This is a genomic window from Actinobacillus genomosp. 2 (assembly GCF_029773605.1).
Taxonomy (GTDB): Bacteria; Pseudomonadota; Gammaproteobacteria; order Enterobacterales; family Pasteurellaceae; genus Actinobacillus.
The window spans coordinates 749,730-865,072 of sequence record NZ_CP103807.1; the positions used below are offsets into that span (position 1 = coordinate 749,730).

Sequence of the window (115,343 nt, forward strand, 5' to 3'; positions counted from 1 at the left end):
ACCTTTTTACTAACGTATACCAAATCAAGCGAGCAATATCTTCAGACTCTCAATGTCATAGCTAGAGTACCAATAACCATATCTCCCCCAACTGATACGCAAAGTTATTGTGCATTAGTTAATACTTCGGATCTTGTTATTGCAGTAGATGGCGGAGGCGTTCATATGGCTTGTGCTTATGGTAAGCCATTATTAGCATTCTATGCTAATCACTTAGCGAACTTAGCACGCTGGCATCCGAGACCAAAACCACAAGTTGACTCCTTTATGGCTATTGCAACGAAAGAGACGAATGATAATAATGAAACCAAAGGCTTTAATCTAAAAGATGCCACTAAATGGTTAAATATGCAATTTGCAAAAAGGATTGAAGATTAAACCGCTTGAATAAGTAGCCAATAAAACAAAACCCCGCAGTTGCGGGGTTTTAGCAATAATTCGGAAATTATTTTGTACTTGGGATTGAGAAACGTTTGTTGAAACGTTCAACACGACCACCAGTATCAACAACACGTTGTTTACCAGTATAGAATGGGTGGCAGTTACCGCACACATCAAGATTTAAGTTTTTACCCACTGTTGAGCGAGTTTTGATTACGTTACCGCATGAACATGTTGCAGTAATTTCTGTATATTCTGGGTGAATACCTTGTTTCATTGGAAAACCTCTAATGAAGCCATATCGCCGCTTACCTTGTTATACTTCCGTATATCCGCTGATAAGTACCATATGTGAATAAAAAATATGCCGAGCGTTTGCTCGACGCCAAAAAGAGTGCGTATTCTAGGGGATTTAGCTTTTAAGATCAATACTGAAGCGAATCAATTAAGATAATTTTCCACAAAATATCCCCAAAAATCAAAACAGTCAAAATAAATCATTTTTAATCAAAATTTTCTCATTTTTTGTGAAGTAGATCACGGATTTTTCCTCAAGATTTTTTGAGTATTGCTTCAAAAATGGTGTAGAATAATTTTATTCATTATCTATTATTAGAACACTTTTCATTTTCTTGTCTAGGAGTAAACACATGGCAGAACGTAAAGTATTAGCGAATGCAATTCGCTTTTTAAGTATGGATGCAGTACAAAAAGCTAATTCCGGTCACCCGGGTGCCCCAATGGGTATGGCTGATATCGCTGAGGTATTATGGCGTGATTTTTTAAAACATAATCCAACTAATCCTAAATGGGCAGATCGCGACCGTTTCGTACTCTCAAACGGCCATGGTTCAATGTTAATTTATAGCTTATTACATTTAACAGGCTATGACCTTTCTATCGAAGATTTAAAACAATTCCGTCAGTTACATTCCAAAACCCTGGGTCACCCGGAATATGGCTACGCACCGGGTGTTGAAACCACTACTGGTCCATTAGGTCAAGGTATCACCAATGCGGTGGGTATGGCGATTGCAGAAAAAACCTTAGCCGCACAATTTAACCGTGAAGGTAATAAAATTGTTGACCACTATACTTATGCTTTTTTAGGTGACGGCTGCTTAATGGAAGGTATTTCGCATGAAGCCTGTTCATTAGCCGGTACTTTAGGCTTAGGTAAATTAATTGCGTTCTACGATGATAATAATATCTCAATAGATGGTCATGTGGACGGTTGGTTCTCTGACGACACAGCACAACGTTTTGAAGCATATGGCTGGCAAGTAATTCGTAACGTGGATGGTCATGATGCAGAACAAATTAAATTTGCCATTGAAAATGCAAAAGAAGAAACAGATCGTCCAACATTAATTATCTGTAAAACTATTATCGGTTATGGTTCTCCAAACAAATCAGCATCACACGATTGTCACGGTGCACCATTAGGCAATGATGAAATTGCATTAACTCGTCAAGCACTCAACTGGGAATACGCTCCATTTGAAATTCCGGCAGAAATCTATGCAGATTGGGATGCTAAAGCACAAGGTGCAGTAGTAGAAAAAGAATGGAACGCGAAATTTGCAGCTTATGAAGCAGCATACCCTGAATTAGCGGCAGAATTTAAACGCCGTATGGCTGGCGATTTACCGGAGAACTGGGAAGCAGAAAGCAAAGCATTTATCGAAAAATTACAAGCAAATCCAGCAGCAATCGCAAGCCGTAAAGCATCACAAAATGCGATTGAAGCATACGCTCATATCTTACCGGAATTTTTAGGTGGTTCAGCAGACTTAGCAAGCTCTAACTTAACGTTATGGTCTGGCTCAAAACCAATTCGTGCGGATCATAATGTTGATGGTAACTACATTAACTATGGTGTACGTGAATTTGGTATGTCTGCGATTATGAACGGTATTGCATTACACGGTGGTTTTATTCCTTACGGTGCAACCTTCTTAATGTTCTATGAATACGCTCACAATGCGGTGCGTATGGCGGCATTAATGAAACAACGTTCATTATTCGTATATACACACGATTCTATCGGCTTAGGCGAAGACGGCCCGACTCACCAACCGGTAGAACAAACCGCATCACTACGTTTCATTCCAAATTTAGAAACGTGGCGTCCGGCTGACCAAGTAGAATCTGCGGTAGCATGGAAAGCAGCGGTTGAACGTAAAGACGGTCCAAGTGCATTAATTTTCACTCGTCAAAATCTTGCTCAACAAGAACGTACTGCTGAACAATTAGCAAACGTAGCTCGTGGTGGTTATATCTTACGTGAATGTTGTGAAAAAGGCGGTTGCCCTGATTTAATCCTGATCGCAACCGGTTCTGAAGTTGATTTAGCGATGAAAGCAGCTGAAGTATTAGATTCAGAAGGAACAAAAGTTCGTGTGGTTTCAATGCCAAGTACGAATGTATTTGATAAACAAGATGCGGCATATCGTGAATCTGTATTACCAAGCTCAGTAACAAAACGTGTGGCAATCGAAGCTCAATTATCTGATTTTTGGTACAAATACGTTGGCTTTGAAGGTCGTATCGTAGGTATGAATAGCTTTGGCGAGTCTGCACCTGCAGATCAATTATTCAAACTATTCGGCTTCACAGTTGAGAATGTTGTAGCAAAAGCGAAAGAAATCTTATAATTTCTCTTAAATACACAAAAGGCGAGAAAATAACATTCTCGCCTTTTTTATTTAGCTAATAAGCAGTCAAATTTGCAAAATTTTTTACCAAAATAACCGCTTATCTCTTTATAACTGTTCTGCTTGTTCTAAAATTTTTTGCTGTTCTAACGCAAGTTTTTCCAAACGACGTTGTTCTCGACGCTGTTCATCCTCTGCTTCCCAAACATCATAAGCCTGTACAATCTTCGCCACTACCGGATGACGAACAATATCTTGGCTATCAAAATAATTAAAACTTAAATCAGGTACATCTTTCAACACTTCCATTGCGTGTCTTAGACCTGATTTTTGACTACGAGGTAAATCAACTTGGGTAATATCTCCCGTAATAACGGCTTTTGAATTAAAACCGATACGAGTCAGGAACATTTTCATCTGCTCTGTCGTAGTATTTTGGCTTTCATCTAAAATAATAAACGCATCATTTAGAGTACGCCCACGCATATAAGCAAGCGGTGCAATTTCAATCACATTACGTTCCATCAATTTTTGTGCTTTTTCAAAACCTAACATTTCAAATAAAGCATCATACAAAGGTCTTAAATATGGCTCAATTTTCTGCCCGAGATCGCCGGGTAAAAAACCGAGTTTTTCGCCGGCTTCAACCGCCGGACGAGTGAGTAAAATTCGGCGAATTTCTTGACGCTCAAGTGATTCTACTGCAGCAGCAACGGCAAGAAACGTTTTTCCTGTACCGGCTGGTCCAATACCGAAACTAATATCGTGACTAAGAATATTTCTTAAATAAGCTTGCTGATGTTCTCCTCTTGGCTTAATCACGCCTCGCTTCGTTTTGATTGAAATTTCTCCTTGTCCTCCAACATTCCATTGATTTTGAAGTAACATTCGGCTTTCTTGAATCGCCAAATGAATATCTTCTAGATCCAATTCTTTGATTTTACCTTTAATGGGGGCGGTATCAATGTAAAGCTGTTTTAAGAGCTTTGCCGCATTTTGCATTAATGTTGCTGAATAATGATTTTCGTCATCAGATTGAATTGAAAAAGAGAAGCCATTACGAGAAATAGTGAGATTAAAACTTTTCTCAATCAAAGTTAAATGTTCATCAAATGCACCACAAAGCGATTGTAAACGTGCGTTGTCTTGAGGTTCTAAGGTTAAGAGAATTTCGTTCAAAATAACTTGGTCCTATTCGTTTTCGCCAAAATTTTCCGGTATGTTTTGTAATAGTTTTGCCCAAATTGCACTACTCGATTGACGATGCTGTATCATTAATTCTGACGCTTTCGTATGATTTTTTTCAATACAGGCATTCAATAATTCTCGATAAAAGGCTAATGTTAATTGACGATACGCTGCATCAGAGAAAAAGATACTTGCCACCTGATGGTACATACCTTTAAAGCTATTGAGGATAAGTGCATATACCGGTTTATTTGCCGTAAAAGTAAATTGTCTAAATAATGTATAGTCAAAAGAAGCAAATGCCTCTGCGGTATCTTGTAAATTATCTAACTGAGAAAAGAAGCCGATACATTCTTCCGGCTTTAACTTAATCGCTTCCGGAATATAGGCTTCAGCCATACGAGTACGTAACGAAACGACATTAGAAATAATCACCGGTAAATATGATTTATCTAATTTGATGATTGTACTAATGATATTAGGTCCGGCAGTTTCCCATACATTATTGACTCGTGTAGGTTTACCGTGTTGAATATGTAACCAGCCATCACGAGCTAATCGTTGTAGCACTTCTCGTAATGTGGTTCTTGTTACGCCGATTTTATCGGCAAGTTCTCGTTCTGCTGGGAGATCTGTACCTGCTGGGAAGGTATTGTTCCAAATACTGCGTACGATATACTCTTCCGCCAATGCTGCCGGACTTTGAGCTTTTAAAATATAAGAACTATCCATGCAATCCCCTGTACCCATCCATTAAAATGCTAAAAAATCAAAAAAAGAAACGATTTTTATCTAAAATCAAAAAAAATCTCATCAAAATATGAGATAAAGTCTATTATCCTTTAATCGAAACTGGATTACAATTCACAACAGTTATTTATTTTTCATGGAGGTTTTTAAATGAATAGCTCAAACGCTATCTTCAAAAGCTTTTTAGGTAAAGCACCGGAATGGTACAAAATTTGTATTATCGCTTTTTTAGTGATTAATCCTTTAATCTATTTCTTTATCAGTCCGTTTGTTGCCGGCTGGACACTTGTTGCCGAGTTTATCTTTACTTTATCAATGGCATTAAAATGTTATCCGTTACAACCGGGCGGTTTATTGGCGATTGAGGCAGTTGTGATCGGTATGACAAGTCCTCATCATGTAAAAGAAGAAATTATGGCAAATTTTGAAGTTATTTTGCTATTAATGTTTATGGTTGCCGGTATCTATTTTATGAAGCAACTGCTTTTATATGTATTCACAAAATTACTTATCTCTATTCATTCTAAAAAAGTATTATCTCTTGCTTTCTGTTTAAGTGCCACATTCCTTTCCGCATTCTTAGATGCTTTAACTGTTATTGCCGTTATTATTAGTGTCGGTACCGGTTTCTATGGGGTATATCATAAAGTTGCTTCAGGTAACAGTTTTGAAGATTCAACTGATATTAGCAATGACGATAAAATTATTACTAACAAACAAATTTTAGAGCAATTCCGTGCTTTTTTACGCAGTTTATTAATGCACGCTGCGGTCGGTAGTGCATTAGGTGGCGTGATGACAATGGTCGGCGAACCGCAAAACTTAATTATTGCCGGTCAAGCAGAATGGGGATTTGTGGAATTTTTATTACGTGTGTTACCTGTTAGCTTACCGGTATTAGTTTGTGGTGTAATTACCTGTTTGTTATTAGAACATTTCAAACTATTTGACTATGGTGCTAAATTACCTCGTCGTGTATGGGGTGTGCTTGCTCGTTACAATCTATTGAAAGAGCAACGTATGACTCAACAAGATCGTGTAAAAATGGGTATTCAAGCATTAGCTGGTATTTGGTTAATTGTTGGACTTGCATTACATCTTGCCGATGTAGGGATTATCGGTTTAACAATCATTATTCTTTGTACGGCATTTTGTGGTATTACTGATGAACATGCTATTGGTCGTTCATTCCAAGAACCAATGCCATTTACCGCTTTAATTGTTGTCTTTTTTACTGTAGTCGCCGTTATTGTCGATTTAAAATTATTTGAACCGATTATCAGCTTTGTTCTTTCTGCTGATCCTCATTCACAATTAGGTCTTTTCTATGTCTTTAACGGTTTACTCTCGATGATTTCAGATAACGTATTCGTTGGTACGGTGTATATTAATGAAGCGAAAAGTGCATTAACATCAGGTGTTATCAGCCGTGAACAATTCGATTTAATTGCAGTCGCAATCAATACCGGTACAAACTTACCTTCTGTTGCTACACCAAACGGACAGGCTGCGTTCTTATTCTTATTGACTTCTCCGTTCGCACCATTAATCCGACTTTCATACGGTAAAATGTTATATATGGCATTACCATATACGCTAGTGCTTTCAATTATTGGTTTTATCTCATTAGAATTTTTACTTCCTACTTTAACAGAGATGATGACACATTGGGGTTGGCTTATCAGCCGTTAACCTCTAAAAAAATCTCCTCATTTTTGGGGAGATTTTTTTTACGAAAGCTGAGTAAAATCAGGTACAATATCCAAAACTTTTAGACTAAAGGAACTATTATGCTCAGTTATTTCAAACAACTCTCTCTAAATCGTACGGCATGGTTATTCCTTGCTGTTATTGCTTTTGCTCTTGAAGCAAGCGGTATTTATTTTCAATATGGTTTAGGATTAGTTCCTTGTGTTATGTGTGTTTATGAACGCCTTGCAATTCTAGGATTAATCATTGCCGGTTTATTAGGTGCAGTTTCTCCCCGTTTTTTTCTTACTCGCTGGATTGCTTTACTAATTTGGGGTTTTAGTGCCGTTAAAGGACTGGCATTAGCTATCAAACATCATGATTACCAAGCTAACCCTTCCCCATGGAACCAATGTGAATTTAAACCGGAATTTCCGCAAACAATGCCATTTGATCAATGGTTCCCAAGTATTTTCGCTCCCAGCCCGGTAAATTGTAGTGAGAAACAATGGGAAATGCTGGGCTTAGGCATGCCGGAATGGCTTATTGTTGCCTTCGCAATGTTCACACTTGCTTTTGTTATCGTACTCATTAGCCAATTCAAACGAGCTAAACCACAATATCGTAGTGTCTTCAGATAATCTATAAGCGGTCGAATTTTTGCAAAATTTTGCATAAATCAGACCGCTTTCTTATAACTACAATAAGGAAACACAATGTCAAATTTCTCTCAACTTGAAACCAAATTTGTCCATGCCGGACGTAAATCTCGTTATACCCAAGGTTCTGTGAATCCTGTCGTTCAACGTGCCTCTTCTTTAGTATTTGACTCTGTTGAACAAAAAAAACATGCTACTCGCAATCGCTATAAAGGCGAATTATTTTACGGTAGACGCGGTACTCTCACCCACTTCGCTCTCCAAGATGCTATGTGTGAATTAGAAGGCGGAGCCGGCTGCTATCTTTATCCGTGCGGTGCAGCAGCCGTGACTAACTCAATCTTAGCTTTTGTTGCTCAAGGTGATCACGTATTAATGACTGGTGCAGCTTATGAACCAACCCAAGATTTTTGTAATGTGATCCTAAAGAATATCGGCGTAAGCACTACGTATTACGATCCACTTATCGGTGAAGGGATTCGAGATTTAATTCAATCGAATACCAAAGTATTATTTTTAGAATCACCAAGCTCATTAACGATGGAAGTGCCGGATATCCCGACTTTGGTTCGAGTCGCTCGTGAAGTCAATCCGGATATCGTGATTATGATTGATAATACTTGGGCTGGCGGTGTCCTTTTTCCTGCTCTTGCATTTGGGATTGATATTTCGATTCAAGCTGGTACGAAATATTTAGTTGGTCACTCTGATGTGATGATTGGTACAGTGGTATCTAATGCACGTTGTTGGGATCAGCTTCGTGAACGTTCATATTTAATGGGGCAAATGGTTGATGCGGATTCCGCTTATACCACAGCAAGAGGCTTACGTACACTTGGTATTCGTTTGAAAGAACACCAAGCACGTTCAATTCAAGTGGCACAATGGCTGGCACAACGTCCGGAAGTGAAAGCGGTCTTCCACCCTGCTTTACCAAGTTGTCCAGGACACGAATTTTTCAAACGAGATTTTAAAGGTGCAAGCGGTCTGTTTTCATTCGAACTTAACCAAAAGTTAAACGATAAGCAATTAGCTGACTTTTTAGATCATTTTGAATTATTTACTATGGCTTATTCTTGGGGCGGTTTTGAATCTCTTATTCTTGCTAACCAACCGGAAGAAATAGCTCGAATCCGTCCGGCAATCGAAAGAAAACTTAGCGGCACACTGATTCGTATTCACGTTGGTTTAGAAGCTGTTGAAGATCTGATTGCCGATTTAGAAAAAGGCTTTGAACGTTTAAAATAAGTGTGACAAGCAGTCAAATTTATAGAAAAAGTTACAATTTTTAACTAAAAATAAAGGCTATCTTTCGATAGCCTTTTACATCTTCAGCGGTTAACCAAGCAATTTATTCATACGTTTGATAAATGCTGCCGGGTTTTCTAATGAGCCACGCTCTGCAAGCAATGCTTGTTCAAACAATAATTCAATCCAATCATTAAATTCTGTTTCATCTGTAAGATCTGCAATTTTCTTAACCATACGATGATCTGGATTTAGCTCGAATGTATATTTCACTTCCGGAGCTTTTTGTCCCATTGCGGCAAACAGTTTTGCCATTTGAGTGGTCATTTCATCATTGTCAGTAGAAACTACTGCTGGCGTGTCGGTTAAGCGATGCGTTAATACCACTTTTTTAACACGATCACCAAAATAGTTTTGTGTACGTTCAAGGAAAGATCCGAATTCCGCTTGTTGTGCTTTTTGGCTCTCTTCTTGTTCCTTATCAGCTAGATCGCCTAAATCTAAATCCGATTTAGTGATACTTTGCAACGGTTTGCCGTCAAATTCGGTTAAATGCCCTACTACCCATTCGTCAATACGATCAGATAATAACAGCACTTCAATACCTTTCTTATTGAACAATTCAAGGTGAGGACTATTTTCCGCTGCCACATAATTATCTGCGGTTAAGAAATAAATCGCTTTCTGACCTTCTTTCATTCTGCTTACATAATCCGCCAAACTTACTGTTTGTTCACTAGAATCAGTCTGGGTTGAAGCAAAGCGGAATAATGATGCAATTTGTTGTTTATTGGCAAAATCTTCACCGACACCTTCTTTTAACACTAAACCAAATTCATTCCAGAAGGTTTGGTATTTAGCCTGATCATCTTTGGCTAATTTTTCCAATAATTGCAATGCACGTTTAGTTAATGCCGAACGTAATGAAGCAGTCACTTTATTTTCTTGTAAAATCTCACGTGAAACGTTTAACGGCAAGTCATTCGTGTCTAATAAACCTCGCATAAAACGGAGGTAATTCGGCATAAACACTTCGGCATCGTCCATAATGAATACACGCTGAACGTAAAGTTTTAAGCCGTGTTTCTGATCACGATTGAACATATCCCAAGGCGCTTTTGCCGGCACATAAAGTAAGCTGGTATAGTCTTGTTTACCTTCTACTTTATTATGCGCCCAAATGAGCGAATCATTATAATCGTGGCTTAAATGTTTATAAAACTCTTGGTATTCTTCGTCTGAAATTTCAGTTTTTGAGCGAGTCCAAAGTGCTTGTGCTTTGTTAATTTTTTCCCATTTTTGACCGCTTGCTTTGCCTTCTTCATCGTATTCTGTCGTTTGGATTTCAACCGGTAAGCCGATATGATCCGAATATTTACCGATAATTTCACGTAAACGCCATTCGCTTAAAAATTCTTTTTCTTCTTCACGCAAATGTAAAATGACATCCGTACCGCGTGTCGCTTTCTCAATATCCGCCACCGTATAATCGCCTTCACCGGCAGATTCCCAAAATACGGCTTGTGTTTCACCTGCCGCACGGGTTTTTACTGTTACTTTGTCCGCTACAATAAATGCCGAATAAAAACCAACCCCAAATTGACCGATTAACTGACTGTCTTTAGCTTGATCCGTACCTAACGAATTCAAAAACTCTTTAGTACCGGATTTAGCAATCGTACCCAAATGATCGATAACCTGTTCACGGTTCATCCCGATACCGTTATCGCTAATAGTCAGCGTACCTAAAGTTTCATCAAAGCTCACTCGTACACGTAATTCACCATCACCTTCATATAAAGCTGGGTTGGAAAGTGCTTTAAAACGTAATTTATCTGCCGCATCAGATGCATTAGAGATTAATTCACGTAAGAAAATTTCTTTATTTGAATAAAGTGAATGGATCATTAATTGAAGCAGTTGCTTAACTTCCGATTGAAAGCCTCTTGTTTCTTGATTAATACTCATTTTTATCCTCTGTAATTTGCAAAAAATAAGCGGAATCCCACCGCTTTTAAGTGCTATAATAAATGGGGAAAAACTTTAGCCTTTCAAGGCATAAGACAAAGTTATTTCCTATTAAAAAATCTGATTCAATCGTTATGTTTTATCAAATTGATAGTTTTACAAAATAAAACCAATCAATCATAATATATCCATACATTGAACCTATTAACTAACTAAGGTAATTATTATGTCTAATAAATGTCCATTTCATCACACATCATTAACTATGAACAACGGTGCGCCTGTTGTTGATAACCAAAACAGTTTAACCGCTGGTCCTCGTGGTCCATTACTTGCACAAGATTTATGGTTAAACGAAAAATTAGCAAACTTCGTACGTGAAGTAATCCCTGAGCGTCGTATGCACGCTAAAGGTTCAGGTGCATTTGGTAAATTCACAGTAACTCACGATATTACTCAATATACAAAAGCAGCAATCTTCAGCGAAGTAGGTAAAGAAACTGAATTATTCGCTCGTTTTACGACTGTAGCAGGCGAACGTGGTGCAGCTGATGCAGAACGTGATATCCGTGGTTTCGCAATTAAATTCTATACTGAACAAGGTAACTGGGACTTAGTAGGTAACAATACACCTGTATTCTTCTTACGTGATCCGCGTAAATTCCCTGACTTAAACAAAGCGGTTAAACGTGACCCACGTACTAATATGCGTAGTGCAACAAATAACTGGGACTTCTGGACTTTATTACCTGAAGCATTCCACCAAGTGACTATCGTAATGTCTGAGCGTGGTATCCCAGCTTCATATCGTCATATGCACGGTTTTGGTTCACACACTTATAGTATGATCAACGCTAATAACGAGCGTTTCTGGGTGAAATTCCACTTCCGTACACAACAAGGTATCAAAAATTTAACAAACGAAGAAGCGGCAGCAATTATCGCTAACGATCGTGAATCACACCAACGTGATTTATACGAGTCAATCGAAAAAGGTGATTTCCCGAAATGGACACTTTATATCCAAGTTATGCCTGAAGCTGATGCGGAAAAAGTACCATACCACCCATTCGATTTAACTAAAGTATGGCCAAAATCAGACTATCCATTAATCGAAGTAGGTGTAATGGAATTAAACCGTAACCCAGCAAACTTCTTTGCTGATGTTGAACAATCTGCATTTGCTCCAAGCAACTTAGTACCAGGTATCAGCGTATCTCCGGACCGTATGTTACAAGCACGTTTATTTAACTATGCAGATGCACAACGTTACCGTTTAGGTGTTAACCACCACCAAATCCCAGTAAATGCACCACGTTGCCCAGTTCACAGCAATGCGCGTGACGGTCAAGGTCGTGTAGATGGTAACTACGGTTCAACTTTACATTATGAACCAAACAGCTTCGGTCAATGGCAAGAACAGGCACAATTTGCTGAGCCACCACTCAAAATCAACGGTGATGCAGCACATTGGGATTATCGCCAAGATGATTCAGATTACTTCAGCCAACCACGTGTGTTATTCAACAATATGACTGATTCAGAAAAAGAATCACTATTCAAGAATACCGCAGCAGGTATGGGTGATGCATTAGACTTCATCAAATACCGTCATATCCGTAACTGCTACTTCTGTGACCCTGCTTATGGCGAAGGCGTTGCAAAAGCATTAGGTATGACTGTTGCAGATGCAATGGAAGCATACAATACTGATCCAGCAATGGGTCAACCAGGTTTATTAAAACCTAACTTCTAATTAGAAGTACCCTATTAGCAAATGCAGGCTATTCAAAAACAACGATAGACTTATCGTCAATAGTCTCCTCCTACATAATGTTGCATTTGCTTAACCAAAAGCCCTATCTTAATAGTAGGGCTTTTCTTTTGTTTGAAATATCAATCTGCGTTAAAATCCCATCGTTTTTTATTTTTAACAAAAAGGAAAGCTTTTGGAATATCGTTATTACATTACCACGGGAATTGCCATTTTTGTTTTGCAATGCCTTGTTTTTAACTTTTCTCGTACTGTAGGTTGGCTATTCAACTTATCTCCTAAATCACGTAAGATCGTGACATCCATTAGCTATTTAGTTGCAAATGGCTTAGCGATTCTTACCGTCACACGAACATTTAACGGTTTTAGAATTACGGCACTAATGCTCACTCTATTGCTGTTTGCATTATTGCTTGTGCGGCGATTTACCGCCTATTTAAAGGCAAACAAGCGGTCAATTTCGCCTTAAAAATTACCTATCCTTTCGCATTTTTCGGTATTGTTGGGTTCGCTTTATATAACGCTTACACACCGAAAGTCGTGCACTATTCCATACAATTGGATAAATCGCTTGAACAACCGCTACGAATTGGTGTGGCTAGCGATCTGCACCTAGGCATATTCTTCGGTGCAAAGCAGTTAGATAAATTATCTGAGATTTTTAATCAACAAAAGGTCGATTTGATTTTGTTACCTGGCGATATTATGGATGATAATACCAATGCTTATGTCGCCGAAAATATGCAACCGCATTTTGCTAAACTCAAAGCGCCTTTAGGGGTTTATGCCACTTTGGGTAATCACGATTTCTTCGGAAAACAGCAAGCGATTGCCAGCGAAATTGAAAAAGCAGGTATCCAAGTATTATGGGATCAAGCGGTCGAAATTAACGGAAAATTTACCATTATCGGACGTAATGACGACTTAGTAAAAAATCGACCGAGTACTGCTCAATTATTAACGGCAGTAAACTCGAATTTACCGGTGTTTTTACTTGACCATCGCCCAACACAAATCGAACAACATTCGCAATTACCGATTGATTTACAAGTGTCCGGACATACTCATCACGGGCAAATTTTTCCGGTAAATATCATTACACAAATGATGTACCGCTTGGCTCACGGCTATGAAAAAATCGGTTTAGGTCATTATTTTGTCACCTCCGGTTACGGCTTTTGGGGCATACCGATGCGACTTGGTACCCAATCTGAAGTCTTGATTATTGATGTAAAAGGAAAATAATCTTAGCTTTATGAAAACTCCTGAATGAATTTTCAGGAGTTTATTTTTTACATTTATTGTAATTCCCCTATCTTCAATCACTTACCTTTTGTCAATATCCCTTTACAAAACTTTCTGCTTGCACACACCTTCATAAAACAATATCTTGTATATAAGAACTTAAAAATCACAATATATAGTGTTTAAAAATAATAAGATAAAAGGAGACACATTTTATGCAGAAAACATTGATGGTAACCAAACGTAACGGAAAACAAGAGCCGTTTGATTTGGATAAAATTCATCGTGTCATCACTTGGGCAGCCGAGGGGTTACAGAATGTATCGGTATCACAAGTAGAATTAAATGCACATATTCAGTTTTATCAAGGTATTGGTACTGCTGATATTCACGAAATGCTCATCAAAGCCGCCGCTGATTTAATCAGCACTGAAACACCAGATTATCAATATCTTGCCGCACGTTTAGCGATATTTCATCTGCGTAAAAAAGCCTACGGGAACTTCACCCCACCTCATTTATTCACGCATATTAAAAAGCTGGTTGCACTCGGTAAATACGATCAAGCGCTGTTAACCGACTATACCGAACAAGAATGGCAGTTAATGAATGAGTTTCTCGTACACCGCCGAGATATGGATTTTTCTTATGCGGCGGTCAAACAGCTGGAAGGAAAATATTTAGTCCAAAATCGAGTGACCGGAGAAATCTATGAATCGGCACAATTCTTATATCTTTTGGTGGCTGCCTGCTTGTTTTCCAAATATCCGAAAGCCACTCGTTTGGATTATGTAAAACGCTTTTACGATGCGACGTCAACCTTCAAAATTTCCTTGCCTACCCCAATTATGTCGGGAGTCAGAACACCGACTCGTCAGTTTAGTTCTTGCGTACTGATCGAATGTGGCGATAGTTTGGATTCCATCAATGCCACTTCCGCTGCGATTATTAAATATGTCTCGCAACGTGCAGGTATTGGGATTAACGCTGGTGCAATCCGTGCCTTAGGCAGCCCGATTCGTCAAGGGGAGGCCTTCCACACCGGTTGTATTCCATTTTATAAGCATTTCCAAAGTGCGGTGAAATCTTGCTCGCAAGGCGGTGTACGAGGCGGAGCAGCAACGGTTTACTACCCGCTATGGCACTTAGAAGTGGAAAGTTTATTGGTGTTAAAAAACAATCGAGGCGTAGAAGACAACCGCTGCCGTCATATGGACTACGGTGTACAGCTCAACAAGCTGATGTATCAACGCTTAATTAAGGGCGGAGAAATCACCTTATTCAGCCCGTCTGATGTCGATGGCTTGTATGAAGCATTTTTTGCTGATCAAGACAAATTTGAACAACTTTATCTGCAATATGAACAAGACCTAAGCATTCGCAAACGCAGTGTGAAAGCAGTTGAGTTATTTTCACTGCTCATGCAAGAACGCGCTTCAACCGGTCGTATTTATATTCAGAATGTCGATCATTGCAATACGCATTCACCGTTCAATCCGCAAGTTGCACCGATCAAACAATCAAATTTATGTTTAGAAATCGCATTGCCGACCAAACCGCTGAATGATATTAACGATGAAAACGGGGAAATAGCACTCTGTACCCTTTCAGCATTTAACTTAGGTACTTTGCAAAATTTAGATGAATTTGAACCGCTTGCCGACTTAGTGGTACGAGCGCTAGATGCCTTGTTAGATTATCAAGATTATCCGGTGAAAGCAGCAAAACACGCCGCATTAGCTCGCCGTTCACTTGGCATCGGGGTCATCAACTACGCTTATTACTTAGCGAAAAACGGCGTGCGTTATTCAGACGGTTCTGCCAATGCGCTTACGCACAGAACTTTTGAAGCGATGCAATATTATTTACTGAAAGCTTCGCTCAATTTAGCCAAAGAACAAGGTGCTTGTAAGTTATTTAATGAGACGAGCTATGCTCAAGGCATTTTACCGATTGATAGCTATAAAAAAGAATTGAATAACCTGACTCAAGAACCTCTACATTATGATTGGGAAAGTTTGCGTGCGGAGATTCAACAATTCGGCTTACGTAACTCAACGTTAAGCTCATTAATGCCATCAGAAACTTCCTCGCAAATTTCCAATGCGACCAACGGCATTGAACCGCCGCGTGGCTACGTGAGTGTTAAAGCCTCAAAAGACGGCATCTTAAAACAAGTTGTGCCGGAATATGAAAAGCTCCGTTCACAATACGAGTTATTGTGGGATATCCCCGATATGAGCGGTTACTTACAGCTGGTCGGTATTATGCAGAAATTCATTGATCAGGCAATTTCGGCAAATACCAATTATGACCCGCAAAAATTTGAAGACGGCAAAGTACCGATGAAACGCTTACTTGCTGATTTACTGACCGCTTATAAATACGGATTAAAAACACTCTATTACCAAAATACCAGAGACGGAGCAGAAGATGCCCAAGAGGATTTAAATGACGGTTGCACTGGCGGTGCCTGCAAAATTTAGTGTCTAGTCTGAATTTAACTAACCACGGAATACACGGAGAACACAGAAATAATTCGGAGAATGTTAAGAGCCACAGCGTGGCTCACTCAGCCGAAGGCTGATCATAACCACGTACGGCTTGCCGTGCGTGGGCAATTCAAAAAGGATACAAAATGGCATACACCACTTTCTCACAAAATAAAAATGATCAATTAAAAGAACCGATGTTTTTCGGGCAAAATGTCAATGTCGCTCGTTATGACCAACAAAAATATGAATTATTTGAAAAGTTAATCGAAAAACAGCTCTCATTTTTCTGGCGTCCGGAAGAAGTCGATGTTTCGCAAGATCGTATCGACTACCAATCATTGCCGGAACACGAAAAACATATTTTTATCAGTAACTTAAAATATCAAACATTACTTGATTCTATTCAAGGTCGCAGCCCGAACGTAGCATTTTTGCCGTTAGTATCGATTCCTGAGCTGGAAACTTGGATCGAAACTTGGACATTTTCCGAAACGATCCACTCACGTTCTTATACGCATATTATCCGTAATATCGTGAATGATCCGTCGATTGTGTTTGACGATATCGTGACTAACGAAGAAATTATTAAACGTGCGAAAGATATTTCTTGCTACTACGATGATTTAATTCGAGATTCGCAACTTTATACGCTTTACGGAGAAGGTTGCTATACGGTGGACGGCAAGCAATACCAAGTAACGTTACGCAATCTAAAACGCCAACTTTATTTATGCTTAATGAGTGTGAACGTACTAGAAGCAATTCGTTTTTACGTATCGTTCGCTTGTTCTTTCGCGTTTGCCGAACGTCAGTTAATGGAAGGTAACGCTAAAATTATTAAATTTATCGCACGTGATGAATACCTCCATTTAACCGGCACACAAAATATGTTGAACATTATGGCAGTCGGACAAGACGATCCGGAAATGGCACAAATTGCCGAAGAATGTAAACAAGAAGCTTATGCGCTTTTTGTGGCAGCGGCAGAACAAGAAAAAGAATGGGCGGCGTATTTATTTAAAGACGGTTCAATGATGGGTTTGAATGAAGATATTTTAGTGAAATATGTTGAATATATTACCAATATTCGAATGCAAGCGGTCGGATTACCTCGCCCTTTTGCAACTTCTTCAAATCCGATTCCGTGGATTAATGCTTGGTTGGTGTCTGATAACGTACAAGTTGCGCCGCAAGAAGTCGAAGTCAGTTCCTATTTGGTTGGGCAAATCGATGCTAAAGTCGATAGCAACGATTTTGATAATTTTGAACTTTAATTATCAAAAATACGGAATACATCGATTTATTGCTGTATTCCGTTTGAAATAAGCTAACAAGACTTCCGCTGAATTAAAGGACACTCAAGATAATGAACGTCTTTATCTTGTTTCGCTTCGATTAAGTGTAATGCGGCTTGCCGTCCCATTTCATAATGTGGTAGCTGTACTGTCGTCAAAGGCGGTAAAAATAAATGAGCCACCCCAACCATATTATCATAACCGACAACCGCAACATCTTGCGGAATACGTAATCCACGTGCAAGCAATAACTGATAAGCAAGCATTGCAATCCGGTCATTACCGCATACGATGACATCATAGTCAAAATGCTCAAGATCTGAGGCTAAAATCTCTTTTAATCGATCTGCACCTTCTAAATAATCATCGCTTTCGTTCATAAAAAACTCGGTCGGCACATTTGCATTTTTTTGAGAAAACCAAACCGCTTGAAAACCTTTTTGTCGTTCTTTAGCCGCAATCGCATTATATGGAATATACAAACATAACGGTTTCTTATAACCTTTTTCGACTAATAAACGAGTCACATCCGCTTGTCCTTGAAAGTCATTCGGAATATAACTGGCAACTTGTATATCGTCGGTAACACAATTCGCTAAAACAATCGGGTAATTTGCTAAACGTTTTGGAATCTGAATTTTCTTTAAACCGTGACGACTAATAATAATTGCGGTTGGACGATGTGAAAGCAATAACTCTACTGCCTTTTCAACATCTTGCTGGTCATCTTCAAACGTATTAATGACAAACGAATTCCAACCGTGTTGGCGAACAGTTTGTTCGATTGCTAATAAAATCTCAACCGAAAACGGCGTCGTGGCGGTACTAAAGGATAAAACACCAATCGTATTTTCTGTTGCCCCACGAATTTTCTGTGCAGCTAAATTCGGTACATAATTTAATTGCTCAATTGCTTGTTGAACCGCTAATCGAGTTTTATCTGAAAGCTGTTTCGGATTATTTATCGCTCGAGAAACCGTCATAACTGAAACGCCGGCTAATTTTGCGACATCTTTCAAAGAAGCCATACACCATATTCTATTTGTTATTTTTCTGATACTTCATTGTCCATTATCATCTACAGATTCGCAATCACTAAGAATGTGATCTTCTTCACACTTTCAATATGTTAACGTTAAAATTTGTGACTTGAATCACATTTTCATTATTTTATTCTTTTTATTCAAAAATGATAACGTTAACATTCAAAACAAGAAATCATCAAAGTAAGAGGTGTTTTATGCAAACTCAAACTCCGACACAAAATAACAAAGTGTATTATTGGGGAAATCGTAACTATTTAGCTTTTAGCGGTTATTTCTTTACTTATTTCTTTGTTATGGCAACTTGTTACCCTTTTCTAGGGATTTGGCTTGGAGATATTAATGGCTTAACCGGTGAAGAACGAGGTATTGTTTTTGCTGCAATGTCTTTTTTTGCACTGTGTTTTCAACCGATTTTTGGTTTTGTAACGGATAAACTCGGTTTAAAAAAACATATTCTTTGGGCTGTTTCTATCGCTCTTCTTTTCTATGCGCCTTTCTTTATTTATGTCTTTGCCCCCTTGCTTAAAACGAATATTTGGTTAGGTGCAATACTTGGCGGTATCTATATGGGATTTGTTTTCGCCGGAGGTGCCGGTGCATCGGAAGCCTATATTGAAAGAGTGAGTCGCCAAAGTCGTTTTGAATACGGACGAGCAAGAATGTTCGGTATGATTGGTTGGGGTATCTGTGCATCTATTGCCGGCATACTATACAGCAAAGATCCTAACTCCGTATTTTGGCTAGGCTCTGCCGGTGCATTAGTTGTCGTCATTTTGGTTGCCATTGCAAAACCGGAGCAACAAAGCCAAACCGCAATGGTAATGGAAAAACTCGGTGCTAACAGCAATCCAGTTAGCATCAAACAAGCCTTTATGCTATTCAGATTACCTCGTTTTTGGGCATTACTTGCTTATGTTGTTGGTGTTGCCTGTACCTATGATATTTTCGACCAACAATTCGGTAACTTTTTTAACACCTTCTTTGACTCTAAAGAAAGAGGTATTGAGATTTTTGGTTATGTCACCACAATGGGCGAATTTTTAAATGCGGTAATTATGTTCTTTGTGCCATTTTTAATTAATCGAATGGGTGCAAAAATGCCTTACTTACCGCTGGATTTATTATGAGTATCCGCATCTTAGGTTCATCCTTTGCAACGGAGTGGTGGCACGTGGTGGTGCTAAAAACGCTACATATGTTTGAAGTGCCTTTCTATCTTGTCGGCTTATTTAAATATATCGGTAACGTGTTTGAAGTTCATTTCTCTGCAACAATCTATATGGTTGCCTGCCAATTCATCAAACAAGTCGGAAATATGCTTGCCTCTTCTGTGATTGGTGGCTGGTATGACAAATTCGGTTATCAAGATACTTACTTTATTTTAGGCTGCGTGGCATTAGGTTTTACCCTTCTCTCCATTTTCACCTTAACTGGAAAAATGAATATGCAAGAACGTTATCAATTACAAAAACGCAATACCAGAGGCGCTTAACAAGCGGTCAGTTTTCTTTCAAATTTTGCAAATAAGGAATTTATTATGAACAACATCATTCGCTTATCCAGCAACCAAAACGATCTGATTATTAACGCCTCAGATAATCCCCAAATTCTTTATTGGGGAGAAAAACTCGCGCAATTTGAACCGACTAATGCTTGGCTTAGCTACTCAGGTGTAACAAACGGTGGTTTAGATATTGACGTACCGGTTTCACTTGCAGCGGAAAACGGTCGTGGCTATTTTGAATCCTCTTCAATTGAAGGTCATCGTAACGGTTTAGACTCGATGCCAGTATTCAAATTAAGTAAAATCGAGCAACAAAATGACCGCTTGATCATCCGCCAAATTGATGAAATTGCCGGCTTGGAATTTAGTAGCGAATTTGTATTAGATAAAACGACATCCGTATTAAAAACACGTAATAAATTACGTAATTTAAAAGCCGTACCTTATAGCGTAAACCGCCTTGCCGTCACATTGCCGTTGCCTGAATTTGCCGATGAAGTCTGTAGGTTCTACGGTCGCTGGGTACGAGAATTTCAACCGAATCGCCAAAATCTCAAACACGGCGGTTTTATTCAAGAAAACCGTGTCGGCAGAACATCACACGAATATCCGCCGATTTTGATTGTCGGTGAAGAAGGCTATAAAGAACAAAAAGGCGATGTATGGGGCTTCCATTTGGCTTGGAGTGGCAACCACCGTATTCGTGCTGATATTGATATTCGAGGCAGACGTAGCGTGCAATTAGAAGCGTTATACTTCCCGGGTGAAATCACGCTCTCACAAGATGAAGAGATTGCGACTCCCTGGGTTTATGCAACCGCTTCTAACCAAGGCTTAAACGGTATGAGCCAACAGTTTCACCAATATGTGCGAGAAAATATCCTCCGTTTTCCGCAAGGTAAAACACGCCCGGTACACCTCAATATTTGGGAAGGCGTTTACTTCGATCACAAACCGGAACATATTATCGCTATGGCAAAAGCTGCCGCAGAAATGGGCGTGGAACGTTTTATTATTGATGACGGTTGGTTTATTGGGCGTGATGATGATTTCGGCGGCTTGGGCGATTGGTACTTAGACGAACGCAAATATCCAAACGGTTTAACGCCTGTGGTCAAAGCGGTAAAAGATCTCGGTATGCAATTCGGGATTTGGGTTGAGTTAGAAATGATCAACAAACCGACTAAACTTTACCAACAACACCCGGATTGGTTACTCGCAGTAGAAGGTTACGATCAACCTGCCGAACGCAACCAATTTGTGCTCGACCTTTGCAATCCGGAAGTTTTCGATTATTTAGTGGAACGAATGGATTGGCTACTCGGCAATCACGATATTGACTATGTAAAATGGGATATGAACCGCCGTATCGTGCAAGGCGCTCACCAAGGCAAAGCAGCGGTAACCAAACAAACTGAAGCATTCTATCGCTTGTGCGATGTGCTTTGTGAGAAATATCCGAATGTTGAATTTGAAGCCTGCTCTTCCGGTGGCGGTCGTATCGATTACGAAGTGTTAAAACGCTCACAACGCTTCTGGACTTCTGATGATAACGATGCGCTCGAACGCCAAACAATCCAACGTGGTTTTAGTTACTTCTATCCGCCTGAAATTATGGGCGCGCATATCGGCGGCTTCCATTGCCATACTACATATCGCAAATTAGATGCGAATTTCCGTGGTTTAACTGCACTATTCGGTCATATGGGGGTGGAATTAGACCCGGTAAAAGAAGGTGAGGAAGAACGTAAAAATTTCGCTAAATATATTGCATTACATAAATCTTTACGAGATCTATTGCATAGCGGCACGGCATTCCGTTTAGACCGTAAAGATCCAGCTTGTTTAGTTAACGGGGTGGTAGCACAAGACAGCTCACAAGCGGTGGTTTTAATCAGCCAACTTGCAATGCTCGATTACTTACGTCAGGAATCACTCCGTGTGCCGTATCTCAAAGAAGGTAATTATCAAGTAGAAATTCTGGATTTACCACGTAACTTTGCCGACGGAAAATTCGGTCACTTGATGAAACAGTTACCAGAATGGATGGTAAAAGCATTAAGCGGTGAAAAAGTTGTCATTAATAGCGAGTGGTTAGCAAAAGTTGGCTTAGGCTTACCGATTATTGACCCAGCATCCGCTATGTTATTGAAATTTACTCGCTTATAATTTCTTAAATAGTAAACTTTTTAGGGCAGTTATATACTGCCCTAAAAATTTTGTGATCACTCTCACACTTCTCACTTTTTTCACTTCAATTTTCAAAATGATAACGTTAACATTTAATCATACGGTGTAAAATTTAATGTGATCTCATACTTCTGTGATCCTTATCACACACAAAAAATATAATGTTAGTTATACTCCAACCCTAAAACGCCAAATGGAGAAGTTCTACAATGAGCCAACAATTTATCCTAAACGATCACCCTCATCGTCGTTTTAATCCATTAAAAAACCAATGGATTCTAGTTTCACCGCATCGTGCAAAACGTCCGTGGCAAGGTCAACAAGAAGACACGGTTGCTGATAATAAACCAAGTTATGATCCGACTTGCTATCTTTGCCCAGGTAATAAACGTATTACCGGCGAGCAAAATCCCGTTTATAGTAAACCTTTCGTATTTAAAAACGATTTCTCCGCTTTACTACCGGATACGCCCGCCCTGGAAGCCGGTACAGATCCATTATTCCAAATTTCACATACCCAAGGCGAAAGCCGTGTAATTTGTTTCTCGCCTGATCACAGCAAAACCTTACCGCAACTTTCTGTGTCTGAAATTGAACAAGTGGTACAGGTTTGGCAAGAGCAAGCCAACGAATTAAAAAGCCGTTATCAATGGGTACAAATTTTTGAAAATAAAGGCGCAATGATGGGCTGTTCTAATCCACACCCACACGGTCAAATTTGGGCAAGCAATTTCTTACCAAACGAAATTGCGATTGAAGACGAATGTCAGGCGAATTACTTCGCTCAATACGGTCGTCCATTGCTACTCGATTATGCAGAGCGTGAATTAACTAAAAAAGAACGTATTGTGGTAGAAACTGAAGATTGGATTGCCGTAGTGCCTTACTGGGCAGGCTGGCCGTTTGAAACTTTGTTGCTGCCAAAACATAAACACTTTAAACGCATTACCGATTTAAACGAAGCCGAACGAGCGGATTTAGCTCTCGCACTTAAAAAGCTAACCACTCGCTACGATAACTTATTTAATATCAGTTTCCCATATTCAATGGGCTTCCATTTCGCACCGTTTAATGAAAGTGATAATACACATTGGCAGCTTCACGCCCATTTCTATCCACCATTGTTACGTTCTGCCACCGTACGTAAATTTATGGTTGGTTATGAAATGATGGCGGAAAGCCAACGAGATCTGACACCGGAACAAGCGGCAGAAAGATTAAATGCGGTGAGCGATAGCGTTCACTACAAAGATAAATAACAGAATGAGAGAAAGATATAATGAAACCACAACAACTTGCGACACAAAAATTTATTGAACATTACGGTTATCTAGCGGCTCAAACCGTTTTTGCACCAGGACGAGTTAATATTATCGGTGAACATACCGATTACAATGACGGTTTTGTAATGCCTTGTGCAATTAACTACGGCATGGCAGTCAGCTTTAGTAAACGTGATGATAGTATTTGGCGTGTTTATGCGATTGATATTGATAAACAAGATGAATTTGATCTTAGCCAACCAATTGAACCGTCTGAACACAAATGGGCAAATTACGTACGTGGCGTGGTGAAATATATTCAAGCCAAATGTCCTGAGTTTAAACAAGGTGCGGATTTAGCCATGACAAGTGATGTACCGATGTCTTCCGGTTTGAGTTCTTCTGCCGCATTAGAAATTTCAATCGGTAAAACCGCACAAGTATTAGGTAATTTGCCACTTAGTTTGGCGGAAATCGCTTTAATCGGACAAGAAGCTGAGAACAAATTCGTTGGTGCAAATTGCGGCAATATGGATCAACTCACCTCGGCACTCGGACAAAAAGATCAATTAATTATGATTGATTGCCGTTCGCTAGACATTACCCCAACACCAGTTCCGCACGGTTATTCAATTGCGATTATCAACTCTAACGTAAAACACGACTTAGTGACAGGTGAATATAACAGTCGCCGTCAAGAATGTGAATTTGCTGCCAAATTCTTTGGGGCAAAAGCATTGCGTGATGTTACGTCAGAGCAATTTATTGAGCGAGCAAGCGAATTGCAAGCAGAAAATGAACTCGCCTATAAACGTGCTAAACATATCATTAGCGAAAATCAGCGTGTATTAGAAGCGGTTGAAGCCTTAAAAGCAAATGATATGGTCAAACTCGGTCAATTAATGGCGGGGTCGCACGACTCTATGCGTGATGATTTTGAAATTACCATTCCGGAAATTGATTACTTAGTCGAATTGGCACAAGTGGCGATCGGTAAAAATGGCGGTTCACGTATGACCGGCGGTGGCTTCGGCGGCTGTATCGTTTGTTTAGTACCAAACGAAAAAGTGGAACATTTACGTCAAATTATTGCAGAAAATTATGAAAAACAAACCGGTATCAAAGAAACCTTCCATCTTTGTACCGCTTGTGACGGCGTTCATCTTATTTAATGATTAATTTTTCAGAAATCACGGAAACCTCCGTGGTTTCTTGCTTTCGGAGCAAGTTATGAAAACCTTTATCCTCGAAAACTCATTCCTCAAAATCACTCTGTCAGACTTCGGTGCATCTTGGCTTTCTTGTGTCGTAAAACATCCAAAAGGCGAACGTGAAGTGTTAGTTACCACATCTGCAGAAAATTGGCAAAATCAGACCGCTTACTTTGGAGCAACTTGTGGACGCTATGCTAATCGCATTGCCAATGCCGAATATCAACTTAATGGTAAAACCTATACTTTGGTAAAAAATGATGGTGAAAATACCTTGCACGGTGGTGTAAAAGGGGGAGATAAACAAATTTGGCAAGCAGAGCAAATTGATCCGCAAGCGGTCAAATTCAACCGGATTTTTGCCGACGGCGAAGAAGGGTTCGGCGGTGAAGTTCATGCCTTTGTGACTTATCGTTTGCATGGAAAAGAAGTTGAAATTGCATTTAACGCAACCACCAATCAAGACACTCCACTCTGCTTTACCAATCACGCTTATTTCAATTTACTCGGTACAGGTGACGTACTTTCGCATCAATTAATGATTAATGCTGACGAATATTTACCGGTCGGTGCAGACGGTATCCTGGTTTTACCGTTTAAAGCGGTTGCTCATACCGGCTTCGATTTTTCAACGTCTAAATCGATTGGGCAAGACTTGCTGAAAGATGCCGATCAACAATTGGTAAAAGGTTATGATCACGCTTTCAAATTAGTAAAAAATTCTTCAAAACCGACCGCTTGTTTAGCCGTTGAAGATCTTAGCCTTGAACTCAATACCTCAATGCCGGCGTTGCAATGTTATTCGGGGAATTGGCTTAGTGGACAACCGAATCTAAGTGGCTCAACTTACCAAGATTACGCAGGCGTTGCTTTAGAACCGGAATTTTTCCCTGATTCGCCAAACCAATCTGAATTGGCAAAATTCGGCGGCATCACCAAAACGGGCGAACGCTATAAACACGATATTCGTTATACCTTCCACTTTTAATTTGTAAACATCGAGGAAATTATCATGATACTGCCAAATTACTTCCAAGATCCGAATATACTCCACGTAAATACTGTTGATCATCACGCTTATTTTATTCCTCATAAACAAAATGAAACCGCATTAAGTGGTAAACGTGAACAATCCGACTACTTTACTCTACTCAACGGTCAATGGGATTTTAATTACTTCCAAAGCTATCATGACCTACCGGATAATGTCCTTGATGTTGCGTTTGAACATAAAATTCCGGTGCCGGCAAATTGGCAAAATCACGGCTTCGATCATCATCACTATACCAATATTAACTACCCGTTCCCGTTTGATCCGCCGTTTGTTCCGCATCAAAACCCATGCGGTGTATATCATCGAACTCTACAACTTACTCCGAAAAGTGATAAGCGTTATTTACTCAATTTTGAAGGCGTGGATTCTTGTTTATTTATTTACGTGAATAAACAATTTGTCGGGTATAGCCAAATCAGCCACAACACCTCCGAATTTGATGTTAGCGATTATTTACAAGTCGGCACCAACCATTTAACCGTCGTGGTACTGAAATGGTGTGACGGCAGCTATTTAGAAGACCAAGACAAATTCAGAATGTCGGGTATTTTCCGTGATGTCTATTTGCTTGAACGAGAACAAAATTATCTGCAAGATTTCTTTATTCAATATGAATTGGATGATGAATTACGTCACGCCAATCTGAAAGTGGAAACGCTTTTTAGCCGTCAGCAGCAAGCGATTGAATATCAATTATTCGATCCGAAAGGCTTTACCGTTTTCAATCAAACCGATACGCAGCTTAATATTGATGTCGAAGATATTCAGTTATGGAATGCCGAAAACCCACAACTTTACACCTTAATTTTACGTACTTCGGAAGAAGTAATTGTGCAAAAAATCGGTTTTAGAAAAGTGGAAATTAAAGATGGCATTTTATTATTTAATCAGCAAGCGATTAAATTTAAAGGAGTAAACCGCCACGATAGCGATCCGAAAACCGGTTATGCGATTAGCTACGCACAAGCGCATAAAGATTTACAGCTGATGAAACAGCATAATATCAACGCAATTCGTACCGCCCATTATCCGAATGCACCTTGGTTTAGCGAATTATGCGATCAATACGGTTTTTATCTGATTGGCGAAAGTGATGTTGAATCGCATGGTGCTTCAATGCTAACTGTCAAAACGCCGGAACCGAGTATTTTCTTAAACCATGAAAACGATTTGCAAACCGCACGTATCCGACAAGATACAATTGATAATTTCTGCTACTTTGCTCGTGATCCTCTGTTCAAAAAAGCGATTTTAGACCGCCAACAAGCCAACGTGGAACGAGACAAAAACCGTACTTCGATTATTATTTGGTCGTTAGGTAATGAATCCGGCTATGGTGCAAACTTTGAAGCGGCAGCGACATGGATTAAACAACGTGATAAATCTCGTCTAGTGCATTACGAAAGCTCGATTTACCAACATTCTGCCGATAATAATGATCTATCAAATTTAGATTTTTATAGTGAAATGTACGGTTCAACTGAAGATATCGACCGCTATTGTGCTACCACTCAAACTAAACCTTTCGTATTGTGTGAATACAGTCACGCAATGGGTAACTCAAACGGCGATGCAGAAGATTATTGGCAAGCATTCCATCGTCATCCGCAATCGTGCGGTGGTTTTGTGTGGGAATGGTGCGATCACGCCCCTTACCGTGCTAACGGACAATTCGGTTATGGTGGTGATTTCGGTGAAAGTCCGCACGATGGAAATTTCTGTATGGACGGTTTAGTGTCACCAGATCGTATTCCACACAGTAATTTATTGGAGCTTAAAAATGTAAATCGCCCTGCACGTGCCGAATTAATCGATAACCAAATTGTGATCCACAACTATTTGGATTTCACTGATCTCGCTGATTATCTGACGATTGATTATGAATTTGTCGAAAACGGCGTGGTGACAAGCGGTGGAAATTTATCCGTTGCTTGCCAACCGCACAGCAACGCTGTATTACCGATTGAGTTACCAAAAAATAATGGGCATTTATGGCTATTGAATTTAAATTATCGCTTAAATACCGCGGTCGAATTATTAGACGAAGCGCATTCACTTGGCTTCGAGCAGCTCAATTTATTTAGCGAAAATAAATTAGTATTGCCACAATTCACGATTGCAAACAGTACATTTGAAGTACAGGAAGATCGCTTCCACATTAACGTACACAACGGTCAATTTAATTATCAATTAGATAAACAGAAAGGGATTTTCAGCCGTATTGAAAAAGCCGGCAAAGCGATTATTCAACAACCGTTAGACTTTAATATCTGGCGTGCACCGACTGATAATGATCGTCTCATTCGTGAAGCGTGGCAAAATGCTGGCTACGATAAAGCCTATACCAGAGCGTATGAAATTCAATGGCAACAAAGCGAACAAGCGGTCGAATTTTCAGTAAAATCTGCCATTGTTTCAATTTCTCGCGGTCGTATTTTAACGTTAGATATTGGTTATCATATCTTCAATAACGGACAGATTTCGGTGGAAATTAATGCAATCCGCCCAACCGAATTACCGTATTTACCTCGTTTCGGTTTACGCTTCTGGCTTACTAAAGCAGAAAATACGGTGGAATATTTTGGTTACGGCGAGCAAGAAAGCTATGTGGATAAACACCATTTAGCGAAGTTAGGCATCTACCATACCACGGCAAAACACAATCATACCGATTATGTTAAACCACAGGAGAACGGCAGCCATTACGGTTGTGAATATCTCAAATCGGAAAATCTGTTTGTGAGTGCAAGCCAACCGTTCAGCTTTAATCTCTCGCCATATACGCAAGAGGAATTGACCGCGAAAAAACATTGCTACGATCTACAAGAATCAGATTACAGCGTGCTATGTATTGATTACAAAATGAGTGGAATCGGATCTAACTCGTGCGGTCCGAATTTAAAAGATCAATACCGCTTAATGGAAGACAAATTTAGTGTGAGATTTGATTTGGTGGTAGGTTAGTTTATGTAAATGAATGATGTAGGGGTGAACTCTGTTCGCCCCTACAAATAAACTTTTGTGCAACTGCAGCATAATGCCGCTTTTTACAGCTCCTACCACTTGTTTTCTTTTCTGTGTTCCCCGTGTATTCCGTGGTGATTAAAACAGCACACCATAGAATATCTATATTTTTTCACTCACCTTTTCTTCAGCTTTTGCAAAAATTGTGTTTTTAACCGAAGTTAATAATTGTTGGCGAATGGCAGAAAGTTTTGGCTTTTCGCCCGATTGAAACGCAACAGGACGACAAAATTCCATCGCTTTAATGCCTAATCTTGCCGTAAGTAAGCCGACACCAATGCCCTGTGCGGCTCGTAACGAAAGTTTAGCGGTTAGATTCTGCGAGAAAAACTCCATACCGACATCGCTCACCACTTCGGTTGCTCCGGCAAACACCATATTGGTTAAGACCATTTTGAATAATTTCAAACGGCTGAAATAGCCTAATTGCATACCGTAGGTTTTGCTAATTTTATTGACTAACGCAATATTTCGCCAAGCGACCATCAACATATCCACCACAGCTAACGGGCTAACCGCTACGATAATTGCATTCTCAGTCGCACTTTTTGAAATCATTCTTTTCACTTGCTTATCAAGCGGAGTGAGCACTGTTTCACTAAATAGATAAAGCACTTCTTTTGCATTGTAAGCCTCATTTAATTGGCTTTGCCAACGCTGTTGCGAATGTTGCACGCTTGGCACATTTTTTAAATTTGCCACAACTTCATTGCAAAAATTTACCGCTTTTTCACCGCTTGTCGTTGAGAGTTCTTCTAAAAGTAATTGTTCGCTTACTTGCTGTTGTTGCTGATGATGACGTAAAAAAACTAACTTCCGCCATTCACCGATAATCGCAACCACGCCGGTTAAACTGATTAAGGCGAACACAATAGCAAAAGCAAAATAAATCCATTGACGTGCTTGGAAGGTATCGATCAACCATTGTACGCTTTGTGCAATCACTGCAATGCTAAACAATCCTAACGCAAACAGTAATACTCTTACCCAAAAACGTGACGGTTTTAGGCTTTCTTCAACAATTAATTCCGCTTCAACTTCTTGATATTCCTCTTCAATTTGAATATCTTCCGAAGCCTCAAACTCCTGTTTCGCCACAAATTGCTGTTCTGTTGTGACTTCTTGCTCACTAAATATTTGTTTTTTCATTGTTTTCTCTTTATAAATTAACCACTGAATACACTCATAGCCTTTTTCCGTGTATTCTGTGTTTTCCGTGGTTAAAACCCTATTGTTAAATCTCTTGATTTACCGCTCGTTCAATATGTGCTTTTAGACCGTTATAGCCGTGTTCTGTTTTAAGTATTTGGAACAAATCTTTAGCTTCCGGATATTCTTTATCTAAATAATGTAGCCATTGCTTGATACGTGCAACATGATAAAAGCCCGAGTCATGCTCATTTTCCAGATTTACATATTGAAACAGTAATTGCAGTACCTCGTTCCATGCCATTTTAGGCTGATTAAATTTCACCACTCGGCTGAGGTTCGGCGTGTTTAATGCACCTCGCCCAATCATAAGGCTCGAACAATCGGTCATATTTTGGCAATTTTTTGCCGATTCAAAATCCCAAATTTCACCATTGGCGATCACCGGAATCGAAAGACGTTTTTGAATTTCGCCGATTGCCTGCCAATTAATTCGTTCCGCTCGATAGCCGTCTTGTTTGGTACGACCGTGTACGGTAATTTCATTTGCACCACCTTGTGCCACCGCATCGGCAATTTCAAAGCATTGATCTGCCGAATCCCAGCCCAAACGTACTTTTACCGAAACGATCTGATCCTGTGGAACAGCTTCTCGCATTGCTTTGGTTGCACGATAAATCAAATCCGGATCTTTTAGCAATGATGCACCACCATTACTGCCATTTACCGTTTTAGACGGACAACCGCAATTCAAATCCACCCCGTGCGATCCCAACTCTATCGCCAACTGAGCATTTTCTGCCAACCATTGTGGATGTTGTCCTAATAACTGCACTCGCACAGGCGTATCAGAATCGGTTAAACCGCCTTGCAACAATTCAGGTGCAAGGCGATAAAATGCTTTCTTCGGCAATTTTTGATCCACCACTCGCACAAATTCGGAAATACAGAGATCGTAATCATTTACTGCCGTCAGTAATTTGCGAACAAAAGGATCTAATACGCCTTGCATCGGTGCTAAAATAACTTTAGGTATCATATTCAATTATTTTACTTATTTGATTTAAAAAGAAAGCGGTCAATTTTTGCAAAAATTTTACCAAAAATGACCGCTTATAACCCTACACTTATTTCCAACCTTTCGTCTTGCAAATCAAATCGTAAGCCGCTTGAATTTGTTGAGCTTTCTCTTTCGCTAATTCCATCATCTCATCCGGTAAACCTTTTGCTGCCAGCTTATCCGGATGATGCTCGTTCATTAATTTACGATACGCGCGTTTAACCGTATTTTGCTCATCATTTTCCGTGACACCTAATACCGTATAAGCATCTTTTACATTTGGACCACTTGGACGATATCCGCCATAATTTCCTTGTGATTGATGATATGATCCGCTTTGCTGTTGGTATTGCTCTTGATAAAAACCGCCAGAACGGAACTGCTGGGCAGCCATTACCATCGCAATCATCTGCTCAAATTGGAAACGATTCATTCCCATGGTTTCCGCAATAGTAAATAGAATCTGCTGCTCATTAGAATCCAACTGTCCATCCTGCAATGCAGCCTGCATTTGTACTTCAACAAAGAAACGCAATAAATCAGCACGTTGCCCACAAGCCTCCCTAAACTCTTGAATCACCGTGCGTAATGGGAAATCAGCTTCTTTACCCAAAGTAAATGCTTGTTGAGCTAATTGTTTCGCCTTTTCATCTAATTTTAGACGCGCCATAAGCTGGCGAGCTAAATGAATATCATCTTCCGTCACTCGACCTTTAGCCTTAGCAATATGCCCTAATACGGCAAACGTAGTTTGAGTAAATAATGACTGACGAGTCAAATTTTTACCAAAAACAGATGATCTTACAGAACCTAATTCATATAATTTTTTATCTGCTAAATGTCCGATAAATACGCCGAGTAGACCACCAAAAATACCACCGAATAATTTATAGCCAATAAAAAAACCAATAATCTTTCCAATAAATTGCATATAATCCCTCTTTCCTATTCATAAGAATATGCACTAAAACTTACGATATTCTAGCTTAAAAAGCTGAAAAAATAATTAAATCTTTCTATTTGTTCGTGTAAACATAAACATCAGTAAACCTGAAACAAAAACGATCAAATAACCTAAAATACTCCAACTATCTGGAAATTGCCCAAATACTACTGCACCAAGTAACGCACTAAAAAGAACCGATGAATAACTATAAATCGAAATATCTTTCGCTGCTGCATATTTATAAGCTAATGTCACAGAAAACTGCCCGACTGTTGCAGCAATTCCTGATAATAATAAATAACTGAGTTGAATCACATTTATGGGGACAAAATCTAAAAAAACAAAGGGGAATAAGACAATTGTCGAAAATGCGGAAAAGAAAAAAACAATCGTATTTGAGCTTTCAGGTCTCGCTTTCTGTCCAAGAATACGTAAACAAAGATAGGCTAATGCAGCAAAAACCGCACCGATTATTCCAATAAAATACGGAAAAAAATGAAGATCAAAGGTAGGCTTAATAATAAACAAAGCCCCAAAAAATGCGAGCAGACATAGCCCTAATTGCATTAATGAGGCTTTTTCCTTCAAAAAAAGGGCGGAAAAAACAATGAGTATAAACGAAGTGAGCTTACCGATCATATCAACATCACTTAATACTAAATGGTCAATAATATACACACCACATAATATGCCAAGTAATCCTGTGATAGAACGTAATAGCAATATGCTTCTATTTTCTTTTCTACCTAAAAATAACTGCTTATTTCGCAAAATGATATAACCACTAATTAATGCTGTTATGGCATTGCGAAAAATCGCTTTCTCCGCTAAAGGCAATTCGCCTGCCAAACGCATAAAAAGAGCCATCAGAGAAAAGCCTAAAGCAGATAATAAAATACAAATAATTCCCTTCATTAACGGGGAAATATGATTCCAAAAAGTCATAATTAGTTTTGCAAAAACATAAAAAAATTTAACCGCTTGCAAATAAATAAAGCCCTGAACAATCAGGGCTTTATTTGTCTATTCAGTAACTAAATACAAATTAGTATTCTAATACTGCACGACGGTTTTTCGCGTAGTCAGATTCAGAATGACCTAACACTGCTGGTTTTTCTTCACCGTAAGAAACAGTTGAAACTTGGTTAGCACCTTTAGTTGCTAAGTAGTTTTTAACTGCATCTGCACGACGTTGGCCTAATGCGATGTTGTACTCTGGAGTACCACGTTCGTCAGCGTGACCAGCAACGGTTACTTTACCGTTTGAAGATGTTAAATATGCAGCGTGTGCATCTAAAAGTTGTTGATATTCGCCTTCAACTGCATAGCTATCGAAACCGAAGTACACAGTGTTGTAACGAGTTTGTAAATCTTGTGCTGACATGCCGCCAAATTGACCTGCTGCTGCGCCATTTGCACCATTTGCGTTAGCGTTTGCATTGTCTGATGAGCTGCTGCAAGCCGCTAATACGAAAGCTGGTGCCGCGATCATTAACACTTTAGCTAGTTTTTTCATTTGTTGCTCCTAAAAAGAATTTTATTTTATTTTGTCAAATACGGTGACCAAGCAGGGAATTTAAATTGACCACCTGCTCCCGGCAAGTTAGCTTTAAAACGGCCATCTGCGGACACCAATTGTAGCACTTTACTCGTACCTTTGGTAGAGCTATAAATAACCATAATACCATTTGGTGAAATGCTCGGACTTTCGTCTAAAAACGTTGAACTCAATACTTCTGTGCCACCTGAAGCGAGATCACGTTTCACAACTTTATCACCGGCAATCATGATTAAATTCTTACCATCAGATGATACTTTAGCATTATAACTACCGCTACCGCCCATTGGGCTAACACCACCACCTGATGAACTCATTCTATATACTTGCGGAGAACCTGCACGGTCTGATGTGAAGTAAATTGTGCTTCCATCAGGAGACCAACTTGGCTCTGTATTATTACCTGCATTTGCAGTTAGTTTTGATGGAGAACCACCGCCAGCACCCACAACATAAATATTTAACTCACCGTCTTGGTTTGAAGCAAATGCAATACGCGAGCCGTCCGGAGAAAATGCAGGTGCGCCATTATGACCTTTTAATGCCGCAACCACTCGACGAGAACCTGAACGAAGATCATGTACAACTACTTGAGCCTTTTTATTCTCAAAAGTTACATACGCTAATTTACCACCTTCAGGTGACCATTCCGGCGACATTAATGGCTCTTTACTTTTTGCTACAGTAAATGCATTATAACCATCATAATCTGAAACTCTTAATTCATATGATGATACACCACGTTGTACCACATAAGCAATTTTTGTTCTAAAAGCACCTCGAATTTGAGTGATTTTCTCAAATACTTGGTCACTTACCGTATGTGCGCCTTGACGAATTTGAGCGGCCGGCACATTAAATGAACCTTGAGCTAATACAGCAGCCGGATTACTTAATGTATCAACTAGCTGATAAGCAACATTATAACCACCACCAGTCGGCGTCACTTGGCCCACAACAATTGTATCAACGCCAATATCAGTCCATTGCTGAGAATTTACCTCTGCTGCAGAACCTGGTTGAGCAGGTAATTTTGCTCTTTCTACCGGTGTAAATTTACCACTATTACGTAAATCGTCAGCAACAATTTGTCCTACATCCGCAGGCACTCCACCATTAGCTTTAAACGGCACAACAGCAATAGGTTGAGCCATACTAACACCTTCATCAACTGAAATAACAACATCAGAATCAGCCAATGCAAAATGACTAAAAGCTAATGTAAATACACCAATTATACTCGTTAAACGAGATTTTAATTTCATCTTAAACCTCTAGGTTATTATAGAACTTTCAAACCAAACTTAATAATCGGAGATTTATATTTGTTATAAGTCTCCTCATTTGGTGCTCTTGGAACATTTCTTGCAGAAGTAACTGCAGTTACCGCTGCTCGACAAATATCATCAGGACCAGATAATACTTGATGATTTGTAATGTTACCGGCCGGATCAATAAAGATCTTCACTTGACATTCACGTCCACTAAAAGTCGGATCTACACGGTAAGTACGGGCTAATTTTTTCTTAATTAACTGAGCATACCCCGTATCAGCAACACCTTTCCCGTTTCCGATACCTTTGCCATTACCGTTTCCTTGTGAACCAGCAGAGTTTTTATTGCCTCCGCCACTCATACCACCACCAATATCGCCACCACTAAGGAAGTCATCTAAAGCTTTATTATTTTTTGCTTGCTGAGCCGCTTTTGCCTTAGCATCCGCTGCTGCTTTAGCCTTAGCTTCTGCTGCCACTTTTGCTTTAGCTTCCGCATCTGCTTTGGCTTTAGCCTCTGCTGCCGCTTTTGCTTTAGCTTCCGCATCTGCTTTGGCTTTAGCCTCTGCTGCCGCTTTTGCTTTAGCTTCCGCAGCTGCTTTAGCCTTAGCCTCGGCTACCGCTTTTTCTTTAGCTTCCTCTGCAGCTTTAGCCTTAGCCTCTGCTACCGCTTTTGCTTTAGCTTCCTCTGCAGCTTTAGCCTTAGCTTCTGCTTTTTTCTGCTGCTCTTCTAATTTCTTCTGTTGTTCAGCTTTCTGAGCTTCTTTAGCCTTACGCTCTTCTTCAGCTTGCTTCGCAGCTGCTTCTAAATTTTTCGCTTCAGCCTCAGCTCTCAAACGCGCAGCTTCTGCTGCATTTTTACGCGTGGCTTCTTCAAGTTGCTCTTTTTTTAATTGTTCCTGCTTTAATTGCTCTTTCTTAAGCTGTTCTTGTTTCGCAAGTTCAAGTTTCTTCTGCTCTTCAAGTTTTTGTCGTTGCTGCTCTTTGCGTTGCTCTTCTTGTTGTTTCTTTTCTTCAATCATAGCAATACGCTGTTGCTCTAACGCTCGTTCTTTTGCCTTTTCTACAGCAATATCTTCGGGCGTTGACGGCTCTTCTGGCTCTTCTTCCTCAGGTTTTGGTTCTTCTTTCTCCTCTACCTTTGGTTTAGCACTGCCTTTTTTATCGGATTTTAAACGACCATACTCAGCAGCAACCTGCCCTGTATCAACCATTACGGCTTCAAACTCTTCTCCACTACCACCGTTACCGCCGGCAGATTCTTCTAGAGTTGTTTTAGTAAAAAGCGAACCGAGTAGAAGCAATCCGATTAACAATGCATGTAATAGGATTGAAACTATAACAGCCAGTTCCAATCTGTCGTTTTTAGCTCTCACACGTTATCCTTGCTTTATTATTTTATTTGCCTTGGGTCATTAAACCAGCGTTTTTAATCCCCGCATCTTTTAAAAGCACAATCCCTTTGATGACCTCTTCATAAGGAATTTCTTTCTCCGCTGCTACAAGAAATAATGTATTAGGATCTTTTTGGAACGCTTCTCCTGCATAAGCCACAACTTCTTGCTCCGCAAGCTCTTCCTGACCACTGCTACCTTGGATAAAATTACCATCCACTTTTAATTTATATAAACCGACTCCTGCAACTTGTAAAATTACGGGGGTCTTATCTTCATTAGATACTGATTGACTATGTTTATCTTCAGGTAAATTTACCTCAACACTTTGGCTAATTACTGGGGCAGTTGCCATAAAGATAAGCAATAATACAAGCAATACGTCCAAAAATGGAACGATATTGATTTCAGATTTAATGTCATTACGTTTACGACGGTAAGACATATTTTCCTCTTATACATTAATATATTAAAAGATCCGAACATTCAACAAGCGGTCGGATCCCCAAATGAATTTTTAAAAAGCCAATACACTGCTATTTTTTAGAAAATGCCTGACGATGTAAAATTGTTGTAAACTCGTCAATAAAGTTTGCATAGCCCTGCTCTAATTTATTTACTCGTAGATTCAAACGGTTATACGCCATTACAGCCGGAATTGCAGCAAATAGACCGATTGCCGTTGCAATTAATGCTTCTGCAATACCCGGAGCCACCGATTGTAAAGTTGCTTGTTTCACCGCACTTAATCCCATAAACGAGTGCATAATACCCCATACCGTACCAAATAAACCGATATAAGGACTAATTGAACCTACCGTACCTAAAAATGGAATGTAACTTTCTAGATTCTCAATTTCACGGTTTAGCGCTAAATTCATTGCACGACTAGAACCTTTCATTGTCGCTTCAGGTGCATCTGAATTTACTTGTTGTAAACGCATATATTCTTTAAATCCAGCATAGAAAATTTGTTCTGATCCACTTAATGCATCACGACGATTCTCTAATCCTTCATGTAAACGATGCAAATCTTCTCCAGACCAAAATTTATTCTCAAATGCTAGTGCTTCTTTCTTAGCAGCGGTTAAAACTCTACTACGCTGAATAATGACAGCCCAAGATAAAATAGAGAACGTGATTAAGATTAAAATAACAATCTTAACAACAATACTTGCCTGCATGAACAGCGAAACAAGGTTAAATTCAGTTTCCATTTAGTAAAACTCCGAATAAATAATTTGATAAAATTAAAAGGTTTGTAGTCTTTGTCGAATATCAACAGGTATGGCTACAGGCTTCATTTTGGTTAAATCAACACTAGCAACAGTGACTATTGCAGAACAAAGGCAAATATCATCTCTCCATAACTGTTGCTGAAAAATAATCGTTGCTTTTTTTAATTCAATTATGTTGGTTTTAACACAAAGGAAATCATCAAGGCGAGCAGGTATTTTATAATCAATCTCAATTGTCTTCACTACAAATGCAAAAGATTGCTTAAGTAGTTCTTGTTGAGAAAAACCGATATGACGTAAAAATTCTGTTCGTGCACGCTCAAAAAAACAGATGTAATTAGCATGATATACCACGCCACCGGCATCTGTATCTTCATAATACACTCTGATTGGGAAATCCATTGTTATTCCAAATATTCGCCAAAATAAAAACGCCCAAAAATTAGGCGTAAATTGCTTGCTATTTTAGAGAGAGAAAAATGGTTGTGCAATAGGGAAATGAAAATATTTTTTTAGATAAAATAATAAGAAAAATAGCGTAAACCTATAAAGCCTACGCTATTTTTAAAAAGACTAAATAAATTAATGAGATTAAGATAATTATATATCCTACTAGAGGTAAAAAAACTGTTTTCCAAATACTACTTTTTATCTCAAAACCAATACCATGAATCCACAATATTGCCATTCCATAAAAAGTAAATATAGATCTATATAAGTTTTTTCCACCAAAATTTTGTGCAAATAGATTTGAATTTATCAAAATCATTGCAAACATTATACTGGCTAAGATAAAAGAAAGGGCTTTTAGCCAGCCCTTCCCTGTTAAATTATAGAGCGAATGAATCATTCACTATAATCCTATTCGTCAAATTTGCCTGTTTTCTCAATGCTAACAGTAATTACCGTTGCAAAAAGAATAGCAAGTAAAACGCCTAATACCCAAGTTACATAAAACATCTGTTTATCTCCTTAGTATGCACTTGCTTTGTTATCTTCTAAGTATTTAGCATCTAAGCGACCATACATTTTGATGTATGACCAAGTAGTGTATGCTAATACTAAAGGCACAAAGATACACGCAACAACTAACATTACTGTTAATGTATATTGACTTGCAGTTGAATCCCAAACCGTTAAGCTCATTTCAGGATGAGAAATTGACGGCATAATGAATGGGAACATAGATACTGCCGCAGTTACAATCACACCTACAATCATAATTGATGATGAGAAAAATGCTAAACCAGAACGATTCGCTTTAGATGAGATAATCGTCAATAATGCACCTAATACCGCTAATGCAGGCACAACCCATAATACCGGCATTTCAGCAAAATTTCTAAACCATGCTGCACTTTCAACTGCCACAGTTTTATGTGTTAAAAATGATTGTGCATTGTGGTCTAAATTACTTGTGATAACAAAACCGTCTTTAAATGATAACCAAACACCAGCTAATACAAATGCAACTAATACAATTGCAGAAGTAACTTGTGCTGTTGCTCTCGCACGATTACGTAAATCACCCATCGTTTTCATCTGTAACCAAGTCGCACCTTGTGTCGTTAACAGCATTAAGCTAACTACGCCACATAATAATGCGAACGGATTTAATAAACCAAAGAACGAACCTGTATATACTACTTGGTTAAGGTTATTAAATTCGAATGGTACGCCTTGTAATAAATTACCGAATGCTACACCAAAAATTAATGACGGAACAAAACCACCGATAAATAATCCCCAGTCCCAAGCATTACGCCATTTCGGGCTATCTATTTTAGCACGATATTCAAAACCTACCGGACGGAAAAATAGTGCCGCCAAGACAAGAATCATCGCTAAATAGAAACCGGAGAATGATGTTGCATAAACCGTCGGCCATGCAGCAAAAATTGCACCACCTGCAGTTAATAACCATACTTGGTTACCATCCCAATGCGGAGCAATGGTATTAATCATCACTCGACGTTCAACATTACTTTTACCAATTACAGGAAGTAAAGTTAATACGCCCATATCAAAACCGTCTGTAATTGCAAAACCGATCAGCAATACGACAATTAGAATCCACCAAATAAAGCGGAGAATTTCATAATCGATCATTGTTAACTCCTATTATTTCGCAGACTGTTCAAAATGGTAACGACCTGTTTTTAATGCACTCGGTCCCAATTTACCGTATTTAAACATTAAGTACATTTCAACTACAAGGAATAATGTGTATAACCCACATAATAAACCAATAGAAATCCAAAGGTCTGTTGTAGTCAATGCAGAATTAGACACGCCTGTTGGCAACATTTCATAAATTGCCCAAGGTTGACGTCCGTATTCAGCTAGGAACCAACCTGACTCAATTGCAATCCATGGAAGAGGAATACCCCACAACATTGCTCTTAAGAATAAACGGTTTTTACCTACTGTACCACGTACATTTTGGAAGAATGCAAAACCGATTAAGAGAAGCATTAAACCACCGGAAGCCATCATCGCACGGAATGCCCAAAAGGTAGGCCCCACATTAGGAATGGTGCTTGCTGCCGCTTTTTGGATTTGTTCTTCAGTCGCATCAACTACATTAGGCGTATATTGTTTCAGTAATAAACCAAAACCTAAATCTTTTTGGACCGCTTTAAATGCTTCTTTTTCTTCTGCAGTATAGTTACCGGTACGTAATTTCTCAAGTAACGCATATGCTTGAATACCGGTACGAACACGTTGTTCATTGATTACACGAATATCTTTTAAACCTTTAATTTCAGTATCAAAAGAACGTGTTGCAATAATACCCGCCATATATGGAATATGAATTGAAAATTCATTTTTCATTTCAGCCGTATTTGGAATTACAAACGCATTCCATGCCGCCGGAGCCGGTTGTGTTTCAAACTCACCTTCCATTGCAGCTAATTTGGTCGGTTGTGCTTTACCAATTTCGTAACCAGATTCATCACCCATAATTAATACGGCAAGAATTGCCATTAACCCGAAACTTGCACCTACAGAGAATGAACGTTTTGCAAAACCGAGATCCTGACCTTTTAAAATATAGTAAGCACTAATACCTAATACAAATACCGCACCACAAGTATAACCAGCTGTTACCGTATGTAAGAATTTAGATTGTGTTACTGGGTTTAATACGAGATCAGAGAAACTTACCAGTTCCATTCTCATTGTTTCGAAATTAAATTCAGAACCAACTGGATTCTGCATCCAGCCATTTGCAACAAGAATCCACAATGCAGAGAAGTTAGAACCAAATGCAACTGCATAAGTCGCAAGTAAGTGTTTACCTTTTGATAAACGATCCCAACCGAAGAAGAACAAACCAATGAAAGTTGACTCTAAGAAGAACGCCATTAAGCCTTCAATCGCTAATGGAGCACCAAAGATATCACCCACATAGTGAGAATAATATGACCAGTTCATACCAAACTGGAATTCCATTGTAATACCAGTTGTTACGCCTAGAGCAAAGTTAATACCAAATAACTTACCCCAGAATTTAGTCATATCTTTATAAACTTCTTTTCCTGTCGTTACATAAAGAGTTTCCATGACTACAAGTACAAAAGAAAGACCTAATGTTAACGGCACGAATAAGAAGTGATAGAGAGCAGTTAAAGCAAACTGCAATCGCGAGAGTTCAACAACGTCTAACATCTCAAACCTCTTATAAAGTGTAATAAATAATCATTTCGATTATTTGTAAAACAAATAATCACCCAACAGAATTTTGACCTAAAACAAACACCTAACCCTAATAAGGTATTCTATTTTTTAGAATTCATTTTCTATTTTAACCTTAAATTTGAAAATTAAAAATAGTCAATTTGTTACATTGCTCACATTTCAGATAAAAGTTTAAAAAACTATTACATTTATTCATATTTTTCTCACAATTTTTTTTCTTTTTATTAAATAACTAATTGATAAGAAAATACTTTTTTCTCTCGTAAAAAAATTTGTTTGCTAAAAATCTTTGATTAAAATCAAAAAATAAAACACTACATAGCCTAATTATTCTTAATTTGCTAATGACATTTATTTTCTATTTGATATAATCAAAGAAATATATTCACTGTATAAATAATAGTTATCAACTATAGTAATAAAAGGTAAAACCATAATGTTAAACAAAGTTCTTATTTCAACTTTTGCTGGTGTATTATTCATTTTTACATCATATAATGCATTAGCAGGTATGAAAACTTCTTCACTTTCTATGGCAAAACCTACTGTGAGCAAAGCTCTGCCTTCTCAATGCCAAAAAATGTTTAATGTGGCACATAAATTAGTTTCCGATGCAGAAAGACAACCTGGTACTCATACCCAAGTACAAAAAATGAAAAATAAGCTATCGCTAACAAAAGAACAAATCCTAAGAATGGAAACAGTCATGCAAGAGAAAAGTTGTGATAAAGGTTTGACCGCATTAAATACATTAAAGCAAAAACATTAACTAGATATTAACCGAGCTAAATTGCTCGGTTTTTTATTGCAGAAAAATCGACAAATTTAACCGCTAATCAGATACAAAAAATCCTCTAGGACATTTTCCTAGAGGATTTTTATATATCAAATAATGGGGGATAAATTACATCATTCCGCCCATACCCCCCATGCCGCCCATTGCAGCTGCCGGATCTAATTTTTCATCTTTCGGTAAATCCGTGATCATACATTCTGTCGTGATCATTAAACCTGCGATAGATGCTGCGAATTGTAATGCTGAACGAGTTACTTTAGTTGGATCTAAGATACCCATCTCAAGCATATCACCGTATTGTTCCGTACCAGCATTGTAACCATAGTTACCATTACCGTCTTTTACATTACGTGCAACTACTGATGCTTCTTCACCTGCGTTAGTCACAATTTGGCGAAGTGGTGCTTCCATCGCACGAAGTGCAAGTTTGATACCAACATTTTGTTCTTCGTTATCGCCTTTTAATGTTTCAGCCACTTTAGAAGCCGCACGCACTAATGCAACACCGCCCCTGGTACGATACCTTCTTCAACTGCCGCACGAGTTGCATGCAATGCATCATCCACACGATCTTTTTTCTCTTTCATCGCCACTTCGGTTGCTGCACCAACTTTAATAACCGCAACACCGCCGGCTAATTTTGCAACACGTTCTTGAAGTTTCTCTTTGTCGTAATCAGAGGTTGAATCTTCAATTTGTTGGCGAATTTGTGCTACACGTGCTTTGATTTGCGCTTCGTCACCGATACCGTCAATAATCGTTGTATTGTCTTTGGTGATCACAACACGTTTTGCTTGACCTAATTCTTCAAGTGTCGCTTTCTCAAGTTCCATACCGATTTCTTCTGAAATCACAGTACCTGCGGTTAAAATTGCGATATCTTGTAACATTGCTTTACGACGATCGCCAAAGCCCGGTGCTTTTACCGCAGCCACTTTCACGATACCACGCATTGTATTTACAACTAATGTTGCTAACGCTTCGCCTTCGATATCTTCCGCTACGATTAATAACGGTTTACCAGCTTTCGCTACCGCTTCTAATACCGGTAAAATTTCACGAATATTGCTGATTTTTTTATCCACTAAAATAATATATGGGTTGTCTAATTCAACCGTACCCGCTTCCGGTTTGTTGATAAAGTAGGGAGATAGGTAACCACGATCAAATTGCATACCTTCTACCACATCTAACGCATCATCTAAACCTGTACCGTCTTCGACAGTGATAACACCTTCTTTACCCACTTTTTCCATTGCTTGTGCAATTAATTTACCCACGGTTTCATCAGAGTTAGCAGAAATAGTACCGACTTGCTCAATCTCTTTTGAAGTTTCACACGGTTTAGAAATCGCTTTTAATTCTTCCACTACAGCAACAACTGCTTTATCAATACCACGTTTTAAATCCATCGGGTTCATACCTGCCGCTACTGCTTTTAAGCCTTCGTTTACGATTGCTTGAGCAAGTACTGTTGCCGTTGTCGTACCATCACCGGCTGCATCGTTTGCTTTTGACGCCACTTCTTTTACCATTTGTGCGCCCATATTTTCGAATTTATCTTCTAATTCGATCTCACGTGCAACCGACACACCGTCTTTAGTAATCGTCGGTGCACCGTACGCTTTATCTAACACAACGTTACGACCTTTAGGACCTAAAGTTACTTTTACCGCATCCGCTAAAATATTCACGCCTTTTAACATTTTTACACGTGCGTCATTACCGAATTTAACATCTTTTGCTGCCATTTTGTCTTCCTATAAATTATTTATTCGATTTGCAAAAAATCAGTGAAAACTAATCGCTTATCACTACTCTACGATTGCTAAAATATCGTTTTCAGAAAGAATTAACACTTCTTCACCGTCAATTTTTTCTGATTTCACACCATAACCTTCATTGAAAATTACGACATCACCTACTTTTACCGCTAATGCTTGCACAGAACCATTTTCTAATAAACGACCTGTACCCACTGCAATTACTTTACCACGAGTAGATTTAGTTGCTGCCGAACCGGTTAAAACGATACCGCCTGCTGAACGAGTTTCTACTTCTTCACGTTTTAAAATTACTTTATCGTGTAATGGACGAAGAGTCATTGTCTGTTTCCTTCTATTATTAGCTGTCTGTAAAAAATTTCGCCCACAGAATTGTGTGCAACGTTAAACAAGATTGGGGCAAATTCTTCTCTTTCAAGTTACTTTTGCAAAATTTTATACAAAAGTAACTGCTTTCGGCTGATTTTTAGGCAATAAAAAAGAGCATCTCGAATGAAATGCTCCATTTTATTAAACTTCTGATTTTAAGCGTTGGATTAAACGGCTATTTGCCGGCGGAAATTCACTCTCATCCAAATCGGCTTGTGCTACCCAAAATCCTTCTTGACCTTCACGCCCAAACGGTTCACCAACCCATTCTTCCACCAAATAAAAGAAAAACTCAATTACTTTAGTTGGGTAATCAAAACGAAATGATTCATAAGGAAACGCACTTAACACGTGAATCCCGATTTCTTCTTCCAATTCACGTTTTAATGCATCTTCCGGCGTTTCTCCCGTAGCAACTTTACCACCGGGAAACTCTAAAGCCTGTGCAAAATCTTGGCCTTCAAGCCGTTGGGTTAAATAGATCTGTCCAAATTCATTGCGGATAATACCTGCTGAAACTTGGATTGTCGGTTTTGTCATAAATATTCCTTACGATAAGTTAAAAGCAGTAAGATTTTGCAAATTTTTCACAAAATCCTACCGCTTTAGTTAACTATGAATAACGTGCTTTACTTCCGTGACAATGTTTATATTTTTTACCTGAACCGCAAGGGCAAGGATCGTTGCGTCCAATATCAAGATTAGCTAATTGTTCATCTGAAAGCTCACTAGATACTTGAGAGTCGTCTTCAGTATCTTCCGTACGATACTGTTCAGCTTCTGCCTGTGCCATAGCCTCTTGTTGACGTTGTGCTTCTTCAATCTCTTCTTGGCTACGTACTTGGATACGACTTAATATGCTGATTACATTAGATTTCAACAAATCGAGCATATTGGTAAACATTTCAAATGATTCTTTCTTATACTCTTGTTTCGGATCTTTTTGTGCATAACCACGTAAGTGAATCCCTTTACGTAAATAATCCATTGCCGAAAGATGTTCTTTCCAAAGTTCATCTAAGTTTTGGAGCATCACGCCTTTTTCAAAGTTACGCATCACTTCTGAGCCAACCATTTCTTCTTTCGCTTGATACTCTTGTTTCGCAATATCAATAATGCGTTCACGCAATGTTTCTTCGTGTAAGTCATTCTCTTGCTCTAACCAATGCTGGATAGGCAATTCCATACCGAATTGGCGTTTTAACGCTTCTTCTAAACCGGCGACATCCCACATTTCTTCAATGGATTGTGGTGGAATATATTGGCTAATCACATTATTGAACACATCTTCACGCACTGTGCTGATCATCGCTGAAATATCATCGGTTTCAAGTAAGTAATTGCGTTGTTCGTAAATCGCTTTACGTTGTTCGTTCGCCACATCATCGTACTGTAATAAGTTTTTACGACCATCGAAGTTATGTGCTTCCACTTTTGCTTGTGCCGAAGCAATCACTTTCGTCAGTAATTTAGACTCCATCGCCTCACCTTCTTCAGAGAAGGCTTTACGCATCATATTTAATTTACCTTCATTCAGGTAAATACGCATTAACGCATCGTCTAAAGATAAATAGAAACGTGATGAACCTGGGTCACCTTGACGACCAGAACGACCACGTAACTGATTATCGATACGGCGAGATTCATGACGTTCAGTACCAATAATATGTAAACCACCGGCTTTCATCACAATGTCATAACGTTCTTTCCAAGCCGCTTTAATCGCTTCGATTTGCTCTTCGGTCGGATTTTCTAGCTTTGCCACTTCCGCTTTCCAGTTACCGCCTAATACGATATCCGTACCACGCCCCGCCATATTGGTTGCAATAGTCACTGCACCCGGTGCACCTGCTTCCGCTACGATTTCCGCTTCTTGTGCATGGAATTTCGCATTTAATACGTTATGTGCGATACCAGCTTTGGTTAATTCTGCCGATAAAAGTTCTGATTTTTCAACAGATGCCGTACCTACTAACACCGGTTGTTGGCGAGCCATACAGTCTTTAATATCATTGATGATTGCGACAAATTTCTCCGGCTCACTCTTAAACATTAAGTCGGTACGGTCATCACGAATAACCGGTTTATTGGTTGGAACAACGATTGTATCCAAACCGTAAATTTGTTGAAATTCAAACGCTTCCGTATCCGCTGTACCAGTCATACCAGCTAATTTTTCGTATAAACGGAAATAGTTTTGGTAAGTAATAGACGCAACAGTCTGGTTTTCGCCTTGAATATTGACTTTTTCTTTCGCTTCAATCGCTTGGTGTAAACCGTCAGACCAACGACGACCAGCCATTGTACGACCGGTATGTTCGTCAATAATCACCACCTCACCATCTTTTACGATGTAATCTACATCTAATTCAAATAATTTATGCGCACGTAACGCGGCATAAACGTGATGTAATAATGCGATACGAGCCGGATGATAAAGTGTTTCGCCTTCTTGCATTAAGCCCATTTCGGTCAAAATGCCTTCCACTTTCACCATACCACGCTCGGTTAAATGTGCCTGTTTATTTTTCAAATCTAAGGTGAAATCGCCTTCACCAGTATATTCTTCGGTATCTTCTTTATCTTGCTGAATCAAATGCGGAATAATCGTATCAATCGCTTGATAGATTTGCGTTGCATCTTCCGCCGGGCCTGAAATAATTAACGGCGTACGTGCTTCATCAATTAAGATTGAGTCCACCTCATCCACTAACGCATAATGTAATTCACGTTGAAAACGATCTTCTTTTGCGTGTGCAAGGTTATCGCGTAAATAATCGAAACCTAACTCACTATTAGTTGAGTAGGTAATATCCGCTTTATAGGCTTCACGTTTGACTTCATTAGGCAGTCCCGGAATATTCACCGCAACAGTTAAACCCAAAAATTCAAATAACGGACGGTTTGTTTCCGCATCACGGCGTGCAAGATAATCGTTCACGGTTACAACGTGCACGCCTTTACCGGTTAACGCATTTAAGTAACAAGGTAATGTTGCGGTTAAGGTTTTACCTTCACCAGTACGCATCTCTGCGATATTACGACCAGTTAATACCATACCGCCGATTAATTGCACATCAAAATGACGCATACCCATCACACGGCGACTTGCCTCACGTACAGTTGCAAACGCTTCGTGCAATAAGCTGTCAAGGCTTGCACCATCTGCTAAACGTTGTTTAAATTCCGCCGTTTTTGCTTGTAATTCTTCATCAGTTAATTTTTCAAATGCTGGTTCAAGTTTATTAATTTGAGCAACACGCTTTCTTAAACGTTTTAACGTACGATCGTTACTTGAGCCGAAAATCGAAGTGATAATTTTTGAAATCATTGTTTTGTCCTAATCTAGTCATTTTATTTTTATGAAACACGCCTAACACACGAAAACATCATATTCCGTGGTCAAATAATATTTTTGATTAGGCGAAAGGTCCGGCTCGAATCGGATGATTATCATCTCCGTCAAAGCGGTAGGATTTGGTAAGAAATTCGCAAAATGTTACCGCTTGTAACGGTTTAAATAGCGATACTTGGCGGCACTCTGCAATAAATAAAGATTGTTGTTCAATATCATCGGATAATTGAACAAACTGTGTAATAGATTGATTAATAACAGTAGATTGTTCGTCATCTCGAGCAACTGTTGCCTGAATTTCAGGTAACGCAAAAATCGCAACGAGTCCGAGAACCAGTTGCGACCAAAAAGGCGCTTTATGAAAATGTCGAAATAAACCCATGAAAGTCTTGATAAAATTAATCAAAAAATTATACGAATTATACGCTAAATTCCAGTAGAATGGGCAGATAATTGGGTCAAATAACGTAAAATCAATAGATAACCATGTGAAAAGATGAAAAATTCAGCAATAAAAAATATCACAGAAATTTTACAGAACTCAAGCCTGAGTCGGATTGTCCAACGAGCTAACCAATTGAATGATTTACATCAAAAAGTACAAAAATTACTGCCGGAACAATATCGTGGGCTTTACCGCATTGTCAATTTAGTTGATAATCAGCTTATATTTGAAGTGCAAAATGCGACTGTTCGTCAAGGCTTACAGTTACAAACATCACTTTTATTACAATTAATTCACTCTGATTTTCCCAATGTAACTGAACTTCAGTTTAACGTGAATCCGAGTTTTAAACATATCTAGCTAGAAAGAAGGAAAACGGCATGAAAAAACTTGCTTTATTAATGGCCATCAGTACCTTAGGTGCATGTTCATTATTACCACAACAATCAGTAACAGGCACATTTAAAGGTGACTTACCTTGTGCCGATTGTGAAAAGATTCAAGCCGAATTAATTCTCGGTGCAAATAATAGTTACCAATATAACACCGTCTTTATTAAAAATGGCAAAGAGCATCCATTTAGCGATAAAGGCACTTATACTTGGGAACAAGGTAAACGCGGTGTAATCCGTTTAGAAAAAGATTCCGGAGCGCTTGCATTTAAAGTGAATGAAACACAAGCTGAAATTTGTGACGCTAACGGCAACCCACCAAAAGTAGCAAATAACCCATATGTTTTACGTAAAGTAAAATAATATGTAACAAAAAAGCCTACGAGATTAAACCTCGTAGGCTTTTTTCATTTCAATAGCTTATCGATTACTCGGCTTACAGCAAAGAATCCGAAAGTTGCCGTTACCATTGTTATCGCACCAAAGCCATTTGCACAGTTCATCGTTGCCGATACCTCACAACCTTCTCCCATTTTGGGAAAAATTAGCGGTTGAGTTGAGAAAACACAATCAATACCAAACTTACGTTTTGGATTTTGGCTAAAGTTATATTCCTTACGTAATAACGAACGTACTTTAGAGGCAAGAGGATCCTGAATCGTTTTACTTAAATCAGTAATTTGAATCTGAGTCGGATCAGTTTGGCCGCCTGCACCACCAGTAGTAATCATTCTGATCTTATTACGCTTACAGTAAGCGATAAGTGCTGCTTTGGTTTTCACCGAATCAATCGCATCAATCACATAATCATAGCCATGGTTCAGATATTCAGGGATATTCTCCGGTGTGATGAAATCATCAATAATTTCCACCACACATTCGGGATTAATCCTCTCAATACGCTCTTTCATCGCTTCGGTTTTTAACTGAGCAACCGTACCGGTCATTGCGTGAATTTGGCGATTGATATTGGTCACGCAAATATCATCCATATCAATCATGGTAATTTTACCAATTCCCGAACGGGCAAGTGCTTCCACCGCCCAAGAACCAACACCGCCAATGCCAATCACACAAATATGTGCTTGGCGTAATTTCGCTACACCCTCCGGCGTATAAAGTCGCCCAATTCCACCAAAACGTTGTTCATAATTATCAATTCGAGCCATTATAGATTCCCATTTTTGATATTTTCTAACACTTCCCAGCGCTCAAAAGCGGCTTCTAACGCCATTTCCGCATCCGCCAGTTTTTGTAATTGCACTTGCGTATAGCTTGGATCTTTACTGAAAAAGTCCGCACTATTGACTTCTGCCTGCAAACATTCCATTTCCGCCTCTAAGGCTTCCATTTTTGCCGGTAATTCCTCAAGCTCTCTTTGCTCTTTATAAGAAAGTTTTACTTTTTTAGCCGGTTCCGACTTCGTTACAAGCGGTTGTTTTTCTTCTGTTTTTTGCAAACTTTCTGCAGAATTTGACCGCTTGTTCGGCTGGCTTTGTGCAATAGTTGCGTGATAATTCTCTTGTTGTTGTTTCGCATCAAAATAACCGCCCACGTATTTATTTAATACACCGTTACCTTCAAAGAAATAACATTCTGTTACGGTATTGTCGATAAATTGACGGTCATGGCTCACAATCAGCAATGTGCCTTGATAATCTGCTAATAACTCTTCCAATAACTCAAGGGTTTCAACATCTAAGTCATTGGTCGGCTCATCTAGAATCAATAAGTTATTCGGTTTAAGTAATAATTTAGCTAGTAATAAACGGTTACGTTCACCGCCCGACAAGGCTTTCACCGGAGTCATCGCACGTTTTGGTGGGAACAAGAAATCTTGTAGATAACCTAACACGTGGCGTTTTACCCCATTTACTTCGACATCTTGTTTACCGTCTGCTACGTTATCCATTACCGTTTTCTCAGGATCGAGATCTGCACGATATTGGTCAAAATAAGCCACTTCCAGTTTCGTACCACAACGAATTGAGCCTGAAGTCGGTTGCAACTCTCCTAATAACAATTTGATAAAGGTAGTTTTTCCGCAGCCGTTTGCCCCAACTAACGCAATTTTATCGCCTCGTTGAATGGTAGTTGTGAAGTTTTTCAGCAAGGTTTTACCTTCAATTTCATAACTTGCATTTTCCACTTCGAATACGATTTTGCCTGAACGTGCGGTTTGATCGATTTGAATTTTAGCCGTACCCTGTACCTCTCGGCGATTACGACGTTCTTCACGCAATGCTTTTAATGCACGCACACGACCTTCATTACGAGTACGGCGTGCTTTAATGCCTTGACGAATCCACACTTCTTCTTGTGCTAATTTTTTATCAAACAGCTCATTTTGTAACGCTTCAACACGCAAATCTTCCGCTTTAGTTTCTAAATACACATCATAATTACTTGGATAAGAAACTAACTTACCTCGATCAAGATCGACAATGCGAGTTGCCATCTTACGGATAAACGAACGGTCGTGCGAAATAAAGATGATCGAGCCTTTAAAATTGAGCAATAAATCCTCAAGCCACGTAATCGCTTCCACGTCCAAATGGTTAGTCGGTTCATCTAATAACAGAATATCCGGATCCGCAACCAATGCACGAGCTAATGCCGCACGACGAACCCAACCGCCCGATAATTCGCATAAACGTTTATCCGGATCTAATTCCAATAATTTAAGCGTATCTTGGATACGATTCTCAAACTGCCAACCGTTATTATGCTCAAGTTGAGCCTGCACTTGCGATAATTTTGATAATAGCTCATCGCTATAATCCGTCTGCATTTGTTGCGAAATGTGGTAATATTGCTTCAATAAGTCGCTAAGATGCGCAATCCCTTCCGCTACATAATCAAATACCGTATCTTGAATATGACGAGGCGGATCTTGCTCAAGGCGTGTTACCACAATATCTTTTTCAAAAATCAGCTTACCGTCATCCAGCTGAACTTCGCCTGCCAATACTTTCATCAGCGTGGACTTACCTGCCCCGTTGCGTCCAACCAAACAAACACGCTCGCTCGGTTCAATATGTAATTCCGTATGATCCAATAACGGATGATCGCCAAAACCTAAATAGGCATTGGATAAATTTAGTAGTGCCATATTATTTCTCGATAATTATATTTGTGTTAACACTTATCAATGATAAGTATCAAATTATAAAAAAATCTCGTTCTCTTATTTATTTTTTGTTACATCTTCAATTAATTTAGCAAAATCAATCGCTTTTTGCTTGCTGATAACCGGTTTACCCGTTTGTGCTTCAATCTCTTTTCTTGCGTTACCGGCAACCGTTCCACCACGCTTTGCAACCGCCTTATTTTCATCCAATCCTTGCGGATTAGTTTGACGAGTCAGCTCCGTTGTTGTCGCTTCCGATAACATATTTAACACCAACTCAAGTGTTGTCATATTATCTCGTAAATTTTCTTTTTTTAACCCTTTGAATGTTTTGTACTCTTTGGTACTCATTCCACTCCAAGCACGGCTAATCTCATTAGTCAAAATAGCATATTCCGCACCGTGCTGAACGCCATGAGATTGCCATTCATCAGTTAATTCCTTACGTACTTGGATTGCTTGTAAACGCTGATTAATCCACTCTTTACTGTAACCCTTTTGCAAGTAGGTTTGTAGCGCACGGTCGATAGTTAATTCAGGATCAATAATTTCATCAATTCGCTCTTTTCCAACTTGAGCTAACCACAGTTTGAATGGCTCAGCTTTAGGACTTGGAATCGATTGAATTATACGGAAAATACCTGACATATCAGAAGCATCTGTACGATAAAACTTGTTATCTGATGATTGCATTTTCAGTTGTACGATTTTTTCGTACAACTCAATTCCACCTTCATCTTCAGTAATTTTTCGTTTTAGATCACTCCAATAACGACGTGGATTACTACTGCCCGTTAATGCCGCCACAATATCCACAATACTAAAAAACCATTCTTCTTGCTCTTCGTCCCATACCGAACGAATTTGGCTATTTTCAAAAAGTTTAAGCTCGTTCATTACTGTCTCCTTTTATTTGCTATTTTTATAATCAAAAGCGGTCGGATTTTTGCAAAATTTTACCAAAATCCGACCGCCTGTTTAGGGTCTTACGCCCTTTATTTAGGCTTCTGTTGAAGTTTCTGTGTTTTCTACGTTGTCTAACACTTCGCTATTTTCGTCTTCATCATCAGGTTCACAGACTCGTTCTACGCTTACTACGCTTTCATCATCTGCGGTGCGGATAATGCGGACGCCTTGGGTGTTACGACCAACGAGGCTGACTTCTGCGACTCGGGTACGAACTAACGTTCCGGCATCGGTAATCAACATAATTTGATCCGCTTCTTCAACTTGAACCGCCGCAACCACTTTACCGTTACGCTCGTTCACTTTGATAGAAACTACACCTTTGGTTGCACGAGATTTAACCGGATATTCACCAATCACGGTACGTTTACCGAAACCGTTTTGCGTTACCGTTAGAATATCGCCTTCCGTACGTGGAATCACAAGTGAAACCACACGGTCGGTATCCAGACTTACGCTAGACTCATCCGCTTCTTCGTTTTCAATTTCTACGATTTCCGCTTCTTCAATTTCTTCACTTGAAATGTCTGTCGTAGCAAGTTTAATGCCTCGAACACCAGTTGCGGTACGTCCCATTGCACGCACCGCTTTTTCTGCGAAACGTACTACTCGACCTTGCGCCGAGAACAACATAATCTCGCTCTCGCCATCGGTAATATCAACGCCGATTAACTCATCGCCTTCGCGAAGTTTTAATGCAATTAGACCGCTTGAACGCACGTTACTGAACGCATCTAAACTTACTTTCTTCACCACACCGCTTGCGGTTGCCATAAAGATAAATTTATCCGCACTAAATTCACCGTTCGGAATCGGTAGAATCGCTGTAATACGCTCGTTTTCTTCTTTCACTAACGGCAGAATATTCACGATTGGCGTACCACGTGCGCCACGACTTGCTTGCGGTAATTGATACACTTTTAATTGATATAAACGACCACGGCTTGAGAAACATAAAATCGTATCGTGGGTATTCGCCACTAATAATTTCTCGATGAAATCGTCTTCTTTCATCTTAGTCGCAGATTTACCTTTACCGCCACGACGTTGTGCTTCGTAATCTGAAAGCGGTTGGTATTTCACATAACCTGCATGAGAAAGTGTGACTACCACATCTTCTTGAGCGATTAAATCTTCCATATTGATATCGCCCGAAGCCGCTGTAATTTCGGTACGGCGTTCGTCACCGAATTCTGCTTTCACTTTTTCTAATTCTTCACGAATCACTTCCATTAAGCGTTCTGCGCTGCTTAGAATGTGTAATAATTCGCCGATTTCAGTAAGTAGCTCTTTATATTCATCAACGATTTTTTCGTGTTCTAAACCGGTTAAACGGTGTAAACGTAATTCTAAAATCGCTCGAGCTTGTGCTTCAGAAAGATAGTATTGACCGTCACGAACACCTAGGTTTTCCGGTAAATCTTCCGGACGTGACGCATCTACGCCGGCAGCCTCTAACATTGGTGCTACATTACCCAATGCCCACGCACGCGCTAATAAACCTTCACGCGCTTCGTCCGCTGTTTTTGAGTTACGAATTAACTCGATAACCGGATCGATATTGGCTAATGCAATCGCTAAACCTTCTAAAATATGCGCACGCTCACGCGCTTTGCGTAATTCAAAAATGGTACGGCGTGTCACCACTTCACGACGATGTTTCACGAATGCTTCGATAATTTGTTTTAAATTCAATACTTTTGGCTGACCGTGATCAAGCGCAACCATATTGATACCAAACGTTACTTGCATTTGCGTTAGCGAGTAAAGGTGATTTAAGACCACTTCACCGACCGCATCACGTTTTACTTCGATAACGATTGAGATACCTTTTTTATCCGAGTGATCTTGAATACCGCTAATGCCTTCGATTTTCTTGTCTTTAACTAATTCGGCAATTTTCTCGATCAGTTTCGCTTTATTTACTTGGTACGGAAGCTCAGTAACAATAATTTGCTCACGACCTTTCTCCGTGGTTTCTACGCTTGCTTTCGCACGCACGTAAACTTTACCACGACCGGTACGATACGCTTCTTCAATCCCTTTACGACCGTTAATAATCGCCCCTGTCGGGAAATCCGGCCCCGGGATAAAACGCATTAATTCTTCAATGCTGATTTGCTCGTCTTCAATGTAAGCTAAACAACCGTCCAACACTTCATTTAAGTTGTGCGGCGGAATATTGGTTGCCATACCAACCGCAATACCGGATGAACCGTTTACTAATAACGCTGGGATTTTGGTCGGTAATACATCAGGAATCATCTCTTTGCCGTCATAGTTCGGCGAGTAATCCACGGTTTCCTTATCTAAATCCGTTAATAATTCCTGCGTAATTTTTTGCATACGCACTTCGGTATAACGCATCGCAGCCGGCGCATCGCCGTCAATCGAACCAAAGTTACCTTGACCGTCAACCAACATATAACGAAGTGAGAACGGCTGTGCCATACGTACAATGGTGTCATACACAGCAGAATCACCGTGTGGGTGGTATTTACCGATTACGTCACCCACCACACGTGCAGATTTTACGTGTGGGCGGTTAAACGTATTGCTGTTTTGATCCATTGAGAATAACACGCGGCGGTGTACCGGTTTTAAACCATCACGCACATCGGGTAGCGCACGTCCGACAATAACAGACATCGCATAGTCGAGATAAGACGTTTTTAACTCGTCTTCGATACTGACGGGAGTAATATCTTTGGCTAATTCGCTCATTGAAATTTCCTAATCACGTTTAAAGAAGTAGCCCTATTCATTAGGGCGAAAAATTCATTCAATTATAGCACAAAAAACAGTTGAAAGTTGGATTTTGAAAGTTGAAAATGAATACAAGCGGTCAAATTAAGAGAATATTTTGCAATTTGACCTTTTTCACTTACTTAAGACAATTTTCTATGAATAACATTGATCAAACAGAACTCGATAAATTTGAAAAAATGGCTGCTACTTGGTGGGAGCCGAACGGCAGTTTTAAACCAATTCATTTACTTAATCCGCTACGCTTAGACTATATCCAGCAAAAATCAAACGGACTATTCGGCAAAAAAGTGTTAGATGTCGGCTGTGGCGGAGGCATTTTAAGTGAAGCAATGGCAAAAGCCGGTGCAAATGTTACGGGTATTGATATGACTACCGAACCACTTGACGTTGCACGTAAACACGCTGAAGAAAGTGGCTTAAGCATTGATTACCGCCAAACCACAATTGAAGATTTTGTGCAAAATCAGACCGCTTCTCATACCGAAAAATTTGATGTGATTACCTGTATGGAAATGTTGGAACACGTACCGGATCCACTTTCGATTATTAAAAGCTGTAAAGCGTTACTCAAACCGGACGGCGTGCTGTTTTTCTCTACCATTAACCGTACATTTAAAGCCTATATGTTAGTTATCATCGGGGCGGAATACGTACTAAAAATGTTGCCGAAAGGGACACACGAATTTGAAAAATTTATTAAACCAGCGGAATTATTAAATTGGTGTGATATGGCGAATTTACGCTGCCAAGAAATGAAAGGATATCATTTTAATCCGCTAACGGAAAAGTTTTGGCTGAATAATGATGTCAGTTGCAATTATATTGCAATACTAAAATAGCATAGGAAACAAGCGGTTATTTTTGCCTAAAATCTTACAAAAACAACCGCTTGTATTTAATCTAATTTTGCAATGCCTAAATGTGCATAAGTTCGGCTAGTAGCAATACGTCCTCGCGGCGTTCGTTGCAAAAAGCCCTGCTGAATCAAATAAGGTTCAAGTACGTCTTCAATCGTATCTCGTTCTTCACCAATTGCTGCGGCTAAGTTATCTAAGCCGACCGGACCTCCGTCAAAACGTTCTACAATCGCTTGCAGTAACTTGATGTCCATAAAGTCAAAACCTTCGGAATCCACATCAAGCATCGCCAACGCCTGTTTGGCAATATCAGAAGTAATCACACCATTATTACGTACATCGGCATAATCTCGCACACGGCGTAATAAACGGTTGGCAATTCGAGGTGTGCCTCGTGAGCGGCGAGCTACTTCATAAGCACCGTCTGGCGATAAATTTAAGTTTAAGCAATCGGCACTACGTTTTACGATTGAGGTTAAATCATCTACCGAGTAAAACTCTAAACGCTGTACAATGCCAAAACGGTCACGTAACGGAGAAGTCAGCGAACCAGCACGAGTAGTTGCTCCTACTAAGGTAAACGGCGGTAAATCCAATTTAATTGAACGTGCCGCCGGCCCTTCGCCAATCATAATATCCAGCTGATAATCTTCCATCGCCGGATAAAGCACTTCTTCAATCGCCGGTGATAAGCGGTGGATCTCATCAATAAATAATACGTCATAAGGCTCTAAATTGGTCAACATTGCCGCCAAATCGCCCGCTTTCTCCAGCACCGGTCCGGAAGTGGTACGAATATTCACGCCCATTTCGTTGGCAACAATATTGGCTAAGGTGGTTTTCCCCAATCCTGGTGGGCCGAAAATCAATAAGTGATCTAACGCCTCATCACGCAATTTTGCCGCTTTAATAAAAATCTCCATCTGCTCTCGTACAGACGGCTGACCGACATAATCCGTCAATAATTTAGGACGAATTGCACGATCAATGACTTCTTCCTCACGCTTCGGTGAGGCACTAATTATTCTATCTGCTTCAATCATTTAAGGTATTTTTACTTTTTAAAGAGAGGCTTTTAATGCTTCACGAATTAATTGTTCGCTGGTTGCGCCTACTTTATTCACTTTTTTAATCATCTTCTCGGCATCAGCAAGTTTATAGCCTAACGCTACTAAAGCATCACGGGCTTCATCTGCCGGATCATGCGAATGTGTTGCAACAATCGTTTCCACCGAATGTTCTTCAAAGAAATCGCTTTGTGCCACACCTTTGAATTTGCCTTTGAGCTCGACTAATAAACGCTCAGCTGTCTTACGCCCAATGCCCGGAATTTTAGTTAATTTGGCTAATTCTTCTTGCTCTACCGCATTCGCAAATTGTGAAACCGACATCGCCGATAAAATCGCAAGTGCTAATTTAGGTCCGACACCATTAGTTTTAATCAATTCACGAAATAGTGTTCTATCTTGCTTTTGTGCAAAACCAAATAATAAATGTGCATCTTCACGTACTACTAAATGCGTAAAGATTGTGGCTTCTTCACCTACTTGCGGCAAGCTGTAAAAGCTCGTCATCGGCAATAGCACTTCATATCCGACACCTTGAACATCAATTACCATTTCAGGCGGTTGTTTTTCAATAATTTTACCGTGTAATCTTCCGATCATTGATTTTATTCCAAACTAAAAAATTTGCCTTAGCATAACAGAAAACTGTATAGAATAACAGGCTGACAAGCGGTCTATTTCGGCTAATTTTTTGCAAAAAAATAGCCCGCTAATCAGCGGGCCATTTTTAATCAAATTAAATTACGCTTTTTTCTTACCACTAATTGGCTTAAAACTACCAATGTTAATGAGAAAATAATCATAATTGTTGCTAATGCATTGACTTCCGGCGTCACACCCGTTTTCACTAGCGAGAAGATTTTTAACGGTAATACTTCATAACTTGGGCTGGTAACAAATGATGAAACCACTACGTCATCTAACGAAATCGTAAAACTTAATAACCAACCGGAAATAATCGATGGTAATGCTAGAGGTAAAATAATTTTACGTAAAATCGTCACTTCGCTTGCACCTAAATCTTTCGCCGCTTCCAACATCTTACCGTCAAAATCACTTAAGCGAGATGAAATAGTAATTACTACATAAGGCAAACAGAAAGTAATATGTGCAATTAATAACGAAATAAAGCCAAGTTGCACACCTAAAATCATAAACAGCACTAATAATGAAACTGCCATGACGATATCCGGTGACATCATGACGATAAACAGTAAACCGCCAACCATTTGCTTACCACGGAATTTATAACGATATAATGCAATCGAAGTTAATGTCCCTAAAATAGTTGAAAACGTTGCGGCAAAAAATGCAATCGTCAATGAATTCATAGTTGCATGAACCAGCGTATCATTTGCAAATAAACGCTCATACCAGTTCCAACTAAACCCTTTCCATTGTAAGCCGTAGCGATCTTCGTTAAATGAGTTTACTACCAAAATAATAATCGGAATATAAAGGTAGGCAAACACCACGAACATAAAAAAGTTTCTTAATGTCTTTTTCATTATTCAAGCTCCACCTTTTTATTTAATAATTTATTTGCACGGTAATAAACATATAACATTAATGCCATTAACACGGTAAGTGCGATACTTACTGCTGAACCTAATGCAAATTGGTTGGTATTTAAGAACAAGCTCTTAATAATGTTACCGATTAATGGTGTTTTACCGCCGCCTAATAAGTCAGCAACATAGAACATTCCCATTGCCGGTAATAATACCAATAAACAACCTGCCACAATCCCAGGCATTGTAAGCGGAATGGTAACTCGCACAAAACGTTGGAATGCATTCGCACCTAAGTCTTTTGCCGCTTCTAATAAACGACCGTCAATTTTCTCAATTGAAGAATAAAGCGGTAGAATCATAAACGGTAACAAGATATACACTAAACCGATGATAATCGCCAATTCAGAGTTTAATAAACGCAGAGGTTCGTCAATTAAACCGATCGCCAATAATGTTTCGTTTAATACGCCCTTCATGCCTAAGAAAATTTTAATGCCATAAATACGAATCAATGAGTTTGTCCAAAATGGCAATACGACTAAAAACAGTAAAATCGGACGAATTTTCGCCGGCATTTTTGCAATAATAAACGCAAACGGATAACCGATAATTAAACAGAAAAATGTCGCAATTGCAGACATTTTAAATGAGTTCCACAATACCGTAGCATAAGTATCATTGAACAACTGTGTATATGCGTCTAAGCTAAAGATAAAATCTACAAAGTAGGCACTTTGACGATTTTCCGTTAAAAAGCTGATTAACAGCACCAATACGTTCGGTACAAGTACAAAAAGTAACAACCAACCGAAGATAACTGAAACTGTTCCGGCTTGGAATTTGTTATTAGCAATCTTCATCGTTGAGTACAACCTCCCAACCTTCATACCACGTTAATGCCACTTTTTGACCAACTTCGTGATCGATATTCGGATCGTCTTCATTAAAGAATTCGCTCACCAATACGCTCATACCATTGTGATCAAGTTTTACACTTGACTCTAATGTCATACCTTTATAGTTACGATCTAAAATATGACCAACAATCGCTTTTGAACTTTCGTTTTCATCCAACTCTTCGATCAAAATATCTTCCGGACGTAAAAGCACTTTCAGTTTTTGATTCGGCTGAACGTCCATATCTTCCACTTTAATGTTACAGATACGACCTTCTACATTCGCTTTTACATTACGTGCATCAACTCGCTCAATCACGGTTGCATCAAATACGTTAATTTCACCGATAAAACGAGCGACAAATAGATTACTCGGTTCTTCATAGATTTCACGAGGCGTACCGTCTTGTGCAATCTTACCACCGTTCATTACGATAATACGATCAGACATCGTTAATGCTTCTTCTTGATCGTGCGTAACGAAAATAAAGGTAATGCCTAATTGGCGTTGTAATGCTTTTAGCTCATTCTGCATTTCTTTACGTAGTTTATAGTCAAGTGCAGAAAGCGATTCATCCAATAATAAAACTTTAGGTTTATTTACTACCGCACGTGCAATCGCAATACGTTGTTGCTGACCGCCTGAAAGCTGAGCCGGTTTTTGCTCCGCACGATCTTCTAAACGTACCATACGCAATGCTTCCATTACACGCGGTTTGATTTGGTCATTCGGTACTTTTTGCATACGTAAACCAAAAGCAACGTTTTCAAAAATCGTCATATGTGGGAATAACGCATAGCTTTGGAAAACCGTATTGACAGGGCGTTGTTCAGCAGGAACGTTAGATACATCTTGACCGTCAAGAATAATCGAACCTTCCGTCAAGTCTTCAAATCCGGCAATTAATCGTAATGCTGTCGTTTTACCACAACCTGAAGGACCTAAAATCGTCAAAAATTCACCGTCATTAATGGTTAAATTTAAATCTTTAAGAATCGTTTTGCTACCATAGCTTTTAGTAACATTGCGTAGTTCGATGATTGGTTTTTGTTCTAACTGTTCCATCTACTTTTGTCTTCCCCCTAGGGCATAAAATGAAAATGCAAAATCTGAATTATTTTCAGGGCGAGTGCGTAATACCATACGCTTAAAACTAACTGTTAATGATATAGCTAACGGTCACATTTTAAAAGCAAAAATTTGATTTTTAAGGAATTTAGGCATTTTGATTCCAATTGTAAAATCTCAAAGAAATTCGACCGCTTGTTGTCTTTCGGCTAGAATATTGCGGTTTAAAAAATGGCTGAAAATAAAGTAGATAAAAGTAGATAAAATGAAATTAAATGATCAACAACAACAAGCGGTGGAATATGTAACGGGGGCTTGTCTGGTACTAGCCGGTGCCGGCTCGGGCAAAACACGTGTCATCATTAATAAAATCGCCCATCTGATAGCTCATTGCGGTTACTCGCCAAAACAAATCGCAGCGGTAACCTTTACCAACAAAGCGGCTCGTGAAATGCGTGAGCGTGTTGCCCATTCTATCGGTAAAGAAAATAGCAAAGGGCTAACCATTTCCACCTTCCACACCCTCGGTTTTGAAATTTTAAAACGTGAGTACAAATTACTGGGTTTCAAATCCAGTATGACGTTGTTTGACGAACACGATCAACTCGCATTACTCAAACATTTGTTACCGGAAAATGTCGCAGAAGATAAAGATTTACTTAAGGCGTTAATTTCTACCATTTCCAATTGGAAAAACGATCTGCTTTCGCCCGAAATGGTATTAACACGTGTGCGAGATGAGCGTGAACGTGTGTTTTCGCATTTTTATCAGCTCTACCAAAATCAGCTAAAAGCCTATAATGCGCTTGATTTTGATGATTTGATTATGCTGCCGGTATTGCTGTTTCGCCAATTTCCGGAAGCAAAAGCCCGCTGGCAGCAGAAAGTCCGTTATTTACTGGTGGATGAATACCAAGATACCAATACCAGCCAATATGAGCTGATCAAATTATTGGTAGGCAATGAGGCAAATTTCACGGTTGTTGGTGATGATGACCAATCGATCTATTCGTGGCGTGGCGCAAAACCGGAAAATATGCAACGTTTGCGTGAAGATTTCGATTTAAAAGTGATTAAACTGGAGCAAAATTACCGTTCCAGCCAACGCATTTTGCACTGCGCCAATATTTTAATTGATAACAACGATCATATTTTCCAAAAACGCTTATTTTCGAATTTAGGCGAAGGTGAAAAATTAAATGTTATCGAAGCCAAAAATGAAGAACACGAAGCGGAACGTATTGTTGGGGAATTAATCGCCCATCGTTTTTCCAACAAAACCAAATACAAAGATTATGCGATTTTATATCGTGGTAATCATCAGTCTCGCTTGCTAGAAAAATTACTGATGCAAAACCGTATCCCCTACAAAATTTCCGGGGGAACGTCATTTTTCGCCCGTGCCGAAATTAAAGATATGATGGCTTACTTGCGTTTAGTAGTGAATCAAGACGATGATGCGGCGTTTTTACGTATCGTTAATACCCCAAAACGGGAAATCGGTGCGGTAACGCTGGAAAAATTAGGCTTACTTGCCAATGAAAAACAGGTCAGCTTGTTTGAAGCGATTTTCGATTTTGAATTGATTCAACGTCTGACACCCAAGCCCTATCAAGCATTGCAAGATTTTGCCCGTTGGATTGTCGAAATCGCCGACCAAGCGGAACGTTCCGATCCGATTGAAGCGGTAAAAGATTTATTGGCAAAAATTCAATACGAAGCCTATTTGTATGAAACGGCTACTTCGCCGAAAGCGGCTGAAATGCAAAGCCGTAACGTGCAAACGTTGTTTGAATGGGTACAAGGTATGCTGGAAGGTGATGAAATCGAAGAGCCGATGACGTTGGTGCAAGTGGTAAACCGCCTGACGTTGCGTGATATGTTAGAACGTGGTGAAGACGATGATGAAGCGGACCAAGTGCAATTAATGACCTTACATGCTTCAAAAGGCTTGGAATTTCCGCACGTTTTCTTAGTCGGTATGGAAGAAGGCATTTTGCCGCATCAAACCAGTCTGGATGAGGATAATGTCGAGGAAGAACGCCGTCTTGCTTACGTGGGCATTACTCGAGCGCAACAAACGCTAACATTTTCACTCTGCAAAGAACGCCGCCAGTACGGTGAAATTATCAAACCGGAACCAAGCCGCTTCTTACTTGAATTACCACAAGACGATTTAGTCTGGGAAAGTGAAAAACCGAAAATGACCGAAGAACAGAAAGTCGAAAAAACCTCAGCCAATATCGCCAACCTAATGGCAATGCTAAAGGCGAATAAAAAGTAAGATTTATTTAAAGCTAATAAAAACGGAGCATTTTAAATTTATAAAAATGCTCCGTTTTTACTTTATTTATTTTTTACACTTGCACAGCCAAACTTTTGCTCTATTTCTATTAGTACTTCTACCGGATCTAACTCTAACCCTTTGCAATAAGCTATAAATTCAAAAATATCTAATCTACGATCGCCCGTTTCTACTTTTCCAATAAATGAGTAAAGAACGCCCATTTTTTCGCCTAATGTGCGTTGAGTTAATTCAAGCTCTTGACGGCGTTTTAGGAATAATTCCCTAAGCCATAAATGCTCTTCAGAATGAATTGATAATCTTAAATTTCCCATGTACCCATTTTAGGTACAAATTATCTTGAACCTTTTTAAGGTTCAAGATACAATAAAGACCGAACCTAAAACAGGTTCTTTAAACATAAATTACACCTTAGGAGGGTCACCAATGAAAAACAATCTATTAGTTTTATTTAGCTTATCCTTAATGATACCAACTTCATTCGCAGCAAGATGTGCCGATTTTTCAAATCAACAGGAAGCCCAATCTTATATGCAACAAACAGGAGCTAGAAATTTAGATCGTGATAGAGACGGAGAAGCATGTGAATGCTTACCTGGTGGTAGCAAATATGGCACTAGTGTATGTCGTTAGAATAAAAATATTACTTCTTTTCTTATTCTTATTTATCAATCGAGTGGAAGCAGATAATCTACCGGTTGTTTGTCCAGAACACTTAGATATCAAGAAAATTCAAGCTCAAAAGTGCTTAAGTGGGAAAATTAAATATATCAATCGATATCATCTAATAGAGCAAAATTAATACAAGCGGTGTAATTTTTGCTAATTCTGCAAAAATTGCACCGTTTTTCTGTGCTGCACGAATATTCCATTTTCTTATACTACCCCATATAACCGCTGATGATTCTGCCTAATTTGTGTTCTAATCACATTCTCTGACTCAGCTCTTAATTTAGCTAATTGTGTCAATATTGCTTGCAATTGCTGTGAAATACTCGCATTTTCTAAACCTTCGTGTTGCCATGGGCTATCGGTTTCAATCAGCAAACGATCAAGCGGTAAATTTTTAGCAATTTTTTGCGTTTTCGGATTCCATAAAATATCCGGTGTAACACTAGCGAAATAAGGGGTACGAAGAAAACGTTCAAGCGAATCATCATCGGTTTTAAACCAATGGAAATGAGCGTGTTGAATTTGGTATTTTTCCAGCAAATCCAGCATTATCGCCACATCATTATGCACAATATGCAAATTTAGCGGTAAATTTAACCGCTTGCTCAATGCAATAAATTGTTCCAATAAGGCAAGATAAGACTGATAATCCAGCTTAGGATTCTGCCTTTTTAAATAATACGGTAACCCTACTTCACCGATAGCGGTCAAATTTTCTCGATTTTTTACAATCCAATCAAATAACGCTTGTTGCTGTTTATCATCGATTAACGGCTGTTCGGGGTGAAATCCTGCCGCAATTTGGATTTTCGGAAACTTTTGTTTTAATGCTAATAATCTTTCCGCGCTGGCTAAATCGGTACTGACCGCCAATACGCCTTGCAGCAAAGGATCGCTAACTATCTGTTCTATTTGGCTTGCTTCAAGTTGGTCTAAATGAATATGGCTATCGAACATCTTGGTCTTATCTCTATTTATAAGCGGTTAAATTTGCAGAAAATCTTACAAATTCGACCGCTTGCTACTTATTAGCTATGTTGTAGCGTATCAAAAATCACTTCGGCAAGTTGTTTTGAAATGCCGGGAACAGATTGAATTTCCTCTAAAGTTGCAGCTTTCACCCCTTGCATACCACCGAGATATTTTAGTAACGCTTGGCGACGTTTTGCTCCAACACCGGCGATTGATTCCAATCCACTCTCCGTAAAAGCTTTTTGGCGTTTTTTGCGGTGTCCGGTAATCGCATGATTATGTGATTCATCACGAATATGCTGAATTAAATGCAAGGCAGGGCTATCCGGAGGCAAGTGGATTTCCTTATCCCACTTACTGATCAACAAGGTTTCTAAACCGGCTTTTCTTTCCACGCCTTTCGCTACACCAATTAACAGCGGTTTACGCTTATCCCAACTGACATTTAACGAAGCAAAGGTTTCTAACGCTCGATTAAGCTGCCCTTTACCACCATCGATAAAAATAATATCTGGGATTTTTTCTTCTTCCAAATTACGATCATAGCGTTTTAATAGGGCTTGTTCCATTGCCGCATAGTCATCACCGCCTATAATGCCTTCAATGTTAAAACGGCGGTAATCTGATTTTAACGGTCCGTTTTCATCAAACACCACACAAGAGGCGACCGTTTGATTGCCCATTGTGTGAGAAATATCGAAACATTCCATCCGCTTGATTTCCGCCAAATTTAATAACGATTTGAGCGAATCATAACGCTGGCGAATATGCGTATCTTGTTTAAGTTGTAAAGTAAGTGCGGCTTCTGCATTGGTTTTCGCCAAGGCCAAATAACGGCTCTTATCACCACGAATATTTTTATCTGCAATACTGATCTTATGCCCTGCCTGTTCCGACAACACATTAGCTAATGCTGCTGATTCACTTAACGGCTGATCAATAATAATTTGATTCGGTATCGTGCGATGTTGGTTCATCTGTAAATAAAACTGCCCGACAAAAGTATCCGCTAACTCGGTTAAATCGGTATTATTCGGTACTTTAGGAAAATAGGAACGATTACCTAATACCTTTCCGTGACGCACAAATAAAATATGCACACAAGCAATGCCGTGTTGATAAGCAATCGAAATAATATCCAAATCATCTAAACGTTCATTAGAGACAAATTGTTTTTCTTGTACCGCTCGCACTGATTGAATTTGATCGCGAAAACGAGCTGCCGCTTCAAAATCTAAATCTTGTGCAGCACTTTCCATTTTTTGTACTAAATGTTCGACCACTTGCCCGTCTTTGCCCTGTAAAAACAAACGAACTAAATTTACTTGGTTATCATATTCCGCTTGTGAGTAATAACCCTCTACACAAGGGGCAAGACAACGCCCGATTTGATATTGCAAACAAGGACGAGAACGGTTTTTATAATAACTGTCTTCACATTGGCGAATCGGGAATAATTTTTGCAGTAAGTTAAGCGTTTCACGTACTGCACCGACATTTGGGTAAGGGCCAAAATATTCACCGGCAATTTTTTTACTGCCACGAAATGACGTAATTCGGGGGTGCTGATGCTTTGTGAGTAAAATATACGGATAGGATTTATCATCACGCAAAAGTACATTGTACTTCGGCTGATTTTCTTTAATGTAATTGTGTTCCAGCAATAACGCTTCTGTTTCCGAATGGGTTATCGTGGTTTCGATATGATGAATGTGAGCAACTAACGCTTCAGTTTTCTTACTGGCGAGTTGGCTACGAAAATAACTGGATAAGCGTTTTTTAAGATCTTTGGCTTTACCGACATAGATAATGATATTTTTCGCATCATACATACGGTAAACACCGGGAAGATGAGGCACATCGGCAAGAAAGGATTTAGCATCAAATAAAGACATACTATTTTTTAGAAATAAACACGGAAAACATCAGAACTTGCAAGAAAATTCATAAAATTAACCGCTTGCTCGATGTTATTCCGTGCTTCGGTAGATAAGGTTAGGATTTCATTAAGCTATTTTTAGAGGCTTGAAGATATTGGAACATTGACCATAATGTTAAACCTGCTGCCACATAAAGCAAAATCCAAGCCAAGACTTCCATTGCAAAGTTAAATCGCCATAACATTCCGCCCAATGCTAACATTTGTGCGGTTGTTTTAAATTTTCCCCAAATTGAAACCGCCACACTTGCACGCTCACCTAATTCAGCCATCCACTCTCTTAATGCGGAAATAATAATTTCTCGAGCAATCATAATCGCCGCAGGGATAGTAATCCACCATGTATGGTAATATTCAACGACACACACTAATGCGACTGCGACTAATACTTTATCAGCAACCGGATCTAAAAATGCACCTAAATGTGTAGTTTGGTTCCATTTGCGAGCCAAATAGCCATCAAAAGCATCAGTAATGGACGCAATAAAGAAAATAAGTGTTGAGATTTCAGCTGAATACCAACCGTTAGGTAAGTAAAAAGCAACCACAAATAGAGGAATCAAAATAACCCGAAATAAGGTCAGATAGGTAGGAAAATTCAGTTTCATATAGGGCATTTGCAAAGTAAATATTAGGTCATTTAAGTGTATCACACTCATAAGAAAATTTTTAACTATTGCATAGATAAAGTCAATTGACTTTGGTTAAATTTGTCGCTAATTTACACTTGATTTATGGAAGTTTGTCCATATATAAATAAAACGTTTGTTCAACTTAAAGGAAACAATATGGAAAATCGTGTAATTAGCGGTGCAGCAAGTAACGAATCATTACTCAGCACCCATAAAGTATTACGTAATACTTATTTCTTACTTTCAATGACATTAGCTTTCTCAGCAGTCATTGCTTTTATCGCAATGTCAATGAACGCACCAGCATTGCCTTGGTGGGGATTATTAATCGGTTTCTACGGTTTATTATTTCTAACTAACGCAACCGCAAATAGTGGTGCAGGTATCTTAAGCGTATTTGCATTAACCGGCTTTTTGGGCTACACCTTAGGACCGATTTTAAATCGTTATATCGGTGCAGGTTTAGGTGATGTGATTGCACTTGCATTAGGCGCAACCGCATTGGTATTCTTTGCTTGTTCGGCTTATGTACTTACAACTAAGAAAGATATGTCATTCTTATCAGGTATGATGATGGCATTATTTGTTGTATTACTTGTTGGCATCATCGCAAATATTTTCTTAGCAATTCCGGCATTAAGCCTTGCAATGAGTGCATTATTTGTGGTGTTCTCAAGCGGTGCGATTTTACTGGGAACGAGTAATATTATTCACGGTGGCGAAACGAATTATATCCGTGCAACCGTAGATTTATATGTATCTCTATACAATCTATTCTTAAGCCTATTACAAATCTTCGGTGTACTAGGTAGTGACGATTAATCTAAAACAAATTTGAGAGAGTAAGTGCCACACCTGTGGCACTTTTTATTTTTATGCATTACATTGAATTAAACGAACAAAAATATCCAACAGATGCTTCAGGTTACTTAACTAACCTTGATGATTGGTCGGAAGCGCTTGCGATTGAAATTGCAAAGAAAGAGCAAATCGTTCTGACCGATGAACACTGGGAAATTATTTTTCTAGTGCGTGATTTCTATCAAGAATACAAAACCTCGCCAGCAATCCGAATGTTAGTCAAAGCGATGGCACAAAAATTTGGTGACGAGAAAGGAAACAGCCGTTATTTACAACGTTTATTTCCTGACGGTCCAGCAAAACAAGCCACTAAAATTGCCGGTTTACCTAAACCCATAAAATGTTTATAATTATTATCAATTGAGATTTATTCTCAATTTCATTCAGAGTGAAAATTCATAACTTAAAAGGAGAAACTATGAAACTTTCATTTTTAAAACAAGCATTTGTGGTTGCATTAGGTTTAAGTGCAACATTAACGATGGCAGCTCCATTCAAAGTTGTCACAACCTTTACCGTGATCCAAGATATTGCACAAAATGTTGCCGGTGATAAAGCAGTTGTAGAATCTATTACCAAACCCGGTGCGGAAATTCATGACTATCAACCGACACCAAAAGATATTGTAAAAGCACAAAAAGCTGACCTTATCTTATGGAACGGTATGAATTTAGAACGTTGGTTTGAACGTTTCTTTGAAAATGTAAAAGGAAAACCGGCTGTTGTTGTGACTGAAGGCATTACGCCAATTGCAATTACTGAAGGTGAATATAAAAACTTACCAAATCCGCATGCTTGGATGTCATCAGCTAATGCTCTGCAGTATATTGAAAATATTCGTGCCGCATTAGTGAAATACGATCCGAAAAATGCCGAAAGCTATAACCAAAATGCTAAAGTTTATGCTGAAAAAGTAAAAGCCATTGCGGAACCGTTACGCCAACGTCTATCCGTTATTCCGGAAGCACAACGTTGGTTAGTAACTAGTGAAGGGGCATTTAGTTATTTAGCACAAGATTATCAGTTAAAAGAGCTTTATTTATGGGCAATCAATGCTGAAGAACAAGGTTCTCCGCAACAAGTGAAAAAAGTAATCGACGGCGTAAAAGCTAACAATATCCCTGTTGTTTTCAGCGAAAGTACCGTATCGGATAAACCGGCTAAACAAGTAGCGAAAGAAACTGGTGCATTATACGGTGGTGTGTTATATGTTGATTCACTTTCAACCAAAGACGGGGCTGTACCAACTTATTTAGATCTATTAAAAGTGACAATCAGCACGATTGTTGACGGTTTTGAAAAAGCAAAAAATAATATGGTATCCATTCCAACTTCTATTTCTGTTGAAAAGCTAAGTGTCCGTTATAATAACGGGCATTTAGCCTTACATGATGTGTCTTTCCAATTACAGAACGGTACGATTTGTGCTTTAATCGGTGTAAATGGCGGTGGTAAATCTACGCTTTTTAAAAGTTTAATGGGATTAGTCAAACCTCAAACGGGTACAATTCTGTTAAACCAGATGCCGATTCAACAAGCCTTGAAACAAAATCTGGTATCTTATGTGCCACAAAGTGAAGAAGTCGATTGGCAATTTCCGGTTTCCGTTTACGATGTCGTTATGATGGGACGCTACGGCTATATGGGATTGCTACGCCGTCCTTCATCTCTTGATAAACAAAAAGTGATGCAGGCAATGGAACGAGTGGACATTTGCCATTTACAACACCGCCAAATCGGTGAGCTTTCCGGCGGACAGAAAAAGCGTGTGTTTCTTGCTCGAGCATTGGCACAAGAAAGTCAGATTATTTTACTGGACGAGCCGTTTACCGGTGTTGATGTCAAAACCGAAAATGCTATCGTTGAATTGTTGCAACAACTGCGTAGCGAAGGACATTTAGTTTTAGTTTCAACCCATAATTTAAACAGCGTACCGAGCTTTTGCGATCAAGTATTAATGATAAACCGTACCTTACTTGCTGCCGGAAAAACCGAAACCACCTTTACTAACGAAAATCTGGAAAAAGTCTTTGGCGGTGTACTCCATTATCTTGCTAAAGATATCAGGTAGATTGATAAAGACCGCCAAAGTAAGCGGTCTTTTTTTCATATTTTTTAACATTACATAATGAATATAAAACTGAGTAGCCTCTATATTTCTCTTTTTACAAAACTTACTAATGTCGGCTGAACAATACGTGCATAATCTTGCGTATTTAAAATAATTGAGCGTTCTAACGTACCGGCGTTAAAAGCAAGCTCGGCATAGCGTTCGAGTAGACTAGGATCTGCAATAAGTTTAAGATCCGGATGAAAGCTAAAAGGTGGAATCGCACCAAAGACACAATCTGTAAGTTCATCAACTTCTTTAGGACTGGCAAGAGACGCCTTTGTACCGCCTAAGTATTGGGCGATTTGATTTAAATCCGCCTGCTCATCGGCTGGTAAAATAGCAAGTACCGCTTGTTTTACACCATTTCCTTTGATTTTACACACCAAGGCTTTTGCCCCTTGCCCGATTTCCGTACCACGAATTTTCGCAACCTCTTCCGATTTACCGGCACTAGTATGACGGACTACTCGATAACGAGCTTGATATTGGTCTAAAAGTGCGGTCAAATTTTCGAATGTTTTTTCCGACATATTATTTCCCTTCGTTTAATGATCTGATTTCAGTCCAGCACCACACATCGTAATTAAGCAATCTTCTACTGTACCATATAGTTCACAGTAATGAAGATAAGCCGCATAGTTGGCTGCGGTAGTATGTTCACAATAAATCCCTTTTTTGGCTAAAGCGTTTCGTGCCGCAAGAATTTTATCTTCCGGTGCATGTACAAAACGAATCGCATATTTTTCCGCATAAGCTAAAATTTCACTTGCTCGCATAGGCTGCCCAATTGCAATACCTTCGGCGATAGTCGGCTTAATCTCAACCTGTTCTGCAAATTTTTGCCCTTTTTTGACCGCTTGCAATAATGGATCACAATATTCGCTTTGTAATGCAATAATCGTTGGCATTTCATCAATAACGCCACTTTCCAACAAATGTTCTAGTCCTTTAATGACACCAATAAACAAAGTACCGTTTCCAACCGGAACGACAATATGTTTTGGAATCCGCCCGAGCTGTTCAAACGTTTCATAAATATACGTTTTCGTACCTTCGTAGAAGAAGGGGTTATACACGTGATTGGCATAATAAACGCCCTCATTTTCAACTTTAGCACGACATACATCTGCACAATGATCACGGCTACCTTTAATCACATTAGCTTTAGCACCATGCGACTCAATCATATTAATTTTTTTCGGCGATGTTCCTTCCGGTACAAAAATTTCACATTGAATACCCGCTTTAGCGCAATAGGCTGCGACACTATTGCCTGCATTACCACTACTATCTTGTACCACCGATTCAACACCAATCGACTTACAATGACTGATAAGTACCGCCGCACCACGGTCTTTAAAGGAAAGCGTTGGCATAAAGTAATCCATTTTTAATAATACATTTTCATCAAAACGGACTATCGGCGTCATTCCCTCTCCCAAGGAAATATCACGCCAACTTTCATCTTGCAAAGCGATAAATTTTCGATAACGAAATAAGCTCCACTCATGCTGATCAATCTGATTGAGATCAAATTTAGGCGGCTGATAATCTAATGACCACAATCCGCCACATTGACATTTTGCTTGGCGAGTAGATACCGGTGCAATTTGTTGGCATTGATTACAGATAAACTTCATATTGATTCTCCTAAGCAAATTCCGCAACCGCGTCAATTTCGATAAGTGCGTTGTAATGCAAATTACCGCAAGGTACAACGGTACGAGCAGGTTTATGTGAACCGAAAAAATCCGCATAAACTTGATTCACCGTATCCCAATAAGCTACATCGGGAATATACACACGGCATTGCATCACATCATTTCTACTAAGACCAGCAACGGCGAGTACTTGAGCTAAATTAGCAAGAACTTGTTTGGTTTGAGTGGCAATATCGCCAACAATTTTTCCTTCGGTATTAAATGGAAGTTGTCCCGATACATACAACATTCCGTTGGATTTTATTGCCGGTGAATAATGCCCTTTACTTTGATTCGGTAGAATAATTTCCATTAGCGTTTTCCTCTTACTTCATCTAAATAACTATAAATAGTCACTTTATTCACGCCTAATTTTTCAGCAGCTTTCTCAATACTGCCTTTCATTAAAAACAAACCTTTTTGTTCCATAAAACGAATCTTTTGAATTTTTTCATCTCGAGTCATCGTCTGAACAGATTGTCCGTTTAAAATTTTATCCATTAAATTTTCTGCCATTGCAGAAAGCGGAAGCTCTTCTATTTCTAGCGTTTGCTCAGTTTGCTTTATCTGATTTAGATTCGGCAATAAGGTATTTAAATAAGCGATTTGCTCAGTAATCGGTGTCGTATCAATATTGATACACAAAGCACCAACCAACTGTTGGTTTGCATCAAAAATCAGTTGAGTGGATGAACGAATAAGTTTACCTTCAGTTTCAAAATAGTAATTGGCTACATAGTTATTATTTAGCTTATCCGATAACATCACTTCCTTAACCAAATGATCAAAATTCTGCCCTGGTTTACGATGTGTAACATCACCGGCAACATACACAACCGAATGTTCAGGGCGATTTAAATCATGTAAAACCACTTCACAACTTTTACCGAATGTTTCAACTAACATCTCTGCCATCGCAACATAAGGGATAAGAATTTGGTTCATAGTATCTCCGTAGAATTTTTTACATAGGTTATATAATTTATTCTATAAAATCAATGGATTTATATAATTTTTTATATGGAAAATAGGCTAATGACATTGAAAATAGCAGCGAATTGCCTACTCCCTTAAATTTCCCTTGTAATTTTGCTCAATTTTGTTAAATTCCTCAGGTTATTTTGCTATTTTTTTAAGGTCTAACCATGAACCAATTAGATTTAATCAAATCATCTATCAAATCTATTCCTGACTATCCGAAAGCAGGTATTATTTTCCGTGACATTACCTCATTATTAGAAGTGCCGGAAGCATTCAAAGCAAGCGTAGATGCGATTGTCGCTGAATTTAAAGATAAAGGAATTACTAAAGTTGTTGGAACAGAATCTCGTGGCTTTATCTTTGGTGCACCGGTAGCACTTGCGTTGGGCGTACCTTTTGTATTAGTGCGTAAACCGAAAAAATTACCACGTGAAGTGATTTCACAATCTTATGCTTTAGAATATGGCGAAGATACGTTAGAGATCCATTTAGATTCAGTAAAAGAAAGTGACAACGTATTAGTTGTAGACGATTTATTAGCAACCGGCGGTACGATTGACGCTACGGCAAAATTAATTCGTCGCTTAGGCGGTAAAGTAGAACATGCTGCATTTGTGATCTGGTTACCGGATTTAGGCGGTAAAGAACGTCTAGAAAAAGAAGGCATCAATTCATTTACATTAGTTGAGTTTGCCGGTCATTAATATTTCTTAGTACGGAATACTATTCCGTAACACATAAGAGTCGCAATGAGTTATCAAGTTTTAGCCCGTAAATGGCGTCCGCAACGTTTTTCTGAAGTTGTCGGGCAGCAACACGTTTTATCTGCATTAGAAAATGGTCTGCGTGAAGGCAGACTTCATCACGCCTACCTGTTTTCCGGTACACGTGGAGTGGGTAAAACTTCGATTGCACGCCTATTTGCAAAAGGCTTAAATTGCGAAACCGGTATCACCGCCACACCTTGTGGTGAGTGTGCAAATTGTAAAGCGATCGAAGAAGGTCGCTTTATTGATCTGATTGAAATTGATGCGGCTTCACGTACTAAAGTTGAAGACACACGTGAGTTACTTGATAATGTTCAATACAAACCAACAGTCGGACGCTTCAAAGTTTACCTGATTGACGAAGTGCATATGCTCTCGCGTCACAGTTTCAATGCTCTACTTAAAACGCTGGAAGAACCGCCGGAATACGTAAAGTTCCTACTGGCAACGACAGATCCACAAAAACTTCCGATCACGATCTTATCCCGCTGTATGCAATTCCATTTGCGTGCATTAGATCAAACTCAGATCGCAAATCATCTCGAATTTATCCTGCAACAGGAGAATATTCCCTACGAGTTAGCCGCTATTGAAAAATTGGCAAAAGCCGCTCAAGGTAGTATTCGTGACTCATTAAGTTTAACTGATCAGGCAATTGCAGTAAGTAATGCGAATATTAGTTTACCTATCGTGCAGCAAATGCTCGGTTTAATTGATGATCACCAGCCCATCGAATTAGTTACCGCTCTCGCACAAGCCGACGGTGAAAAAGCGATGGCGGTTATTCAATCTGTGGCGGAAAAAGGGGTTGATTGGTCACAACTACTCTCTGACGTTGCCCAAACTTTACATCAAATTGCGATGCTTCAGTTGCTCAAAAATAGTGGGCAGGAACAAACTCAGCTGCATTTTTTAGCAAAACAAATTGCGCCTGAAGACCTACAATTTTTCTATCAGTTAATGCTCAATGGTAAAAAAGAGTTAGCATTTGCGCCGGAACAACGTGCCGGTGTAGAAATGACGATTTTACGTGCATTGGCTTTCCATCCTAAACGTGCTGAAGAAATCAATCGCCAACCGGTAAGGGAAGTTGTTCAAACAACAGCGACCGTATCGCATACACCGCAGCAAAATATTGAACAGCTCAAAGCTCGTCTAGCACAAAACAACACACCGCAAGCGGTTAATTCTGCTCAAAATTTTGCAACACAACCTATTGCAAAAATGCCGGAAAATTCAACCGCTTATCCGCAACCAGCTGCAAGTGTAGTTGAAAGTAGTCCAGCACCTGTATCACCGGCACTTGCAGCAATGAAAGCTCGTAAACAATTACAGCAAACTCAGGCACAACTGACTCAAAACGAAAAAAAAGTCTGAGTTAGCTAAACCGGCTATTTCATCGGCGAGCAGACCAAATTCACAAAAAACGCCAAGTTTACAAGAGCGTTTTATGAATTTGGCAACCGAGCAACAAGTAAAATCTCAGCCTCAACCAACACAGCAAGCGGCAAAACCGTTAAGCGATGAAGATTATCGCTGGACGTGGCTCAATCCCGAATTAGAAACTCAAAATGAAAGTGCTAAGCCATCCGATATCAAGCAAGCGATCTTGCAAGAACGCACGCCGGAATTAGTAGCAAAAACCATCGCATTATCTTGTGAGCAAGACGAATGGTGCAAAATTGTGAATGAGTTAAAACTTGGTGGTTTATCTCGTCAAGTCGCATTAAATAGCTATTTATCCGACAAACAAGGTGAACAACTTAAATTAATTCTTAAGCCAGCAATGGCACATTTAGATAATGCCGAATCTCGCCAGAGCCTAGCGACAGCCTTACAAGAAAAAGGCTTTAGCTATGAATTGAGTATTGGCGAAAGTACGGAATATAAAACACCGCTAGAAATTCGCCGTGCCATTTTTGAAAACTTAACCCTCGAAGCCAAAAAAGCGCTTACCTATGATGAAAAATTAATGCTGTTACGCCAAACATTTGATGCGGAAATCGACGAAAGCACGATTCGCGCCGTTGCAGAGAATAAAGAATAATGAAAGCTTTAGAAATCAATAATCTGATAAAAACCTATCCAACCGGTGTACAAGCGGTAAAAGGAATCGATCTGAGCGTAGAACAAGGTGATTTTTACGCCTTACTCGGTCATAACGGAGCTGGTAAATCAACTACCATTGGCATCATAAGCTCCCTAGTAAATAAAACTAGCGGTAGTGTAAAAGTCTTCGGTTACGATCTTGATACGCAAAAAATTCAGCTTAAACAGCAAATTGGACTTGTACCGCAGGAATTTAATTTCAATCAGTTTGAGAAAGTGATTGATGTTTTAACCCAACAAGCCGGTTATTACGGAATTTCACATAACGAAGCGGTAAACCGAGCCGAAACTTGGCTGAAAAAGCTCGATCTATGGGAAAAACGAAACCACCTTACCCGAGAACTTTCCGGCGGTATGAAACGTCGTGTCATGATTGCTCGTGCGTTAATGCATAACCCTAAATTGCTGATTTTAGATGAACCGACTGCCGGTGTAGATATCGAATTACGCCGCAGTTTATGGGACTTTTTACGTGAACTGAATCAACAAGGCACTACCATTATTTTAACCACACATTATTTAGAAGAAGCAGAAAATCTTTGCCGTCATATCGGCATTATTCAAAACGGTTTATTGGTTGAAAATACTTCAATGAAAGCCCTACTTGCCAAATTGGAAACAGAAACTTTCGTGTTGGATTTACAAAAAAATTCAGAAAATCAACCGCTTGAAATACAAGGCTATCCAACGCAATGGTTAGATGAAAATACCTTAGAAGTTGAAGTAAAACGAGAACAAGGTTTAACCAATTTGTTCCAACAAATTGCACAACAAGATGTAGAAGTGCTTAGTATGCGTAACAAATCTAACCGTCTTGAAGAACTCTTTATGAAAATGGCACATTAATATATGAATTTAACTGGATTTTTCACTCTTTCCGCCAAAGAATCTCGCCGAATTATTCGTATTTGGCGTCAAACATTGGTTCCACCGATTATCACGACCACACTCTATTTTCTTATTTTCGGTAAATTAATTGGTGGCCGTATTGGTGAAATGAATGGCGTAAGCTATATGCAATTTATTGCACCGGGGCTAGTAATGATGAATGCAATTACCGCATCTTACGTAAATACTGCCTCATCATTTTTCCTCAGTAAATTTACCCGTAATTTTGAAGAATTATTAGTTTCTCCGCTCTCAACTCACAATATTATTTGGGGTTATGTGATGGGAAGTATTGTACGAGGCGGTTTAGCTGGTATTTTAGTGATGTTAGTCGCACTCTGCTTCGTTTCGTTTGATATTCATTCATGGACAATTATTTTACTGACTTTATTAATGACCACGATTGCCTTTGCACTCGGTGGATTAATTAATGCGGTATATGCCAAATCATTTGATGATGTCGGTTTAATTCCGACTTTTGTTTTAACGCCTCTTACTTACTTAGGCGGTGTCTTCTACTCGATTTCACTTTTACCCGAATTTTGGCAAACCGTTTCCAAATTTAATCCGATCGTGTATATGATCAACGGTTTCCGCTATGGATTTTTAGGCATTAGCGATGTATCGGTATCCTATACTTTTGTGGTGTTAATCTCATTTATTGCCGTGTTATACTATATTGCCTTTTCATTGATTGAGAAAGGCGTCGGACTTCGTAGCTGATTTTCTTTGCCAAGGATAACACGAGAGAGATTTGCTAAAGTCAGCCCAAAACCGGCCGCTTACTCTCGTGTTAAATACTTTAAAGGAATTTCAATATGAAACGATTATCTAAAACTTTACTTATCGGAACGTTAGCTCTTTCATCGCCTTTCGCGTTATCTCAGGACATTACTGTCTTTGCCGCTTCATCAATGACCAATGTATTACAAGAAATCAATCAAGATTTTGCCAAGCAATATCCTGATGACAAGGTCATTTTTTCGTTTGCTTCAAGTTCCGTTTTAGCTAGACAGCTCGAACAAGATGCACCGGCAGATGTGTTTATTTCCGCCGACCTGAAATGGATGGACTATCTAAAAGAAAAACAGTCCGCAAAAACGCAAAATATCCGTTATCTCGTTAAAAATGATCTTGTTTTAATCGCACCAAAAGATAGTTCATTAACGGCAAGCGATATACAAGCGGTCGATTTTGACAAAATTTTAGCAAATGGCTATTTATCGGTCGGCGATCCGACTCATGTACCGGCAGGTAAATATGCGAAAAAAGCATTAGAATATTACGGTTTATGGCAACAAGTAGAACCTAGAATTGCGAGAGCGAAAAATGTTCGTGATGCCTTGTCATTTGTAGAACGAGGCGAATCGCCACTCGGTATTGTTTACTCTACCGATGAGAAAGTTTCTAATAAAGTGAAAGTAATCGCTGTTTTTCCAACCGAAAGCTATGGTGAAGTGATTTATCCGGCTGCTACAGTAAGTGATAAAGTGCAAGCTAAAACATTTTTAGATTTCCTAAAAACGCCGAAAGCCAAAGCAAAATTTGAAGCTGCCGGTTTTTATCCGATTAATTAATTCGACAAAAGGGATAGCTAACGCTATTCCTTTTCTGCTTATCTACGGTTGAAATGATGTTCAATTTTACCCCTCAAGAACTTGATGCTATTTTCTTAAGTTTGAAAGTGGCTTTACTGGCTGTTGTGCTATCACTACCGTTTGCCATATTTATCGCTTGGTTATTATCTCGCAAACAATTTTGGGGTAAGAACTTATTAAACGGTATCGTGCATTTACCTCTGGTTTTACCGCCAGTCGTGATTGGTTATTTATTATTGGTTTCGATGGCAAAAAAAGGGGTAATCGGTCAATACTTATGGCAATGGTTTGAATTTTCGTTCAGTTTTTCTTGGAAAGGTGCAGTACTTGCTTCAATGGTGATGGCATTTCCGTTGATGGTTAGATCGATCCGCCTGACATTAGATGCGGTTGATCCGAAATTGGAACAAGCTGCTAGAACCTTAGGTGCTTCGCCATTAAAAGTCTTTTTTACGCTCACGCTACCGCTTTCTTATTCGGGTATTATTGCCGGTGCGGTTCTTGGCTTCGCTCGTTCATTGGGAGAATTTGGGGCAACAATCACCTTTGTTTCCAATATTCCAAATCAAACTCAAACCATTCCGTCCGCACTCTTTACTTTTATCGAAACTCCGGATGGCGAATTGGGCGCAGCACGTTTATGTGCTGTTTCAATTATGATTTCCTTAATTGCGTTATTTGCCTCCGAATGGTTTGCTGAAAAACAGAAACGCTTACTGAATTAACTTATGCTTCAATTAAATCTACATCAAACGCTCGGACAACTTGAGTTAGCGGTAAAACTTGATATTCCGAATAAAGGCGTTACCGCTATTTTTGGACGTTCCGGAGCTGGTAAATCCAGTTTAATTAATCTTATTGCCGGTTTATCTACACCACAAAAAGGCTATATCCGACTTAATCAACAAACCTTATTCGATAGCGAGCAAAGGATCAATCTTGCGCCGGAAAAGCGAAAAATCGGTTATGTCTTTCAAGAACATCGACTTTTTCCACACTATACTGTTGAAAAGAACCTCAAATACGGCTACAAGCGGTCTGATTCTGTCCATTTTTCGCAAATTGTGCAATTACTGGGCATTGATCATTTACTCACTCGTTTTCCGGCTAGTCTTTCTGGCGGTGAAAAGCAGCGTGTTGCAATTGGCAGAGCGTTATTAAGCGAACCGCAATTATTACTGATGGATGAACCGTTATCCGCACTCGATTTGCCACGTAAACAAGAATTGATCGATTATTTAAGCAAACTTGCCGCCCAAATTGAAATCCCGATTTTATATGTTAGCCATAGCTTAGATGAAATTATTCGTTTGGCGGATAACCTTATCTTGCTTGAACAAGGTAAAGTCACACTTTTTGATAGCGTTGCTAATGTATGGCATCATCCGGCGTTTATGGCTTGGCAGCCGGATTCACAAAAGGTTAGCTTATTAGAATTAACAATTCATTCTTATCAAGCAACTTATAAAATGGTCAGTTTGGATCTTGGGTCACAACAAATTTGGATAAATGAAACACCACACTATCAAATCGGCGATAAATTGCGTATTACGATCGCCAGTAAAGATGTTTCAATCAGTTTAGAAAAACCAAATAACAGCTCTATTCGCAATGTATTAACAGGTAAAATTATGCAGATTGTTCAACAAAATGATCGAGTAGATATCGCTGTTTCTGTTGATAACCATACAATATGGGCAAGCATCAGCTTATGGTCATTTGATGAATTAGCATTAAAAAATGGGCAAGAAGTATATCTCCAAATCAAAAGCGTTTCTTTGTAGAAATGCAAAAATTTAGTAAAATATGACCGCTTTAAAAAGAGAAAGAATATGCCTATTGTTAACCAATCTTCGCTTGTGCCTTATAGTGCCGAGCAAATGTATCAACTCGTAAATGATTACGAAAAATATCCACAATTCTTATCCGGCTGTATAGATGCAAAAACCATTAGTCGTGGTGAAACGGAATTAGAAGCTGAATTACATATTCAGAAATTAGGCATTAGCCAGACATTTAGTACACATAATACGATGTGTCCGAATCAACGCATCGAAATGAAGTTACTAAATGGCCCATTTAAACACTTACAAGGTGCGTGGACATTCCTTCCATTTGATGAACAGAGCTGTAAAATCAGCTTACAACTTGAATTCGAGTTTTCAAATCCTGTTATTGGTATGGTATTTGGCAAAGTGTTTAATGAAATGACGCTAAAGATGGTTAATGCATTTAAACAAAGAGCGAAAGAGGTGTATGGTGTCTGATTTAAAAAAAATTGAAGTTGAAGTGCTTTTTGCCTATCCAAATAAACATTTCTTAAAAAAAATCACGCTTGATACACCGACAACGATTCAAAATGTAATTCTACAATCTGGTGTTTTAGAAAAATATACCGAAATTGATTTACGTACCAATAAGGTTGGTATTTTTAGCCGTCCGGCAAAATTAACTGATGTGGTGGAAAATGGTGATCGTATCGAAATTTATCGCCCATTAATTGCCGATCCAAAAGAAATCCGCCGAAAACGAGCAGCCGAACAAAATAAAAAATAAAAAAAGCACGAATAGATTTAGACTATTCGTGCTTTTTTATCCATTAATTATCTTCTATATTTACCAGCCATCGCTTGATATACGCTATTCTCATTAACTAGAATTGCATATTTTTGATTCAAGATCGAAAGTTGAGAATTTAACTCGGTATTCATAGCTATAATCCATTCACGGAATTCAGATGCACCTTGTTCATAACGGTTTTTATAATAGGTGCTGATTTTCTTATCATGTTCATAGGTTTTTTGTAATGTTGCGTAACTATTACGAGATTGCTGATAAGCATAATAGTAATTATCAATTTCATTTAATGCAGCGGTTACGGTTTGTTCGTAATTTAATCTCGCCGTCATATAATCCGATTCAGAAATTTTGACATTATTCTGAACACGATTCCAATCTAAGAATGGTAAATCAAATGAAATGACACCATTACCTACCGGATTATCACCGATATTACGAGCTTTAGAAGCATTACTTGAAATTGCGCCGCCTAAAGTCACTGTTGGGAACCAGCTTTTCTCTGTTGCAGTTAATGAGTTAAACGCACTTTGTAAACGGTTTAAACGAGCAGTAATATCCGGACGATTTGCAATCGCAGAAACCGGAACATTTAAATCAACGCCTTGTAGTTTCACCCCTAAGATACTCGGATAACGAGAAGGTAAGGATTGATTTGGTTTTAAATTTAATAAATTACGTAACGTTTGTTGTGCTGTTTTTAAATTAGTACGATAAGAAATTAGTGTATTACGTGCATTTAACGTTGCTTGTTGTGCTTGCTCTACGGCTAAACGGTCAATCGCACCTGCGGCTAATTTATTATTTAAAATACGACTAATTTGTTCATAGTTCTTAACCGTACGCTCAATAACTGCCATTGCATCTTTATAGTATGCAATTTGATAATAAGTAGCAACAACCGAGTTAATCAATGAAAGACGAGTTGCTTTTAGATCTTCAATCGTTGCTTTATGTTCCCACTCTGCTGCACTCGCCGCATCGGCTAAACGACGCCATAAATCTAAGGTATAACTTAAATTAAATGCTGCAGTATTGGAAATCGTAGAAACACCGGTAGAAACTTGATTTGATGTTGAACCAAGCCCCTTAGCTGCTGAAGCTGAACCCGATCCACTAAAGGTTGGAACTAAATTCGCTCCAACTAAATTAGCATTATAAAGAGCTTTATTTACAGCAATGGTACTTTTCGCTAAATCTAAATTATTTGCAATCGCTTGATCAACAAGTGCATTTAATCTTGAATCTCGATAACCTTGCCACCATTGCTCATTGATTTGGAATTGCTTAGTAATATCTTCATATTGCTGATGCTCTGCTTGAACTTGTTCTAAAGAACCATCCTCACTCATTTTCGTTGTTGTGGTACACGCCGATAAAATTAGTGCGACAGAAAGTGTTAATGCGAATTTTGAAAGTTTCATTCGTTTTCCTTATGAGAAAAAATAAGGCGTATTTTATCCAAATACGCCTTTTATCGCCAGTAGAAAATGAACAGGCGTTCATTTTAAAGTTATCTTATCAATTTTATTTATATGTTACAGAGAAAAAATAAATAATGACAAATCGCTTATTCAGCCAATAAATTTGTAATTAAATCTTTAAATCTAACCGCTTGTGCATCTTGTTTTAAACGTTCGGCAGTTAAAATAGCTTTCAGATCATTTAATGCTGTTTGGAAATCGTCATTTACAATGACATAATCAAATTCTTTATAGTGACTCATTTCTGAGATTGCTTCCGCCATACGATTGGCAATCGTTTCAGCAGAATCTTGGCCACGACCGATTAAACGTTTTTCTAGTTCTTCACGTGAAGGCGGTAAGATAAAAATTGTTTTAACATTTGGCACTTTCTCACGAATTTGTCTTGCCCCTTGCCAATCAATATCGAGAAAAACATCGATACCTTTCTCTAAACTTTGTTCAATCATCGGCAAAGACGTACCGTAATAATTACCGAACACTTCTGCCCATTCTAAAAAATGGCCTTTTTCGATCAGAGCTTTAAAATCAGTATGATCTGTAAAATAATAATGTACACCATACTCTTCACCCGGACGAGGATTTCGAGTGGTATGCGAAATGGAAAGTTGAACCTCAGAACGAGGTAAGTCTGCTAATAACGCATTAATTAACGAAGATTTACCGGCACCACTCGGTGCAGAAAGAATATAAAGATTACCTAACATAATTAATCGGAGATAAAAAATAAATTGAAAATGGAGAATTAATAACTTTTCATTATTAATTCTCCATTACTGATTTCATAAAATAAATTACTTGCGAGCAAGAGGCGGAACAAATGTAATGCCTAAATCCCAAGGTTGCTCAATCCAGGTTTCTTGCGGAATATCAATTACATAATCATCAACAAGTGGTGCACCTGCAGGTTTTGCGAATACCGTTACAAATTTCGCTTTCGGATACATTTTGCGAATTTCTCTTGCAGTATTACCTGTATCCACTAAGTCATCTACTACGATAAAGCCTTCACCATCAGTTTGTGCTGCGTGTAATACATTTAATTCGCCTTGTTCATCATGATCGTAGCTTGAGATACATACGGTTTCAACGTGACGGATACTTAATTCACGTGCGAGTACCGCTGCCGGGAATAACCCCCCACGGCTTACCGCAATAATACCTTTCCATTGTGATGCAGGTAAAAGACGTTCTGCTAATTTACGTGCGTGCATATGGAACATATCCCAAGTTACAACATATTTTTCGTTTGTGTATTTTTCACTCATACAAAGTCCTAGATAAAAAAAAGCGGCGTCAAAGCACCGAATAAAAAAATTGCGTTATTCTAACCTAAAAAGCACATTCGTGCTATCATTTCCATTATTCTTCATTAATGGCGGTCTAATTTTTGCAAAATTTTACGAAAAGTTAACCGCTCATAAGTCATTAGAGGTAAATATGTCTGAAATCACACAACTCTCTCCAAGTTTATTATGGCAATGGTTCGATAAAGTTTGTTCAATTCCTCATCCTTCTTATCACGAAGATCAACTGGCGGAATTTATCGTTAACTGGGCTAAATCTAATCACTTTTTTGCTGAACGAGATGATGCCGGCAACGTGCTAATTCGTAAACCGGCAACCAAAGGTATGGAAGATCGCCAAACAATCGCATTACAAGCCCATTTGGATATGGTTCCGCAAGCTAATGCAGCAACACAGCACGACTTCCTTAAAGATCCGATTCAACCTTATATTGATGGAGAATGGGTTAAAGCCAAAGGAACAACTTTAGGTGCAGATAACGGCATAGGACTAGCATCTTGTTTGGCAATACTTGAAGCAAATGATATTGCTCATCCGGAACTCGAAGTATTACTGACGATGAGTGAAGAAGTCGGTATGGAAGGTGTTCTAGGCTTACGTCCAAACTGGCTTACATCGAATATTATGATTAACACAGATACTGAAGAAAACGGTGAGATTTATATTGGTTGTGCCGGTGGTGAAAATGTCAATTTAGATCTGCCGTTACAATATGAAAACAATGTATTCGATTCAGCATTACAACTGACGTTAAAAGGTTTACAAGGCGGCCATTCAGGCTGCGATATTCATACAACCCGAGTCAATGCAATCAAATTATTGGCGAGAATTTTAGCGGATATTCAAGCACACTACTCAATTAAAATTGCCACATTAAAAGGTGGCTCAGTACGTAATGCAATTCCTCGCGAAGCACACGTCAGCTTCGCTTTCGATGCAAAAAATCAGAAAGATTTAACCGCATCCCTAACTCAATTATCGAACAAAATTCAGAATGAATTGCGATTAGCGGAACCAAATCTTATTCTTGAAATTGAAGCAATATCTCTACCAACTCAAACACTTACTACAGAAGCATCACATAAAGTTATCCATCTACTAAATGTCTTACCAAACGGCATTATTCGTAATAGTGATGTCGTAAAAAATGTCGTTGAAACTTCATTAAGCATTGGTTTAGTTAAAATTGAAGAACAAAAACTTGTCGCCACAATTTTAGCTCGTTCATTAATTGAAAGTGGAAAAGAAGATGTGAGAGGAAAAATTAATTCTCTCGCAGCATTAACTGGTGCAAAAGTGACATTTTCCGGAGATTATCCGGGCTGGGAACCAGATACCGAATCTGAAATTACCCCATTAACTAAACAAATTTATGACGAAGTATTAGGTTATGAAGCACAAATTAAAGTGATTCACGCAGGGTTGGAATGTGGACTCATCAAGAAAGTTTATCCAAATATGGATTTAGTTTCAATTGGACCAACTATCCGTAACGCTCACTCGCCGGATGAGAAAGTACATATTCCGGCAGTTGAAATTTATTGGAAACTACTTACTAAACTGCTTGCCCAAGCACCACATAAATAACTAATCAATACTACAACGGCTAGAGAAATTCTAGCCGTTTTTTTATAGAAATCCGTTTCAAAGGAACGTTACTTGATTTAACGAGCCATACAATAGAATTTAGTTTACTTAATAGATTTTAATTTACTATTAATTTTATCTGTTCTTTGTGATAAATAATGAGCCATATCGCCAGTAGACTTAGTCAATACTATACAATACTGTAATAGCCCTTGGGAGAATTAGATAGGGAGCTTTAGTATGTTTAGATTTTCCCTGTATTTCCTTAGGTATTATTTTCAGGTCGAGTTGGGCTTTATGTTACTCTATAAAAATGCTTTAACCGTATTATTTTACTTCTTATGTCAATAGGAAATAAAAGCAATATACAGCTTTTAACATTTTAGTTTTCTGCTTGAAAAAGTTAACTTTGAGGAGAATAACAAGCGGTCAAATTTCCCTTATTTGTTGCAAATCCAATAAAAAATCATACACATTTGTATAAAACAGTTCAGACTAAATTGAGAAATAAATAATGAGAGAATAAAGAAAAAAAGCAGAAAGAAATGAATCAATAAAAGGAATAAAACAAGGAAAAAATAAATTTTCAAAATGGAAAAAGACCCTGTAGTTATCTCTAACCACAGGGTTCTCTCTTCGCTTTCGCGCTAAATTCAATCTGGCGATGCCCTACTCTCACATGGGGAACCCCCACACTACCATCGGCGTTACTGCGTTTTACTTCTGAGTTCGGAATGGAATCAGGTAGAGCCACAGCACTCTGGTCGCCAGAATATTCTGTTGATGACCTTTATCTTCTTTATTTGTCTTTCTCTTCGTTCTTTATCTGCTTTTTATTCGCACTTTAAATTCGAAACAAGCTGTTTACTGATTTTTTCATCTTCTTTAGTTTTTAGTCTTTTCTAGCTTTTCACTTCGCTCTACGCCCAAAAACACTTGAGCGTTGTATAGTTAAGCCTCTCGGGCAATTAGTATGTGTTAGCTCAACGTATCACTACGCTTACACACCACACCTATCTACGTCGTAGTCTCCAACAACCCTTACAGTCTTATAGACTGGGAGAACTCATCTTAAGGCAAGTTTCGTGCTTAGATGCTTTCAGCACTTATCTCTTCCGCATGTAGCTACCCAGCAGTGCCTCTGGCGAGACAACTGGAACACCAGTGATGCGTCCACTCCGGTCCTCTCGTACTAGGAGCAGCCCCTCTCAATTCTCCAACGCCCACGGCAGATAGGGACCGAACTGTCTCACGACGTTCTAAACCCAGCTCGCGTACCACTTTAAATGGCGAACAGCCATACCCTTGGGACCTACTTCAGCCCCAGGATGTGATGAGCCGACATCGAGGTGCCAAACACCGCCGTCGATATGAACTCTTGGGCGGTATCAGCCTGTTATCCCCGGAGTACCTTTTATCCGTTGAGCGATGGCCCTTCCATTCAGAACCACCGGATCACTATGACCTGCTTTCGCACCTGCTCGACTTGTCTGTCTCGCAGTTAAGCTTGCTTATACCATTGCACTAACCTCACGATGTCCGACCGTGATTAGCAAACCTTCGTGCTCCTCCGTTACTCTTTGGGAGGAGACCGCCCCAGTCAAACTACCCACCAGACACTGTCCGAGACCGCGTTCCGCAATCTTCGTTAGAACATCAAACGTTAAAGGGTGGTATTTCAAGGACGCCTCCACAATCACTGGCGTGACTGCTTCAAAGGCTCCCACCTATCCTACACATCAAAATTCAATGTTCAGTGTCAAGCTATAGTAAAGGTTCACGGGGTCTTTCCGTCTAGCCGCGGGTACACCGCATCTTCACGGCGATTTCAATTTCACTGAGTCTCGGGTGGAGACAGCCTGGCCATCATTATGCCATTCGTGCAGGTCGGAACTTACCCGACAAGGAATTTCGCTACCTTAGGACCGTTATAGTTACGGCCGCCGTTTACTGGGGCTTCGATCAGGGCTTCTCTTTCGATAACACCATCAATTAACCTTCCAGCACCGGGCAGGCATCACACCCTATACGTCCACTTTCGTGTTTGCAGAGTGCTGTGTTTTTAATAAACAGTTGCAGCCAGCTGGTATCTTCGACCGGTTCAACCTTCAGCGGTAAACGCTTACAATCTACGCCGGCGCACCTTCTCCCGAAGTTACGGTGCTATTTTGCCTAGTTCCTTCACCCGAGTTCTCTCAAGCGCCTGAGTATTCTCTACCTGACCACCTGTGTCGGTTTATAGTACGGTTTAGTATAACCTGAAGCTTAGTGGCTTTTCCTGGAAGCGTGGTATCGGTAACTTCATCTCCGTAGAGACTCGTCATCACTTCTCGGTGTTAACAGAATTCCGGATTTGCCTAAAATTCCCACCTACCGGCTTAAACAGACATCCAACAGTCTGATTACCTAACCTTCTCCGTCCCCACATCGCAATTATACCAAGTACGGGAATATTAACCCGTTTCCCATCGACTACGCTTTTCAGCCTCGCCTTAGGGGCCGACTCACCCTGCCCCGATTAACGTTGGACAGGAACCCTTGGTCTTCCGGCGAACGAGTTTTTCACTCGTTTTATCGTTACTTATGTCAGCATTCGCACTTCTGATACGTCCACCAAACTTCTCAATTCAGCTTCATCCGCTTACAGAACGCTCCCCTACCCAACAATGTTTCCATTGATGCCGCAGCTTCGGTGACTAGTTTTAGCCCCGTTACATCTTCCGCGCAGGCCGACTCGACTAGTGAGCTATTACGCTTTCTTTAAATGATGGCTGCTTCTAAGCCAACATCCTAGCTGTCTAAGCCTTCCCACTTCGTTTCCCACTTAACTAGTACTTTGGGACCTTAGCTGGCGGTCTGGGTTGTTTCCCTCTCCACGATGGACGTTAGCACCCACCGTGTGTCTCCTGAGTATCACTCTTCGGTATTCGCAGTTTGCATCGGGTTGGTAATCCGGGATGGACCCCCTAGCCGAAACAGTGCTCTACCCCCGAAGGTGTCCGCTCAAGGCTCTACCTAAATAGATTTCGGGGAGAACCAGCTATCTCCCGGTTTGATTGGCCTTTCACCCCCAGCCACAAGTCATCCGCTAATTTTTCAACATTAGTCGGTTCGGTCCTCCAATTAGTGTTACCCAATCTTCAACCTGCCCATGGCTAGATCACCGGGTTTCGGGTCTATACCTTGCAACTAAACGCCCAGTTAAGACTCGGTTTCCCTTCGGCTCCCTTATTCAGTTAACCTCGCTACAAAATATAAGTCGCTGACCCATTATACAAAAGGTACGCAGTCACCCCATAAAGAGGCTCCCACTGCTTGTACGTACACGGTTTCAGGTTCTATTTCACTCCCCTCACTGGGGTTCTTTTCGCCTTTCCTTCACAGTACTGGTTCACTATCGGTCAATCAGGAGTATTTAGCCTTGGAGGATGGTCCCCCCATCTTCAAACAGGATTTCTCGTGTCCCGCCCTACTTATCTCAAACTTAGTACCACAACCTATTCTTCGAATACGGGACTATCACCCTGTGTCGTTGAGCTTCCCAGCTCATTCTTCTGAATTGATTGCTATCGTTTGAAGGCTCCTCCGCTTTCGCTCGCCGCTACTCACAGAATCTCGGTTGATTTCTTTTCCTCGGGGTACTTAGATGTTTCAGTTCTCCCGGTTTGCCTTATTAAGCTATGTATTCACTTAATAATAGTAGATTCTTCATCTACTGGGTTTCCCCATTCGGATATCTTGGATTAAACGCTTCTTATCAACTCATCCAAGCTTTTCGCAGATTAGCACGTCCTTCTTCGCCTCTGATTGCCAAGGCATCCACCGTGTACGCTTAGTCACTTAACTATACAACCTCAAATGTTTTCAAAACTTATTTAAATTCATTCAATGCGTATTTTATTCAACTAAACACTTGACTGCTTTTGTTCAGTCAAGATTTTTTAACTACTCAGACTTTCTTTCGAAAATCTCTCAGTTTTTCAGCTTGTTTCCAATTTTTTAAAGAACAATTTAGACAACAAAAGTCATCTTTAAATGGCGTCCCCACGGGGATTCGAACCCCGGTTACCGCCGTGAAAGGGCGATGTCCTAGGCCTCTAGACGATGGGGACAGCATTTAAAGATGCTTTCCACTTTGCCATTCAAGAGCCGTAAATTCTATTCAATCTACAACTACTTGTCAATATCTATCAAACAATCTGTGTGAACACTTGCAGTCGCTCAATTCTTGGTAAGGAGGTGATCCAACCGCAGGTTCCCCTACGGTTACCTTGTTACGACTTCACCCCAGTCATGAATCATACCGTGGTAAACGCCCCCCTTGCGGTTAAGCTATCTACTTCTGGTACAACCCACTCCCATGGTGTGACGGGCGGTGTGTACAAGGCCCGGGAACGTATTCACCGCAACATTCTGATTTGCGATTACTAGCGATTCCGACTTCATGGAGTCGAGTTGCAGACTCCAATCCGGACTTAGACGTACTTTGTGAGATTTGCTCCATGTCGCCATATTGCTTCCCTCTGTATACGCCATTGTAGCACGTGTGTAGCCCTACTCGTAAGGGCCATGATGACTTGACGTCATCCCCACCTTCCTCCAGTTTATCACTGGCAGTCTCCTTTGAGTTCCCGGCCGAACCGCTGGCAACAAAGGATAAGGGTTGCGCTCGTTGCGGGACTTAACCCAACATTTCACAACACGAGCTGACGACAGCCATGCAGCACCTGTCTCAGAGCTCCCGAAGGCACTCCCGTATCTCTACAGGATTCTCTGGATGTCAAGAGTAGGTAAGGTTCTTCGCGTTGCATCGAATTAAACCACATGCTCCACCGCTTGTGCGGGCCCCCGTCAATTCATTTGAGTTTTAACCTTGCGGCCGTACTCCCCAGGCGGTCGATTTATCACGTTAGCTTCGGGCACCAAACTTATAGTCCAATCCCCAAATCGACAGCGTTTACAGCGTGGACTACCAGGGTATCTAATCCTGTTTGCTCCCCACGCTTTCGCACATGAGCGTCAGTACATTCCCAAGGGGCTGCCTTCGCCTTCGGTATTCCTCCACATCTCTACGCATTTCACCGCTACACGTGGAATTCTACCCCTCCCTAAAGTACTCTAGTTGACCAGTATGAAATGCAATTCCCAGGTTAAGCCCGGGGCTTTCACATCTCACTTAATCAACCGCCTGCGTGCCCTTTACGCCCAGTTATTCCGATTAACGCTCGCACCCTCCGTATTACCGCGGCTGCTGGCACGGAGTTAGCCGGTGCTTCTTCTGTAGTTAACGTCAATTGATAATGCTATTAACATTACCACCTTCCTCGCTACCGAAAGAACTTTACAACCCGAAGGCCTTCTTCATTCACGCGGCATGGCTGCATCAGGGTTCCCCCCATTGTGCAATATTCCCCACTGCTGCCTCCCGTAGGAGTCTGGACCGTGTCTCAGTTCCAGTGTGGCTGGTCATCCTCTCAGACCAGCTAGAGATCGTCGGCTTGGTAGGCCTTTACCCCACCAACTACCTAATCCCACTTGGGCTCATCTCATGGCATGTGGCCTTGCGGTCCCACACTTTAATCCAAAGATATTACGCGGTATTAGCTACAGTTTCCCGTAGTTATCCCCCTCCATAAGCCAGATTCCCAAGCATTACTCACCCGTCCGCCACTCGTCAGCAAATTAGCAAGCTAATCCCTGTTACCGTTCGACTTGCATGTGTTAAGCCTGCCGCCAGCGTTCAATCTGAGCCATGATCAAACTCTTCAATTCAAAAAGTTTAATCGCTCAATAAACTGCTTAGCTAAGTTCACTTCTCTTACCTAACTAAGTTAAGTAAAAGATAAATATGAATTTCTAGTTTAAGCACCTATTAAGACTTCAAGTTTTAAATAATATTTTTAAAATTAAGTCAATCAACAAGTGCCCACACAGATTGTCTGATATATTGTTAAAGAACAAAAAGAAACGACGCACTGGAAATCAATTTTAAATCGTTCACAACAGTGCGTCGTTGTGTGTGGTGCATTATAGAGAAATATCAAATCCTTGCAAGTACTTTTTGCAAAAAAAATCTTGAAAAAGTGATTAAAAGAACACATTTAATACAATTTGTATATTATGTTAACTAATCAAGTCCATTAATTGTACTTTCAACCCACTCTGACGTTGAATATTATTATTTACTGCCTGTAGCCAAATCTGCTTGCTTCCAAATAGCGTAAAATGTTTTTTAGCTCGAGTGATTGCCGTATAAATTAATTCCTTACTCATTACTGGTGCAAAATGTAACGGCGTTACCAATAAAGTATGTTCAAATTCCGAACCTTGTGATTTATGAACCGTCATAACATAAGCTGTTTCAAACTCAGGAATCCTATTTAATGAAAGATTTAAATATTCCTCATTAATCTTCGTATCAAAATAAACACGAGGATGCTTATGTTCATCCGGCAAAATGATACCGATATCTCCACTATAAATATGATGCTGTGGGGAGTTTTGCGTTATTAATAATGGCTTACCCATATAATAATTTTTACTTTGTTCTAAAGAAATCAGTTTTGCTGAAGCTAATGCGGCTTCTATTTTCTTATTTAATTGTTCAACACCGAATTCACTAATGCGTAAAGCGGATAAAAATCTGACTTTTTGAAATGCTTCAAAAATTTCATTCACTGAAACATTCCTTGGATTAGTGAATCGTTGTTTTACTAATGTTAGATATTCTCTATACAACTCTACTGCTTTATCTACGATTGCTTTTACACAATTTTGAACCCATTGTTGTTTATCAGGAAAGGCGGATACATTATCGTATTCTATTAATGTTAAATCAGAAGAACCTTTGGTAAGAATTTGCCAAGATTTAACCGCTTGCTTTTCATTGACTAATTTCGCTAGCTGACCGATGCCTGAATGATCATTAAAACGATAACTTTTTTTCAAATGGCATAATGAATCACAGATAGCAAGTGCTTTTCCTTGTGAAGCTAATTGATAATTCGCTACTTGATTCAAATAATCGCAATGTGTTTGGCTATATCCCTGTTGCAGAAATTCGCCCAATTCTCCCATTATTGCTCCTGCTTCTACCGAAGCTAACTGGTCTTTATCACCTAATAGAATAAGACGTGTACTCGGTTTTAACGCCGCCATTAATTTTTCCATCAGGAAAAGATCGATCATAGATGCCTCATCCACCACTAATAAATCAATATGTAGCGGATTTTTCTTATGAAAACGAGGTTCATCACTTTGCGGTCGAATACCAAGTAGGCGATGAATTGTTGAAGCAGTTGTCGGAATATCAAATGTCAAATTTAATCCATTTAAACTTGAGGAAATCGATTCTTTCAAACGTGCAGCCGCTTTTCCGGTCGGTGCGACAAGTGCAATATTTAACATTTCTTTACTACTACGTAATTGCTTTTCTTGTAACGCAGCTAATAATTTAGCCACAGTGGTAGTTTTGCCTGTTCCCGGACCGCCGGAAATTACGGTAAATTTTTTCTTAATTGCCGTTGCAACTGCCACTTTTTGCCAATTTATCTCATCAGATTCTTCAAAGAATTTTGCAATAATCTGCTTATCTAATGCTGCATTTGCTATTTCTTCCGGAAATTCGACCGCTTTGACAAGATAATTTGCAATATTATGTTCTGCCTGCCAATAACGATAAAAATAAAGAAGTCCTTGCTGAAATAACATTGGTGCAACATTCAAAGGATCTGAACTAAATGCAATATGATTCTGTAAGAGATTCTGCCATTCAAGCGGTTGAATATGATCTATTTTTTGCAAAATTTTATCGTGATGACTTGGCGAGTTAAAAAAATGCCATACACTTTGATTATCCAAATGAATAGCGGAATGGCCTTGCATAACGTGAAAAGAAAGTAATGCGGCAAGCAATACCGCTAGATTTTTTTGTTGTTCGGTATAAGAATAACCTTGCTGTTTACGATCAATCATTTTGGCAAATTGATAATCTAATTCCGAAATGATATTTTCTTGTTTTAGGTCGTATAAAAGCGTCAGCATAAGTAAAATTCTCACCATTTAATTTGCTTAGAATTATCCAATTTTCATTCCCCATTGTCCATTTATTCCCATCAGGCGTATAATCATATTCATTTTTAACAAAGTAATAGAACAAATAAAATGAAACCAGCAACAGCAACTATTAGCCAAGAGGCTCTCCGTCATAATATAGAACTGATCAAAACTTTTGCACCTCAACAAAAACTCCTCGCCATGATTAAAGCTAATGCCTATGGACAAGGCTTATTACCCGCAGCTGGTACGCTTGCCGATTTAGTCGATGGTTTTGGCGTTGCACGTTTAAGAGAAGCATTGGAAATTCAAGAAACTGGTTATACCGGCAAAATTTTATTAGTTGAAGGCTTCTTTGACCGAGAAGAATTATTAAAAACACTCTCTCGCCGTTTTGATACGGTAGTTCATTGCTTAGAACAGCTTGAATTACTTGAGCAAGTTGCTCAAGAATGGCAACAAGAGCAGCAAAAAGGATTCTGGAAACGTAAAGCAAAAATTTATTTCCCAATCAATGTTTGGTTAAAAATTGATACAGGTATGCATCGTCTAGGTGTCCATCCAGAACAAGTTGAGATGTTCTATCAACGCTTAAAAGCCTGTCCATTAGTAGCAAGTATTAGCTTTGTCAGTCATTTTAGCCGTGCGGATGAACCTGATTGTGGTTACACCGAAAAACAAATTGCAATCTTCGAGTCAGCAACAGAACCTTATCCTACCCACGAACGTAGTATTTCCGCATCAAGCGGCATTTTATATTGGAAACAAGCTCATTATGAATGGGTGCGTCCTGGCATTATTATGCACGGCATATCTCCGCACTATACGCCAATTATTGATTTAGGCTTCAAACCGGTGATGACGCTTGCTTCGTCTTTGATTGCGGTAAGAACACATAAAGCAGGCGAACCGGTCGGTTATGGCGGTGCTTGGGTAAGTGATAAAGATACAAAATTAGGTGTCGTGGCAATGGGATACGGTGATGGCTATCCTCGTAATGCACCAGAAGGTACGCCAGTTTTAGTTAACGGACGAATTGTGCCGATTGTCGGACGAGTTTCGATGGATATGCTTACAGTTGACTTGGGTGCTGACAGTCAAGATAAAGTCGGTGATGAAGTGATTTTCTGGGGAAAAGATCTCCTTATTGAAGATGTCGCACAACATATCGGCGTAATCAGCTATGAATTGATTACTAAACTTACGCCACGCGTGATTTTTGAGTATAAATAATCCAAATAAGAAGCGGTCGTTTTTACAAGAAATCTTGCAAAAACGACCGCTTGTTGACTTATCTAGTATCGAGTAACTTACTCAATTATTTTGCACAACCACAGTGTGAACCATTTTCTTCAAAACGGCGAGCTGCTTCGTCCCAGTTTACCACATTCCAAAATGCTTTAATGTAGTCTGGACGACGGTTTTGGTAGTTTAAGTAGTAAGCGTGTTCCCAAACATCTAAACCTAAAATAGGGAAACCCGAAACGCCTGCAACTTCTTTACCCATAATTGGGTTATCTTGGTTTGCTGTTGAAACAACTGCTAATTTGCCGTCTTCAATCACTAACCACGCCCAACCTGAACCAAAACGTGTTGCTGCCGCTTTTTCAAATTCCGCTTGGAACGCTTCTACAGAACCAAAATCACGCACGATGGCATCTTTTAATGCACCTTGTAAAGTTGTACCGTTTTTTAAACCTTTCCAAAAAAGCGTATGGTTCACGTGACCACCAACGTTGTTACGTACTGCAGTACGTTTTTCAGCAGGCACTTGGCTTAAATCTTTAATTAATGCACCCGGGCATTTTTCTAAAAGCTCTGGGTGAGCTTCTAATGCTGCATTTGCGTTATTTACGTATGCTTGGTGGTGTTTTGAGTGATGGATTTCCATCGTTGCTTTATCGAAATGTGGCTCTAACGCATCATAAGCGTAGCCTAATTCTGGTAATTGGTATGCCATTTTAGCTTCCTTTTAGTTAATAATAAGTAATCACTGCTTGTGCTGAAACTGCACAAAAGCTCTGAAATTTTAGCACTTTTCTGATCTAAATCAATTTATTCTCAAGGATTACCTCTAAAAAGTTTTTTCAAAGTTGAGATAAAAGAGATCATATTTATAAGAATACAAATTTGCTAAATTTGAATTAACCTTTTTATAACTATAACTTAGCTTTGATGTAATCACGAAAAAATGTAATGTTTGCTTTAATTTGCAGAATTTTCATATATTCCTCATATCATTCTAGGGTAAATTCACAGCAATTTTAGCTTCCAAAAACAATCAAGAAGATTTACAAAAAAGAAAATTGAACCTGAAACTTTTTTAAGTAAATAGATTGACAAATGCAACCGTTTCCGCCATTCTCTCAATAACTTTTTTTCTAGTCAGAAATGCAACAAAATGCAAAACGTTATTATGACCATCGGCACTATGATTACCATTACGTTAAAGCGTAGTGCGGGTGCTTGTAGCTAGAGAACAGAAAACACAAAAACCCGCTAAAAAGCGGGTTTTTTTATATCTAATTTTGCAAACATTAATCTAAATATCAGGAGAAACTATGCGAGTTCTTAAATTTGGCGGTACATCGCTTGCTAACCCGGAACGCTTTATCCAAGCGGCTGACATTATTGAAAAAGCACATTTAAAAGACCAAGCTGCTGGTGTGCTTTCTGCACCGGCTAAAATCACCAATCATCTTGTCGCCATTGTCGATAAAGCGATTGCTGGCGAATCCTTTGAAACCAACCTTAAAGAAGCCACCGAAATTTTCCATAATATTATCAACGGTTTATATGCGGTAAATAATAATGTGGATCGTGAAGGTTTATTAGCTTTAGTCGAAGCGGAATTAACTCAAATTCAAGGCGTGGCAAGTGAAGCAGCAAAAACCAAAGCATTACCGGATAGTATTGCGGCAACCATTCATTGTCGTGGTGAAAAATTATCGATTGCCATGATGCAAGCGTGGTTCGAGGCTAAAGGTTATGAAGTGACTCGTATTGATCCTGTTGAAAAATTATTAGCACACGGTAGCTATTTAGAATCCTCAGTCGATATTGCTGAATCTACCAAACGTGTTGATGCTAATTCAATTCCAAAGAAAAATGTGGTGTTAATGGCAGGCTTTACCGCTGGTAATGAAAACGGTGAACTCGTATTACTTGGTCGTAATGGTTCTGACTATTCTGCTGCGTGTTTAGCTGCTTGTCTAAAAGCGGATTGTTGCGAAATTTGGACGGACGTGGACGGTGTTTATACTTGTGATCCTCGCTTAGTACCTGAAGCTATTTGTTTAGAATCAATGAGTTACCAAGAGGCAATGGAACTTTCATACTTCGGAGCGAAAGTCATTCACCCTCGTACCATTGGTCCGTTAGTGCCGTTAAATATCCCATGCTTAATCAAAAACACCGCAAATCCTGATGCCAAAGGTACATTAATTGACGGTAATGTTGCAACAGACGGCTTAAAAGTGAAAGGGATTACCAATCTTGATAACGTGGCAATGTTTAACGTTTCGGGTTCAGGTATGCAAGGTATGGTCGGTATGGCGGCTCGTGTTTTCTCTACCATGTCAAAAGCCGGTATTTCGGTCATCTTAATTACGCAATCTTCTTCTGAATACAGCATCAGTTTCTGTGTTCCTGCAAAATTTGAGGAAAAAGCGACCGCTTGTTTAAATGCAGAATTTGCTCAAGAGCTTGCTAACGGCGATTTAGATCCGATTGATATGATTCGTGAGCTTTCAATTATTTCGGTGGTGGGTGATGGTATGCGTACTGCGAAAGGTATTGCAGCTCGTTTCTTCTCATCACTTGCACAAGCGAATATCAGTATTGTTGCGATTGCACAAGGTTCTTCAGAACGTTCAATTTCAGCGGTAGTGCCGATGAATAAAGCGATTGAAGCGGTAAAAGCAACTCACCAAGGTTTATTTAGTAATAAAAAATCAATTGAAGTCTTTCTTGTTGGAGTCGGCGGTGTTGGTGGCGAATTAATCGAACAAATCAAACAACAAAAAGATTTCTTAGCAAAGAAGGATATTGAGATCCGTGTATGTGCATTAGCAAATGCCGATAAAATGTTACTCAATGAAAACGGTTTAAATTTAGATAACTGGAGAAGCGATTTAGAAACAGCAACTCAACCTTCTGATTTCGATGTTTTATTATCATTCATCAAATTACATCACGTTGTAAACCCAGTATTTGTTGACTGTACCGCAGCACAATCTGTAGCAAACCTTTATACCCGTGCATTAAAAGAAGGTTTCCACGTCGTAACGCCAAATAAAAAAGCGAATACGGGGAGCTATCAATATTACCAAGAGCTTCGTGATGCAGCTCGCCAAGGTCAACATAAATTCTTATACGAAACAAATGTAGGTGCAGGCTTACCGGTAATTGAAAACTTACAGAATTTACTAGCTGCCGGTGATGAAGTAGAAAAATTTGAAGGGATTTTATCCGGTTCACTTTCATTTATCTTCGGTAAATTAGACGAAGGCTTAAGCCTTTCAGAAGCAACGTTAATTGCGAAAGAAAAAGGTTTCACTGAGCCAGATCCTCGTGATGATCTGTCCGGTGCAGATGTAGCACGTAAGCTATTAATTCTTGCACGTGAAACCGGTTTAGCATTGGAATTTGATGATATTGAAGTGGAAGGCGTATTACCAAAAGGCTTCTCTGAAGGCATGAGCAAGGAAGAATTCTTAAAAGTATTACCGGAAGTCGATGCGGAATTTGCTCAACGTGTTCAAGCAGCAAAAGCGGAAGGCAAAGTATTACGTTATGTCGGCTCAATTACTGGCGATAAATGCCGTGTCGCAATTGAAGCTGTCGATGAAAACCATCCGCTTTATAAAGTAAAAGACGGTGAAAATGCACTTGCATTCTTAACCCGTTATTACAGCCCGATTCCACTCTTATTAAGAGGCTATGGTGCAGGAACTGATGTAACTGCCGCAGGTATTTTTGCCGATATTCTTCGCACACTCCAAGGAGGCGCAAACTAATGACAATGTTACGAATTTATGCTCCGGCTTCAAGTGCTAACCTCAGCGTAGGTTTTGATTCTTTAGGGGCAGCAATCTCACCGATTGACGGTTCGTTACTCGGTGATGTGGTACAAATTGAAGAATGCGAAACCGCTTTTGAACTGGAAAGTGCCGGTTATTTCGTGCGTAAATTACCGAAAGAGCCACAAAAAAATATCGTTTATCAAGCCTATGTATTATTTAGCGAACGCTTGAAATTACGTGGCGGTGCGGTTAAAAACTTACGCCTCACACTTGAAAAAAATATGCCAATTGGTTCAGGCTTAGGTTCAAGTGCTTGTTCAATCGTGGCGGCATTAGTTGCTCTCAATAAATTTCATAATGAACCATTCTCAAAAATGGAATTGTTAGAAATGATGGGCGAATTGGAAGGACGTATTTCCGGATCAATCCACTATGATAACGTTGCACCTTGTTATTTGGGCGGATTACAGTTGATGACTCAATCACTCGGCAATATTTGCCAGACCATTCCGTTCTTTGATGAATGGTATTGGGTATTAGCTTATCCGGGCATTGAAGTGTCAACCGCAGAAGCTCGTGCGATTTTACCGAAAAACTATACTCGTCAAGATATGATTCAACAGGCACGCTATCTCGGTTCATTTGTACACGCTTGCCATACGCATCAAGATGTATTAGCCGCCACGATGATGAAAGATTTAATTGCAGAGCCGTATCGTGAAAACTTGTTACCAAACTTCCCTGTTGTTCGCCAAGGTTGTAAAGACTTAGGTGCATTAGCGGTGGGTATTTCAGGTTCCGGTCCGACAATGTATGCAATCGCTCCGGATTTGGAACACGCTCAAAAATTGGTTGCTTACCTTGAAAAAGAATATCTGCAAAACAACGAAGGATTTATCCATATTTGTAAAGTCGATAATCAAGGCGCACGTGAATTGAAATAACAATATATTTATCCAATCAAAAACCAGCGGTTTAATTTTACAAAAAAGTAAGATTAGACCGCTTTTTATGTCCTAGATCCCATTCATAATGAGTAAATTCAACCTATATATCTTTCTGTTATATAAAATGAATTTTCTCCACTAACATCTTGATACAAAATGACGTATTCTCTCTCCAACTTCTTAATACTAACTAAAGGGATAACACTATGACAATTTATGCTGACAATTCATATACTATTGGTAATACACCACTTGTTCGTTTAAAAAACTTTGGTCAAAACGGAAATTTATTAGTAAAAGTTGAATCTCGTAACCCAAGTTTTAGTGTGAAATGTCGTATTGGTGCCAATATGGTATGGCAAGCAGAAAAAGACGGTATTTTAACTAAAGGTAAAGAAATCGTAGATGCAACCAGCGGTAACACCGGTATTGCATTGGCTTATGTCGCAGCGGCTCGCGGTTATAAAATTACACTAACTATGCCGGAAACAATGAGTACCGAACGTAAACGTTTATTACGTGGTTTAGGCGTTAACCTCGTATTAACCGAAGGTGCGAAAGGTATGAAAGGTGCGATTGCTAAAGCGGAAGAAATCGTCGCAAGTGATCCAAGCCGTTATGTTATGCTAAAACAGTTTGAAAATCCGGCTAACCCAGCTATTCACCAACAAACTACCGGTCCTGAGATTTGGAATGCTACGGAAGGTAAAGTAGATGTAATCGTTGCCGGTGTCGGTACAGGCGGTACGATTACAGGTATTTCTCGTTACATTAAACAAGATCAAGGTAAACAAATTCTTTCAGTAGCCGTTGAACCGAAAGAATCACCGGTTATCACGCAAACCTTAAATGGCGAAGAAGTAAAACCGGGCCCACACAAAATTCAAGGTATCGGCGCAGGCTTTATCCCAACTAACTTAGACTTAAGCCTTATTGACCGTGTTGAACAAGTTTCAAGTGAAGAAGCGATTGCAACCGCACGTAGAATTATGGCGGAAGAAGGTATTTTAGTCGGAATTTCATCGGGTGCGGCTGTTGCAGCGGCAGATCGCTTAGCAAAATTACCGGAATTTGCCGATAAACAAATCGTAGCTATTCTTCCATCGGCTTCAGAACGTTATTTAAGTACCTTATTATTTGAAGGTATTGAAATCTAATTTATTACAAAATGCCGGCTTAATGCTGGCATTTTTCATTTTAATCGTGATAAACAAGCGGTCTATTTCGGTAAAGCGTTTGCAATTAAGCCTCATTTGCTGTATTATTCGCCACATCTTTTTACGGTGATCTCCGTATCTAATTATTTTTATCCAATCTTTTTATCAAATATTTCCTATGCATCTTACTCAGTTAAAAAACACTCCCGTATCGGATCTTGTTGCGATCGGTGAAGGTCAAATGGGCTTAGAAAACTTAGCTCGTTTACGTAAACAAGACATCATTTTTGCAATTCTTAAACAACACGCCAAAAGCGGTGAAGATATTTTCGGTCAAGGTATCTTAGAAATCCTACCGGATGGTTTCGGTTTCTTACGTTCTGCAGACAGCTCATACCTTGCTGGCCCTGATGATATTTACGTTTCACCAAGCCAAATTCGCCGTTTCAATCTTCAAACCGGTGACAAAATCGAAGGTAAAATTCGTCCCCCAAAAGAAGGTGAACGTTACTTTGCATTATTAAAAGTTGATTTAGTTAATGACGATAAACCTGAAGTATCTCGTAGCAAAATCTTATTCGAAAACTTAACGCCATTACATGCTAATTCTCGCCTACGTATGGAACGAGGTAACGGTTCAACCGAAGACTTAACCGCTCGTATTCTTGATTTAGCCTCTCCAATTGGTAAAGGTCAACGTGGTTTGATCGTTGCTCCTCCAAAAGCTGGTAAAACCGTTCTATTACAAAATATTGCACAAAGCATTACTCACAATCACCCGGAATGTGAATTAATCGTGCTGTTAATTGACGAACGCCCGGAAGAGGTTACTGAAATGCAACGTACTGTACGTGGCGAAGTGATTGCATCTACCTTTGACGAACCGGCAACACGTCACGTACAAGTGGCAGAAATGGTAATTGAGAAAGCAAAACGTTCGGTAGAACACAAGAAAGATGTAGTGATTCTATTAGATTCTATTACTCGTCTTGCTCGTGCTTACAACACAGTAACGCCCGTTTCAGGTAAAATCCTTTCTGGTGGTGTGGATGCAAATGCCTTACACCGTCCGAAACGTTTCTTCGGTGCGGCACGTAACGTAGAAGAAGGTGGTAGCTTAACCATTATCGCAACGGCATTAGTTGATACCGGTTCAAAAATGGACGAAGTTATCTTTGAAGAGTTCAAAGGTACCGGTAATATGGAATTACACCTTTCTCGTAAAATTGCGGAACGCCGTGTATTCCCTGCGATTGAGTTTAACCGTTCTGGTACACGTAAAGATGACTTGTTAATGTCACCGGAAGAGCATCGCAATGCGTGGATGTTACGTAAAGTGTTAAATCCAATGGATGAAGTGGCTGCTATGGAATGGTTAATTGATAAACTTGGTGTAGCAAAAACTAACGAAGAATTTTTCGAGTTGATGAAACGTAGCTAATGTGACAAAGGATTGTATCGTAAGATACAATCCTTTTACTTTATAAACGCTTATAAATTCTCTAACACTTCTCTTAACACAGCAACACCTCGTGCAATCTGTTGTTCAGAGATGATTAGTGGCGGTAATAAGCGTAATTTAGTTTTCGCCGTGAGCGTTAATACGCCTTTTTCTATTGCTTTCGCCACCACATTAACCGCTTTTACCTCATCTTCAAACTCAATACCAAGCATTAAACCTAAGCCGGAAACTGATTTTACTTTTGGTAGCGTGAGCAATGCTGCTCGTAATTTTTCGCCTTTAATCGCAACATCGGCAAGGAATTTTTCATCCATTTTGGATAATACTGCATTTGCAGCTGCACAACAGACCGGATTTGCACCAAAGGTTGAACCGTGATCGCTTTTACCGAGTGTATTTTGGCATTTGTCACCTAATACGAAAGCACCAATTGGTAAACCGCCGCCTAAGCCTTTAGCAAGCGTGATAATATCCGGCTGTAAGCCGAAGTGCTGATAAGCGAATAATTTTCCGGTACGTCCGATACCGGTTTGTACTTCATCAATAATAAAAATAATATCTTTGGCTTGGCAAATCGCTTGTACACCTTGTAAATATTCGGCATCTAATGCACAAACACCACCTTCGCCTTGCACTACTTCTAAAATTACCGCACATACATCATTTTGTTCAAGACGTGTATGTAAAGCCTCTAAATCGTTAGCCGGCGTATGTTCAAAACCTTGTGTAAATGGGAAAAAGTGCTGATGAAACACATCTTGTCCGGTTGCTGCAAGGGTTGAAATCGTACGTCCGTGAAATGAATTAACTAAACTGAGTACGGTCGCTCTGCCTTTGCCGTATTTGTCATGGCTATATTTACGCGCGGTTTTAATTGCCCCTTCATTCGCTTCTGCACCCGAATTGCAAAAAAATGCTCGTTTTAGACCGCTTGCTTCAACCAAACTTTTTGCCAGTACTCCAGACGGCTCAGTAAAGAATAAATTTGAAGTATGCTGTAATTTACCCGCCTGAGTAGCTACCGCAGTCAGCCAACTATCATCCGCCCAGCCGAGGCTATTGGTGCCGATACCGCTAGTAAAATCTAAATATTGATTACCTTCAAAATCCCATACATCACAACCTTTTCCGTGTGAAAGGGCGAGATTAAATCTGCCGTAAGTTTGAGCGATATTATCTGTATCTAATTGTTTGATGTCGTTGCTGTTCATTTTCTCTTCCTAATTATTTTTATAAAAAAGCGTGCCGTTTTTACCACCGAATAGTGAAACTAAAATGGCGTGCGGTACTCGTCCGTCAATGATATTTGCCTCAATGCCACCAGCATTAATAAAATCAGTACAACAAGCGATTTTCGGAATCATACCGCCAGCGATAATGCCTTGATCAATTAAGCCTTGTACTTCGCTGACTTCAACTTCCGGAATCAACGTACTTTCATCAAAGCGATCACGTAATAAGCCTGCAATGTCCGTCATACTAACGAGTTTCGCCGCACCTAATACCATCGCAATTTCACTCGCCGCCGTGTCCGCATTGATGTTGTAAGCGACACCTTGATCATCCACACCAACCGTAGAAATCACCGGAATTAAATTCGCATTTAACGTAAGATCCAATAATTGGCTATTTACTTTAACAATCTCGCCGACAAAGCCGTAATCTACTTCAGCTTGTAACTTTTCGCATTGCAACATATTGCCGTCAATACCGCATAAACCAACGCCTTTACCTTTTAATAATGCCACCAAACTTTTGTTCACTTTACCAGCGAGCATTTGTAATACCACATTAATCGTATCTTGATCGGTAACACGCAAGCCATTGATAAATTGTGGTTCTTTACCGAGCAATTTCACTCCTTGTGAAATTTCCGGCCCGCCACCATGTACCAATACCACTTTCACACCTAATTGGTTCAACAATAAAATGTCTTGCATCACCAATTTTTTAAGATCTTCATTGATCATCGCATTGCCGCCGTATTTCACTACGATAATTTTTTCTTGATACGGAGCAAGATAAGTGGTCGCTTTTTCTAAAAGATTTGCAAAATTTTCAACTTCGTTTTGTAACATTTTAAACCCCAAATAATATCTCACGCTGACTATACTTCTAATCCGGCAGTTTCTTCACGGCCTAGCATAATATTCATACATTGTATCGCCGCGCCGGATGCACCTTTACCTAAATTATCGAAACGTGCACACAATAACAGTTGTGTTTCATTACCGTAAACAAAGATTTCAAGGCTGTCTTTACCACTAAACTCATTCGCCGCCAACATTCCATCTTCAGGTAGTGAACAAGCAGGATGAACCGTAATCAATTTTGCGTTTTGGTAATACTCGCTGAATAAATTTGCAATTTTTTCGGCAGAATTGACCTCTTGTGAAAGGGCTGAAACAGGGAGCGGTACAGTCACCAACATTCCGTTGTAATAGTCGGCAACTGCCGGTGTGAAAATAGGAGGGTGGTTTGAACCGGTAAGCACTTGCATTTCCGGTAAATGTTTATGTTTGAGAGCTAATCCATAAACACGAGGAGCATTGAATTTTTGTTCACGATCTTGGTTTTGATATTCAGCGATCATCGCTTTACCGCCGCCGGAATAGCCGGTGAGAGAATGGCAAGAAAGTGGATAATCGGCACTCAGTACACCTTTTTCAATAAGAGGGCGAACTAATGCAATATAACCTGTAGCATGGCAACCTGGCACAGCAACTCGATTCGCATTTTGAATTTTTTCAAACTGCCCGGAAAGTTCGGCAAAGCCATAGATCCAGTCTGGATTAACACGATGAGCGGTTGAAGTATCACAAATTCTTGCATTTGCCAGGGCATTCGCCACTAATTCTTTAGAGGCTTCGTCCGGTAAACAAAGAAACGTCAAATCAGCTTCTGCGACTTTCGCTACCCTAGCATTAAGATCTTTACGTAATTCTTCCGGCAAGCTCAATAATTCAATATCTTCTGCACTGGCTAGACGGTCAAAAATACGCAAACCGGTTGTACCGACTGCACCGTCCACAAAAATTTTATATTTACTCATCATAAATCCTTATTACTGTCAAAACGTTAAGCATCTTACTCTTATTCAAGTAGAATTTCAAACCCAAACAGAATAAAGATTCACTAAAAATGAATAAATAATCAATCTTATTTTTAACATGATGACTTATATAAAAAAATCCTCCAAGATGTTCATCTCAGAGGATTTATAAAATAATCTGCAGAATTAACCACTTATTCCGCTTGATCGCCGATTAATACAGATTCTAACGCAATGGTAATCATATCATTAAAAGTTAATTGACGTTCTTCTGATGAAGTTTGTTCACCGGTACGAATATGGTCTGAAACGGTACAAATTGCTAATGCTTTCACACCATATTCTGCTGCAACCGCATAAATACCAGCTGCTTCCATTTCCACGCCTAAAATGCCGTATTTTTCCATTACGTCAAACATTTCTACATCTGGTGTATAGAATAAATCCGCAGAGAATAAGTTACCAACACGTACTGCAACACCTTTTTGTTTCGCCGCTTGAACGGCTGCTAATGTCATATCAAAATCAGAAATTGCTGCAAAATCGTTATCACGGAAACGTATACGGTTTACTTTTGAATCAGTACAAGCTCCTGAACCGATAATAACATCACGTACTTTTACATCTTGACGCACAGCACCGCAAGAACCGACACGGATGATTTTTTTCACCCCGTATTCAGTAATTAATTCTTTAGCATAAATTGAACAAGATGGGATCCCCATACCATGTCCCATTACCGAAATACGGCGACCTTTATAAGTACCAGTATAACCGAACATATTACGTACGTCCGTTACTTGTACGGCATCTTCTAAAAATGTTTCCGCAATATATTTTGCACGAAGCGGATCGCCCGGCATTAATACAACGTCAGCAAATGCACCTTCAGGTGCGTTAATGTGTGGAGTAGCCATTTTGTTTTCCTCTATTACGATATAGCTTGTAAAAAATTAATAAATTTCAACCGCTTACTATTAGTAACCACTAACTTCTTTAGTTGCTTGATCATTTAAAGTTGCAAGCAGATTGGTTAATAAACTTGAAGCCCCGAAACGGAAGTGATCCGCATTCACCCAATCTTTTCCAAGAATTTCTTGAGCTAACGCTAAATATTGTGCCGCCTCTTCCGACGTTTTTACACCACCAGCTGCTTTAAAGCCAACTTTATTCGCGACATTTAAATCACGAATAGCTTCTAACATAATGCGAGCAGATTCTAAAGTTGCATTTACCGGCACTTTACCTGTTGAGGTTTTTATAAAATCCGCACCGGCTTTAATGGAAATCTCACTCGCTTTACGAATCAATTCAGCGGTTTTAAGTTCACCAGTTTCAATGATGACTTTTAGTAATACGTTTGATGCTTGGCAAACTGCCTTACATTGTTGTACTAATTCAAAACCGATTTGTTCGTTGCCAGCCATTAATGCTTTGTAAGGGAATACCACATCCACTTCATCCGCACCATAAGCCACAGCAGCTTTGGTCTCCGCAACTGCAATTTCAATATCATCGTTACCGTGTGGAAAGTTCGTTACCGTGGCAATCTTAACTTGCTCGGTTCCCTGCGCTTTTAAGGCTTTACGTGCAACTGGCACAAAGCGAGGATAAACACAGACTGCTGCTGGCGTACCAAATTCCGTTTTACCTTGCTGACAAAGTGTAATCACTTTTTCGTCCGTATCATTATCATTTAATGTCGTTAGATCCATTAAAGATAAAGCGATTTTTGCCGAATCTTTTAAACTCATATGATCCTCCATCTTACATTTGTAAAATATGAAAAAATTATAACGCTTGTATCTACATACGCAAACGTTTACTTAACCCTAAAATGACAACACCACTGTTTCCAGTGGTGTTCTCTATAAAAGCATTAGCGATTACATTACCGCTCCGCCGATACCGATAAATAATCCGGCAATCGCCGCACTCATTAAATTAGAGAGCGTACCCGCAACAACAGCTTTAACCCCCATACGAGCAACATCACTACGACGACTTGGTGCCATCCCACCTAAACCGCCGATTAAAATTGCGATTGAGCTTAAGTTAGCAAAACCACATAGTGAGAATGTGATGATTGCGATAGTTTTCGGGCTTAATGCCACCGTTGCTTCAGGTTTTAAGTAGTTTACAAAATCCGCATAAGCAACAAACTCATTTAAAATTAATTTCTGACCGATTAATGAACCCGCAACTTGAGATTCAGCGCCCCAAGGCACACCGATTAACCATGCTAAAGGTTGGAACACATAACCGAATAGTGATTGTAATGTTACATTTTCATAACCGATAACTGAAGAAACACCGCCGATAAAGCCATTAAGCATTGCAATTAATGCGATAAATGCTAATAACATTGCACCAACGTTCATCGCTAATTGCATACCTGAGAATGCACCAACCGCAGCTGCTTCAATTACGTTAGAAGGTTTTTCTTCAATATCATCATCGCTTAATTCATCTTTAAATTGTTCTGATTGCGGATGAAGAATTTTCGCGAATAATAAACCGCCCGGTGCCGCCATAAATGATGCCGCAATTAAATACGGAAGCGGTACGCCCATACCTGCATAACCAATCATTACCGCACCGGCAACTGAAGCCAAACCACCACACATTACCGCGAATAACTCAGAGTTAGTCATTGATTTAATATAAGGTTTGACTAAAAGAGGGGCTTCTGTTTGACCGACAAAGATATTTGCCGCCGCAGACATTGATTCTGATTTTGATGTACCTAATACTTTTTGTAACGCACCGCCAAGGATACGGATGACAATCTGCATAATACCTAAATAGTAAAGTACAGAAATGAGAGATGAGAAGAAAATAATCGGAGGAAGAACTTTTAAAGCGAAAACGAAACCGCCACCGCCAAATACTTCAAACATTTTATCGCTAACTAAGCCACCGAATAAGAAGCTGATCCCATCATTACCATAGTTGATAACTTTACTCACGCCTTCTGCAGCTGCTAGTAAGCCCTTACGACCTGTTTCCCAATAAAGGATTACCGCACCGATCCCGATTTGTAGAACCAATGCCCCTAATACTGTACGAAAACTAATTGCTTTGCGATTATTAGATAATGCAAAGGCAATCAGTAAAAGTACAACAATACCTAAAATACTGTTTAACGCACCCATTTGAAAAACCTCAAAAAAGTAAAAGGAATAATACGTCGTTTTCCGAAAAAAACGCCATCTAAAAAAGTTTCATAACTATACCTTTTTTTACATAAAAAATCTTCTAATATTTTACACTGGATACTTTCAAAATTGAGAGATTCAGCCCTCTTACTATTTAAAATCAGATAAATAGATATAATGGCTTATATTCATTACTTAAAAATATTTACTTATGCAAAAAAAATCACCAATCCCACTTATGCCTTGGTCTGCAAAACACCAATGGGAACTTCGATTTGATACATTATTAATTATCTCACTGACTCTGATTTGTATCGGGATAGGAGAAGGATTACTAATTTTAGCGAATTTAGGTGCAACACCTTGGACAGTATTATCGCAAGGATTAGCCTTACAACTAAATATCTCAATAGGGACATCTATTGCACTCATTAGCTTTTTAGTACTGTTACTTTGGATTCCCTTCAAATTACGCTTTGGATTAGGCACGTTACTCAATATCTTTTTTATTGCCCTATTTGCTGATCTTACCGTTAACTTGCTCGAAAAACCCGAGATACTAATCGTTAGAATCATCTATATGTTAACTGCAATCCTGATATTCGGTATCGGAACGGCTATGTATTTATCATGTCGACTGGGAGCTGGCCCTCGAGATGGCTTAATGGTGGGAATCTGTTTACGTTACGGTTGGAAAATTAGTATTGTCAGGACTTCGATTGAAGTGTTTGCTTGTATTGTCGGCATATTACTTGGCGGCACATTTGGCATCAGTACGATTCTTTTTGCACTCAGCATAGGCTGGCTAATTCAAATTACTTTTTTATTCTTAGCTCGTTATTTTCAAGCGGTCTGATTTTCCAAATTTTTTGCAATAACGAAAATCAGACCGCTTGTAGGTTTCATCATTAATTAAGTGATTAAGCCTGTGTTAATGCTACCGCTTCTCGTACCAATCTACCAATTTCATCCCAATTCTTCGTTTGAATTAAGGATTTCTCCACAAACCAAGAACCACCGCATGCGACAATATTCGGAATCGCTAAGTATTCTTTAATATTGCTTGGGCTAATGCCACCGGTCGGCATAATTTGCAAGTTACCGTAAGGACCCAGTAAGGCTTTAATCATTTTTACCCCACCGCTGGCTTCCGCTGGGAAAAATTTAACCGCTTCAATGCCTAACGCCAATGCGGCTTCAATTGACATCGGGTTATTCACACCAGGTGTAATCGGAAAATCTAAATCTTGGCAAAGTTTCACGATAGTCGGATTTAATCCCGGTGTCACGACAAAATCTGCCCCCGCATTTTTCGCTTTTACCACTTGCTCTGCGGTTAATACTGTACCGGCAGCAATTAATACTTCCGGATAGTGCTGACGGACTAAACGAATCGCTTCTTCTGCAGCAGCCGAACGGAAAGTAATCTCTGCAACCGGTAAGCCGTTTTCCGATAAGGTTTTGACTAACGGTAAAATGTCTTCCGCTTGTTCTACCGCAATTACCGGTACGACTTTTAACTGACGAAGTTTTTCAATAATTTGGGTTGTTGTGTATTTCATTCTCTTTTCCTTCTACATCGCATTAAACTCAGCAAAGAGATGTGCAGTTGCTGATGTCTCAATAATGGCACCTTTATGTTGAATGACAATGCCTGCTAATTGATTACCTTGACGACAACACACCGCTAACGGTTTACCTTGTAAATAACCGGCTAAGAATCCGGCATTAAAAGAATCCCCCGCCGATGTTGTATCGACCACTTGTTCCACCGGTGTGGTCGGTACAAATGTTTGTTGTTGATGTTCGCACACCACCGCCCCACGACTGCCTTGTTTGACAATGATTTTAGGAATCCCATACGCCGATAAACGCGTAATTGTCTGTTGTTCGTCCTCATCTTGCCATAACATCGCCTCATCATCGAATGTGACTAACGCCACATCAACTAAAGGTAATAATGCACGATAGCAAGTTTGTGCTTGTTCAAGGCTTTCCCATAATTTCGGACGGAAATTACTGTCAAAGGCAATTTCTACTCCCGCTTGTTTTAATTCCGCTAAATAGGTTATCAACAACGCTCGGTCAGGCTCCGGTAGAATAGCTAAAGAAATACCGCTTAGATAAATCATATCTACCGAATCCAGCTCACTTAATACTTGAGAAAAATTCGGATGTTGTAATAAATAACGGGCTGCCGACTGATTACGCCAATATAAGAACGTACGTTCGCCTTGCTTATCTAATTGAATTAAATATAACCCTGGTGAACGCTGTTCGTCTTTTAACACCCATTGCGTATTAATGCCGTCTGCTTGCCAATAAGCCAACATCCCTTGGCTTAATTTATCTGTCCCTAAGGCAGACACATAACACACTTGAATCTGTTCGGGAGTGGATATACGCGCTAAATAGGTCGCCGTATTGAGCGTATCACCGCCATAAGTCTGACGCATCTGCCCAAATGGCTCTCCATTCAGCTCTATCATGCACTCTCCTAAAAGGGCTAGTTTTTTCATTTAACCACCATTTTTATTAAAATAATGACTATATTCTTGTTCAAACCGCTCTTTATCTAAAATATATTGATGTAAATGCTCCTCAATATGAATCCTTGCAGCATCCTTATCTTTATTACGAATTGCATTTACAATATTTTTATGTTCTTCTACTGTTTTTAGAGAGGGCTTGTGCTTAAATATACAAGTTCTTGCTCTATCAAAATGAATATTTAATCCAGCCATTAAATTATAAATATTGTTTTTCTTACTAAATTTAAAAAACAGATAATGAAATTGATTATCTAATTCCAAAAATTTTTCATAATTTTTTTGATTCAAATAGAATTCTTGCAAGGCAATACATTCATCTAATAAATCAAGCTCACTCGATTGAATTTCTTCACATAATAGTGCAACTATCTCTTTTTCAATGGTTAATCGTAAAAAGCGAGCCTCTTCAACGAGGAAAGGATCCATTAAAGATATGAACGTTCCTTTTTGAGGCTGTATTGTTACTACTCTATTCCTAGAAAGATCAATCAATGCCTCTCGTATAGGTGTACGACTAATCCCTAGTAACTCTGCAAGTTCTGTTTCACTTACTTTAGTACCCGGAGATAATTCCATATTTACAATCATTTCTCTAATAATACGATAAGCATAATCACGAGAACTTTCTCGAAGCTTTGGCTCTGCCATTTTATTAACCTTAATTTACATATTTATGTAGTGTAATTCTGACTGCTCCAACACCAGATAACAATTCATTAAAATACTTCTCTACTTTTTCTGCCAATCCAGCTTCATAGAGATCTACACCAAAAATTGTTTTATCTGATAAAATTGGTTTCAAGGTACTAGATGATACTACACTTCCTAATTTTATATTAGCGAGTTTCTCTTTTAATTCATTTAATCTAGGATCAGCACTATTTTCAAAAACTTTTCCTTGATCATCAATTCCAAGTAAATAACGTAACCAGCCGGCAAAAATAAGAGGAATTGCAACTAGTTCATTTATATTATTGCCTAATTTAAGATGAGATTTTAAGGTTTCTCCAAAACGAATAGCTAATTTCTGTGAGGTATCTGTTGCAATACGTTGTGGAGTATCAGGAATAAAATCATTTGAGAGTCTGATATTAATAACCTCATCAATAAATTGCTTCGGATTTATTAATTTCGGATCAACAACAACAGGTAATCCTTCTTGATAGCCTAATTTTTTAATTAATGCTAATAAATCAGCATCTTCAACTTCCGTTGAAATTTTAGTGAAACCTAATAAGCAACCAAAAACTGCCAATCCCGTATGTAACGGATTTAAACAAGTAGTTACTTTCATTGTTTCAATCTGATTTACCGTATCACGATTTGCAAAAATAACACCAACTTTTTCTAATGCTGGACGCCCATTAGGAAAATTATCTTCTACTGCTAAATACTCTAGTTCTTCCGCATTCACAAATGGGGCAACATAAGTATTTTTTGATGTTACGACAGGTTCAAGGTTTTCGATACCTTCAGCTTGTAGCTGTTTTTGTACATCTGCATCTGGGCGAGGTGTAATTTTGTCAATCATTGACCAAGGGAAACTGATTTTTTCTGAATTGAGATAGTCGATAAAATCTTGCGATAAATGACCGCACTTTTGCCATTGCTCAGCAAATTCTAAAATGACCTTTTGTAATTTTTCGCCATTTTTAGACATGTTATCCATACTAACAATAGCTAGTGGTAAGCCACCTGCTTTGAAACGTTCTACTAATAATGCCACAATTTTACCAATATAGCTTTGTGGTTGTGCTGTACCATTTTCAAAGTCAGCTTTGACCGCTGGATAATATTGACCATCTAATCCCTTAATTAAATAGCCTTTTTCAGTAATAGTTAAGCTGACCATTTGTAGCGATGGTGCAATAAAAATCTCTTTTAAGCGCGTAAAATCTTCAACAAAACTTGGATCCATTCTAAGGCTTTCTACTACACTACCCACTATAATTTTATCTACAGAGTGATCGTTTTTTAATTTAGCAAACAAAGATAAGTTATCGTACGGACGATAAGCTTTCTCAATAATCTCATAGTCAAAACCTTCCGCAACAATGATCCCTTGTTTACTTAATCCTTGATTTAACATTCTTTGTTGCAAGTTTGCCAAGAAAGCACGGAAAATATTACCTGCACCAAGGTGTAACCAAATTGGTTCTTGCTTAGTTTTTTCCACCACTTCCGCTTGATTGAATTTGGGTAATTGATACCCCTTTTCTTGCCATTCCGGTGAGGTTAAAGATTGATATGATAGTTTCATTATTTTCCTCCTTTTGCTTTTTCATAAGCATCCCATAAGCCTTCAATATACATAATGCCTAATGCACGATCATATAAGCCATAGCCAGGACGACATTTTTCTTCCCAAATATGACGACCGTGATCCGGACGCCAATAACCGTCAAAACCAACTTCATGGTAAGCTCTAACGATTTCTGCCATATCAAGAGAACCGTCTTTAGTTAAGTGTGAAGTTTCTAAAAAATCACCATTATCAAACACTTTTATATTGCGGATATGAGCAAATGGAATTCGTTTATGGAAAGCTCTAATCATTGCAGGAATATCATTTTTAAGATTCGGTCCTAATGCTCCACTACATAACGTAATGCCATTAGATGGACTATCAACCATATCTATAATTTTTTGGAAATCGTCAAAGCATTTCACAATACGAGGTAAACCAAACACAGAGAACGGAGGATCATCAGGATGGATTGCCATTTTAATACCAACTTCTTCTGCTACAGGAATAATTTGTTCTAAAAAGTATTTAAGATTTTCTCTTAATTTGTCTTCTGTCATACCTTTATAAAGATCAAATAATTTATCTAAATGTTTTAAACGTTCAGGTTCCCAACCCGGCAAAGTTAAATCTTTTGAGTTTTCCATAAACTGTTTAACTAAAACTTTCGGATCAATACCATCAATTTTAGCGTGTTCATAGAAAAGTGCAGTTGAACCATCCTCAGTTTCTTTAAATAAATCGGTACGAATCCAGTCAAATACCGGCATAAAGTTATAACAAACTACTTTTACACCATATTTGCCCAAATTACGTAAAGTGATTTTATAATTTTCGATATAAGTATCACGTTCGGAAGAACCTAACTTGATACTTTCATGAATATTTACACTTTCAACCACATCAATACTCAAACCGTAAGGTTCAACCTGAGATTTAACTTCTGCAATGCGTTCTTCTGGCCATACATCACCTGCTGCCATATCGTGTAATGCCCATACAACACCTGTCATACTTGGAATTTGCTTAATGTATCTTAATGGAATTGTATCGTTACCTAACCCATACCATCTAAATGTTGTTTTCATATTTTATTCCCTACCATTCAAGTAATACTTTACATACTGTATTTTTCTCGTTTTTGATAACATCAAAAGCTTTTTCAATATCTTCGAATTTATAAGTGTGAGTAATCATTTTTTCTGGTGTTACTTTGCCTTCTTCAAATAATCTCATCACTTCAGGGAAACGCTTATTATTTAAACGTGTTCCGAATACATTGATACCTTTTTTAGTAAATGCGACTTGTGGAATTTCAGAAGGTGTTGCTCCTGTACCAAGTACAACAAAGCGACCTGAAGGTGCTACAATATCTAATGCATCTAAAATACTTTGTGGCGAACAGACGGCATCAATTACAACATGGGCTCCCTCATTATTAGTAAATTCGGCTACTGCCTGTTTCATATCTACATTTTTCACATTAATCGCTTTAGTTGCACCCATTTCACGAGCTAGTTGTAACCGTTCTTCAAAAATATCAGTAATTAATACTTCAGCTCCTCTTGCACGAGCTACTTGCATAGCCGCTAAACCGGCAGGACCTGAACCAAATACAACAACTTTATCGCCTTGAGTAACATTTGCACGAGTATTAATTTCAACGCCTACTGCGTAAGGTTCAATCAATACTGCTGTTTTGTGAGTAATTTTATCTGTATTAACTTTGTATACATTATCTGCTCGGCTTTTGGCATATTGTGCAAAACCACCTTGTTGATGCACTCCTGTCACTTTTAAGTTACTACAGACATTATGATGTCCTGTACGGCAAGGATAGCAATGACCACAACTATTTACGATGTCGCTAACTACAAAATCGCCGACTTTAACATGTGTTACAGCACTACCTACTTTTTCAACGGTACCGACAAATTCATGACCTATTACCATCGGATATTGAGCTAAAGAATTACCACCTGTATAAATGCCTATATCTGATCCACAAATTCCACCAAAAGCAACCTTGATTACTACATCAGTATCATTTTCGATTTCAGGCATAGGAATATCAGTAATATTTAGTTCAAAAGGTTTATTTACGATTACAGCTTTCATAGTATAAGTCCTTATTTAGTAAAGAATTTCAATGGTTCCATAAATGTACTTGGGAATAAAATCATCATTAGCAACACTGCGATAATAGCGAGTAAGAATGGCCAAATTTTCTTCACAATGCGTTCCATATTGATTTTCCCTGTACTTGCAGCAACATTAAGTACAGTTCCGACAGGTGGTGTTAATAACCCAAATACACAAGAAATGATAAATACCACACCAAAATATACGGGGTTTATTCCAGCTTGTTTAACTGCTGGCATTAAAACGGGGGTAAGGATTAAGATAGTAGGTACAACATCCATAGAGGTACCAACAAGTAATACCAATCCAACAATTACAAACATTAATAGTGTTGGAGATTCGATAAATGGTTGTAGTAAATCAGTAACAATTCTCGGGATATTACCTATAGTCATTAGCCAAGAAGACACCATAGCAGCTGAAGCTAAAAACATAATCGCTGCACTAGATTTTGCCGATGATATGAAACATTCTTTAATCGCTTGGAATGTTAATTCACGATATACAAATAATCCGATAATTAATGCATAAACAACAGCAACAACACCTGCCTCAGTTGGAGTAAATGCTCCACTACGTAAACCTAGCAAAATACCTACCGGCATTAATATTGCCCATACAGCTTTACGGCAAGCAGTTAATACTTCTCTGAATGAACGTTTCGGTAATGGAACAGCGGAATCTTG

Annotated in this window: 95 protein-coding genes, 1 tRNA gene, 3 rRNA genes and 6 pseudogenes (2 of these 105 cut by a window edge); 41 read left to right on the forward strand and 64 right to left on the reverse strand. The window is 39.2% G+C overall.

Features of this window, described 5'->3' with window-relative positions:
- Nucleotides 1-378 carry the end of a heptosyltransferase gene (locus NYR60_RS03685; protein WP_279467796.1) on the forward strand. It extends 675 nt beyond the left edge of the window, so the window shows 378 of its 1,053 coding nt (coding positions 676-1,053); its start codon lies off the left edge, out of view; its stop codon occupies nucleotides 376-378.
- A gap of 67 nt (nucleotides 379-445) precedes the next feature.
- Here the strand turns inward: NYR60_RS03685 and rpmE are convergent, their stop codons facing one another.
- Complete coding sequence (gene rpmE, locus NYR60_RS03690) at nucleotides 446-658, reverse strand: 50S ribosomal protein L31 (protein WP_005597698.1); 213 nt, start codon at nucleotides 656-658, stop codon at nucleotides 446-448.
- 373 nt (nucleotides 659-1,031) lie between these two features.
- On the opposite strand from rpmE, the gene tkt reads away from it, so the two are divergent.
- The gene (gene tkt / locus NYR60_RS03695; protein WP_279467797.1) at nucleotides 1,032-3,038 is read left to right on the forward strand and encodes a transketolase; all 2,007 of its coding nucleotides are present in this window, start codon (nucleotides 1,032-1,034) and stop codon (nucleotides 3,036-3,038) included.
- Between the two features lie 108 nt (nucleotides 3,039-3,146).
- Here the strand turns inward: tkt and NYR60_RS03700 are convergent, their stop codons facing one another.
- Nucleotides 3,147-4,217: a PhoH family protein gene (locus NYR60_RS03700; RefSeq protein ID WP_279467798.1), complete on the reverse strand. Its 1,071-nt coding sequence runs from the start codon at nucleotides 4,215-4,217 to the stop codon at nucleotides 3,147-3,149.
- A 12-nt stretch (nucleotides 4,218-4,229) separates the two neighbouring features.
- Nucleotides 4,230-4,958, reverse strand: coding sequence for a fatty acid metabolism transcriptional regulator FadR (gene fadR / locus NYR60_RS03705; RefSeq protein ID WP_279467799.1), 729 nt, complete (start codon nucleotides 4,956-4,958; stop codon nucleotides 4,230-4,232).
- A gap of 168 nt (nucleotides 4,959-5,126) precedes the next feature.
- Here fadR and nhaB point away from each other — a divergent pair, with 168 nt between their 5' ends.
- The 3 genes from nhaB (at nucleotide 5,127) to metC (ending at nucleotide 8,572) form a co-directional block, all read left to right on the forward strand.
- On the forward strand, nucleotides 5,127-6,668 hold the full coding sequence (gene nhaB / locus NYR60_RS03710; protein WP_279467800.1) for a sodium/proton antiporter NhaB: 1,542 nt from the start codon (nucleotides 5,127-5,129) through the stop codon (nucleotides 6,666-6,668).
- Nucleotides 6,669-6,766: 98 nt separating this feature from the next.
- On the forward strand, nucleotides 6,767-7,306 hold the full coding sequence (dsbB, locus tag NYR60_RS03715) for a disulfide bond formation protein DsbB (RefSeq protein WP_279467801.1): 540 nt from the start codon (nucleotides 6,767-6,769) through the stop codon (nucleotides 7,304-7,306).
- Between the two features lie 75 nt (nucleotides 7,307-7,381).
- On the forward strand, nucleotides 7,382-8,572 hold the full coding sequence (gene metC, locus NYR60_RS03720) for a cystathionine beta-lyase (protein WP_279467802.1): 1,191 nt from the start codon (nucleotides 7,382-7,384) through the stop codon (nucleotides 8,570-8,572).
- 90 nt (nucleotides 8,573-8,662) lie between these two features.
- Here the strand turns inward: metC and htpG are convergent, their stop codons facing one another.
- Nucleotides 8,663-10,540: a molecular chaperone HtpG gene (gene htpG / locus NYR60_RS03725; RefSeq protein ID WP_279467803.1), complete on the reverse strand. Its 1,878-nt coding sequence runs from the start codon at nucleotides 10,538-10,540 to the stop codon at nucleotides 8,663-8,665.
- 226 nt (nucleotides 10,541-10,766) lie between these two features.
- Between htpG and NYR60_RS03730 the strand changes: the two genes are divergently transcribed.
- The 4 genes and pseudogenes from NYR60_RS03730 to nrdB all read left to right on the forward strand — a co-directional run bounded on the left by NYR60_RS03730 (nucleotide 10,767) and on the right by nrdB (nucleotide 17,328).
- Nucleotides 10,767-12,296: a catalase gene (locus NYR60_RS03730; protein ID WP_279467804.1), complete on the forward strand. Its 1,530-nt coding sequence runs from the start codon at nucleotides 10,767-10,769 to the stop codon at nucleotides 12,294-12,296.
- 193 nt (nucleotides 12,297-12,489) lie between these two features.
- Nucleotides 12,490-13,559 (forward strand): annotated as a pseudogene (locus NYR60_RS03735) (metallophosphoesterase).
- Between the two features lie 215 nt (nucleotides 13,560-13,774).
- Nucleotides 13,775-16,045: a class 1a ribonucleoside-diphosphate reductase subunit alpha gene (gene nrdA, locus NYR60_RS03740; RefSeq protein WP_279467805.1), complete on the forward strand. Its 2,271-nt coding sequence runs from the start codon at nucleotides 13,775-13,777 to the stop codon at nucleotides 16,043-16,045.
- Nucleotides 16,046-16,197: 152 nt separating this feature from the next.
- Nucleotides 16,198-17,328, forward strand: coding sequence for a class Ia ribonucleoside-diphosphate reductase subunit beta (nrdB, locus tag NYR60_RS03745; protein ID WP_279467806.1), 1,131 nt, complete (start codon nucleotides 16,198-16,200; stop codon nucleotides 17,326-17,328).
- Between the two features lie 53 nt (nucleotides 17,329-17,381).
- Here nrdB and NYR60_RS03750 read toward each other — a convergent pair whose 3' ends face one another.
- Nucleotides 17,382-18,377 (reverse strand): LacI family DNA-binding transcriptional regulator, encoded by a 996-nt coding sequence (locus tag NYR60_RS03750; protein ID WP_279467807.1) that lies wholly within the window; start codon nucleotides 18,375-18,377, stop codon nucleotides 17,382-17,384.
- A 311-nt stretch (nucleotides 18,378-18,688) separates the two neighbouring features.
- On the opposite strand from NYR60_RS03750, the pseudogene NYR60_RS03755 reads away from it, so the two are divergent.
- From NYR60_RS03755 to NYR60_RS03780, 6 genes and pseudogenes are all read left to right on the forward strand, one after another.
- Nucleotides 18,689-19,887, forward strand: a pseudogene (locus NYR60_RS03755) (MFS transporter).
- 45 nt (nucleotides 19,888-19,932) lie between these two features.
- Entirely contained in the window at nucleotides 19,933-22,068 is a 2,136-nt protein-coding gene (locus NYR60_RS03760) for an alpha-galactosidase (RefSeq protein ID WP_279467808.1), read from the forward strand.
- 230 nt (nucleotides 22,069-22,298) lie between these two features.
- Nucleotides 22,299-23,348 carry a galactose-1-phosphate uridylyltransferase gene (gene galT / locus NYR60_RS03765; protein WP_279467809.1) on the forward strand — a complete coding sequence of 350 codons (1,050 nt, stop codon included), beginning with the start codon at nucleotides 22,299-22,301 and terminating at the stop codon, nucleotides 23,346-23,348.
- A 20-nt stretch (nucleotides 23,349-23,368) separates the two neighbouring features.
- Entirely contained in the window at nucleotides 23,369-24,523 is a 1,155-nt protein-coding gene (galK, locus tag NYR60_RS03770; RefSeq protein ID WP_279467810.1) for a galactokinase, read from the forward strand.
- A 58-nt stretch (nucleotides 24,524-24,581) separates the two neighbouring features.
- Nucleotides 24,582-25,550: a galactose-1-epimerase gene (locus NYR60_RS03775; RefSeq protein WP_279467811.1), complete on the forward strand. Its 969-nt coding sequence runs from the start codon at nucleotides 24,582-24,584 to the stop codon at nucleotides 25,548-25,550.
- A 24-nt stretch (nucleotides 25,551-25,574) separates the two neighbouring features.
- The gene (locus NYR60_RS03780; RefSeq protein ID WP_279467812.1) at nucleotides 25,575-28,580 is read left to right on the forward strand and encodes a glycoside hydrolase family 2 TIM barrel-domain containing protein; all 3,006 of its coding nucleotides are present in this window, start codon (nucleotides 25,575-25,577) and stop codon (nucleotides 28,578-28,580) included.
- 162 nt (nucleotides 28,581-28,742) lie between these two features.
- Here NYR60_RS03780 and NYR60_RS03785 read toward each other — a convergent pair whose 3' ends face one another.
- From NYR60_RS03785 to NYR60_RS03850, 14 genes are all read right to left on the reverse strand, one after another.
- Nucleotides 28,743-29,789 (reverse strand): YcjF family protein, encoded by a 1,047-nt coding sequence (locus NYR60_RS03785; protein WP_279467813.1) that lies wholly within the window; start codon nucleotides 29,787-29,789, stop codon nucleotides 28,743-28,745.
- A gap of 85 nt (nucleotides 29,790-29,874) precedes the next feature.
- Nucleotides 29,875-30,828, reverse strand: a complete 954-nt coding sequence (gene dusC, locus NYR60_RS03790; RefSeq protein ID WP_279467814.1) for a tRNA dihydrouridine(16) synthase DusC — start codon at nucleotides 30,826-30,828, stop codon at nucleotides 29,875-29,877.
- A gap of 88 nt (nucleotides 30,829-30,916) precedes the next feature.
- Complete coding sequence (gene djlA / locus NYR60_RS03795) at nucleotides 30,917-31,780, reverse strand: co-chaperone DjlA (RefSeq protein ID WP_279467815.1); 864 nt, start codon at nucleotides 31,778-31,780, stop codon at nucleotides 30,917-30,919.
- Between the two features lie 75 nt (nucleotides 31,781-31,855).
- Complete coding sequence (locus tag NYR60_RS03800; RefSeq protein ID WP_347710222.1) at nucleotides 31,856-32,710, reverse strand: DMT family transporter; 855 nt, start codon at nucleotides 32,708-32,710, stop codon at nucleotides 31,856-31,858.
- 130 nt (nucleotides 32,711-32,840) lie between these two features.
- The gene (pal, locus tag NYR60_RS03805) at nucleotides 32,841-33,311 is read right to left on the reverse strand and encodes a peptidoglycan-associated lipoprotein Pal (RefSeq protein ID WP_279467817.1); all 471 of its coding nucleotides are present in this window, start codon (nucleotides 33,309-33,311) and stop codon (nucleotides 32,841-32,843) included.
- A gap of 26 nt (nucleotides 33,312-33,337) precedes the next feature.
- Nucleotides 33,338-34,618: a Tol-Pal system beta propeller repeat protein TolB gene (gene tolB, locus NYR60_RS03810; protein ID WP_279467818.1), complete on the reverse strand. Its 1,281-nt coding sequence runs from the start codon at nucleotides 34,616-34,618 to the stop codon at nucleotides 33,338-33,340.
- A gap of 17 nt (nucleotides 34,619-34,635) precedes the next feature.
- Entirely contained in the window at nucleotides 34,636-36,003 is a 1,368-nt protein-coding gene (tolA, locus tag NYR60_RS03815) for a cell envelope integrity protein TolA (protein ID WP_279467819.1), read from the reverse strand.
- A 22-nt stretch (nucleotides 36,004-36,025) separates the two neighbouring features.
- Nucleotides 36,026-36,466, reverse strand: a complete 441-nt coding sequence (gene tolR / locus NYR60_RS03820) for a colicin uptake protein TolR (protein ID WP_279467820.1) — start codon at nucleotides 36,464-36,466, stop codon at nucleotides 36,026-36,028.
- A gap of 91 nt (nucleotides 36,467-36,557) precedes the next feature.
- Nucleotides 36,558-37,238: a protein TolQ gene (tolQ, locus tag NYR60_RS03825; protein WP_279467821.1), complete on the reverse strand. Its 681-nt coding sequence runs from the start codon at nucleotides 37,236-37,238 to the stop codon at nucleotides 36,558-36,560.
- A 33-nt stretch (nucleotides 37,239-37,271) separates the two neighbouring features.
- On the reverse strand, nucleotides 37,272-37,661 hold the full coding sequence (ybgC, locus tag NYR60_RS03830; protein WP_279467822.1) for a tol-pal system-associated acyl-CoA thioesterase: 390 nt from the start codon (nucleotides 37,659-37,661) through the stop codon (nucleotides 37,272-37,274).
- A 151-nt stretch (nucleotides 37,662-37,812) separates the two neighbouring features.
- Entirely contained in the window at nucleotides 37,813-38,109 is a 297-nt protein-coding gene (gene ybgE / locus NYR60_RS03835) for a cyd operon protein YbgE (RefSeq protein ID WP_279467823.1), read from the reverse strand.
- A gap of 11 nt (nucleotides 38,110-38,120) precedes the next feature.
- Entirely contained in the window at nucleotides 38,121-38,219 is a 99-nt protein-coding gene (locus NYR60_RS03840; RefSeq protein ID WP_005619000.1) for a CydX/CbdX family cytochrome bd oxidase small subunit, read from the reverse strand.
- Nucleotides 38,220-38,231: 12 nt separating this feature from the next.
- Entirely contained in the window at nucleotides 38,232-39,368 is a 1,137-nt protein-coding gene (gene cydB / locus NYR60_RS03845; RefSeq protein WP_279467824.1) for a cytochrome d ubiquinol oxidase subunit II, read from the reverse strand.
- Nucleotides 39,369-39,380: 12 nt separating this feature from the next.
- On the reverse strand, nucleotides 39,381-40,931 hold the full coding sequence (locus NYR60_RS03850) for a cytochrome ubiquinol oxidase subunit I (protein WP_279467825.1): 1,551 nt from the start codon (nucleotides 40,929-40,931) through the stop codon (nucleotides 39,381-39,383).
- A gap of 466 nt (nucleotides 40,932-41,397) precedes the next feature.
- Between NYR60_RS03850 and NYR60_RS03855 the strand changes: the two genes are divergently transcribed.
- The gene (locus NYR60_RS03855) at nucleotides 41,398-41,730 is read left to right on the forward strand and encodes a DUF5339 domain-containing protein (protein WP_279467826.1); all 333 of its coding nucleotides are present in this window, start codon (nucleotides 41,398-41,400) and stop codon (nucleotides 41,728-41,730) included.
- A 135-nt stretch (nucleotides 41,731-41,865) separates the two neighbouring features.
- Here the strand turns inward: NYR60_RS03855 and groL are convergent.
- The 5 genes and pseudogenes from groL to secM form a co-directional block, all read right to left on the reverse strand.
- Nucleotides 41,866-43,508: pseudogene (groL, locus tag NYR60_RS03860) on the reverse strand (chaperonin GroEL).
- Between the two features lie 63 nt (nucleotides 43,509-43,571).
- Nucleotides 43,572-43,862: a co-chaperone GroES gene (locus NYR60_RS03865; protein ID WP_005597793.1), complete on the reverse strand. Its 291-nt coding sequence runs from the start codon at nucleotides 43,860-43,862 to the stop codon at nucleotides 43,572-43,574.
- A 189-nt stretch (nucleotides 43,863-44,051) separates the two neighbouring features.
- A complete protein-coding gene (gene mutT / locus NYR60_RS03870) occupies nucleotides 44,052-44,450 on the reverse strand; it encodes an 8-oxo-dGTP diphosphatase MutT (RefSeq protein ID WP_279467827.1) in 399 nt (132 codons plus the stop codon).
- A 73-nt stretch (nucleotides 44,451-44,523) separates the two neighbouring features.
- Nucleotides 44,524-47,241 (reverse strand): preprotein translocase subunit SecA, encoded by a 2,718-nt coding sequence (gene secA, locus NYR60_RS03875; protein ID WP_279467828.1) that lies wholly within the window; start codon nucleotides 47,239-47,241, stop codon nucleotides 44,524-44,526.
- An 88-nt stretch (nucleotides 47,242-47,329) separates the two neighbouring features.
- Nucleotides 47,330-47,647: a secA translation cis-regulator SecM gene (gene secM, locus NYR60_RS03880; RefSeq protein WP_279467829.1), complete on the reverse strand. Its 318-nt coding sequence runs from the start codon at nucleotides 47,645-47,647 to the stop codon at nucleotides 47,330-47,332.
- A gap of 114 nt (nucleotides 47,648-47,761) precedes the next feature.
- Between secM and NYR60_RS03885 the strand changes: the two genes are divergently transcribed.
- Nucleotides 47,762-48,070: a DciA family protein gene (locus NYR60_RS03885; RefSeq protein WP_279445043.1), complete on the forward strand. Its 309-nt coding sequence runs from the start codon at nucleotides 47,762-47,764 to the stop codon at nucleotides 48,068-48,070.
- Between the two features lie 20 nt (nucleotides 48,071-48,090).
- Nucleotides 48,091-48,465, forward strand: coding sequence for a copper resistance protein NlpE (locus NYR60_RS03890; protein ID WP_279445044.1), 375 nt, complete (start codon nucleotides 48,091-48,093; stop codon nucleotides 48,463-48,465).
- 44 nt (nucleotides 48,466-48,509) lie between these two features.
- On the opposite strand, the gene tcdA is transcribed toward NYR60_RS03890, so the two are convergent.
- The 4 genes from tcdA to gyrA form a co-directional block, all read right to left on the reverse strand.
- Nucleotides 48,510-49,271 (reverse strand): tRNA cyclic N6-threonylcarbamoyladenosine(37) synthase TcdA, encoded by a 762-nt coding sequence (gene tcdA, locus NYR60_RS03895; RefSeq protein ID WP_279467830.1) that lies wholly within the window; start codon nucleotides 49,269-49,271, stop codon nucleotides 48,510-48,512.
- The gene (locus tag NYR60_RS03900) at nucleotides 49,271-51,214 is read right to left on the reverse strand and encodes an ABC transporter ATP-binding protein (RefSeq protein WP_279467831.1); all 1,944 of its coding nucleotides are present in this window, start codon (nucleotides 51,212-51,214) and stop codon (nucleotides 49,271-49,273) included. The genes tcdA and NYR60_RS03900 overlap by 1 nt, the downstream gene beginning before the upstream one ends.
- Before the next feature lie 75 nt (nucleotides 51,215-51,289).
- Nucleotides 51,290-52,129: a BRO family protein gene (locus NYR60_RS03905; protein ID WP_279467832.1), complete on the reverse strand. Its 840-nt coding sequence runs from the start codon at nucleotides 52,127-52,129 to the stop codon at nucleotides 51,290-51,292.
- A gap of 102 nt (nucleotides 52,130-52,231) precedes the next feature.
- Nucleotides 52,232-54,922 carry a DNA topoisomerase (ATP-hydrolyzing) subunit A gene (gyrA, locus tag NYR60_RS03910; RefSeq protein WP_279467833.1) on the reverse strand — a complete coding sequence of 897 codons (2,691 nt, stop codon included), beginning with the start codon at nucleotides 54,920-54,922 and terminating at the stop codon, nucleotides 52,232-52,234.
- A 179-nt stretch (nucleotides 54,923-55,101) separates the two neighbouring features.
- Between gyrA and ubiG the strand changes: the two genes are divergently transcribed.
- Nucleotides 55,102-55,806, forward strand: a complete 705-nt coding sequence (ubiG, locus tag NYR60_RS03915) for a bifunctional 2-polyprenyl-6-hydroxyphenol methylase/3-demethylubiquinol 3-O-methyltransferase UbiG (protein ID WP_279467834.1) — start codon at nucleotides 55,102-55,104, stop codon at nucleotides 55,804-55,806.
- Between the two features lie 56 nt (nucleotides 55,807-55,862).
- Here ubiG and ruvB read toward each other — a convergent pair whose 3' ends face one another.
- The 5 genes from ruvB to potA form a co-directional block, all read right to left on the reverse strand.
- Nucleotides 55,863-56,867, reverse strand: coding sequence for a Holliday junction branch migration DNA helicase RuvB (gene ruvB, locus NYR60_RS03920; RefSeq protein ID WP_279467835.1), 1,005 nt, complete (start codon nucleotides 56,865-56,867; stop codon nucleotides 55,863-55,865).
- A gap of 18 nt (nucleotides 56,868-56,885) precedes the next feature.
- Nucleotides 56,886-57,491: a Holliday junction branch migration protein RuvA gene (gene ruvA / locus NYR60_RS03925; protein WP_279467836.1), complete on the reverse strand. Its 606-nt coding sequence runs from the start codon at nucleotides 57,489-57,491 to the stop codon at nucleotides 56,886-56,888.
- A gap of 131 nt (nucleotides 57,492-57,622) precedes the next feature.
- Nucleotides 57,623-58,399, reverse strand: a complete 777-nt coding sequence (gene potC / locus NYR60_RS03930; RefSeq protein WP_279467837.1) for a spermidine/putrescine ABC transporter permease PotC — start codon at nucleotides 58,397-58,399, stop codon at nucleotides 57,623-57,625.
- Complete coding sequence (gene potB / locus NYR60_RS03935) at nucleotides 58,399-59,265, reverse strand: spermidine/putrescine ABC transporter permease PotB (RefSeq protein ID WP_279445052.1); 867 nt, start codon at nucleotides 59,263-59,265, stop codon at nucleotides 58,399-58,401. The genes potC and potB overlap by 1 nt, the downstream gene beginning before the upstream one ends.
- Nucleotides 59,252-60,367, reverse strand: coding sequence for a spermidine/putrescine ABC transporter ATP-binding protein PotA (gene potA, locus NYR60_RS03940; RefSeq protein ID WP_279467838.1), 1,116 nt, complete (start codon nucleotides 60,365-60,367; stop codon nucleotides 59,252-59,254). Before potA ends, potB begins: the two co-directional genes overlap by 14 nt.
- A 268-nt stretch (nucleotides 60,368-60,635) precedes the next feature.
- On the opposite strand from potA, the gene rep reads away from it, so the two are divergent.
- Nucleotides 60,636-62,654, forward strand: coding sequence for a DNA helicase Rep (gene rep, locus NYR60_RS03945; RefSeq protein ID WP_279467839.1), 2,019 nt, complete (start codon nucleotides 60,636-60,638; stop codon nucleotides 62,652-62,654).
- A gap of 62 nt (nucleotides 62,655-62,716) precedes the next feature.
- Here the strand turns inward: rep and NYR60_RS03950 are convergent, their stop codons facing one another.
- Nucleotides 62,717-62,989, reverse strand: a complete 273-nt coding sequence (locus NYR60_RS03950) for a helix-turn-helix domain-containing protein (RefSeq protein ID WP_279467840.1) — start codon at nucleotides 62,987-62,989, stop codon at nucleotides 62,717-62,719.
- A gap of 112 nt (nucleotides 62,990-63,101) precedes the next feature.
- Here NYR60_RS03950 and NYR60_RS03955 point away from each other — a divergent pair, with 112 nt between their 5' ends.
- Entirely contained in the window at nucleotides 63,102-63,308 is a 207-nt protein-coding gene (locus NYR60_RS03955; RefSeq protein WP_279467841.1) for an excalibur calcium-binding domain-containing protein, read from the forward strand.
- 243 nt (nucleotides 63,309-63,551) lie between these two features.
- Here NYR60_RS03955 and NYR60_RS03960 read toward each other — a convergent pair whose 3' ends face one another.
- The 3 genes from NYR60_RS03960 to pgsA all read right to left on the reverse strand — a co-directional run bounded on the left by NYR60_RS03960 (nucleotide 63,552) and on the right by pgsA (nucleotide 66,866).
- Complete coding sequence (locus NYR60_RS03960) at nucleotides 63,552-64,304, reverse strand: TatD family hydrolase (protein WP_279467842.1); 753 nt, start codon at nucleotides 64,302-64,304, stop codon at nucleotides 63,552-63,554.
- A 71-nt stretch (nucleotides 64,305-64,375) separates the two neighbouring features.
- Nucleotides 64,376-66,214 carry an excinuclease ABC subunit UvrC gene (uvrC, locus tag NYR60_RS03965; protein WP_279467843.1) on the reverse strand — a complete coding sequence of 613 codons (1,839 nt, stop codon included), beginning with the start codon at nucleotides 66,212-66,214 and terminating at the stop codon, nucleotides 64,376-64,378.
- Between the two features lie 100 nt (nucleotides 66,215-66,314).
- The gene (gene pgsA / locus NYR60_RS03970; RefSeq protein ID WP_279467844.1) at nucleotides 66,315-66,866 is read right to left on the reverse strand and encodes a CDP-diacylglycerol--glycerol-3-phosphate 3-phosphatidyltransferase; all 552 of its coding nucleotides are present in this window, start codon (nucleotides 66,864-66,866) and stop codon (nucleotides 66,315-66,317) included.
- A 180-nt stretch (nucleotides 66,867-67,046) separates the two neighbouring features.
- Between pgsA and NYR60_RS03975 the strand changes: the two genes are divergently transcribed.
- The 4 genes and pseudogenes from NYR60_RS03975 to NYR60_RS03990 all read left to right on the forward strand — a co-directional run bounded on the left by NYR60_RS03975 (nucleotide 67,047) and on the right by NYR60_RS03990 (nucleotide 69,822).
- The gene (locus tag NYR60_RS03975; RefSeq protein ID WP_279467845.1) at nucleotides 67,047-67,712 is read left to right on the forward strand and encodes a Bax inhibitor-1 family protein; all 666 of its coding nucleotides are present in this window, start codon (nucleotides 67,047-67,049) and stop codon (nucleotides 67,710-67,712) included.
- A gap of 53 nt (nucleotides 67,713-67,765) precedes the next feature.
- Nucleotides 67,766-68,101 carry a TusE/DsrC/DsvC family sulfur relay protein gene (locus NYR60_RS03980; protein WP_279467846.1) on the forward strand — a complete coding sequence of 112 codons (336 nt, stop codon included), beginning with the start codon at nucleotides 67,766-67,768 and terminating at the stop codon, nucleotides 68,099-68,101.
- A 68-nt stretch (nucleotides 68,102-68,169) separates the two neighbouring features.
- Nucleotides 68,170-69,060: pseudogene (locus NYR60_RS03985) on the forward strand (metal ABC transporter substrate-binding protein); the annotation flags it as partial.
- A 6-nt stretch (nucleotides 69,061-69,066) separates the two neighbouring features.
- Nucleotides 69,067-69,822 (forward strand): metal ABC transporter ATP-binding protein, encoded by a 756-nt coding sequence (locus NYR60_RS03990; RefSeq protein ID WP_279467966.1) that lies wholly within the window; start codon nucleotides 69,067-69,069, stop codon nucleotides 69,820-69,822.
- Between the two features lie 80 nt (nucleotides 69,823-69,902).
- On the opposite strand, the gene NYR60_RS03995 is transcribed toward NYR60_RS03990, so the two are convergent.
- From NYR60_RS03995 to NYR60_RS04010, 4 genes are read right to left on the reverse strand one after another with little or no spacing between them, the layout of a single operon-like run.
- A complete protein-coding gene (locus tag NYR60_RS03995) occupies nucleotides 69,903-70,394 on the reverse strand; it encodes a YbaK/prolyl-tRNA synthetase associated domain-containing protein (RefSeq protein WP_279467847.1) in 492 nt (163 codons plus the stop codon).
- Nucleotides 70,395-70,409: 15 nt separating this feature from the next.
- Nucleotides 70,410-71,504 (reverse strand): threonine synthase, encoded by a 1,095-nt coding sequence (locus NYR60_RS04000; RefSeq protein WP_279467848.1) that lies wholly within the window; start codon nucleotides 71,502-71,504, stop codon nucleotides 70,410-70,412.
- A 10-nt stretch (nucleotides 71,505-71,514) separates the two neighbouring features.
- Nucleotides 71,515-71,877, reverse strand: coding sequence for a RidA family protein (locus NYR60_RS04005; protein ID WP_279467849.1), 363 nt, complete (start codon nucleotides 71,875-71,877; stop codon nucleotides 71,515-71,517).
- On the reverse strand, nucleotides 71,877-72,509 hold the full coding sequence (locus NYR60_RS04010) for a helix-turn-helix transcriptional regulator (RefSeq protein ID WP_279467850.1): 633 nt from the start codon (nucleotides 72,507-72,509) through the stop codon (nucleotides 71,877-71,879). The genes NYR60_RS04005 and NYR60_RS04010 overlap by 1 nt, the downstream gene beginning before the upstream one ends.
- A 200-nt stretch (nucleotides 72,510-72,709) precedes the next feature.
- Between NYR60_RS04010 and apt the strand changes: the two genes are divergently transcribed.
- The 9 genes and pseudogenes from apt to NYR60_RS04060 all read left to right on the forward strand — a co-directional run bounded on the left by apt (nucleotide 72,710) and on the right by NYR60_RS04060 (nucleotide 80,463).
- On the forward strand, nucleotides 72,710-73,249 hold the full coding sequence (apt, locus tag NYR60_RS04015) for an adenine phosphoribosyltransferase (protein ID WP_279467851.1): 540 nt from the start codon (nucleotides 72,710-72,712) through the stop codon (nucleotides 73,247-73,249).
- A gap of 45 nt (nucleotides 73,250-73,294) precedes the next feature.
- Nucleotides 73,295-75,359: pseudogene (dnaX, locus tag NYR60_RS04020) on the forward strand (DNA polymerase III subunit gamma/tau).
- Nucleotides 75,359-76,267, forward strand: a complete 909-nt coding sequence (locus NYR60_RS04030) for an ABC transporter ATP-binding protein (RefSeq protein WP_279467854.1) — start codon at nucleotides 75,359-75,361, stop codon at nucleotides 76,265-76,267. Before dnaX ends, NYR60_RS04030 begins: the two are co-directional and overlap by 1 nt.
- Nucleotides 76,268-76,270: 3 nt before the next feature.
- Complete coding sequence (locus NYR60_RS04035; protein ID WP_279467855.1) at nucleotides 76,271-77,032, forward strand: ABC transporter permease; 762 nt, start codon at nucleotides 76,271-76,273, stop codon at nucleotides 77,030-77,032.
- A gap of 95 nt (nucleotides 77,033-77,127) precedes the next feature.
- Nucleotides 77,128-77,886 (forward strand): molybdate ABC transporter substrate-binding protein, encoded by a 759-nt coding sequence (modA, locus tag NYR60_RS04040; RefSeq protein ID WP_279467856.1) that lies wholly within the window; start codon nucleotides 77,128-77,130, stop codon nucleotides 77,884-77,886.
- Between the two features lie 56 nt (nucleotides 77,887-77,942).
- Nucleotides 77,943-78,632 carry a molybdate ABC transporter permease subunit gene (gene modB / locus NYR60_RS04045; protein WP_279467857.1) on the forward strand — a complete coding sequence of 230 codons (690 nt, stop codon included), beginning with the start codon at nucleotides 77,943-77,945 and terminating at the stop codon, nucleotides 78,630-78,632.
- Nucleotides 78,633-78,635: 3 nt separating this feature from the next.
- Nucleotides 78,636-79,691: a molybdenum ABC transporter ATP-binding protein ModC gene (gene modC / locus NYR60_RS04050; RefSeq protein WP_279467858.1), complete on the forward strand. Its 1,056-nt coding sequence runs from the start codon at nucleotides 78,636-78,638 to the stop codon at nucleotides 79,689-79,691.
- A gap of 48 nt (nucleotides 79,692-79,739) precedes the next feature.
- Nucleotides 79,740-80,174: a type II toxin-antitoxin system RatA family toxin gene (locus NYR60_RS04055; RefSeq protein ID WP_279467859.1), complete on the forward strand. Its 435-nt coding sequence runs from the start codon at nucleotides 79,740-79,742 to the stop codon at nucleotides 80,172-80,174.
- A complete protein-coding gene (locus tag NYR60_RS04060; protein WP_279467860.1) occupies nucleotides 80,164-80,463 on the forward strand; it encodes an RnfH family protein in 300 nt (99 codons plus the stop codon). The genes NYR60_RS04055 and NYR60_RS04060 overlap by 11 nt, the downstream gene beginning before the upstream one ends.
- 47 nt (nucleotides 80,464-80,510) lie before the next feature.
- On the opposite strand, the gene tdeA is transcribed toward NYR60_RS04060, so the two are convergent.
- From tdeA to gpt, 3 genes are all read right to left on the reverse strand, one after another.
- A complete protein-coding gene (tdeA, locus tag NYR60_RS04065; protein ID WP_279467861.1) occupies nucleotides 80,511-81,908 on the reverse strand; it encodes a toxin/drug exporter TdeA in 1,398 nt (465 codons plus the stop codon).
- Between the two features lie 146 nt (nucleotides 81,909-82,054).
- A complete protein-coding gene (gene gmk / locus NYR60_RS04070; protein WP_279467862.1) occupies nucleotides 82,055-82,675 on the reverse strand; it encodes a guanylate kinase in 621 nt (206 codons plus the stop codon).
- A gap of 87 nt (nucleotides 82,676-82,762) precedes the next feature.
- On the reverse strand, nucleotides 82,763-83,236 hold the full coding sequence (gene gpt, locus NYR60_RS04075; protein ID WP_279467863.1) for a xanthine phosphoribosyltransferase: 474 nt from the start codon (nucleotides 83,234-83,236) through the stop codon (nucleotides 82,763-82,765).
- A gap of 172 nt (nucleotides 83,237-83,408) precedes the next feature.
- Here gpt and NYR60_RS04080 point away from each other — a divergent pair, with 172 nt between their 5' ends.
- Nucleotides 83,409-84,863 (forward strand): aminoacyl-histidine dipeptidase, encoded by a 1,455-nt coding sequence (locus tag NYR60_RS04080; protein WP_279467864.1) that lies wholly within the window; start codon nucleotides 83,409-83,411, stop codon nucleotides 84,861-84,863.
- Between the two features lie 656 nt (nucleotides 84,864-85,519).
- Here the strand turns inward: NYR60_RS04080 and rrf are convergent.
- From rrf to recD, 5 genes are all read right to left on the reverse strand, one after another.
- Nucleotides 85,520-85,635: ribosomal RNA gene (gene rrf, locus NYR60_RS04085) — 5S ribosomal RNA — on the reverse strand.
- Nucleotides 85,636-85,810: 175 nt separating this feature from the next.
- Nucleotides 85,811-88,709 (reverse strand): 23S ribosomal RNA (locus NYR60_RS04090).
- 190 nt (nucleotides 88,710-88,899) lie between these two features.
- A tRNA-Glu gene (locus tag NYR60_RS04095) sits at nucleotides 88,900-88,975 on the reverse strand.
- A gap of 120 nt (nucleotides 88,976-89,095) precedes the next feature.
- Nucleotides 89,096-90,635: ribosomal RNA gene (locus tag NYR60_RS04100) — 16S ribosomal RNA — on the reverse strand.
- Together the 16S, 23S and 5S rRNA genes with 1 tRNA gene alongside form the textbook arrangement of a ribosomal RNA operon.
- Nucleotides 90,636-90,986: 351 nt before the next feature.
- The gene (gene recD, locus NYR60_RS04105) at nucleotides 90,987-92,906 is read right to left on the reverse strand and encodes an exodeoxyribonuclease V subunit alpha (protein ID WP_279467865.1); all 1,920 of its coding nucleotides are present in this window, start codon (nucleotides 92,904-92,906) and stop codon (nucleotides 90,987-90,989) included.
- Between the two features lie 120 nt (nucleotides 92,907-93,026).
- Between recD and alr the strand changes: the two genes are divergently transcribed.
- Nucleotides 93,027-94,151: an alanine racemase gene (gene alr, locus NYR60_RS04110; RefSeq protein ID WP_279467866.1), complete on the forward strand. Its 1,125-nt coding sequence runs from the start codon at nucleotides 93,027-93,029 to the stop codon at nucleotides 94,149-94,151.
- 85 nt (nucleotides 94,152-94,236) lie between these two features.
- Here alr and sodA read toward each other — a convergent pair whose 3' ends face one another.
- Nucleotides 94,237-94,878: a superoxide dismutase [Mn] gene (gene sodA, locus NYR60_RS04115; RefSeq protein ID WP_279467867.1), complete on the reverse strand. Its 642-nt coding sequence runs from the start codon at nucleotides 94,876-94,878 to the stop codon at nucleotides 94,237-94,239.
- Between the two features lie 114 nt (nucleotides 94,879-94,992).
- Nucleotides 94,993-95,112 (reverse strand): annotated as a pseudogene (locus tag NYR60_RS09460) (surface lipoprotein assembly modifier); the annotation flags it as partial.
- A 367-nt stretch (nucleotides 95,113-95,479) separates the two neighbouring features.
- Between NYR60_RS09460 and thrA the strand changes: the two are divergent.
- The 4 genes from thrA (at nucleotide 95,480) to rho (ending at nucleotide 101,487) form a co-directional block, all read left to right on the forward strand.
- Nucleotides 95,480-97,936, forward strand: a complete 2,457-nt coding sequence (gene thrA / locus NYR60_RS04125) for a bifunctional aspartate kinase/homoserine dehydrogenase I (RefSeq protein ID WP_279467869.1) — start codon at nucleotides 95,480-95,482, stop codon at nucleotides 97,934-97,936.
- On the forward strand, nucleotides 97,936-98,886 hold the full coding sequence (thrB, locus tag NYR60_RS04130) for a homoserine kinase (protein ID WP_279467870.1): 951 nt from the start codon (nucleotides 97,936-97,938) through the stop codon (nucleotides 98,884-98,886). Before thrA ends, thrB begins: the two co-directional genes overlap by 1 nt.
- A gap of 209 nt (nucleotides 98,887-99,095) precedes the next feature.
- Nucleotides 99,096-100,046 (forward strand): cysteine synthase A, encoded by a 951-nt coding sequence (gene cysK / locus NYR60_RS04135; protein ID WP_279467871.1) that lies wholly within the window; start codon nucleotides 99,096-99,098, stop codon nucleotides 100,044-100,046.
- 178 nt (nucleotides 100,047-100,224) lie between these two features.
- Nucleotides 100,225-101,487, forward strand: coding sequence for a transcription termination factor Rho (rho, locus tag NYR60_RS04140; RefSeq protein ID WP_279467872.1), 1,263 nt, complete (start codon nucleotides 100,225-100,227; stop codon nucleotides 101,485-101,487).
- A 50-nt stretch (nucleotides 101,488-101,537) separates the two neighbouring features.
- Here rho and NYR60_RS04145 read toward each other — a convergent pair whose 3' ends face one another.
- The 6 genes from NYR60_RS04145 to NYR60_RS04170 form a co-directional block, all read right to left on the reverse strand.
- Nucleotides 101,538-102,719, reverse strand: coding sequence for an aspartate aminotransferase family protein (locus tag NYR60_RS04145; RefSeq protein ID WP_279467873.1), 1,182 nt, complete (start codon nucleotides 102,717-102,719; stop codon nucleotides 101,538-101,540).
- A gap of 9 nt (nucleotides 102,720-102,728) precedes the next feature.
- Nucleotides 102,729-103,586 (reverse strand): acetylglutamate kinase, encoded by an 858-nt coding sequence (argB, locus tag NYR60_RS04150; RefSeq protein WP_279467874.1) that lies wholly within the window; start codon nucleotides 103,584-103,586, stop codon nucleotides 102,729-102,731.
- 29 nt (nucleotides 103,587-103,615) lie between these two features.
- Nucleotides 103,616-104,560: an N-acetyl-gamma-glutamyl-phosphate reductase gene (argC, locus tag NYR60_RS04155; protein WP_279467875.1), complete on the reverse strand. Its 945-nt coding sequence runs from the start codon at nucleotides 104,558-104,560 to the stop codon at nucleotides 103,616-103,618.
- A gap of 194 nt (nucleotides 104,561-104,754) precedes the next feature.
- Nucleotides 104,755-105,477 carry a purine-nucleoside phosphorylase gene (deoD, locus tag NYR60_RS04160; RefSeq protein ID WP_279467876.1) on the reverse strand — a complete coding sequence of 241 codons (723 nt, stop codon included), beginning with the start codon at nucleotides 105,475-105,477 and terminating at the stop codon, nucleotides 104,755-104,757.
- Nucleotides 105,478-105,537: 60 nt separating this feature from the next.
- Nucleotides 105,538-106,314, reverse strand: coding sequence for a deoxyribose-phosphate aldolase (gene deoC, locus NYR60_RS04165; protein ID WP_279467877.1), 777 nt, complete (start codon nucleotides 106,312-106,314; stop codon nucleotides 105,538-105,540).
- Between the two features lie 132 nt (nucleotides 106,315-106,446).
- Nucleotides 106,447-107,715 (reverse strand): NupC/NupG family nucleoside CNT transporter, encoded by a 1,269-nt coding sequence (locus NYR60_RS04170; protein WP_279467878.1) that lies wholly within the window; start codon nucleotides 107,713-107,715, stop codon nucleotides 106,447-106,449.
- A 214-nt stretch (nucleotides 107,716-107,929) separates the two neighbouring features.
- Here NYR60_RS04170 and NYR60_RS04175 point away from each other — a divergent pair, with 214 nt between their 5' ends.
- Nucleotides 107,930-108,574, forward strand: coding sequence for a YczE/YyaS/YitT family protein (locus NYR60_RS04175; RefSeq protein WP_279467879.1), 645 nt, complete (start codon nucleotides 107,930-107,932; stop codon nucleotides 108,572-108,574).
- Between the two features lie 64 nt (nucleotides 108,575-108,638).
- Here NYR60_RS04175 and NYR60_RS04180 read toward each other — a convergent pair whose 3' ends face one another.
- The 7 genes in view from NYR60_RS04180 to NYR60_RS04210 are tightly spaced (at most 12 nt apart) and all read right to left on the reverse strand, a layout consistent with a single transcriptional unit that may run on beyond the window.
- Nucleotides 108,639-109,280, reverse strand: a complete 642-nt coding sequence (locus NYR60_RS04180; protein WP_279467880.1) for a bifunctional 4-hydroxy-2-oxoglutarate aldolase/2-dehydro-3-deoxy-phosphogluconate aldolase — start codon at nucleotides 109,278-109,280, stop codon at nucleotides 108,639-108,641.
- Between the two features lie 12 nt (nucleotides 109,281-109,292).
- Entirely contained in the window at nucleotides 109,293-110,237 is a 945-nt protein-coding gene (locus NYR60_RS04185; protein WP_279467881.1) for a sugar kinase, read from the reverse strand.
- On the reverse strand, nucleotides 110,238-110,918 hold the full coding sequence (locus NYR60_RS04190) for a GntR family transcriptional regulator (protein WP_279467882.1): 681 nt from the start codon (nucleotides 110,916-110,918) through the stop codon (nucleotides 110,238-110,240). It abuts the gene before it with no gap.
- 10 nt (nucleotides 110,919-110,928) lie between these two features.
- On the reverse strand, nucleotides 110,929-112,530 hold the full coding sequence (locus NYR60_RS04195) for a mannitol dehydrogenase family protein (RefSeq protein WP_279467883.1): 1,602 nt from the start codon (nucleotides 112,528-112,530) through the stop codon (nucleotides 110,929-110,931).
- Nucleotides 112,530-113,603, reverse strand: a complete 1,074-nt coding sequence (gene uxuA, locus NYR60_RS04200) for a mannonate dehydratase (RefSeq protein WP_279467884.1) — start codon at nucleotides 113,601-113,603, stop codon at nucleotides 112,530-112,532. Before uxuA ends, NYR60_RS04195 begins: the two co-directional genes overlap by 1 nt.
- 10 nt (nucleotides 113,604-113,613) lie before the next feature.
- Nucleotides 113,614-114,633: a zinc-binding alcohol dehydrogenase family protein gene (locus tag NYR60_RS04205; protein WP_279467885.1), complete on the reverse strand. Its 1,020-nt coding sequence runs from the start codon at nucleotides 114,631-114,633 to the stop codon at nucleotides 113,614-113,616.
- A gap of 11 nt (nucleotides 114,634-114,644) precedes the next feature.
- Nucleotides 114,645-115,343, reverse strand: partial view of a TRAP transporter large permease gene (locus NYR60_RS04210; RefSeq protein ID WP_279467886.1) — the 3' portion only. 582 nt of this gene lie beyond the right edge of the window; 699 of the gene's 1,281 nt are visible here — the last part of the coding sequence; its start codon lies off the right edge, out of view; the stop codon is at nucleotides 114,645-114,647.

Coding starts and splice junctions, on each gene's coding strand:
- NYR60_RS03980 (WP_279467846.1), top strand. CDS start 67,766: ATGCATTACATTGAATTAAACGAACAAAAATATCCAACAGATGCTTCA.
- NYR60_RS03780 (WP_279467812.1), top strand. CDS start 25,575: ATGATACTGCCAAATTACTTCCAAGATCCGAATATACTCCACGTAAAT.
- rep (WP_279467839.1), top strand. CDS start 60,636: ATGAAATTAAATGATCAACAACAACAAGCGGTGGAATATGTAACGGGG.
- tolR (WP_279467820.1), bottom strand. CDS start 36,466: ATGTCTTACCGTCGTAAACGTAATGACATTAAATCTGAAATCAATATC.
- recD (WP_279467865.1), bottom strand. CDS start 92,906: ATGCTGACGCTTTTATACGACCTAAAACAAGAAAATATCATTTCGGAA.
- NYR60_RS03905 (WP_279467832.1), bottom strand. CDS start 52,129: ATGAACGAGCTTAAACTTTTTGAAAATAGCCAAATTCGTTCGGTATGG.
- NYR60_RS03990 (WP_279467966.1), top strand. CDS start 69,067: ATGGTATCCATTCCAACTTCTATTTCTGTTGAAAAGCTAAGTGTCCGT.
- NYR60_RS04010 (WP_279467850.1), bottom strand. CDS start 72,509: ATGAACCAAATTCTTATCCCTTATGTTGCGATGGCAGAGATGTTAGTT.
- ybgE (WP_279467823.1), bottom strand. CDS start 38,109: ATGATTCATTCGCTCTATAATTTAACAGGGAAGGGCTGGCTAAAAGCC.
- metC (WP_279467802.1), top strand. CDS start 7,382: ATGTCAAATTTCTCTCAACTTGAAACCAAATTTGTCCATGCCGGACGT.
- NYR60_RS03760 (WP_279467808.1), top strand. CDS start 19,933: ATGAACAACATCATTCGCTTATCCAGCAACCAAAACGATCTGATTATT.
- tolB (WP_279467818.1), bottom strand. CDS start 34,618: ATGAAATTAAAATCTCGTTTAACGAGTATAATTGGTGTATTTACATTA.
- potA (WP_279467838.1), bottom strand. CDS start 60,367: ATGGAACAGTTAGAACAAAAACCAATCATCGAACTACGCAATGTTACT.
- gmk (WP_279467862.1), bottom strand. CDS start 82,675: ATGTTAGGTAATCTTTATATTCTTTCTGCACCGAGTGGTGCCGGTAAA.
- tolQ (WP_279467821.1), bottom strand. CDS start 37,238: ATGGAAACTGAATTTAACCTTGTTTCGCTGTTCATGCAGGCAAGTATT.
- NYR60_RS03950 (WP_279467840.1), bottom strand. CDS start 62,989: ATGGGAAATTTAAGATTATCAATTCATTCTGAAGAGCATTTATGGCTT.
- ruvB (WP_279467835.1), bottom strand. CDS start 56,867: ATGATTGAAGCAGATAGAATAATTAGTGCCTCACCGAAGCGTGAGGAA.
- deoC (WP_279467877.1), bottom strand. CDS start 106,314: ATGAGTTTAAAAGATTCGGCAAAAATCGCTTTATCTTTAATGGATCTA.
- argC (WP_279467875.1), bottom strand. CDS start 104,560: ATGAGTAAATATAAAATTTTTGTGGACGGTGCAGTCGGTACAACCGGT.
- pgsA (WP_279467844.1), bottom strand. CDS start 66,866: ATGAAACTGAATTTTCCTACCTATCTGACCTTATTTCGGGTTATTTTG.
- NYR60_RS04185 (WP_279467881.1), bottom strand. CDS start 110,237: ATGAAAAAACTAGCCCTTTTAGGAGAGTGCATGATAGAGCTGAATGGA.
- potC (WP_279467837.1), bottom strand. CDS start 58,399: ATGAAAAAGACATTAAGAAACTTTTTTATGTTCGTGGTGTTTGCCTAC.
- nhaB (WP_279467800.1), top strand. CDS start 5,127: ATGAATAGCTCAAACGCTATCTTCAAAAGCTTTTTAGGTAAAGCACCG.
- NYR60_RS03730 (WP_279467804.1), top strand. CDS start 10,767: ATGTCTAATAAATGTCCATTTCATCACACATCATTAACTATGAACAAC.
- NYR60_RS04005 (WP_279467849.1), bottom strand. CDS start 71,877: ATGGAAATTATTCTACCGAATCAAAGTAAAGGGCATTATTCACCGGCA.
- potB (WP_279445052.1), bottom strand. CDS start 59,265: ATGAAGATTGCTAATAACAAATTCCAAGCCGGAACAGTTTCAGTTATC.
- gyrA (WP_279467833.1), bottom strand. CDS start 54,922: ATGAGCGAATTAGCCAAAGATATTACTCCCGTCAGTATCGAAGACGAG.
- NYR60_RS04175 (WP_279467879.1), top strand. CDS start 107,930: ATGCAAAAAAAATCACCAATCCCACTTATGCCTTGGTCTGCAAAACAC.
- thrB (WP_279467870.1), top strand. CDS start 97,936: ATGACAATGTTACGAATTTATGCTCCGGCTTCAAGTGCTAACCTCAGC.
- gpt (WP_279467863.1), bottom strand. CDS start 83,236: ATGAGTGAAAAATACACAAACGAAAAATATGTTGTAACTTGGGATATG.
- NYR60_RS04055 (WP_279467859.1), top strand. CDS start 79,740: ATGCCTATTGTTAACCAATCTTCGCTTGTGCCTTATAGTGCCGAGCAA.
- NYR60_RS03750 (WP_279467807.1), bottom strand. CDS start 18,377: ATGGCTTCTTTGAAAGATGTCGCAAAATTAGCCGGCGTTTCAGTTATG.
- NYR60_RS04145 (WP_279467873.1), bottom strand. CDS start 102,719: ATGAACAGCAACGACATCAAACAATTAGATACAGATAATATCGCTCAA.
- apt (WP_279467851.1), top strand. CDS start 72,710: ATGAACCAATTAGATTTAATCAAATCATCTATCAAATCTATTCCTGAC.
- djlA (WP_279467815.1), bottom strand. CDS start 31,780: ATGCAATTTATTGGAAAGATTATTGGTTTTTTTATTGGCTATAAATTA.
- galT (WP_279467809.1), top strand. CDS start 22,299: ATGAGCCAACAATTTATCCTAAACGATCACCCTCATCGTCGTTTTAAT.
- NYR60_RS03840 (WP_005619000.1), bottom strand. CDS start 38,219: ATGTTTTATGTAACTTGGGTATTAGGCGTTTTACTTGCTATTCTTTTT.
- ubiG (WP_279467834.1), top strand. CDS start 55,102: ATGAATAACATTGATCAAACAGAACTCGATAAATTTGAAAAAATGGCT.
- NYR60_RS04190 (WP_279467882.1), bottom strand. CDS start 110,918: ATGGCAGAGCCAAAGCTTCGAGAAAGTTCTCGTGATTATGCTTATCGT.
- rpmE (WP_005597698.1), bottom strand. CDS start 658: ATGAAACAAGGTATTCACCCAGAATATACAGAAATTACTGCAACATGT.
- NYR60_RS03785 (WP_279467813.1), bottom strand. CDS start 29,789: ATGAAAAAACAAATATTTAGTGAGCAAGAAGTCACAACAGAACAGCAA.
- fadR (WP_279467799.1), bottom strand. CDS start 4,958: ATGGATAGTTCTTATATTTTAAAAGCTCAAAGTCCGGCAGCATTGGCG.
- cysK (WP_279467871.1), top strand. CDS start 99,096: ATGACAATTTATGCTGACAATTCATATACTATTGGTAATACACCACTT.
- deoD (WP_279467876.1), bottom strand. CDS start 105,477: ATGGCTACTCCACACATTAACGCACCTGAAGGTGCATTTGCTGACGTT.
- galK (WP_279467810.1), top strand. CDS start 23,369: ATGAAACCACAACAACTTGCGACACAAAAATTTATTGAACATTACGGT.
- modA (WP_279467856.1), top strand. CDS start 77,128: ATGAAACGATTATCTAAAACTTTACTTATCGGAACGTTAGCTCTTTCA.
- uxuA (WP_279467884.1), bottom strand. CDS start 113,603: ATGAAAACAACATTTAGATGGTATGGGTTAGGTAACGATACAATTCCA.
- NYR60_RS04080 (WP_279467864.1), top strand. CDS start 83,409: ATGTCTGAAATCACACAACTCTCTCCAAGTTTATTATGGCAATGGTTC.
- ruvA (WP_279467836.1), bottom strand. CDS start 57,491: ATGATCGGAAGATTACACGGTAAAATTATTGAAAAACAACCGCCTGAA.
- NYR60_RS03800 (WP_347710222.1), bottom strand. CDS start 32,710: ATGAAGGGAATTATTTGTATTTTATTATCTGCTTTAGGCTTTTCTCTG.
- NYR60_RS04205 (WP_279467885.1), bottom strand. CDS start 114,633: ATGAAAGCTGTAATCGTAAATAAACCTTTTGAACTAAATATTACTGAT.
- NYR60_RS03955 (WP_279467841.1), top strand. CDS start 63,102: ATGAAAAACAATCTATTAGTTTTATTTAGCTTATCCTTAATGATACCA.
- dsbB (WP_279467801.1), top strand. CDS start 6,767: ATGCTCAGTTATTTCAAACAACTCTCTCTAAATCGTACGGCATGGTTA.
- NYR60_RS03900 (WP_279467831.1), bottom strand. CDS start 51,214: ATGGCACTACTAAATTTATCCAATGCCTATTTAGGTTTTGGCGATCAT.
- thrA (WP_279467869.1), top strand. CDS start 95,480: ATGCGAGTTCTTAAATTTGGCGGTACATCGCTTGCTAACCCGGAACGC.
- cydB (WP_279467824.1), bottom strand. CDS start 39,368: ATGATCGATTATGAAATTCTCCGCTTTATTTGGTGGATTCTAATTGTC.
- NYR60_RS04000 (WP_279467848.1), bottom strand. CDS start 71,504: ATGAAGTTTATCTGTAATCAATGCCAACAAATTGCACCGGTATCTACT.
- secA (WP_279467828.1), bottom strand. CDS start 47,241: ATGATTTCAAAAATTATCACTTCGATTTTCGGCTCAAGTAACGATCGT.
- alr (WP_279467866.1), top strand. CDS start 93,027: ATGAAACCAGCAACAGCAACTATTAGCCAAGAGGCTCTCCGTCATAAT.
- NYR60_RS04030 (WP_279467854.1), top strand. CDS start 75,359: ATGAAAGCTTTAGAAATCAATAATCTGATAAAAACCTATCCAACCGGT.
- tkt (WP_279467797.1), top strand. CDS start 1,032: ATGGCAGAACGTAAAGTATTAGCGAATGCAATTCGCTTTTTAAGTATG.
- uvrC (WP_279467843.1), bottom strand. CDS start 66,214: ATGTCTTTATTTGATGCTAAATCCTTTCTTGCCGATGTGCCTCATCTT.
- NYR60_RS04035 (WP_279467855.1), top strand. CDS start 76,271: ATGAATTTAACTGGATTTTTCACTCTTTCCGCCAAAGAATCTCGCCGA.
- NYR60_RS03855 (WP_279467826.1), top strand. CDS start 41,398: ATGTTAAACAAAGTTCTTATTTCAACTTTTGCTGGTGTATTATTCATT.
- NYR60_RS04060 (WP_279467860.1), top strand. CDS start 80,164: ATGGTGTCTGATTTAAAAAAAATTGAAGTTGAAGTGCTTTTTGCCTAT.
- rho (WP_279467872.1), top strand. CDS start 100,225: ATGCATCTTACTCAGTTAAAAAACACTCCCGTATCGGATCTTGTTGCG.
- NYR60_RS04195 (WP_279467883.1), bottom strand. CDS start 112,530: ATGAAACTATCATATCAATCTTTAACCTCACCGGAATGGCAAGAAAAG.
- modB (WP_279467857.1), top strand. CDS start 77,943: ATGTTCAATTTTACCCCTCAAGAACTTGATGCTATTTTCTTAAGTTTG.
- NYR60_RS03850 (WP_279467825.1), bottom strand. CDS start 40,931: ATGTTAGACGTTGTTGAACTCTCGCGATTGCAGTTTGCTTTAACTGCT.
- NYR60_RS04170 (WP_279467878.1), bottom strand. CDS start 107,715: ATGGGTGCGTTAAACAGTATTTTAGGTATTGTTGTACTTTTACTGATT.
- mutT (WP_279467827.1), bottom strand. CDS start 44,450: ATGACAAAACCGACAATCCAAGTTTCAGCAGGTATTATCCGCAATGAA.
- dusC (WP_279467814.1), bottom strand. CDS start 30,828: ATGATACCTAAAGTTATTTTAGCACCGATGCAAGGCGTATTAGATCCT.
- argB (WP_279467874.1), bottom strand. CDS start 103,586: ATGTTACAAAACGAAGTTGAAAATTTTGCAAATCTTTTAGAAAAAGCG.
- tdeA (WP_279467861.1), bottom strand. CDS start 81,908: ATGAAACTTTCAAAATTCGCATTAACACTTTCTGTCGCACTAATTTTA.
- modC (WP_279467858.1), top strand. CDS start 78,636: ATGCTTCAATTAAATCTACATCAAACGCTCGGACAACTTGAGTTAGCG.
- sodA (WP_279467867.1), bottom strand. CDS start 94,878: ATGGCATACCAATTACCAGAATTAGGCTACGCTTATGATGCGTTAGAG.
- NYR60_RS03885 (WP_279445043.1), top strand. CDS start 47,762: ATGAAAAATTCAGCAATAAAAAATATCACAGAAATTTTACAGAACTCA.
- NYR60_RS03975 (WP_279467845.1), top strand. CDS start 67,047: ATGGAAAATCGTGTAATTAGCGGTGCAGCAAGTAACGAATCATTACTC.
- nrdA (WP_279467805.1), top strand. CDS start 13,775: ATGCAGAAAACATTGATGGTAACCAAACGTAACGGAAAACAAGAGCCG.
- NYR60_RS03890 (WP_279445044.1), top strand. CDS start 48,091: ATGAAAAAACTTGCTTTATTAATGGCCATCAGTACCTTAGGTGCATGT.
- NYR60_RS03995 (WP_279467847.1), bottom strand. CDS start 70,394: ATGTCGGAAAAAACATTCGAAAATTTGACCGCACTTTTAGACCAATAT.
- nrdB (WP_279467806.1), top strand. CDS start 16,198: ATGGCATACACCACTTTCTCACAAAATAAAAATGATCAATTAAAAGAA.
- NYR60_RS03960 (WP_279467842.1), bottom strand. CDS start 64,304: ATGTTCGATAGCCATATTCATTTAGACCAACTTGAAGCAAGCCAAATA.
- pal (WP_279467817.1), bottom strand. CDS start 33,311: ATGAAAAAACTAGCTAAAGTGTTAATGATCGCGGCACCAGCTTTCGTA.
- ybgC (WP_279467822.1), bottom strand. CDS start 37,661: ATGGATTTCCCAATCAGAGTGTATTATGAAGATACAGATGCCGGTGGC.
- NYR60_RS04180 (WP_279467880.1), bottom strand. CDS start 109,280: ATGAAATACACAACAACCCAAATTATTGAAAAACTTCGTCAGTTAAAA.
- tcdA (WP_279467830.1), bottom strand. CDS start 49,271: ATGGCTCGAATTGATAATTATGAACAACGTTTTGGTGGAATTGGGCGA.
- NYR60_RS03775 (WP_279467811.1), top strand. CDS start 24,582: ATGAAAACCTTTATCCTCGAAAACTCATTCCTCAAAATCACTCTGTCA.
- htpG (WP_279467803.1), bottom strand. CDS start 10,540: ATGAGTATTAATCAAGAAACAAGAGGCTTTCAATCGGAAGTTAAGCAA.
- NYR60_RS03865 (WP_005597793.1), bottom strand. CDS start 43,862: ATGACTCTTCGTCCATTACACGATAAAGTAATTTTAAAACGTGAAGAA.
- secM (WP_279467829.1), bottom strand. CDS start 47,647: ATGGGTTTATTTCGACATTTTCATAAAGCGCCTTTTTGGTCGCAACTG.